This is a genomic window from Sphingobacterium sp. SGG-5 (assembly GCF_011043525.1).
GTDB lineage: Bacteria > Bacteroidota > Bacteroidia > Sphingobacteriales > Sphingobacteriaceae > Sphingobacterium.
Genome location: NZ_JAAKGO010000008.1, coordinates 1 through 115,343, shown reverse-complemented (window position 1 = coordinate 115,343; position 115,343 = coordinate 1). Strand labels below are relative to the sequence as shown.

106 protein-coding genes, 5 tRNA genes, 1 other RNA gene and 1 riboswitch (1 of these 113 running past the window's edge) are annotated in these 115,343 nt (G+C 43.1%); of the genes, 46 read left to right on the top strand and 66 right to left on the bottom strand.

Translation table 11 applies throughout. The features are described from left to right. Positions 1 to 2: a 2-nt sliver of a gliding motility-associated C-terminal domain-containing protein gene (locus G5B30_RS13600; protein WP_165320534.1), read on the bottom strand. It extends 2,467 nt beyond the left edge of the window; only 2 of the gene's 2,469 nt are visible here; the start codon is cut by the window's left edge — 2 of its three bases fall inside, at positions 1 to 2; its stop codon lies off the left edge, out of view. Between the two features lie 121 nt (positions 3 to 123). Here G5B30_RS13600 and ileS point away from each other — a divergent pair, with 121 nt between their 5' ends. From ileS to G5B30_RS13580, 4 genes are read left to right on the top strand one after another with little or no spacing between them, the layout of a single operon-like run. Then, positions 124 to 3,537, top strand: a complete 3,414-nt coding sequence (gene ileS / locus G5B30_RS13595) for an isoleucine--tRNA ligase (protein WP_165320533.1) — start codon at positions 124 to 126, stop codon at positions 3,535 to 3,537. Positions 3,538 to 3,540: 3 nt separating this feature from the next. After that, the gene (locus G5B30_RS13590) at positions 3,541 to 3,927 is read left to right on the top strand and encodes a TraR/DksA family transcriptional regulator (RefSeq protein WP_165320532.1); all 387 of its coding nucleotides are present in this window, start codon (positions 3,541 to 3,543) and stop codon (positions 3,925 to 3,927) included. 25 nt (positions 3,928 to 3,952) lie between these two features. After that, on the top strand, positions 3,953 to 4,603 hold the full coding sequence (locus tag G5B30_RS13585) for a lipoprotein signal peptidase (RefSeq protein WP_165320531.1): 651 nt from the start codon (positions 3,953 to 3,955) through the stop codon (positions 4,601 to 4,603). Positions 4,604 to 4,623: 20 nt separating this feature from the next. Beyond that, complete coding sequence (locus G5B30_RS13580) at positions 4,624 to 5,157, top strand: acyl-CoA thioesterase (RefSeq protein WP_206367128.1); 534 nt, start codon at positions 4,624 to 4,626, stop codon at positions 5,155 to 5,157. 11 nt (positions 5,158 to 5,168) lie between these two features. Here G5B30_RS13580 and G5B30_RS13575 read toward each other — a convergent pair whose 3' ends face one another. From G5B30_RS13575 to G5B30_RS13560, 4 genes are read right to left on the bottom strand one after another with little or no spacing between them, the layout of a single operon-like run. Continuing rightward, positions 5,169 to 5,576, bottom strand: coding sequence for an EVE domain-containing protein (locus G5B30_RS13575; protein WP_165320530.1), 408 nt, complete (start codon positions 5,574 to 5,576; stop codon positions 5,169 to 5,171). 3 nt (positions 5,577 to 5,579) lie between these two features. Continuing rightward, positions 5,580 to 5,930 carry a gliding motility protein GldC gene (gene gldC / locus G5B30_RS13570; RefSeq protein WP_165320627.1) on the bottom strand — a complete coding sequence of 117 codons (351 nt, stop codon included), beginning with the start codon at positions 5,928 to 5,930 and terminating at the stop codon, positions 5,580 to 5,582. Between the two features lie 17 nt (positions 5,931 to 5,947). Continuing rightward, positions 5,948 to 6,250, bottom strand: coding sequence for a hypothetical protein (locus tag G5B30_RS13565; RefSeq protein ID WP_240903217.1), 303 nt, complete (start codon positions 6,248 to 6,250; stop codon positions 5,948 to 5,950). Beyond that, entirely contained in the window at positions 6,192 to 7,481 is a 1,290-nt protein-coding gene (locus G5B30_RS13560; protein WP_165320529.1) for a DEAD/DEAH box helicase, read from the bottom strand. The genes G5B30_RS13565 and G5B30_RS13560 overlap by 59 nt, the downstream gene beginning before the upstream one ends. A gap of 98 nt (positions 7,482 to 7,579) precedes the next feature. Here G5B30_RS13560 and G5B30_RS13555 point away from each other — a divergent pair, with 98 nt between their 5' ends. From G5B30_RS13555 to G5B30_RS13515, 9 genes are all read left to right on the top strand, one after another. Then, on the top strand, positions 7,580 to 9,718 hold the full coding sequence (locus G5B30_RS13555; protein ID WP_165320528.1) for a S46 family peptidase: 2,139 nt from the start codon (positions 7,580 to 7,582) through the stop codon (positions 9,716 to 9,718). A 120-nt stretch (positions 9,719 to 9,838) separates the two neighbouring features. After that, entirely contained in the window at positions 9,839 to 10,021 is a 183-nt protein-coding gene (locus G5B30_RS13550; RefSeq protein ID WP_165320527.1) for a histone H1, read from the top strand. 252 nt (positions 10,022 to 10,273) lie between these two features. Beyond that, complete coding sequence (locus G5B30_RS13545) at positions 10,274 to 11,203, top strand: NAD(P)H-hydrate dehydratase (protein ID WP_165320526.1); 930 nt, start codon at positions 10,274 to 10,276, stop codon at positions 11,201 to 11,203. A 70-nt stretch (positions 11,204 to 11,273) separates the two neighbouring features. Beyond that, positions 11,274 to 12,662 (top strand): dihydrolipoyl dehydrogenase, encoded by a 1,389-nt coding sequence (gene lpdA, locus G5B30_RS13540; protein WP_165320525.1) that lies wholly within the window; start codon positions 11,274 to 11,276, stop codon positions 12,660 to 12,662. A 200-nt stretch (positions 12,663 to 12,862) separates the two neighbouring features. After that, positions 12,863 to 13,618 (top strand): MlaE family ABC transporter permease, encoded by a 756-nt coding sequence (locus tag G5B30_RS13535; protein WP_165320524.1) that lies wholly within the window; start codon positions 12,863 to 12,865, stop codon positions 13,616 to 13,618. 10 nt (positions 13,619 to 13,628) lie between these two features. Further along, positions 13,629 to 14,402, top strand: a complete 774-nt coding sequence (locus tag G5B30_RS13530; RefSeq protein ID WP_165320523.1) for an ABC transporter ATP-binding protein — start codon at positions 13,629 to 13,631, stop codon at positions 14,400 to 14,402. A gap of 6 nt (positions 14,403 to 14,408) precedes the next feature. Beyond that, on the top strand, positions 14,409 to 15,401 hold the full coding sequence (locus tag G5B30_RS13525; protein WP_165320522.1) for an MlaD family protein: 993 nt from the start codon (positions 14,409 to 14,411) through the stop codon (positions 15,399 to 15,401). A 23-nt stretch (positions 15,402 to 15,424) separates the two neighbouring features. Continuing rightward, a complete protein-coding gene (locus G5B30_RS13520; protein WP_165320521.1) occupies positions 15,425 to 16,120 on the top strand; it encodes an RluA family pseudouridine synthase in 696 nt (231 codons plus the stop codon). Positions 16,121 to 16,167: 47 nt separating this feature from the next. Further along, positions 16,168 to 16,428: a hypothetical protein gene (locus tag G5B30_RS13515; RefSeq protein ID WP_206367126.1), complete on the top strand. Its 261-nt coding sequence runs from the start codon at positions 16,168 to 16,170 to the stop codon at positions 16,426 to 16,428. Here the strand turns inward: G5B30_RS13515 and G5B30_RS13510 are convergent, their stop codons facing one another. Next, positions 16,429 to 16,722: a DUF4286 family protein gene (locus tag G5B30_RS13510; RefSeq protein ID WP_165320520.1), complete on the bottom strand. Its 294-nt coding sequence runs from the start codon at positions 16,720 to 16,722 to the stop codon at positions 16,429 to 16,431. A gap of 121 nt (positions 16,723 to 16,843) precedes the next feature. Here G5B30_RS13510 and G5B30_RS13505 point away from each other — a divergent pair, with 121 nt between their 5' ends. The 7 genes from G5B30_RS13505 (at position 16,844) to fbp (ending at position 24,078) form a co-directional block, all read left to right on the top strand. Further along, the gene (locus tag G5B30_RS13505) at positions 16,844 to 18,730 is read left to right on the top strand and encodes a prolyl oligopeptidase family serine peptidase (protein WP_165320519.1); all 1,887 of its coding nucleotides are present in this window, start codon (positions 16,844 to 16,846) and stop codon (positions 18,728 to 18,730) included. Further along, the gene (locus tag G5B30_RS13500) at positions 18,730 to 20,394 is read left to right on the top strand and encodes a sensor histidine kinase (protein ID WP_165320518.1); all 1,665 of its coding nucleotides are present in this window, start codon (positions 18,730 to 18,732) and stop codon (positions 20,392 to 20,394) included. Before G5B30_RS13505 ends, G5B30_RS13500 begins: the two co-directional genes overlap by 1 nt. Positions 20,395 to 20,400: 6 nt before the next feature. After that, positions 20,401 to 21,093, top strand: coding sequence for a response regulator transcription factor (locus G5B30_RS13495; RefSeq protein ID WP_165320517.1), 693 nt, complete (start codon positions 20,401 to 20,403; stop codon positions 21,091 to 21,093). Positions 21,094 to 21,226: 133 nt separating this feature from the next. Continuing rightward, entirely contained in the window at positions 21,227 to 21,700 is a 474-nt protein-coding gene (gene greA, locus G5B30_RS13490) for a transcription elongation factor GreA (RefSeq protein WP_165320516.1), read from the top strand. 115 nt (positions 21,701 to 21,815) lie between these two features. Further along, positions 21,816 to 22,529: a tRNA1(Val) (adenine(37)-N6)-methyltransferase gene (locus G5B30_RS13485; protein ID WP_165320515.1), complete on the top strand. Its 714-nt coding sequence runs from the start codon at positions 21,816 to 21,818 to the stop codon at positions 22,527 to 22,529. A gap of 4 nt (positions 22,530 to 22,533) precedes the next feature. Beyond that, positions 22,534 to 23,028 carry a metallophosphoesterase family protein gene (locus G5B30_RS13480; RefSeq protein WP_165320514.1) on the top strand — a complete coding sequence of 165 codons (495 nt, stop codon included), beginning with the start codon at positions 22,534 to 22,536 and terminating at the stop codon, positions 23,026 to 23,028. Between the two features lie 39 nt (positions 23,029 to 23,067). Beyond that, positions 23,068 to 24,078 (top strand): class 1 fructose-bisphosphatase, encoded by a 1,011-nt coding sequence (gene fbp, locus G5B30_RS13475; RefSeq protein WP_165320513.1) that lies wholly within the window; start codon positions 23,068 to 23,070, stop codon positions 24,076 to 24,078. On the opposite strand, the gene G5B30_RS13470 is transcribed toward fbp, so the two are convergent. From G5B30_RS13470 to dprA, 6 genes are all read right to left on the bottom strand, one after another. Continuing rightward, positions 24,073 to 24,408, bottom strand: coding sequence for a MerR family transcriptional regulator (locus G5B30_RS13470; RefSeq protein WP_165320512.1), 336 nt, complete (start codon positions 24,406 to 24,408; stop codon positions 24,073 to 24,075). The genes fbp and G5B30_RS13470 overlap by 6 nt on opposite strands. Positions 24,409 to 24,467: 59 nt before the next feature. Further along, complete coding sequence (gene accD, locus G5B30_RS13465) at positions 24,468 to 25,310, bottom strand: acetyl-CoA carboxylase, carboxyltransferase subunit beta (protein ID WP_165320511.1); 843 nt, start codon at positions 25,308 to 25,310, stop codon at positions 24,468 to 24,470. An 87-nt stretch (positions 25,311 to 25,397) separates the two neighbouring features. After that, positions 25,398 to 25,495: signal recognition particle sRNA small type (ffs, locus tag G5B30_RS13460), an RNA gene on the bottom strand. A 76-nt stretch (positions 25,496 to 25,571) separates the two neighbouring features. Beyond that, positions 25,572 to 25,799 (bottom strand): DUF6814 family protein, encoded by a 228-nt coding sequence (locus tag G5B30_RS13455; protein WP_165320510.1) that lies wholly within the window; start codon positions 25,797 to 25,799, stop codon positions 25,572 to 25,574. After that, positions 25,799 to 27,343, bottom strand: a complete 1,545-nt coding sequence (locus G5B30_RS13450; RefSeq protein ID WP_165320509.1) for an MFS transporter — start codon at positions 27,341 to 27,343, stop codon at positions 25,799 to 25,801. The genes G5B30_RS13455 and G5B30_RS13450 overlap by 1 nt, the downstream gene beginning before the upstream one ends. Positions 27,344 to 27,358: 15 nt before the next feature. Continuing rightward, complete coding sequence (gene dprA, locus G5B30_RS13445; protein WP_165320508.1) at positions 27,359 to 28,456, bottom strand: DNA-processing protein DprA; 1,098 nt, start codon at positions 28,454 to 28,456, stop codon at positions 27,359 to 27,361. A gap of 126 nt (positions 28,457 to 28,582) precedes the next feature. Between dprA and G5B30_RS13440 the strand changes: the two genes are divergently transcribed. Further along, on the top strand, positions 28,583 to 28,825 hold the full coding sequence (locus tag G5B30_RS13440) for a hypothetical protein (RefSeq protein WP_317164350.1): 243 nt from the start codon (positions 28,583 to 28,585) through the stop codon (positions 28,823 to 28,825). Between the two features lie 3 nt (positions 28,826 to 28,828). Here G5B30_RS13440 and G5B30_RS13435 read toward each other — a convergent pair whose 3' ends face one another. Continuing rightward, the gene (locus G5B30_RS13435; protein WP_165320507.1) at positions 28,829 to 29,245 is read right to left on the bottom strand and encodes a copper resistance protein NlpE; all 417 of its coding nucleotides are present in this window, start codon (positions 29,243 to 29,245) and stop codon (positions 28,829 to 28,831) included. Positions 29,246 to 29,314: 69 nt separating this feature from the next. After that, the gene (locus G5B30_RS13430; RefSeq protein ID WP_165320506.1) at positions 29,315 to 29,650 is read right to left on the bottom strand and encodes a tetratricopeptide repeat protein; all 336 of its coding nucleotides are present in this window, start codon (positions 29,648 to 29,650) and stop codon (positions 29,315 to 29,317) included. A 139-nt stretch (positions 29,651 to 29,789) separates the two neighbouring features. Here G5B30_RS13430 and G5B30_RS13425 point away from each other — a divergent pair, with 139 nt between their 5' ends. The 3 genes from G5B30_RS13425 (at position 29,790) to G5B30_RS13415 (ending at position 32,220) form a co-directional block, all read left to right on the top strand. Further along, on the top strand, positions 29,790 to 30,527 hold the full coding sequence (locus tag G5B30_RS13425) for an electron transfer flavoprotein subunit beta/FixA family protein (RefSeq protein WP_165320505.1): 738 nt from the start codon (positions 29,790 to 29,792) through the stop codon (positions 30,525 to 30,527). 19 nt (positions 30,528 to 30,546) lie between these two features. Then, positions 30,547 to 31,524: an electron transfer flavoprotein subunit alpha/FixB family protein gene (locus G5B30_RS13420; protein WP_165320504.1), complete on the top strand. Its 978-nt coding sequence runs from the start codon at positions 30,547 to 30,549 to the stop codon at positions 31,522 to 31,524. A gap of 78 nt (positions 31,525 to 31,602) precedes the next feature. Continuing rightward, the gene (locus G5B30_RS13415) at positions 31,603 to 32,220 is read left to right on the top strand and encodes a bifunctional nuclease family protein (protein WP_165320503.1); all 618 of its coding nucleotides are present in this window, start codon (positions 31,603 to 31,605) and stop codon (positions 32,218 to 32,220) included. A 9-nt stretch (positions 32,221 to 32,229) separates the two neighbouring features. Here G5B30_RS13415 and G5B30_RS13410 read toward each other — a convergent pair whose 3' ends face one another. Both G5B30_RS13410 and G5B30_RS13405 read right to left on the bottom strand, forming a co-directional pair. Beyond that, complete coding sequence (locus G5B30_RS13410; RefSeq protein WP_165320502.1) at positions 32,230 to 32,646, bottom strand: hypothetical protein; 417 nt, start codon at positions 32,644 to 32,646, stop codon at positions 32,230 to 32,232. A 134-nt stretch (positions 32,647 to 32,780) separates the two neighbouring features. Beyond that, complete coding sequence (locus tag G5B30_RS13405; RefSeq protein WP_240903216.1) at positions 32,781 to 33,377, bottom strand: C40 family peptidase; 597 nt, start codon at positions 33,375 to 33,377, stop codon at positions 32,781 to 32,783. A 20-nt stretch (positions 33,378 to 33,397) separates the two neighbouring features. On the opposite strand from G5B30_RS13405, the gene G5B30_RS13400 reads away from it, so the two are divergent. Both G5B30_RS13400 and G5B30_RS13395 read left to right on the top strand, forming a co-directional pair. After that, on the top strand, positions 33,398 to 34,282 hold the full coding sequence (locus G5B30_RS13400) for an EamA family transporter (protein ID WP_165320501.1): 885 nt from the start codon (positions 33,398 to 33,400) through the stop codon (positions 34,280 to 34,282). Positions 34,283 to 34,834: 552 nt separating this feature from the next. Then, positions 34,835 to 36,361: a TonB family protein gene (locus G5B30_RS13395; RefSeq protein ID WP_165320500.1), complete on the top strand. Its 1,527-nt coding sequence runs from the start codon at positions 34,835 to 34,837 to the stop codon at positions 36,359 to 36,361. Between the two features lie 97 nt (positions 36,362 to 36,458). Here the strand turns inward: G5B30_RS13395 and thrC are convergent, their stop codons facing one another. The 3 genes from thrC to thrA are packed head-to-tail and all read right to left on the bottom strand — an operon-like array spanning position 36,459 to position 41,292. Further along, on the bottom strand, positions 36,459 to 37,766 hold the full coding sequence (gene thrC, locus G5B30_RS13390) for a threonine synthase (RefSeq protein ID WP_165320499.1): 1,308 nt from the start codon (positions 37,764 to 37,766) through the stop codon (positions 36,459 to 36,461). Positions 37,767 to 37,808: 42 nt separating this feature from the next. Continuing rightward, on the bottom strand, positions 37,809 to 38,786 hold the full coding sequence (locus G5B30_RS13385; RefSeq protein WP_165320498.1) for a homoserine kinase: 978 nt from the start codon (positions 38,784 to 38,786) through the stop codon (positions 37,809 to 37,811). Between the two features lie 58 nt (positions 38,787 to 38,844). Next, positions 38,845 to 41,292: a bifunctional aspartate kinase/homoserine dehydrogenase I gene (gene thrA, locus G5B30_RS13380; RefSeq protein ID WP_165320497.1), complete on the bottom strand. Its 2,448-nt coding sequence runs from the start codon at positions 41,290 to 41,292 to the stop codon at positions 38,845 to 38,847. Between the two features lie 395 nt (positions 41,293 to 41,687). On the opposite strand from thrA, the gene G5B30_RS13375 reads away from it, so the two are divergent. Together G5B30_RS13375 and G5B30_RS13370 are read left to right on the top strand one after the other, a co-directional pair. Further along, positions 41,688 to 42,269, top strand: a complete 582-nt coding sequence (locus tag G5B30_RS13375; protein WP_165320496.1) for a C40 family peptidase — start codon at positions 41,688 to 41,690, stop codon at positions 42,267 to 42,269. A gap of 19 nt (positions 42,270 to 42,288) precedes the next feature. Continuing rightward, positions 42,289 to 42,804: a phosphoribosyltransferase family protein gene (locus G5B30_RS13370; protein WP_165320495.1), complete on the top strand. Its 516-nt coding sequence runs from the start codon at positions 42,289 to 42,291 to the stop codon at positions 42,802 to 42,804. A 35-nt stretch (positions 42,805 to 42,839) separates the two neighbouring features. Here G5B30_RS13370 and G5B30_RS13365 read toward each other — a convergent pair whose 3' ends face one another. From G5B30_RS13365 to G5B30_RS13300, 14 genes are all read right to left on the bottom strand, one after another. Then, complete coding sequence (locus G5B30_RS13365; protein WP_165320494.1) at positions 42,840 to 44,255, bottom strand: lytic transglycosylase domain-containing protein; 1,416 nt, start codon at positions 44,253 to 44,255, stop codon at positions 42,840 to 42,842. Positions 44,256 to 44,361: 106 nt separating this feature from the next. Continuing rightward, positions 44,362 to 44,562, bottom strand: a complete 201-nt coding sequence (locus G5B30_RS13360) for a twin-arginine translocase TatA/TatE family subunit (protein ID WP_165320493.1) — start codon at positions 44,560 to 44,562, stop codon at positions 44,362 to 44,364. A gap of 69 nt (positions 44,563 to 44,631) precedes the next feature. Then, complete coding sequence (locus G5B30_RS13355; protein WP_165320492.1) at positions 44,632 to 45,897, bottom strand: murein hydrolase activator EnvC family protein; 1,266 nt, start codon at positions 45,895 to 45,897, stop codon at positions 44,632 to 44,634. 97 nt (positions 45,898 to 45,994) lie between these two features. Continuing rightward, complete coding sequence (locus G5B30_RS13350; RefSeq protein ID WP_165320491.1) at positions 45,995 to 46,759, bottom strand: DUF4292 domain-containing protein; 765 nt, start codon at positions 46,757 to 46,759, stop codon at positions 45,995 to 45,997. After that, a complete protein-coding gene (locus G5B30_RS13345) occupies positions 46,749 to 48,437 on the bottom strand; it encodes a tetratricopeptide repeat protein (protein ID WP_165320490.1) in 1,689 nt (562 codons plus the stop codon). Before G5B30_RS13345 ends, G5B30_RS13350 begins: the two co-directional genes overlap by 11 nt. 18 nt (positions 48,438 to 48,455) lie before the next feature. Then, positions 48,456 to 49,742, bottom strand: coding sequence for a serine--tRNA ligase (gene serS, locus G5B30_RS13340; RefSeq protein ID WP_165320489.1), 1,287 nt, complete (start codon positions 49,740 to 49,742; stop codon positions 48,456 to 48,458). A gap of 96 nt (positions 49,743 to 49,838) precedes the next feature. Then, positions 49,839 to 50,384, bottom strand: coding sequence for a transcription termination/antitermination protein NusG (nusG, locus tag G5B30_RS13335; protein WP_165320488.1), 546 nt, complete (start codon positions 50,382 to 50,384; stop codon positions 49,839 to 49,841). A gap of 18 nt (positions 50,385 to 50,402) precedes the next feature. Further along, entirely contained in the window at positions 50,403 to 50,597 is a 195-nt protein-coding gene (gene secE, locus G5B30_RS13330; protein WP_165320487.1) for a preprotein translocase subunit SecE, read from the bottom strand. A gap of 22 nt (positions 50,598 to 50,619) precedes the next feature. Further along, positions 50,620 to 50,691 (bottom strand) — tRNA-Trp (locus G5B30_RS13325). A gap of 152 nt (positions 50,692 to 50,843) precedes the next feature. Continuing rightward, complete coding sequence (gene tuf / locus G5B30_RS13320; protein WP_165320486.1) at positions 50,844 to 52,031, bottom strand: elongation factor Tu; 1,188 nt, start codon at positions 52,029 to 52,031, stop codon at positions 50,844 to 50,846. 72 nt (positions 52,032 to 52,103) lie between these two features. Next, positions 52,104 to 52,175: transfer RNA gene (locus G5B30_RS13315), tRNA-Thr, on the bottom strand. A gap of 86 nt (positions 52,176 to 52,261) precedes the next feature. Beyond that, positions 52,262 to 52,334, bottom strand: a tRNA-Gly gene (locus G5B30_RS13310). A gap of 19 nt (positions 52,335 to 52,353) precedes the next feature. After that, a tRNA-Tyr gene (locus tag G5B30_RS13305) sits at positions 52,354 to 52,434 on the bottom strand. Positions 52,435 to 52,455: 21 nt separating this feature from the next. Then, positions 52,456 to 52,528: transfer RNA gene (locus G5B30_RS13300), tRNA-Thr, on the bottom strand. A 654-nt stretch (positions 52,529 to 53,182) separates the two neighbouring features. Between G5B30_RS13300 and G5B30_RS13295 the strand changes: the two genes are divergently transcribed. Next, positions 53,183 to 54,187 (top strand): BamA/TamA family outer membrane protein, encoded by a 1,005-nt coding sequence (locus G5B30_RS13295; RefSeq protein ID WP_240903215.1) that lies wholly within the window; start codon positions 53,183 to 53,185, stop codon positions 54,185 to 54,187. Between the two features lie 12 nt (positions 54,188 to 54,199). Here G5B30_RS13295 and G5B30_RS17295 read toward each other — a convergent pair whose 3' ends face one another. Next, positions 54,200 to 54,628, bottom strand: coding sequence for a hypothetical protein (locus G5B30_RS17295; protein WP_206367125.1), 429 nt, complete (start codon positions 54,626 to 54,628; stop codon positions 54,200 to 54,202). Between the two features lie 90 nt (positions 54,629 to 54,718). Here G5B30_RS17295 and G5B30_RS13285 point away from each other — a divergent pair, with 90 nt between their 5' ends. After that, on the top strand, positions 54,719 to 55,585 hold the full coding sequence (locus G5B30_RS13285; protein ID WP_240903214.1) for a transglutaminase-like domain-containing protein: 867 nt from the start codon (positions 54,719 to 54,721) through the stop codon (positions 55,583 to 55,585). 5 nt (positions 55,586 to 55,590) lie between these two features. On the opposite strand, the gene G5B30_RS13280 is transcribed toward G5B30_RS13285, so the two are convergent. Next, on the bottom strand, positions 55,591 to 56,697 hold the full coding sequence (locus G5B30_RS13280) for a hypothetical protein (RefSeq protein ID WP_165320484.1): 1,107 nt from the start codon (positions 56,695 to 56,697) through the stop codon (positions 55,591 to 55,593). A 97-nt stretch (positions 56,698 to 56,794) separates the two neighbouring features. Between G5B30_RS13280 and G5B30_RS13275 the strand changes: the two genes are divergently transcribed. The 10 genes from G5B30_RS13275 (at position 56,795) to G5B30_RS13230 (ending at position 65,252) form a co-directional block, all read left to right on the top strand. After that, complete coding sequence (locus G5B30_RS13275) at positions 56,795 to 57,454, top strand: epoxyqueuosine reductase QueH (protein ID WP_165320483.1); 660 nt, start codon at positions 56,795 to 56,797, stop codon at positions 57,452 to 57,454. 68 nt (positions 57,455 to 57,522) lie between these two features. Beyond that, on the top strand, positions 57,523 to 58,053 hold the full coding sequence (locus G5B30_RS13270; protein ID WP_165320482.1) for a YceD family protein: 531 nt from the start codon (positions 57,523 to 57,525) through the stop codon (positions 58,051 to 58,053). A 13-nt stretch (positions 58,054 to 58,066) separates the two neighbouring features. Then, positions 58,067 to 58,258 (top strand): 50S ribosomal protein L32, encoded by a 192-nt coding sequence (rpmF, locus tag G5B30_RS13265; protein WP_071790457.1) that lies wholly within the window; start codon positions 58,067 to 58,069, stop codon positions 58,256 to 58,258. 104 nt (positions 58,259 to 58,362) lie between these two features. Beyond that, positions 58,363 to 59,301 carry a phosphate acyltransferase PlsX gene (gene plsX, locus G5B30_RS13260; RefSeq protein ID WP_165320481.1) on the top strand — a complete coding sequence of 313 codons (939 nt, stop codon included), beginning with the start codon at positions 58,363 to 58,365 and terminating at the stop codon, positions 59,299 to 59,301. 6 nt (positions 59,302 to 59,307) lie between these two features. Continuing rightward, entirely contained in the window at positions 59,308 to 60,297 is a 990-nt protein-coding gene (locus tag G5B30_RS13255) for a beta-ketoacyl-ACP synthase III (protein ID WP_165320480.1), read from the top strand. Between the two features lie 67 nt (positions 60,298 to 60,364). Further along, positions 60,365 to 60,856, top strand: a complete 492-nt coding sequence (gene accB / locus G5B30_RS13250; RefSeq protein WP_165320479.1) for an acetyl-CoA carboxylase biotin carboxyl carrier protein — start codon at positions 60,365 to 60,367, stop codon at positions 60,854 to 60,856. 79 nt (positions 60,857 to 60,935) lie between these two features. After that, positions 60,936 to 62,297 carry an acetyl-CoA carboxylase biotin carboxylase subunit gene (accC, locus tag G5B30_RS13245; RefSeq protein ID WP_165320478.1) on the top strand — a complete coding sequence of 454 codons (1,362 nt, stop codon included), beginning with the start codon at positions 60,936 to 60,938 and terminating at the stop codon, positions 62,295 to 62,297. A 77-nt stretch (positions 62,298 to 62,374) separates the two neighbouring features. Further along, positions 62,375 to 63,241 (top strand): twin-arginine translocase subunit TatC, encoded by an 867-nt coding sequence (gene tatC / locus G5B30_RS13240; RefSeq protein ID WP_165320477.1) that lies wholly within the window; start codon positions 62,375 to 62,377, stop codon positions 63,239 to 63,241. Positions 63,242 to 63,251: 10 nt separating this feature from the next. Then, positions 63,252 to 63,683, top strand: coding sequence for a ribose 5-phosphate isomerase B (gene rpiB, locus G5B30_RS13235; RefSeq protein ID WP_165320476.1), 432 nt, complete (start codon positions 63,252 to 63,254; stop codon positions 63,681 to 63,683). A gap of 3 nt (positions 63,684 to 63,686) precedes the next feature. After that, complete coding sequence (locus G5B30_RS13230) at positions 63,687 to 65,252, top strand: M28 family peptidase (protein ID WP_165320475.1); 1,566 nt, start codon at positions 63,687 to 63,689, stop codon at positions 65,250 to 65,252. On the opposite strand, the gene G5B30_RS13225 is transcribed toward G5B30_RS13230, so the two are convergent. Together G5B30_RS13225 and G5B30_RS13220 are read right to left on the bottom strand one after the other, a co-directional pair. Next, positions 65,249 to 66,562 (bottom strand): voltage-gated chloride channel family protein, encoded by a 1,314-nt coding sequence (locus G5B30_RS13225; protein ID WP_206367124.1) that lies wholly within the window; start codon positions 66,560 to 66,562, stop codon positions 65,249 to 65,251. The two genes, G5B30_RS13230 and G5B30_RS13225, sit on opposite strands and share 4 nt — an antisense overlap. A 28-nt stretch (positions 66,563 to 66,590) precedes the next feature. Next, a riboswitch (Fluoride riboswitch) is annotated at positions 66,591 to 66,658 on the bottom strand. 80 nt (positions 66,659 to 66,738) lie between these two features. Continuing rightward, on the bottom strand, positions 66,739 to 67,251 hold the full coding sequence (locus G5B30_RS13220; RefSeq protein ID WP_165320474.1) for a DUF6141 family protein: 513 nt from the start codon (positions 67,249 to 67,251) through the stop codon (positions 66,739 to 66,741). A 136-nt stretch (positions 67,252 to 67,387) separates the two neighbouring features. Here G5B30_RS13220 and G5B30_RS13215 point away from each other — a divergent pair, with 136 nt between their 5' ends. Together G5B30_RS13215 and G5B30_RS13210 are read left to right on the top strand one after the other, a co-directional pair. Continuing rightward, entirely contained in the window at positions 67,388 to 68,302 is a 915-nt protein-coding gene (locus G5B30_RS13215; protein ID WP_165320473.1) for a DnaJ C-terminal domain-containing protein, read from the top strand. A 4-nt stretch (positions 68,303 to 68,306) separates the two neighbouring features. Continuing rightward, complete coding sequence (locus G5B30_RS13210; RefSeq protein ID WP_165320472.1) at positions 68,307 to 68,579, top strand: chaperone modulator CbpM; 273 nt, start codon at positions 68,307 to 68,309, stop codon at positions 68,577 to 68,579. Between the two features lies 1 nt (position 68,580). On the opposite strand, the gene G5B30_RS13205 is transcribed toward G5B30_RS13210, so the two are convergent. From G5B30_RS13205 to rsmI, 4 genes are read right to left on the bottom strand one after another with little or no spacing between them, the layout of a single operon-like run. Further along, positions 68,581 to 69,711, bottom strand: a complete 1,131-nt coding sequence (locus G5B30_RS13205) for a cysteine desulfurase family protein (protein ID WP_165320471.1) — start codon at positions 69,709 to 69,711, stop codon at positions 68,581 to 68,583. Between the two features lie 36 nt (positions 69,712 to 69,747). Next, the gene (lnt, locus tag G5B30_RS13200; protein ID WP_165320470.1) at positions 69,748 to 71,361 is read right to left on the bottom strand and encodes an apolipoprotein N-acyltransferase; all 1,614 of its coding nucleotides are present in this window, start codon (positions 71,359 to 71,361) and stop codon (positions 69,748 to 69,750) included. 5 nt (positions 71,362 to 71,366) lie between these two features. Continuing rightward, entirely contained in the window at positions 71,367 to 72,134 is a 768-nt protein-coding gene (locus G5B30_RS13195; RefSeq protein WP_165320469.1) for a PH domain-containing protein, read from the bottom strand. Between the two features lie 32 nt (positions 72,135 to 72,166). After that, complete coding sequence (gene rsmI, locus G5B30_RS13190) at positions 72,167 to 72,832, bottom strand: 16S rRNA (cytidine(1402)-2'-O)-methyltransferase (RefSeq protein WP_165320468.1); 666 nt, start codon at positions 72,830 to 72,832, stop codon at positions 72,167 to 72,169. Positions 72,833 to 72,902: 70 nt separating this feature from the next. Here rsmI and G5B30_RS13185 point away from each other — a divergent pair, with 70 nt between their 5' ends. After that, a complete protein-coding gene (locus G5B30_RS13185) occupies positions 72,903 to 73,586 on the top strand; it encodes a phosphoribosylaminoimidazolesuccinocarboxamide synthase (protein WP_165320467.1) in 684 nt (227 codons plus the stop codon). Positions 73,587 to 73,619: 33 nt separating this feature from the next. On the opposite strand, the gene G5B30_RS13180 is transcribed toward G5B30_RS13185, so the two are convergent. The 11 genes from G5B30_RS13180 to G5B30_RS13130 all read right to left on the bottom strand — a co-directional run bounded on the left by G5B30_RS13180 (position 73,620) and on the right by G5B30_RS13130 (position 96,482). After that, on the bottom strand, positions 73,620 to 74,501 hold the full coding sequence (locus tag G5B30_RS13180; protein ID WP_165320466.1) for a heparin lyase I family protein: 882 nt from the start codon (positions 74,499 to 74,501) through the stop codon (positions 73,620 to 73,622). A gap of 88 nt (positions 74,502 to 74,589) precedes the next feature. Further along, entirely contained in the window at positions 74,590 to 76,284 is a 1,695-nt protein-coding gene (locus G5B30_RS13175; RefSeq protein WP_165320465.1) for a RagB/SusD family nutrient uptake outer membrane protein, read from the bottom strand. A 17-nt stretch (positions 76,285 to 76,301) separates the two neighbouring features. Then, positions 76,302 to 79,448, bottom strand: a complete 3,147-nt coding sequence (locus tag G5B30_RS13170; RefSeq protein ID WP_240903213.1) for a SusC/RagA family TonB-linked outer membrane protein — start codon at positions 79,446 to 79,448, stop codon at positions 76,302 to 76,304. A gap of 11 nt (positions 79,449 to 79,459) precedes the next feature. Next, complete coding sequence (locus G5B30_RS13165; protein WP_165320464.1) at positions 79,460 to 81,568, bottom strand: surface glycan-binding family protein; 2,109 nt, start codon at positions 81,566 to 81,568, stop codon at positions 79,460 to 79,462. 50 nt (positions 81,569 to 81,618) lie between these two features. Beyond that, on the bottom strand, positions 81,619 to 83,685 hold the full coding sequence (hepC, locus tag G5B30_RS13160; RefSeq protein WP_165320463.1) for a heparin-sulfate lyase HepC: 2,067 nt from the start codon (positions 83,683 to 83,685) through the stop codon (positions 81,619 to 81,621). Positions 83,686 to 83,705: 20 nt separating this feature from the next. After that, positions 83,706 to 84,962: an MFS transporter gene (locus G5B30_RS13155; protein ID WP_240903212.1), complete on the bottom strand. Its 1,257-nt coding sequence runs from the start codon at positions 84,960 to 84,962 to the stop codon at positions 83,706 to 83,708. 181 nt (positions 84,963 to 85,143) lie between these two features. Beyond that, the gene (locus tag G5B30_RS13150; protein WP_165320462.1) at positions 85,144 to 89,244 is read right to left on the bottom strand and encodes a hybrid sensor histidine kinase/response regulator transcription factor; all 4,101 of its coding nucleotides are present in this window, start codon (positions 89,242 to 89,244) and stop codon (positions 85,144 to 85,146) included. Between the two features lie 103 nt (positions 89,245 to 89,347). Next, on the bottom strand, positions 89,348 to 90,712 hold the full coding sequence (locus tag G5B30_RS13145) for a sulfatase (RefSeq protein ID WP_165320461.1): 1,365 nt from the start codon (positions 90,710 to 90,712) through the stop codon (positions 89,348 to 89,350). A 15-nt stretch (positions 90,713 to 90,727) separates the two neighbouring features. Next, positions 90,728 to 92,233, bottom strand: coding sequence for a sulfatase (locus tag G5B30_RS13140; protein WP_240903211.1), 1,506 nt, complete (start codon positions 92,231 to 92,233; stop codon positions 90,728 to 90,730). A gap of 11 nt (positions 92,234 to 92,244) precedes the next feature. Continuing rightward, positions 92,245 to 93,879 (bottom strand): sulfatase, encoded by a 1,635-nt coding sequence (locus G5B30_RS13135; RefSeq protein ID WP_165320460.1) that lies wholly within the window; start codon positions 93,877 to 93,879, stop codon positions 92,245 to 92,247. An 8-nt stretch (positions 93,880 to 93,887) separates the two neighbouring features. Next, positions 93,888 to 96,482, bottom strand: a complete 2,595-nt coding sequence (locus G5B30_RS13130; RefSeq protein WP_206367123.1) for a DUF4962 domain-containing protein — start codon at positions 96,480 to 96,482, stop codon at positions 93,888 to 93,890. A 257-nt stretch (positions 96,483 to 96,739) separates the two neighbouring features. Between G5B30_RS13130 and G5B30_RS13125 the strand changes: the two genes are divergently transcribed. Together G5B30_RS13125 and hepC (G5B30_RS13120) are read left to right on the top strand one after the other, a co-directional pair. Beyond that, entirely contained in the window at positions 96,740 to 97,936 is a 1,197-nt protein-coding gene (locus G5B30_RS13125; protein WP_165320459.1) for a glycoside hydrolase family 88 protein, read from the top strand. Between the two features lie 7 nt (positions 97,937 to 97,943). Next, positions 97,944 to 99,914, top strand: a complete 1,971-nt coding sequence (hepC, locus tag G5B30_RS13120; protein WP_165320458.1) for a heparin-sulfate lyase HepC — start codon at positions 97,944 to 97,946, stop codon at positions 99,912 to 99,914. Positions 99,915 to 99,929: 15 nt separating this feature from the next. On the opposite strand, the gene G5B30_RS13115 is transcribed toward hepC (G5B30_RS13120), so the two are convergent. After that, positions 99,930 to 100,496: a hypothetical protein gene (locus G5B30_RS13115; protein WP_165320457.1), complete on the bottom strand. Its 567-nt coding sequence runs from the start codon at positions 100,494 to 100,496 to the stop codon at positions 99,930 to 99,932. 101 nt (positions 100,497 to 100,597) lie between these two features. Between G5B30_RS13115 and G5B30_RS13110 the strand changes: the two genes are divergently transcribed. Beyond that, on the top strand, positions 100,598 to 101,227 hold the full coding sequence (locus G5B30_RS13110; protein ID WP_165320456.1) for a fibronectin type III domain-containing protein: 630 nt from the start codon (positions 100,598 to 100,600) through the stop codon (positions 101,225 to 101,227). A 384-nt stretch (positions 101,228 to 101,611) separates the two neighbouring features. On the opposite strand, the gene G5B30_RS13105 is transcribed toward G5B30_RS13110, so the two are convergent. The 13 genes from G5B30_RS13105 to G5B30_RS13045 form a co-directional block, all read right to left on the bottom strand. Beyond that, the gene (locus G5B30_RS13105) at positions 101,612 to 102,913 is read right to left on the bottom strand and encodes an aspartate aminotransferase family protein (protein ID WP_165320455.1); all 1,302 of its coding nucleotides are present in this window, start codon (positions 102,911 to 102,913) and stop codon (positions 101,612 to 101,614) included. Positions 102,914 to 102,928: 15 nt separating this feature from the next. Then, a complete protein-coding gene (locus G5B30_RS13100) occupies positions 102,929 to 104,164 on the bottom strand; it encodes a spinster family MFS transporter (RefSeq protein WP_165320454.1) in 1,236 nt (411 codons plus the stop codon). Between the two features lie 38 nt (positions 104,165 to 104,202). Continuing rightward, complete coding sequence (locus G5B30_RS13095; RefSeq protein WP_165320453.1) at positions 104,203 to 105,003, bottom strand: SDR family NAD(P)-dependent oxidoreductase; 801 nt, start codon at positions 105,001 to 105,003, stop codon at positions 104,203 to 104,205. Between the two features lie 26 nt (positions 105,004 to 105,029). Beyond that, complete coding sequence (locus tag G5B30_RS13090) at positions 105,030 to 105,962, bottom strand: aldo/keto reductase (protein ID WP_165320452.1); 933 nt, start codon at positions 105,960 to 105,962, stop codon at positions 105,030 to 105,032. 12 nt (positions 105,963 to 105,974) lie between these two features. Beyond that, positions 105,975 to 107,027, bottom strand: a complete 1,053-nt coding sequence (locus tag G5B30_RS13085; RefSeq protein WP_165320451.1) for a hypothetical protein — start codon at positions 107,025 to 107,027, stop codon at positions 105,975 to 105,977. Between the two features lie 25 nt (positions 107,028 to 107,052). Then, a complete protein-coding gene (locus tag G5B30_RS17430; protein WP_240903210.1) occupies positions 107,053 to 109,383 on the bottom strand; it encodes a M81 family metallopeptidase in 2,331 nt (776 codons plus the stop codon). Between the two features lie 8 nt (positions 109,384 to 109,391). Next, entirely contained in the window at positions 109,392 to 109,775 is a 384-nt protein-coding gene (locus G5B30_RS13075; protein ID WP_240903209.1) for a RidA family protein, read from the bottom strand. Continuing rightward, the gene (locus G5B30_RS13070; RefSeq protein ID WP_165320450.1) at positions 109,775 to 110,677 is read right to left on the bottom strand and encodes a dihydrodipicolinate synthase family protein; all 903 of its coding nucleotides are present in this window, start codon (positions 110,675 to 110,677) and stop codon (positions 109,775 to 109,777) included. Before G5B30_RS13070 ends, G5B30_RS13075 begins: the two co-directional genes overlap by 1 nt. Before the next feature lie 9 nt (positions 110,678 to 110,686). Beyond that, entirely contained in the window at positions 110,687 to 111,796 is a 1,110-nt protein-coding gene (locus tag G5B30_RS13065) for a pyridoxal-phosphate dependent enzyme (RefSeq protein WP_165320449.1), read from the bottom strand. Then, positions 111,793 to 112,608 carry an SDR family NAD(P)-dependent oxidoreductase gene (locus G5B30_RS13060; RefSeq protein WP_165320448.1) on the bottom strand — a complete coding sequence of 272 codons (816 nt, stop codon included), beginning with the start codon at positions 112,606 to 112,608 and terminating at the stop codon, positions 111,793 to 111,795. Before G5B30_RS13060 ends, G5B30_RS13065 begins: the two co-directional genes overlap by 4 nt. 1 nt (position 112,609) lies before the next feature. Beyond that, complete coding sequence (locus tag G5B30_RS13055; RefSeq protein ID WP_165320447.1) at positions 112,610 to 113,533, bottom strand: succinylglutamate desuccinylase/aspartoacylase family protein; 924 nt, start codon at positions 113,531 to 113,533, stop codon at positions 112,610 to 112,612. A 1-nt stretch (position 113,534) separates the two neighbouring features. Beyond that, positions 113,535 to 114,347 (bottom strand): SGNH/GDSL hydrolase family protein, encoded by an 813-nt coding sequence (locus tag G5B30_RS13050; protein WP_165320446.1) that lies wholly within the window; start codon positions 114,345 to 114,347, stop codon positions 113,535 to 113,537. Positions 114,348 to 114,396: 49 nt separating this feature from the next. Further along, on the bottom strand, positions 114,397 to 115,343 hold a 947-nt coding region (locus tag G5B30_RS13045), incomplete at its 5' end, for a glycoside hydrolase family 2 TIM barrel-domain containing protein (protein ID WP_317164349.1).

Below are 115,343 nucleotides of genomic sequence, written 5' to 3'. Positions count from 1 at the left end.
ATCTACAACGTTCCGTTTAAATCCGTTTCATGAATACGATTACTACCAAATATAACACTTATTACTGATTTTCTTTTATAATCATTAACTTTGTGTCCTTAAAAAAAACAGAGGTCATACACTATGTATAAGGAGTATAAGCAGCTAAATTTATCAGAAATCGGAAAAGAAGTGTTGAAGCGTTGGGGCGAAGAACATATTTTCGAAAAAAGTATTTCCAACCGGCCCGCAAGCAAGCCTTACACGTTTTATGAAGGGCCTCCTTCCGCCAACGGCATGCCTGGTATACATCATGTCATGGCCCGTACGATCAAAGATATCTTCTGTCGTTATAAAACTCTGAAAGGTTATCAGGTAAAACGTAAAGGTGGCTGGGATACACACGGGCTTCCGATCGAACTGGCCGTTGAAAAGACCCTGGGCATCACTAAAGAAGATATAGGTGTAAAAATATCTGTAGAAGAGTACAACGAAGCATGCCGCAAAGAGGTTATGAAATATACGGACGTATGGAATAACCTGACCGAAAAGATGGGCTACTGGGTAGATTTGCAGCATCCTTATATCACCTATCAAAACGAATATATCGAAACACTTTGGTTTCTGTTAAAGGATCTCTATAAAAAAGGATTGCTGTATAAGGGTTACACCATACAGCCATACTCCCCTGCTGCCGGCACTGGACTAAGTTCCCATGAGCTCAATCAGCCGGGAACGTATAAAGATGTCAAAGACACCACTATAGTCGCGGAATTCCGTGTTGATAAGTCTCAAATTCACCCACTCATGGATACGCTGGTGGAGGATCCGGAGGAAGATGTGGCATTGATCGCTTGGACGACCACACCTTGGACGCTACCCGGCAATTCGGCTTTGACGGTAGGTAAGAATATCGACTACGTCAAGATCAAGACATTCAATCAATACACAGGCGAACCTGTTTCCGTTGTATTGGCGAAAAACCTAATCAGTAAATACTTCAAGGCCGAAGGTGAAAATACTTCCTTTCAAGACTACGAACTCGGTGATAAAATCATCCCTTGGGAAAAAACATCCGAATTCAAAGGGGCTGAGTTGGTCGGTTTACGGTATCACCAATTATTGCCTTACGTCACCTCCGAGGAGCTGCTGGAAAAAGCCTTCCGGGTAATCCCAGGTGATTTCGTGACTACCGAAGACGGTACAGGTATCGTACACACCTCTCCTACTTATGGTGCGGACGACTTTAGAGTAGCCAAGGAAAATGATGTTCCAGCCATCTTAGTGAAAGATGAAAACGGAAAAGAAGTGCCTACGGTAGATCGTACTGGTCGCTTTGTCAAAGAAATTACTGATTTTGCGGGACGGTTTGTCAAAGAAGAATACTATACCGCCGAAGAGCGGGCCGACAAAGACTTCCGTCCGACTGACGTTCTTATTGCTATTAAGCTCAAAGAAGAAAATAAAGCGTTCGACGTTAAGAAATACGAACACACCTACCCCCATTGTTGGCGTACCGACAAGCCAGTGCTCTACTATCCGCTCGACAGTTGGTTTATCAAAACCACCGCGGTAAAAGATGAATTGGTCGCACTCAACAAGACCATCAACTGGAAACCGGAGGCAACCGGAACCGGTCGCTTTGGCAACTGGCTGGAAAATTTAGTCGACTGGAATCTCTCCCGTTCGAGATACTGGGGGACACCGTTGCCTATATGGCGTACAGAAGATGAAAACGAGGAAATCTGTATCGGCTCCATGGCTGAATTAAAATCCTATTTAGCTGCATCACTGCAATCTTATGTCCTTACTGACGATGAGAAAGCCACAAATAAAGCTTATTTGGATAAGTTCGGCACGGATCAGCTTGACCTGCACCGTCCCTATGTCGACCACATCGTATTGGTTTCCGACAGCGGACAAAAGATGTACCGTGAGCCCGACTTGATCGATGTCTGGTTTGATTCCGGCGCCATGCCTTATGCACAATGGGGCTTAGATTATGAAAAACTCGAAAAGGGCGATGCTCTTCCATTTAAAGAGGAGTATAACCATGCTTTTCCGGCAGATTTTATCGCAGAGGGTGTGGATCAGACCCGTGGTTGGTTCTTCACACTTCACGCCATTTCAACCATGTTCCGTGGTTCTGTAGCCTTCAAAAATGTCGTATCCAATGGCTTAGTTCTGGATAAAAACGGTAACAAAATGTCAAAAAGGTTAGGCAATGCTGTTGATCCTTTTGCTACCATAGACAAGTACAGCGCAGATGCTACCCGCTGGTACATGATTAGCAACGCAGCCCCTTGGGATAATCTAAAGTTCAACGAAGAAGGATTGGACGAAGTACGCCGCAAGTTTTTCGGCACCTTATACAATACCTACGCTTTCTTCGCATTGTATGCAAATATTGACAATTTTAGTTATAAGGAACCGGAGATTTCAATTGAACAGCGACCGGAAATTGACCGGTGGATTATCTCGCTATTAAATAGTTTGACCCGGGAGGTCGACACCTATTATGCCGACTACGAACCCACTAAAGCTACACGTGCTATTCAAACCTTTGTCGATGAGCACCTGAGCAACTGGTATGTACGCCTGTGTCGTCGCCGTTTCTGGAAGGGAGATTATACAGTGGATAAAATATCCGCTTATCAAACCTTGTATACTTGTTTGGAGACGATTGCAAAACTGATGTCACCTATCTCGCCCTTCTTCGCCGATCAACTGTTTTTGGATTTAAATACAGTCACGCAAAAAGAGAACACCGAATCCGTTCATTTGGCAGACTATCCTATTTATCACGAAAATCTGGTCGACAAGGCACTGGAAGAAAGAATGGCTCTGGCCCAAGATATTTCCTCACTAACTTTATCCTTACGTAAGAAAACAGGAATCAATGTCCGCCAACCATTAAATAAGATATTAGTTCCGGTACTGGACAATGCCTTTCAGGAAAAAGTCGAAAAGGTAAAAGACCTGATCTTGTCTGAAACCAATATCAAATCGATTGAATTTATTACAGATACCACAGGAATTATTAAAAAGAAGATAAAGCCTAACTTCAAAGCACTCGGCGCAAAGGTCGGTAAAGATATGAAGCTGGTTGCTACGGCTATTCAGGCCATGAATGCTGATAGCATTTCCCAATTGGAGAGAGATAGTACAATACATTTGGAAGGTACAGCTTACACCATTTCAATAGATGACGTAGAGATTATCGCTGAGGATGTCGCCGGATGGCAGGTGGCCAATCTGGGCAATCTGACGGTGGCACTGGATGTACAGATTACAGAAGATTTAAAGGATGAAGGAATAGCACGGGAGCTGATCAACAGGATTCAGAACCTACGCAAAGAAAAGGGATTTGAAGTCACCGATCGTATCCGGGTGAAGCTGAGTCAAAATATTGAGATAGAAAAAGCTGCACATCATAATTTATCGTATATTTGCACCGAAATATTGGCTAATTCATTTATTTTTGACAGCCATTTATCGTCGGCAGACAGTATTGAAATTAATGAGCATAAGCTAGAGGTGTTAATCGAAAAAAATTAGATTATGGCAGAGAATACAGAAAAAACCCGTTACAGTGACTCCGAATTATTGGAGTTCAAAGCGATCATCTTGGAAAAGTTACGGATTGCGAAAGAAGAGCTTTCTGCATTAACTAAGACATTGAGCAATAGCAATGCAAATGGTACGGATGACACAGCTGGGACATTCAAGACGTTAGAAGATGGCTCTGCTACCTTAGAAAAGGAGCAAACCAATCAACTGGCCGCACGGCAGAAGAAATTTATCGACAATCTAGAAGCCGCATTGGTCCGCATCGAAAACAAAACGTATGGAATTTGCCGCGAAACAGGCAAACTTATCCAAAAGGAGCGTTTGAAAGCTGTTCCGCATACGACTTTAAGTATCGAAGCGAAAAATAAACAATACTAAGGATAACATCCGTCTAACCGATCATATGAAAGGCTATACAAGACCGATTTCACTTATCGTCATTGTCTTATTAATCGACCAACTTTCAAAGTTTTGGGTCAAACTTAACATGACTATTGGTCAGGACTTTAAGGTTCTGGGCGATAAGTTCCTCATTCATTTTATTGAAAACCCGGGAATGGCTTATGGCATCGAGTTCGGTGGCGAATATGGCAAATTGTTCCTCAGTGTATTCCGTATCATTGCCGTTATCGGTATAGGATATGGTCTGCATTATATGATCAAAAACAAATATAACCGGGGATTTATCCTCAATGTGGCTTTGATCTTTGCGGGTGCTATGGGCAACATTATCGATAGTGCCTTTTATGGGATGATATTCAGTGAAAGCACATTTTATGATAAGGCTGTTTTGTTTCCACCAGGGGGCGGTTACGAAACATTTCTTCATGGAAAAGTTGTCGATATGCTTTACTTCCCCCTTATCGAGGGTACTTTCCCTTCTTGGTTTCCGCTTTGGGGAGGCGAGGATTTTCTGTTCTTTAGGCCAGTTTTTAATATCGCCGATTCGGCGATTTCTATCGGAGTTTTTTTGATACTGATTTTTCAAAAAAGGTACTTTAAAGAAGAACACAAGGAAATAGAGAGCGTACATAGCGAAATTCTGGAAGACTAAGCAACATATCACTACCGATCATGGGCAAACACGCCAAGGAATCCTACACTGAAATGAACGAGCTGGTATTACCAAACGACACCAACACGTTTGGAAACCTGATGGGTGGGCGGTTATTGTATTGGATGGATATCTGCTCCGCGATGGCGGCACAAAAACACTGCAATAGCCCCGTTGTCACAGTCTCAGTAGATAATGTATCTTTTAAAAGATCGATCAAACTAGGTGAGGTAGTTACTATACAGGCTCAAGTTACCCGGTCCTTCAACACTTCAGTCGAAGTGCGTATGGAGATATTCGCTCAGAACCTACCTAAAGGCACCAAAGAAAAATCCAATGAAGCCTACTATACTTTTGTAGCTATTGATTCGAATGCAAAACCTATACCTGTTCCAGTCTTAATACCGGACACGGATAAAGAAAAACAATTGTACGAAGATGCGCTGCAACGGAGAGAACTCCGTCTTATACTGGCCGGCAAACTCAAACCGGAGAATGCACAAGAATTACAAAGCCTCGTACGGACTTTTCAAAAAGAAAAGCCTCGTGACTAAATAAATATCCCTTATCCGTTTCCGAGCTCGACTATCCGATCGAATTCTTCAGGCTTTAACGGCATCACAGACAATCGTCCCTGTCGTACTAAGGCCACATCCTGTAACAAGGTGTCTGCTTTCACCGTCTCCAATGTCACCGGCCTTTTGAACATCTCCACCGGAACCAAGTCGACTACTACCCACTTCGGATCATCCGTAGTCGGATCCTGATAAAATTCTTGAACGACTTTAGCCACTCCGACGACTTCTTTCCCTTCATTACTGTGATAGAAAAGAACAAGATCGCCTTCTTTCATTGCTTTAAGGTTATTGCGTGCCTGATAATTACGCACGCCATCCCAGAATGTCCGTCCATCCTTATTAAATTGCTCCCAGCTGTATTTGAAAGGTTCTGATTTTACTAGAAAATATTGCATAAATTAGGTATTAGACTCCAACACTTCCATTTTATCCGCAAAATGCGCACAATAATCCCGAAGATCTCCAATAACATTCTCCGCCATAGGGTCTCCACCTGATGCTCTTAAAAAGGAATCCCCCATGGTTTGCAAAGTTTCATAAAAAAAACGTTTCATTTCATCATAAGGCATATCCTTGGTCCACAAGTCAATACGCAAGGAATTCTTATATTGCGAATCCCATAAGGCCAAAAACAGGGCTTTAGCGGGCAGCGATTCTTGATTCTCTCCATCGGTGGACGACCACTGAATTGTTTCGGGAACATTATTCTCGTCCAGTTCAATATTTAATTTGATTTCTGCTTTTTTCATCATCTATATCGATTCATCTATGTCAATTTCAATACTATTACAATTAAAGCCACAACGCATAGGAAACCACATTGTGCCCACCACAACCGTTTAATGTCCTTAAAGATCAATCTAAAACCTAAGTCTAAGAGTGCCAAGAGAACGATAAGGACGATAAGCCAACCCAAGGAAAATAACTGTGCTCCTTCCAGATTCAATTCGGAGATAAACCACACCAATATGCAGGCAAGTGTAATATTTAATGGTGTAAACTTCACAAAGTTATCTTTTACTTCTCTTCTTCCTTGTCGCACCTCGCTTCGGCGCATATTTTTTTTCATGAAAAGCTCCTTTAAAATCAGGATCTTCCTTTCTTTTCTGATTGTCAATCTCCCTGGCTATAGCCTGCTTCTCATCGAATGGTGTTTTTTCAATAAACACTTCTTGGGGCAACTTCTCAACCGGAATAGATTGCCGTATTAGCTTTTCAATCTTGTTGATATAATATTGTTCTGCCGGATTACAGAATGTAATCGCCACGCCCTCATTGAAAGCCCGGCCGGTTCTTCCGATCCGATGCACATAATCTTCAATGACAATGGGGACATCAAAATTGACAACATGGCTAACGTTCGAAACATCTAACCCTCGCGCAGCCACATCCGTAGCAACCAGAAAACGGACTTCTCCTGATTTGAACGCATTTATCGAATTAATCCGTGTATTTTGCCCCTTATTGGCATGGATAACACGGACATTTTCCCCTCCATACTTCCTTTCCAGAAAGGCATAGACATGATCGGCTACCGTCTTCGTTTTGCAAAAAACGATCACCCGATGGAAGGCCTCGTCATCCATAAAGAGATGTTGCAACAGGTTGATTTTCGTTTTCAAGTTGGGCACATCATATAGCCGTTGTACGACAGTCGATGCTGGCGTTGCCTGTTCCGTCACTTCGATCAACGTCGGGAAAGCTAGAAAATCGCCCGCAATCTTATGCACCAGCTCACTCATGGTCGCGGAGAAAAGGAGGTTTTGACGTTTACGGGGCACCACTTCCAAAATACGGTGAATTTTCCCGATAAATCCCATGTCCATCATCTTATCTGCCTCATCCATTACCAGAAATTTTAGGGATTTGGTATGGATATCGCCGGCGAGATAGAGATCCAAGAAACGCCCGGGTGTGGCAACGATAATATCACAACCCTTACTCAACTGCTCTTTCTGTGTTTTAGGTCCTAACCCACCGTACAACACGACTGTACGCAAATCCATATACGTGGAAAAAGACTTGATATTCTCTTCGATCTGCAGAGCAAGCTCTCTCGTGGGGCTTAGTATCAATGCTCTCGGATCCTGTCCTTGTGCATATTTGAGCTTCATCAACAAGGGTAGAACAAAAGCGGCGGTCTTACCTGTACCGGTCTGTGCAACTCCCATCACATCCTGTCCCGCAAGTATCGGTGTAATAGCACGTTGCTGAATCTCTGTCGGCATGGTGTATCCCGCGTCGGCGATGGCTGTTAATAGCTGCTTATTGAATTTGAAGTCCTCAAAAGATACCTGCATCCTGCAAAGATAGGGAAAAGATGATATCTTTTTTCTCAAACAAAATTTTGTTTTACCTGCAATTTAACCCAATTTTGTTTTGAATTTAAAGGATTAATATGAAGAGAATAGTATTATTGTTCGCGCTTTGTGTAGTCAGCCTGACTACCCTGGCAGATGAGGGCATGTGGTTTCTGATGCACCTAAAACGGCTTAATGAAGCCGATATGCAAAAAAAAGGACTCCAACTTACAGCGGAGGAAATATATAGCATCAATCACTCCAGCCTTAAAGACGCTATTGTACAATTCAATGGTGGCTGTACCGCTGAAATCGTATCTGGCCAGGGTTTGGTTATGACCAATCATCATTGCGGATACGATGCGATTGCTGAGCTTTCCACACCTGAAAATGATTATCTGACAAATGGCTTTTGGGCAAAAAATCATACAGAAGAACTGAAACCAAAATCTTTATCGGTTCGTTTTTTTATACGTATGGACGACGTCACCAAACGTATATTAGACCTCGTCAATGATAACATGAGCGAAAAGGAACGCCAACAGGTCATCAATCGTGAAATTGCCAAGATTGAAAAAGAAAACAATGAAGATGGCAAATATATCGTATCCGTAAAGTCTTTTTACAATGGCAATGAGTATTACTATTTTGTCTATCAGGATTACGAGGATGTACGCCTGGTCGGCACGCCCCCAAACAGTATCGGTAAATTTGGCGGCGACACCGATAATTGGGAATGGCCGAGACACACCGGTGATTTTTCAATATTCCGCGTATACGCGGACAAGGAAGGTAACCCAGCTCCCTATTCCGTCGACAACGTCCCTTTAAAACCCAAATATCATCTCCCGATAAGCATTAAGGGATTCAAAGAAGGTGATTTCTCCATGATTCTGGGGTATCCAGGCCGGACCAACCGTTGGATGCCAGCGGCAGGAATTGATCAAAACGTCTATTACGCTTACCCCGCCTGGGTCGAGGCCTCGAAAGTAGGTATGGATGCCATGAAAAAACACATGGACGGTGACCAAGCCGTACACATCAATTATGCTTCCCAATATTCACGCATCGCCAATTATTGGAAAAACCGTCAAGGTATGATCGATGCACTATCTCAGCATAAAACAGCCGCAACAAAACGCAAACTGGAAAATAAATTCGCTAAATGGGCGAATAAAAAAGCTAATTCGGAAAAGTATGGGGATGTCATCCCGACGATCAACACCTACTATGCTGCTACCAATGAAAAAGCCCGCCATGATAACTACCTCATTGGGATGCTGCGTTCTGCGACATTTGCGGCACTGCCCTATAGCCTCGGCAATGCGTTAAAACAATATGCAGATGCTAATGAAGCAAAAAGGAAAGAGATACTACCTCGCTTCGAGGCAGCCTTACAGGATACGTATGAAAAGCTCTACATTCCTTTAGAAATAGACGTACTCTCGGACGAATTGGATTTATATAGTGCCAAAGCCGGAAACATCGCACCTTATATCCAACAGCTCGCACAACAAAATAAAGGCAAATTCGAGGACCTTATTAAGATAGCTTTCGCTAAAAGCATATTCGGTTCGAAAGAAAAATTAGAATCCTTTATAGCTAATCCGTCTGCAAAGGCTGTCGATGAAGATCCCTTATTCCAGATTTCGGAGGCGTTGATGAACAAGTATCGGGAGCAACGCCCCGAACAGGAGCAACTGGAAGACAGTTTCCAGGCCGCTTATAGAAAATATATAGCTGGTTTTCTGGAAATGAATCCAAAAGCCAAATACTATCCCGATGCAAACAGTACGCTGAGATTGACGTACGGGACAATTCGGGCGCTACCGAAAGATTCCCGCAATGATGCTAAAATCAATAATTATACGACATTGAAAGGGACTATTGCCAAGTATAAACCCAACGATCAAGAATTTGATTTACCTAAAAAGTTGATCGAATTATACGAAACAAAGGATTATGGACGTTATGCTGATAAAAATGGTTATATGCCGGTAAACTTTTTAAGTGATCAAGACATTACAGGAGGCAATTCAGGCTCTCCTGTTTTAAATGGTAATGGCGAATTAATAGGTCTCGCATTTGATGGTAATATTGAGGCGATGGCCGGCGATGTTATCTTTGATCCTAAATTACAACGGACTATTTCGGTGGATATTCGGTATGTTTTGTTTATCATTGACAAGTTTGCAGGAGCCAAAAATATCATCAACGAACTCACAATTGTAGAATAATCTCTAAAAAATCACTTTTTTTTATAAAAAAACACGATTTTATTGTTTTTATATTTGTTCGTTTTGTATATTTATTACATCTTAGAGAAATAATTTGAGAAACTAAATTGTAATTATAAAATGAAAAACTACACTAAATTAAAAGAACTAGTAGCTTCTATTGAAGCAGATGCAGAAAAATTCTTCAACAATGGTAACTCTGCAGCAGGAACTCGCGTACGTAAAGGTTTGCAAGAAATCAAAACTTTAGCACAGGACATCCGTAATGAAGTCACCGCTAAAAAGAACGACGGCAAAAAATAATCCTTTGAAAACAATGAACAAAAAGGCGCTTAAAACAAGCGCCTTTTTTTATGTCTTCTTATGGCGGTTTACACAGGAATATATATCGAATCCGAATTGTAAAATAAATATTACAACGGAATGAATAATATATACGCTAATAATCACGTTATAGATGTAATTCATAATTTAGGTTAATAATTGGTTAGTTAGAAAATCTCGGAGCTCCCCGCTTCGGGATTTTTTTTGCTCTGCTGATCTCTATGAGAGATCATGAAAGTTTTATTAAATTTGTTTAAAAGCGCTAACATGAATGGCATGCACTCAAACTCCCACTTTGTCGAATTAAACGATGTGCGCAAATTTGTTCGTGAGCCTGACAAATATGCACATAAAGGCACTTTTGGCCATGCGTTAATTGCGGGCGGGAGTTATGGAAAAATGGGGGCAATTATTCTAAGCAGTCGTGCTGCATTGCGGACAGGCTGTGGATTAGTAACTTCTTACGTCCCTGAATGTGGCTATTCCATACTCCAAAGCTCTTTTCCCGAATCGATGGTACTGACCGATCCACATGAAAAAACATTATCGACATTTCCCAGTGACCTGTCTTCTTTCCGTGCAATAGGTGTCGGTATGGGAATGGGAACGTCTGCAGACAGCCAACAAGCCTTATATACATTGCTTCATACCTTGGTACAAACACAGAACAGGCCTGTTTTAGTCCTCGATGCTGATGCATTAAACATTCTTTCCTTAAAACCAGATTGGCTCCCCGCTGTCCCTCAAGACAGTATCCTCACGCCCCATTCTCAAGAGTTGGTACGGCTCATAGGTACGTGGAAAAATGATTTTGAGAAGCTGGATAAGACAAAAAATTTTTCCAAGCAGTACAAAATAATTATACTGATTAAAGGTGCGAACACGGCTATCGTCTGCCCCGATGGCGAAGTGTACGTCAACACTACGGGCAACTGGGGAATGGCAACAGCAGGTAGTGGTGATGTACTTACAGGTGTATTGACATCGTTGTTGGCACAAGGGCTCACGGAAAAAGAAGCAGCTATCATGGGCGTATATCTTCATGGTTTAGCAGGTGATCTGGCAGCACAAAGCATCCATCCTAAGAGTCTTATCGCTTCCGACATAGTTTCTTATCTGCCCGCAGCATGGCAGGCAATTCATCACTTTACCTCCTTTTGAATTCGACCTACCAAAAAAAAAATGTATTTTTGGCTGTGAATTACTTTAAAATAATAAATATAGAAAATATATGAACTACGACATCATCGTGATTGGAAGCGGCCCTGGTGGATATGTTGCAGCTATCCGGGCGGCTCAATTAGGTTTCAAAACTGCCGTTGTGGAGCGCGAATCTTTAGGCGGAATCTGCCTAAACTGGGGATGTATTCCTACCAAAGCATTACTGAAAAGTGCGCAAGTATTCGAATATTTAAATCATGCTGAGGAATATGGCATCAAAGTGCAAGGTGCAGAAGCTGACTTTGGTGCAGTTGTAAAAAGGAGTCGTGGTGTAGCTGAAGGTATGAGCAAAGGAATCCAGTTCCTGATGAAAAAGAATAAAATCGATGTCATCATGGGAACGGCCAAAATAAAAAAGGGCGGAAAGGTCGAGGTCAAAGGTGGTGATGGCAGCGTTAAAGAATATTCAGCCAAACATACGATCTTGGCTACAGGCGCGCGCTCAAGAGAGCTGCCTAATCTACCACAGGATGGAAAGAAAATAATCGGTTACCGCCAGGCAATGAATCTTCCAAAACAACCTAAATCTCTTGTTGTTGTTGGGTCAGGGGCTATAGGCGTTGAGTTCGCCTATTTTTATAATGCGATGGGCACTAAAGTGACCATTGTGGAATTTATGGACCGCATCGTACCTGTAGAAGACGAAGAAATTTCCAAGCAGTTGGAAAAATCACTTAAAAAAGCAGGAATTGACATTTTGACCAAATCGGAAGTCCAGTCCGTAGACACAAAATCTGCACTTTCGAAGGTAAATATAAAAACGGCAAAAGGCACAGAAGTCATCGAGGCAGAAGTTGTTCTTTCCGCAGTGGGCATCACACCAAACATCGAAAACATAGGTATAGAAGAAGTCGGTGTAAAAACAGATAAAGGTCGGGTCATTGTCGATGATTTCTACAAGACCAACATAGAAGGTGTGTATGCTATCGGTGATATCGTAAAAGGACAGGCATTAGCACACGTCGCTTCAGCGGAGGCTATCACCTGTGTGGAGAAAATAAAGGGCTTACATGTGGAACCTATTGACTACAATAATATCCCGGGGTGTACCTATTGTTCACCTGAAGTCGCGTCTGTAGGATACACCGAAAAGGCCGCCCGTGAAGCAGGCTATGACATCAAAGTCGGAAAATTTCCTTTCTCGGCATCCGGTAAAGCTTCTGCCGCCGGTGCAAAAGACGGCTTCGTAAAAGTCATCTTTGATGCAAAATATGGTGAATTCTTAGGTGCACATATGATTGGTTTCAACGTCACAGAAATGATTGCCGAAGCGGTCGTCGCACGTAAGCTGGAAACAACTGGTCATGAAATCATCAAGTCGGTACATCCTCACCCTACGATGAGTGAAGCTATCATGGAAGCTGCGGCTGATGCTTATGGCGAAGTCATTCATTTATAGCATATAAAACTTATTTAGCAATGAATAGCGGGTCTGGGCCCGCTATTCTTCTTTGAGCCAATTCTTAAAAACATTTTGTAACGAATTCATATTATAATACCGGATATGGTCCATGTAGAATAAGGAAAAATTAAAATTTTGTACCTTTACCGGGATTTATTCAAGATGACACCAATAACGATATTTGAAAGAAATCATTAATGGGGAAAAAAATTACAAGCTTATTACTGGAGTTCGCAAACATCCATCGTTTCTTTTTACGTTTCTTACGTGAGTTGGTAAGTCCTCCCTACGAGTTCAAAGAAATCATACGCCAGTGTTACGAAGTAGGATGGAAATCTTTCCCCCTCATTAGCTTGACGGGATTTATCGTAGGTTTCGTCTTCACGAAACAATCCAGACCTTCCTTAGAAGATTTCGGAGCCAGCTCCTGGCTGCCTAATCTGATTTCCATCGCTATCGTCCGTGCTCTAGCTCCTTTAGTGACGGCACTTATCGCATCCGGAAAAGTAGGTTCGCAAATAGGTGCTGAATTAAGCTCCATGAATGTTACGGAACAAATAGATGCCATGGAAGTCTCCGGTACGAATCCTTACAAATTTTTAATTGTAAGCCGCATCCTGGCAACAACTGTCATGATACCTGTACTCTGTTTCTATGTGGCGGGCATTGGTTTATTCGGTGGATATTTAAGCATTATCTCGAAAGATCAACTGAGCTTGTTGAGCTTTTTTACACAGGTATTCGAAGCGATAAAGATGATCGACGTATTCGCTATGGTATTACGAGCCGTTGTATTTGGGTTTACTATAGGTTTTGTGAGTACGTATGTCGGTTATTACTCCTCAAAAGGTACCGAAGGAGTCGGTAAAGCTGCGAACAGTGCCGTTGTAGCGTCCATGTTCATCGTATTTATCGAGGAGTTGTTAATTGTTCAGGTTTTGTCACTCCTCTAATTCTAAGCACGTGGAAAAGGATAAAGTCACTATTAATTATGAACGTTGTGTTATCGATGTCGCTAATGTCAGCAAATCTTTTGGTGACCTACATGTATTGCGCCATGTCAATCTCAAGTTGTATGATGGCGAAAATCTGGTCGTATTGGGACGATCTGGAACCGGAAAGTCGGTATTGATAAAACTTATTGCCGGTCTGTTGCGACCTGACGAGGGTAACATTGATGTCCTAGGAGAGGTTGTCAACGAACTCAATGAAAGACAGCTCCGTATATTGCGTCAACGTATTGGCTTTTCTTTCCAAAACAGTGCTTTATATGATAGTATGACAGTACGGGAAAACTTAGAGTTTCCATTGGTACGGAATAAGCGCAATCTAACACGATCCGAAATCAACAAAGAAGTAGAAGATGTGCTGGACGGTGTCGGTCTATTGCACGCCATCAACCAGATGCCTTCCGAGCTGTCAGGCGGGCAACGGAAGCGCATTGGCATCGCGCGGACGCTGATATTACGACCAGATATTATGTTGTATGACGAACCTACAGCGGGTCTCGATCCAATCACGTGCTTGGACATTAACGGGTTGATAAATGAAGTACAAGAACGTTATAAGACATCTTCCATCATTATCACCCATGACCTGGCCTGCGCCAAAATGGTAGGCGACCGTACGGTCATGCTTTTAGATGGCAAATTTGAACGCCAAGGTACTTTTGAAGAAATTTTTAATACAGATGACGAGCGTGTCAAACCGTTTTATGATTATAATTTTATAGTATAATATACAATGAATACAAAGGAAAATAAACGTTCCATTATTGTTGGACTTTTTGTCCTAATCGGGCTGATTATTTTGGTTGCCGGGATTTTAGTATTGGGAACTCAACAGAATAAATTTAGTAAAAACTTATTGGTAACCACGTACTTTAAGGACGTAAAAGGTCTTAAGGTCGGTAATAACGTATGGTTTTCCGGGGTCAAGGTAGGTATTATCAAGGAGGTCGCGTTTGAAGATGTAGCCGATGTACGTGTGGTCATGAGCATCGAAGAAAAATCCAGCGAATTTATCCGCAAAGATGTTACCGCAACACTTGGCTCGGATGGCCTCATCGGGAATGCGATCATCAGCTTATTAGGAGGAACCTCTACATTTCCTGCCATAGAAGACGGGGATACGATTAAATCAGGGCCAAGCGGGGGAATGGACCAAATGTTGGATATGCTACAAAGCAATGGCGCCAACCTTCTTGAAATCACCAAAAATTTTGCTTTATTATCGGGACAAATCGTTGAAGGTAAAGGTACTGTAGGAGCATTGATGACGGACGATGCTATCGCTAATAATTTAAAACAAACGACTGCATCGCTGAATCAGATTATGCTCGGTGTTCAAAAAACTATGAATAATGTCGTCGCGCTGACAAACAAGTTGAATAATAATCAAGGTCTTATACATGATCTGACGACCGACACGACCGTCTTTGCAAGTCTTCGCGAGTCAGCAGCACAACTGCAAAATATAACCGCAACCGCGAATACACTGATGGCAAACCTAAATCAGACTTCTGCCCGTCTGAACGACAAAAACAATGTTATAGGTGTATTAACAAATGATGATGCAGCGGCGGCAGAAATCAAGCAGATTTTAGAAAACCTGAATGCAGGCACACATAAGCTTGACCAGAATATGGAAGCTCTGCAAAGCAATTTTCTATTTAGAGGATTCTTTAAAAAGAAAGCGAAGGAGGAAGCGGCACGGGCAAAGGATTCGATACAGTAGTGGTCTTCGACAGCAATCAGATCATGGACAAAAGAATTTCCGATAAGGATATCCTCTACGAGGATAACCATTTGATAGCGATCAACAAACGCGGGGGTGACATTGTACAGGTGGATGTCTCCGGCGACCTCTCGCTGGAAGAAATGGTCAAAGCGTACCTAACAAAAAAGTACAACAAGCCTAACGGTGCTTTCCTCGGTGTGATACATCGTCTCGATCGCCCGGTAAGCGGTATGATCCTGATGGCGAAGACCAGCAAAAGTCTGGATCGCATGAACAAGCTGTTTCATGATCGCAAGGTTCAAAAGACTTACTTAGCTATTGTCAAAAACCGCCCCCTACATTCCTCCGGTGTACTTCAGAACTGGCTGCTCCGCGACCGAAAGAAAATGATAACCAAAGCGTACGAAAGAGAGATAAAAAATGGAAGCTACGCCGAACTGAGCTACGAAATCCTAGGACATTTACATGATTACTACCTTCTGGAAATCACTCCCGTTACGGGACGAACGCATCAAATCCGCTGTCAATTAGGCTTTATGGGCTGTCCGATCGTAGGTGACAATAAATACGGTTATCCAAGAGGATCATTAAAACGTACAATCTGCCTGCATTCCAGATCGCTTACATTTGAGCACCCAGTCAAAAAGGAAAAAACCCGGATCGAGGCTCCGTTACCTATCGATGGTTTCTGGGAACGATTCAATGTTTTACTTTGACTGCTCAATATATACTTTTTAAAAGTTTTATAATGTATCTTTGTAGGATGAGAATTAGCCGTTTAATAGTACTTACGTTCGGGATATTTTTCTCGTTTTGTTGGGTAAATCCGAAGGTTTCCTATGCACAGTGTGCCATGTGCTCCTTAAATGCCGAGAATAGCATAAAAGGAGAAAATACACAAGGTAGAGGCCTCAACAATGGCATATTATTTCTTTTGAGCATGCCTTTTCTTATTGGTGCCGGAGTCGGTATTCTATGGTATACGAAGTTCCGGCATAAAGAAGCTAAATCATCTGTGTTGTAGTTATTGCCCGGATAGATATTCCATCGTACTGTCAAATAGAAATACCTTTTCCCCATAATGCGTCCCGATATATTGTTGAAGGGCTACAAGATGGTCATCTCTAAAAATCCGGATATCATTTTCACTGTTTACGACAAGCTGTACACAGTATGTATGACCTTCATGGGGTGTATCCAACATTTTAAGAAATTTTACGTCATGGCGGATAGACGGCAACCACTCGCTTTGTAGCCAATGCAAAAACGTATCGTGCACCGGGCTTTCCACAAGGATAGAGATATTGTATAAATACATGGCGCTAAATTAGGAAATAAGTCGGTCCCTACCGAGGGTAGGTGTAAAAATAAGGTTGCAAAGACTATTAAATGTTAAAAATTTTTAATCTTTGAATCCAAGTGGTATAATTACGATGAGGTTGAAGATACATATATATATAGTGTTGGTTGGCATGTTGGGGTTAGCATGGGCTTGTAAAAGAAAAACCGGTGATTATCAGCGTATACCTATTGAAGATTTCTTTGAAAAGCCGGACAAATCAAGTTTTAAACTTTCACCCGACGGAAAACGCATAGCCTATATCGGCCTGGACGAGCATTGCCGTAATATCTTCATCCTCGATTTGGAACATACGGATTCGTCCAAACAATTAACCTATCAAGACCAAATGAACGTCCAGTATTTTTTCTGGGCGACGAATGATACTTTGGTGTATTCTAACAGTCAATCGTCTGACGATCGTATCCGCCTTTATACTATCGACATTCATACCGAAGCGTCTTCTCCCCTTATGGAACCTGTTGACACCAAGCTCAGATGGGTTCACCCCGCCAAGGCAATAGACGGACACCTTCATGTCATGATGAATTTGAGGGATTCCTCTGTTTTCGATTTATATAGAATACCGTTAGATGGATCAGGTCCGCAATTTATGGAGCAAAATTCCGAAGGCTTCATGTCTTGGTACGCTTCCTTTGACGGAAAGGTAAGGATGGCGATGTCCAGTGACAGTGTGCAGGAAACATTGTGGTATCGGGAAGAAGAAGACCAAGAGTACCATAACGTACTTCAGACCGATTCATCATCAAAAATCATACATTTAGGCCCTGTTAAAAACAAGAAAGACCAGATTTATGCACTTTCGAATCTCGGAAGAGATAAATTAGCGTTAGTAACACTTGATCTAAATACCGGACGGGAAGCCGAAATACTCTATGCCGATCCCAACAATGATATCAATTGGGAAGGATACTCTTCGGGCCGCAAATCGGTATTATATAGCTCAATCTATAACGAAAAGAAGAATACCCTCATTCATGATAAGGAATTGGCAAAAATTTATGAACGAATCAGAGAACGCTTTAGAGACTATACGTTGGATATTATAGATGTTGACAGTCTTTTTAATACCGTTATATTTAAACCCTACACCGATACTAACCCGGGCAGTATCTACTATTATTATCGGCAAAAGGATACCATCGTAGAACTGTCGCCGCAAAATCCCTTATTGGCAGACAAGACTCTTTCACCCATGAAACAAGTGACGTTCAATGCGAGAGACGGCAAGCTTATTCATGGCTTTCTAACCTATCCCCATAAAAAAACAGCAGAATATCCCGTGGTTGTACTGGTACACGATGGGCCCAACCGTAGAGATGTATGGGGCTTTAATGCCGAAGTACAGTTTTTAGCAAATCGTGGTTATCTTGTATTTCAGATAAACTACCGCGGCTCCGTGGGCTTCGGCAAGGAGTTTTATACTGCCGGCTTTAAACAGTGGGGTGGAAAAATCCAAAGCGACATTAACGACGGCGTGACATGGTTGATCAATGAAGGAATTGCAGACCCCAAACGGGTAGCCATCATGGGTACAGGTTTTGGTGGTTACTCAGCATTGTATGCATCCTGTTTTAGCCCGACATTATATACTTGTGCAATATCTTCTTCCGGATATACCAATCTGTTCACGTATTTCAAGGAAATTCCACCTTACTATCAATCATATACACGACTTTATCACCGCATCATTGGCAATCCACATAAAGAATCAGATTTATTTAAGGCCATATCTCCCCTATTCCATGCAGAAAAGATCAGAACACCTCTTCTGATCTTTCAAGGAGGAAAAGACCGATATAACAGTACGACCGACGTCAATCAATTCGTACAGCGTGTGAAAAACAACAACGTCCCGGTTCGTTATATTTATAACAAAGAAGAAGGCAAAAGGATTCGAAAAGAAGAAAATATCATCGCTTATTATCAGGAAATAGAGCAATTTCTTGAGACCTATCTCAAATAATGCACAATCAAGAGCTGAGATATAGAAAAAACTGGGGATTATTGATAACGTTTTCGTTGTTAGTGACTATTCTCTTTGCCGTAGTGGCCTACTTGGCGCGTGTCATGACGATCAACTTTGTAGAAACCGAGTTCAACAATAAAAAAGTCGAAATATTTGATGAGTCCATTCTGCAGTTCACCGAATTTTTCACAGAAAAAATACCTGAAATATCCTACTATCAGGGCTATATCGATTCGGTACAGGCATTGGATATGGCCAATGTCTTCTTACGGAAATACCCCTTTATACATGATATCACCTTTTATGATATTATTTTGACCAATAAAGATTCTGTCGGCGAAGGGCTTAAAGCCAAAAACCTAAGTATATTGGTTAAAACCAAGATCCGCTACCTACTCAATCAGGAGCATAAGCTGCTCATTGATAACCAAACGACGAATAGAGTTAAAATCTCAGAAGATTTTAATAATATGATGCTAAAGCTTATCAGTTATCTGGATAAATCACAAGATTCGCTCCAATTGACGGATATCGATTTTTATAAGATTTTTTATGGCGTTCAGCCTGGCAAAGTGTCTTACCTCAATATTCCCCGAACTTCAGATCTTATTGCATACCAGGCACTGATGAACCGGCCAAATCTTCAACTGACCTCCTACAATCAAGATCTGTTTATATTTGATATTGATCCGAGAAAACTAAAAATAACCAATAAATACCCCGACTTGTATGAGCATATTAGCATCAAGCCCGTTGTGGATCAGACCGTAAGCGATCATGCGCCCTATCTCACGACAGAGCTCCCCCTACCCGGGGCTTTATCGGAGTTTAAATTACAATTCGAATCTTCCGATTATTTTATCTCCAAAAATATAAACCAGCGCTTTTTCCCCGTCATCAGTGGGCTGATCGCCATCTATTTGATCTTACTCGGATTTGTCTATATGATCTACCGGAATGTCATGATCAACAGCAAGCTTTATCAATTGCAGTATGACTTTATCAACAACTTAACACACGAATTTAAAACGCCGGTGAGCGTTATTAAAATAGCCGGAAACAATATCAAGAGCGCCGATAAATTGTCCAATGACGAACGGGCCATGTACGGACGGATACTCGATCAGGAGGCCGATAAGTTGAATAGTCTCATGAATAAGCTCCTTTCTTTCGCACAGATAGAGAATAAATCACTGAAATTCAACGGCGAATACATCGATATTAATGAGTTTTGCCAACATATAATCGATGCTTCCCAGCTAAAGTATCCTGATCTGAAATTAAACTTCATGACAAACGCCACGCAGGAGATGTTTGCCGATCCGGTATTATTGAATAGTGTCTTTCAGAATCTCGTAGACAATGCTTATAAATATTCGCCTATAGACAGAAAGATATTGGACATCAAAGTAGAACAAACCAAAAAAAACTTTGTTATTGTGTTCAGAGACCAAGGAATAGGTATAGATAAAAAAGAATTTAATAGTATCTTTAAGAAGTTTTATCGTGTAAAGAACCAATTTAATCAACAAGGAAGCATTGGATTGGGATTAGCGTTTTGTAAAGAGATTACAGAATTTATGCATGGAGAAATCAAGGTGGAAAGTCAAGTAGGAAAAGGCACCATATTTACGTTAATTTTTCCGATAGAAGTAAAATAAATATTTATGGACAAAGAAGTAACAATTGCTGTCATAGAAGACGATGAGAACCTCAGGTTCTTAGTCAGTCACCGATTGCAAACGGAAGGTTATCATGTTATCCAAAGCGGCAATGGCATTGAAGCCGAAAAACTAATTCTTAGCGAAACACCGGATATTGTCCTGTTAGATTGGATGCTGCCGGGAAAGGAAGGAATCGAAGTTTGTGAAAGCGTACGGAAAGAAGGGTTTGAACAGATCATTATCATGATGACCGCGAAGTCACAGGACGTTGATAAGATTGATGCATATAGCTATGGCGTAACAGACTATATCACAAAGCCTTTTAATATGGATGTATTAGTGGCCATGATCGAAAATAAGATCCGCTTTTTTGTTCCCAAAAACAGCAAAGACGTCTATACTTTCGGCGACACCGAACACCATCCTAATATCCACTCTTTAGTCCGCGATGGTAAGAAGATTGAACTCACTATATTAGAAAACAGAATATTGCTGCATTTCTTACAAAATATGGGAAGGGAGATTACGCGGGAAGAACTGATGGAAGTCGTGTGGGGGTACAGCTCCAACGTCAATACCCGGACGCTCGATATGCATGTCGTTCGTCTACGGAAGAAAATAGAAAATAATCCCGACAAACCGATGTATCTCCAAACGGTCAGAGGTCTGGGGTATAAATTCGTCAATCAGGAATAACAGTATTTGGAAATATTAAATAATTAGTTTATCTTCGTAAGAGACAGACAAGACCGCATCCCTGACATAGGGAATGTGGTCTTGTCTCTTTTTTGGTTAAAAATTAGTATTAGTTTAAGTTAATTAAATAATTATGGCAGAAGTAACTTATTACACAGAGGAAGGTTTAGCGAAGCTAAAAGAGGAGCTACAATATTTAAAAACCGAGGGTAGAGCTTCCATCGCCCGCGCAATTGCGGAGGCGAGAGACAAGGGAGACCTCTCTGAAAATGCAGAGTACGACGCAGCTAAGGATGCGCAAGGACTGCATGAAGCAAAGATCGCCAAGTTAGAGAATGTGTTGGCAAGTGCTCGTCTTATCGATGAGTCCAAGCTGGACACTTCAAAGGTATTGGCCTTGTCTATCGTACGGATTAAAAACAAAAAGAACGGCGCTGAAATGAAATACCAGCTGGTTTCAGAGACAGAGGCTGATCTGAAGTCCGGAAAGATTTCGGTGAAGTCCCCCATCGCCCAAGGGTTATTAGGGAAGTCTGTGGGAGACATTGCTAAGGTCAATGTCCCAGCAGGTGAGTTGGAATTCGAAATCCTGGAGATTTCACGCTAACGGTTTTGAAAGGTTATGAGCGGTACTGCCATAACCGCTCAATAACATCATTTATTCCTGATAGAGACGCTATATTTTTAGCGTCTCTATTTTTTTACTTCTATCTTTGCCTTACATGGCAAAATCGACATTTCAGTTTAAACAATTCAACGTAGAGCAGGCCGGTTGTGCGATGAAGATCAACACTGACGGGGTGTTACTGGGTGCCATGGTATCCCATGACGATCCGCAGGAGATACTGGACATAGGAACGGGCACAGGGGTAATCGCTTTGATGCTGGCACAACGTTTCCCCTTCGCGAAGATAGATGCCGTAGAAATCGACACACAAGCCGCCCACCAAGCCGGTATAAACTTTCAAAATTCAACCTTTTCCAATCGGATCAACGTGTTTAATAGTTCATTTGAAGTGATCGGTGAAGATAGCCGATATGATCTGATTGTATCCAACCCTCCTTTCTACATCAATTCACTGCATGCACCCAACGAAAGAAAAAAGGTAGCCAAACATACCGATATTCACTTTTTCAAAAGTATGTTGAATTTCGCATATTGCCGATTACAAGACGGGGGCATGTTACAGCTTATTCTCCCTACCGAATTATCCGTTGAAATCAAACAAGAAGCGTTGAAGCACAAATTATATCCAACACAGGAGATCGCGATACGCTCATTCGAAAACACAAGAGCGCTCCGCCAAATCCTTTTTTTCCAAAAAGATATACCGCCCATCCTTCCTCATCAACAAAACTTTGTCATATACGCCGATAAAGGCATCTATTCTGACGAATATCGCCAACTGTTAAAACCCTTTTTCTTAGCTTTTTAAAAATATGAAACACATAGGACTCCTTTCTGACACCCATGGCTATCTCGACGACGCTGTCTTCCGCTATTTCCAAGCGTGTGACGAAATCTGGCATGCTGGAGATTTCGGCGACATCGGCATTATCCATAGGCTGGAGACTTTCAAACCGTTCAAAGGCGTATACGGTAATATTGACGGAAAGGACGTGCGGCAAGTATGTCCCGAACATCTACGTTTTCACTGCGAAGATGTAGACGTGTGGATGACTCATATCGGAGGATATCCGGGTAGATATGCCCCACAAGTGAGACCCGAAATACGCATCAACCCACCTCAACTATTTATCTGTGGACACTCCCATATTTTAAAAGTACAGCACGATCCGAAACTGGATCTATTACACCTGAATCCGGGCGCCGCAGGTAGACACGGCTGGCATAAAATTCGCACATTAATGCGTTTCTCAATCGATTGCACAAAAATATTTGATCTTGAAGTGATAGAATTAGGGATACGATAATATATTTTATACTTTTGCCCCAAAATATAAACGAAAATTATGAATCCCCTGAAAACACTTGGCCAGTTTATTATCGAAAAACAAGCCGACTTCCCTTACGCAAAAGGTGAATTGTCCCGACTATTGCGCGACATCGGAATCGCTGCTAAAATTGTAAACCGAGAAGTAAACAAAGCCGGGCTGGTCGATATTTTAGGAACGGTGGGCGACACTAATATCTTTGGAGAAAAACAGAAGAAACTAGATGTATATGCGGACGAGCAGTTCATCAAAGCTTTGAAGAGTGGTGGGGAATGTTGTTTTGTTGCCTCTGAAGAACAAGAGGACGGTGTTGAACTGACAGATACGGGTATCTCCAAAAATGCCAAGTATATCGTTTGTATAGATCCCTTGGATGGCAGCTCCAATATCGAAGTCAATGTTTCTGTCGGCACCATATTTTCTATATACCGGCGGAAAAGTGCAGTCGGCAACCCGTTGACGCATGAAGATTTGCTACAGTCCGGCGTCGACCAAGTTGCCGCTGGCTATGTTATCTATGGATCCTCTACGATGTTGGTTTATACCACCGGAAAAGGTGTCAATGGTTTTACACTAGATCCGTCAATAGGCGAATTTTGCCTTTCGCACCCCAACATGACAATACCACAAAAAGGACTGATATATTCCATCAACGAAGGAAATTATTTAAAATTTCCACAAGGCATTAAGAGTTATATCAAATACTGCCAAGAGGAAGACATCCAAACCAATCGACCCTATACATCGCGCTATATCGGTTCGATGGTTGCTGATATACATCGCAATCTCTTATTAGGGGGCATATTCATTTATCCGCAGACGGCAACCCAACCGCTCGGTAAACTGCGATTGATGTACGAATGTAACCCCATTGCTTTCATCATTGAACAAGCAGGAGGCAAGGCATCTACCGGTAAACAACGTATCATGGAAATCAAACCTGATGATTTACATCAACGTGTTCCGGCAATTATGGGCAGTACAGAAATGGTGGATAAAGTTTTGGAGTTTATGTCCAAGGACTCATAGGCTATCGCGCACCTCCAACAAGAAGGATTTCAACCGTTCGAGCGAATCAATGACTCTCTGATTCTCCTTTGCTTCTGTTTTATTGGACCGTAAATAGTCTCTTGCTCCTTGTAGCGTGAAGCCTTTTTCCTTCACCAGGTTGAAAATAATTTTTAGGTTAGCGATATCATCTTGCGTAAAGAGCCGATTTCCTTTCTTATTTTTTTTGGGCTGAAGGATATCAAATTCACGTTCATAAAAACGAATCTGAGAGGCATTTACACCAAACATACGGGTGACCTCCCCCATCGTATAGTATAGCTTATTTATTTCTCGCTCTTTGTAAGGCATACCTTTCGAATTTATGTCTATAACAACTAAATATACAACCTATATTCGAATTTATGCTTTTATTTTACCAACTGCAAGAAGGTAGATACTTTTTCTTTGAGTTGGCGTCTGTCGACAATGAAATCTAAAAATCCGTGTTCCAATACAAATTCCGAAGTCTGGAATCCTTTTGGCAGGTCTTTTTTAATCGTTTCTTTAATGACACGAGGCCCTGCAAAACCAATTAAGGCACCAGGCTCCGCAATATTGATATCTCCTAACATGGCATAGGAAGCTGTAACACCGCCGGTAGTAGGGTCCGTCAAAAGACAGATATAAGGCAACTTCGCCTGACTGAGCAAGGCTAATTTTGCCGATGTCTTCGCCATTTGCATAAGTGAAAATGCGGCCTCCATCATACGCGCACCGCCCGATTTGGAAATCAACATAAAAGGCAACTTATGTTGTATACAATAATCAATAGATCGTGCTATTTTTTCACCAACTACTGATCCCATTGATCCACCGATAAAATTAAAATCCATACATGCAATGACAAGCTCCTGTCCGTCAACTTTTCCATGCGCACTCCGCAAAGCATCTTTCAGGCCAGTCTTCGCCTGACTCTCTACCAATCGCTCATGATAGGGCTTATTGTCTACAAAATGCAAAGGGTCTCCTGCGGTGAGGTCAGCGAACAGCTCCTTAAATTGATTATCATCAAATAATATAGAAAAATAGGCTGCTGAACCTATTCTCAGATGATATCCACAATATTGACAAACGTATTTATTTTCAATTTGTTCCAGGTTTAAAAGGGGCTTTTTACAGGAAGGACATTTGTTCCACATTCCATCAGGGGCCTCTTTCTTGTTCTCTGTCGCAGTATTAATTCCTGCCTTATTTCTTTTAAACCAACTCATATACTCGCTTTAATACAATTTACAAATAAACGAAAGATAAGTAGAAAGTTAAAATTAAAATGCACGTGAGGACTGCAATAAACAAAAAATGGGCAAGCTCCCTTTATCGCACCGCTCAACCTAATACCCTTGCTTTGTTCCCAACCTGGGGGAGTCAAAGGGAGCTGGTCGTAAAGGACTTACCCACCGCAAAAATAGCATTTTTTTTAATGTAAAAAAATTGTTCCTCCGAATTTGCTATAGTCAATTGATATTCAGCTACTAAATTTTGTCCTTATCATACTCACCTTTCCACGCGTAATAACCGAATATACCCAAGCCAATGGAGATAATCGGCGTCAATATAAAGACAATGATCAATCCAAAAACCAAATCTTCCTGATGGCCCGTCCCAAGTTTAGGAACACCAAATCTAACAATACAAAAATAGGCAGCCAGTAGAGCCAGAATAATCCAAACGATACCTAATATTTTCTTTAATCCTTCCATTATAAGTCATTTTTTGAAACCATAGATTTATTAATATACATCGCTCCAATAAGGAAACACACCGCAGATACAATGATAGGGTACCATAATCCCGCTAAGTAAAATTCAACATTGCCTGCGACATGTGCATTTGTCGCCAAATAAGTAGATACCGCAGGCAGCAAGCCACCGAAAACACCATTCCCGATATGGTAAGGCAGCGACATCGAGGTATACCGAATCTTGACGGGGAACATTTCAACTAAGAAGGCTGCAATAGGTCCGTATACCAAAGTGATATAAATAATCTGAATAAAAATCAGCACGATAAGCGCGATATAATTTTTACCACTGATATGCACAATCGATTTATGAGAGGTCAATACCTTCCCCTCTGCTAAAAGCGGGTTGCCCTCACTGTCCAAATGGGTAGTCTGTATATCCCGCACCTCCGTGCCGTCATCGTATACCTTCGTCACGGTTATCACTTCATCTTGCCCCTTTTCGGTCTCCACACGTGCCTTATCTGACGTATACAGGTCACGCAGCTCCGTTTTATGCTCCAGATTTGTCAATTGATACATCGCTTCATATATCGGTCTGTAGGTCAGCACGGCCAGCAACATTCCCGTCAGCATCACCCATTTCCGTCCTACTTTATCCGAAAGCCGTCCGAAAACAATAAAAAATGGCGTTCCGAAGATTAAAGCAATTCCTAAGATCATATCGGCCTGATCCGAGTCGAGAAACATGACCGTTTTCATAAAGCTCATGGAATAAAACTGTCCCGTATACCATACTACACCCTGCCCCATCGCCGCTCCAAAGAGCGCCAATAAGACAAACTTTAGGTTGTATTTGTTACCAAAACTCTCCTTTAGCGGATTTGTGGATGTTTTACCTTCCGATTTAGCTTGTTTAAATTCGGGCGATTCATCCATGTTTTTACGTATCAGATACGATACATAGACCATAAAAATAGACAATAAGAACGGAACGCGCCATCCCCATACGTCAAACTGCGCATCGGTCATCAAAGCCCGTGTAATCAGAATAACAACCAACGACACAAACAAACCGAATGTCGCCGTCGTTTGTATCCATGAAGTCCAATAGCCGCGCTGCCCCTTCGGACTATGTTCTGCAACATAGGTGGCCGCACCGCCATACTCACCCCCTAAAGCCAATCCTTGCAAGAGCCGCAACACCAATACCAAAAGTGGCGCCCAAAAGCCTATAGTTTCGTAACTCGGAATACAGCCTATCAGGAACGTCGCTCCCCCCATAAGCACCAATGTGACCATAAAAGTATACTTCCTACCGATAATATCCCCCAACCGGCCAAAAAACAATGCCCCGAAAGGACGAACGACAAAACCAGCAGCGAAAGTCGCTAAGGTTGATAAAAAGGCAGCTGTTGGATTATCGGCCGGAAAAAATTTGGTAGAAATGACAACAGATAAACTCCCAAAGATAAAAAAGTCATACCATTCAATTAATGTTCCCAAGGAAGAAGCACCAATGACTTTCCAAATCCCCTTGGTCGATTGTGTTTGTGTTTGCATCGTATTATTATAGGTTTAGATTAATTTAAAAATTTTTCCGGGCAAGGATAAGAGATATCCCTGCATTTCCATTTCGAGGAGAATAATCGCTAATTTGCTCTGCGGCCAATCGAAATAGATGGCTACCTCGTCCATCGTTGCCTGTTCCCGCTCCTCCAAAAACGTATATATCTTCTTTTCGTCCGTACTCAGCCCTTCCAAGATCAGCGGCAATTGCTTTTCCTTTGATTTTTTTTCCTGCAATTCCCAGTTCATCAGGTAACATAGATCATCCACATGGCGAATGAGATGAGCACGGTGGGTTTTAATAAGATAATTACAGCCGGCAGAGTACTCCTGATCTATGCCTCCGGGGAACGCACAGACATCCCGATTATAGGTATTGGCAATCTCGGCTGTTATTAATGCCCCTCCTTTTATAGCAGCTTCTATGACAACCGTCACATCCGCCATACCCGCGATGATACGATTACGCATGGGAAAATTTTGCCTATCCGGATTTGTCCCCGAAGGAAATTCGGTCAACAGACCACCTTTCTCCAACATTTTAAGAGCTGTATCTCGATGAGCTGCGGGATAGATCCGGTCTAAGCCATGGCCCAAAACGCCGATGGTCGATATATCGTGCTTTAATGCCTGACGATGCGCCTGAATATCAATTCCGTACGCTAATCCACTGACTATCTGAACACCACAAGCTTTCAAATCCCGTACAAACTCCTCACAGATACGTCTCCCATACGAAGTTGCATTACGAGATCCGACAATGCTGACGGTCTTTTGTGGATTGAGATTTCCTTTTCCTTTAAAATATAATAATAAGGGAGCATCTTCACAATGTTTCAGTCGCCGGGGGTAATTTGCATCGTCTAACCAGAGCATTTCGATGTGATGCTTCTCGACAAAAGCAAGCTCCGCTTCTGCTTCATTAAGATATGTTTTCGAGAGAATGGCATCTACAGTACTGGCTCCAATACCCGGGATGGATAGCAGCTGTTTCCGCGAACTACGGAATACCGATTCGGCAGATCCGCAATATTGAAGAAGCAGCCGGCTGGTTTTTGGACCGACTCCCTTTATTTTTGTTAAAGCAATTTTTTCTAATATGTCCATAAGTGGCTAGACTAAAGATATAAATAGGATTGGTTTTTTGCAACATTACTTTTATTTTTTCTGAAAAGTATCTATTCACAACAGGGCTACCGAGAACTTAAAAATTTTATTACGTACATTTGCACGATGGAAAAGATGAACATACAAGAACCTTTTGACATTGAAATTGCCGGCATTACCTACTCCGTATTTCCGGAGGAGAAAGATACATATACGATCTTTAAAGAGGGGCAGGAATACGTACAGATTATTAAGGACACTGATACATCCTGGTTAAAACTGAATCCTGACAGTAATTTACCCCTATTCGGTATGGATGAGGAAGTCAATAGGATAGGTCTTGAAATCCAGAAAATCGTAGGAAGCTAAAGTCTATTTTATCCGAGCCAGTTCATATTTATCAGCCAGGTCGCCGGTTATCTCATTGCCCGCAAGATCCAACTGAAACAATTTATCGTCTGTTATCTTATACCTGTAATCTACACCATGAAGAATCAAACGGTTTTTGTTAATTTTCCAAAAGCCTTGCTTAACAAAGGTGTCATCGGACTTCCCCTCATACGTATAAGTCAATTTATACGAATTGTCCCGTCGCACTTCCAACAATGTATTGATGGCTTCACAGTCCACACAAGGTAAGCTCCCTAAATATTCTCCTATAACATTAGCCGATAGCATTTCCATATTATCACTTCGCTCCTTGACGTCAGAAGTTTTCTGATTGTTGATACAGGCCCATGTAAAAATAAAGGACAAAACAACGATCGATATGAAAAAACCAACACGCATGGAAATATTTTTCCCATACCTACTCAAAAAAAATACCAAACTTATAAAAAGACACCGATTTAGATGAAATTAATATTCGTCGTCATCATCATCGAAACCATTTAATAGGTTTAAAGCCCCTTGAAGCTCTCCTAAAGCATGCATATTTCTTTTACTCCGGGCTAAATGAATCCCTTGCGTATAGATCTCAGCCGCCCGATCTTTCTGCCCCTCTTGCTCTAAGAGTTTACCAAAATGGTAGTAGGTACCTAAATAGTCCGGATAGTCCCGAACCAATTTTTCAAAACTTTCCAAGGCTTCCCCATTCCGGTCCAGCTTGATGTACTCCATCGTCAGGGCATAGTGCAGGAACGGGTCATTCGGTGTCTCCTGTAAAAATTGCTGCAGTTGCGCTATCCGTGTCATAGTCTAATGTTTCGTGCAGCAAAGAAAGTCAAAAGAATCTCAAAATCAAAAAACCACTATGTTAGCCTATAAATTTAGGGTATCTTTATGTGCATACAAATAACACCATTGGCAAATCGTACCTTTAAATGTTGCAATCATGAAAATAATAGTGTGTATAAGTCATGTCCCCGACACGACCTCTAAAATAACATTTACGGACAACAACACCATATTCAACACGGCAGGCATACAATTTATCATCAATCCATATGATGAGATTGCGCTCTCCAAGGCAATTGATCTGGCAAGCGCACATGCAGGAACAGTCACCGTAATAACCGTCGGAGATGCATCCACGGATCCGACAATCCGCAAAGCCCTCGCCATAGGTGCAGACAATGCGGTCCGCGTAAATGCAGAACCGACGGAGGCCTGGTTTGTAGCAAACCAGATCGCGCATTACGCAAAGGCAAATGATTTTGATCTTATTTTAACGGGGCGTGAATCAATAGACTATAATGGTGCTCAAGTACCCGCTATGTTGGGCGAATTGTTACATATCCCATCGGTATCTATCGCTAAGGGAATTTCTATTGTAGATCATCAGGCCTACGTCGAACGGGAGATCGAAGGTGGAAAAGAAGTTATCTCGGTCTCCTTGCCCTTGGTTGTCGGTACTGCTGAAGGTGTAGCCGAACCCAAAATTGCCAACATGCGGGGCATTATGAGCGCAAGGACCAAACCCCTAGAAGTCATCGAACCTACAGCGGTGGAAGCATTAACAAAGATCGAGACCTTCGACACACTTTCTCCACAGGGAAATGTTCGATTAATCAACGAGAATGCGGTAGAAGAGCTAGTCAATCTGCTACATACGGAAGCTAAAGTCATCTAAATAGTAAAAGAATTTTATCATGTCTGTACTTGTCTATATAGAAAATACCGAAGGGCTTTTGAAAAAGTCTGCCTTCGAGGCTGCTTCTTATGCTCGGGATCTTGCTGCCCAGTTGGGCACTACCGCCGTCGCCTTATCCATAGGTAACGTTTCTTCCGACACCTTGCAAAAGCTGAGCAACTACGGTATCCCGAAAGTTGTACGTGTAGATACAACAAATCTGGCGACATTCGTTAACCAGGCTTATGCATCTATCATCGCTACTGTCGCCAAAAGCGAACAAGCGCATATCGTCGTCCTGTCGAATACCTTCAGCGGAAAAGCCGTAGCACCCCGTGTCGCCGTCAAGCTGGAAGCCGCACTGGCCACAGGCGTTCTCGAGCTACCGTCGGTATCTGGTGACTCATTCGATGTGAAAAGGGCTGTTTTTTCCAACAAAGCTATAGCGTCCGTTTCCTTACAAGCGGCCACAAAGGTGCTCTCCATTAATCCCAACACCTACCCAGCAACAGAGCAGGTCGTGGACGTCACGATTGAGGATTACACGCCTGACCTCCCTGTTTCGGATTTTAGCACAACCATCAAAGAAATTGTGCGGGCAAGTGATAAAATTTCGTTGCCGGAAGCCGAAATTGTAGTCTCGGCAGGCCGCGGACTTAAGGGGCCGGAGAACTGGCCCATGATTGAGGAGCTGGCTGCGGTTCTCGGTGCGGCCACGGCTTGTTCAAAACCCGTCTCGGATACCGGATGGAGGCCTCACGCCGAACACGTCGGGCAAACGGGTATTACCATAAGCCCCAACCTCTACATTGCAATAGGGATCTCCGGAGCAATTCAACATCTGGCCGGTGTCAGCGCCTCGAAAACGATAGTCGTTATCAATAAAGATCCGGAGGCTCCTTTCTTTAAAGTGGCCGATTATGGCATTGTCGGCGACGCCTTTGTGGTCGTCCCTCAATTAATAGAAGCCCTCAAAACATACAAGATGACATCTTAAATCCTTTTTATATGCACCCCATTATATCGCATATAAAAAGAATTACCTAAGTTTGTAATACGGAGGTATAGATATAGGATGAAAAAAATACAATTAGATATCGTGGGTTTATCATATAGCCAAACACAGTCGGGCGCATATGCATTGGTTCTGGGCGAGGTGAACGGCAATCGTAGGTTACCCATTATCATCGGTGGCTTTGAAGCGCAGGCTATCGCTGTCGAAATTGAAAAAATGACACCTAGCCGACCACTGACACACGATCTATTCAAGGCATTTGCATCCTCATTCGACATCCATATTGAAGAAGTATTAATCTACAATCTCGTTGACGGTATATTTTTCGCGAAAATCACGTGTAAGAATAAAGGCAAATCTATCGAGCTGGATGCGCGGACCTCTGATGCAGTAGCGTTAGCTATACGGTTCTCCTGCCCTATTTATACGTATGACTTTATCATGTCATCGGCAGGTATCGTCATCGAAAGCAACGACTTTGCTTTTTTAGAGAATATAACGACACCGGCAAGCAACGAGCCTTCCAAAGAAGAGGAAGCTGAAGCCCCGAAAGCAGCTTCTCCTTATGCATCACTTTCGCTCGAGCAGCTCGAAAGTACGTTAAAAAAGGCTATTGAAAACGAACAATATGAAACTGCCGCCAAAATCCGTGATGAAATAGGGCGACGGACGTCCTGATAAATTGTATTATCTCGCTTTTACTTCGGCCAACATGGTCATCACCGCATCGATAGTTGACTTTGCAGCTTCTTTCATTTTCGGATGACCCTGATAGTCCGCGTCAAGCGTCACCTCCTTAGACTTCTCCTTGTAGGTATATTTCAAAATAAAGCGAGGTACATCTCTTCCTTCTGACGCATCTTTTCGTGGTGTCGTCATATCGTTGTCCACATTCCAAAACCCCAGTTCCTGCGCCTTTCGATGTAGATACAGCAAATCATCATCACGCATCTTCAGGGTATCCCGCACCAGCTTATCGTCTTTCGTCAGATACTGGTAAAGTCGGGTCTTGGAGTTATAAGTATTTACCATCTCATCGGGTGTTCCATACGTAATTTCTATGGATTCAAAGTCTGCAAAACGAAAGGGTGCATTTTTAATCATCGATGCATAATACACATAACAATAGATAAGAAAGGGAAGGATAATGCAAATTGCGAGGAATATTTTTTTTGACTTGGCGCTCATGTGAATTAAGATATTTTGTCGCAAAAATAGCATTTATTTCAGAGAAATCCTTAAATTTCCGGTGTGCCACAACGACTAAGATATTTGTAATACCAGGCATCTTTCAAATTAGAAATTACGACACCTTGCTTGGTGGAAACATGGACAAACCGATCGTTGTGAAGATAAATCCCCACATGATCGACCCCCTTACCGCCAAAAGAAAAAAACACCAGATCTCCCTCACGAAGCTGATTATCGTATTTCCTTTTCACTACCTCAGCCATATCCCGCGATGTACGGGGTAAGTTCTTGTGATATATTTCCCGAAAAGCTAAATTTACAAAGCCCGAACAATCGATACCCGCTCTGCTCATGCCCCCTAAGCGATGCGGGCTACCCATCCACGAATCGATAAAAGCATACAGATCTTTATTCAAATCGTTCGGCTTCACGCCTAGCAGATCGGCATAGTACGTCGTTAAACTCGATTTAGTGTTTGGCTTTTCATATGACGCCGTCTTCTTCTTCACGCCACAGGAAGCCAGAAAAAATAGGACCGAAAGAATCGCTAATCCGGTCTGTATTCTACTCCATAGTAACATAGCATACCTCCGCCACAAATGTAGCCCGCTCAAATACATATTAAAATTATCTTTTTTCCACATTTGTTATTTACTTTGCCCACATGGAACGACTTCGTGGTGCAATTGCCGTATTTATAGGCGCAGCAAGTTTTGGTATACTGTCTACATTCGTTAAGCTGGCTTACGCCGAAAATTTCACCCTGGCTGAGGTAACCGGCGTACAGGTTTTATTTGGGGCCATGATCTTGTGGTTACTCTACGGTGTTATCTCTTTAAAAAAGACCAAAACACATACGAAGCGAACAAGCAAAGTAAAAATACTGCTCGCAGGCATCTCTACCGGAGCAGTCAGCATTCTGTATTATAAATGTGTCGAGTTAGTTCCGGCATCCATTGCCATCGTCTTATTGATGCAGTTTATCTGGGTCAGCGCCCTTATCGACTTGGTGGTGTTCAAACAAAAGATTACAAGAAAACAGCTTTTGAGCATCATAGGCATATTGGTCGCCACGTTATTGGCTACCGGTGTCTTTGAGGCTACCATACAAACGATAAACCCGCTGGGTATCCTTTATGGTATGCTGGCCGCTATCGCTTATGCGATCTTTATCATTGTCAACGGTAAAATCGGCAACGACTATCCGGCTATCCAAAAAAGCGCGTTGATGATTACCGGAGCCTGTATACTTGTATTTACGGTATTACAACCGATCAGCCTCATCTTATTGGAAACCAACAGCCGCATTATATATTACGGACTATTGCTGTCCCTATTTGGAACCGTACTTCCACCCCTACTTTTTGCGTATGGCATGCCGAAGATCGGTATTTCTCTCGGAAGCATCCTCAGTGCGGTAGAATTGCCTGTCGCTGTGGTGATGTCTTACACCATCCTTTCCGAAAATGTATCGCTCTTGCAGTGGGTCGGTGTTGTCGGTATCCTTGCTGTCGTCGTTTGGACAAATAGTAAGGGTAAAGGATCTTAACATCCCCCTCACTAATCCAATTTTAGCACCTCTTTTAGCTTTTTGTTAAACTCGAGATATCTCCTTTAATCACGATTGGATGCAATTAACAGATCGACCTCTGAATAAAGATCCTAGTCTAAATAGAGAAGAAAAGCCGCACTCTTCATAAGGTTTATCCGAAAAAAACAAGTCTTCCCTCTGTAACCTCATGGCAGTCCTGTTTTTCCTCATGGGGTTTGTCCCAAAAGACAAAAGTATCTTATCGGACCTTATAGCAAACAGCGAATAGGATGATCTTCGGGTTGAGAAATTTAAGGCTACATTTTTTTCAATATTTCCAATACCAATGCCGAACTGTCCACTGCTGTCACATGTACCGTACCTTCGCACAGCACACTCATTGTAAACCCTCCCGTCTAACAGAAGCAATCCAACACACGTTTATCTTTGGCTTTATGAAGGATTATCTTATTTATCTCTATCTCTGCAAAAAAGACAAACAACGTGAAGACATCCATTTTGCCACATAAAGACTTTTTAACTATCTTAGTATAGATTTAACACAAAGCCATGGCAAGAAAACCTACTATCATGCACAAATATCAGATAAAAGCGACCTTTACATTCTTGTTCATTGCAATGGTACACACCCTTTTTGCACAAAAGAAACTGGAATTTACCCCTCCTTCGGACACGACCGTCACCGTCCAGTACAAAGGCAAGGTAAAAAGAGGTAAGGCTAATGGACAGGGAAAAGCAGAATTATTCGCTAAAGGCAATAAGATTGGCTCCTATCAGGGCCATTGGCAAGACAACGACAGCCATGGAAAAGGTACTTTCATCTGGGTAAGCGGAAACAAGTATGAAGGAGATTTTGTCCACGGCAAACGCACAGGAAAAGGTGTACACACATGGGCAAACGGGAACAAATACGAAGGAAATTTTGTCAATGGCAAAGGCACAGGTAAGGGTATTTACACTTGGGCAAATGGGAGTAGATACGAAGGGGATTTTGTCGACGGAAAAGGCTCGGGCAAAGGTGTAAAAACATGGGCAAGCGGGCACAAGTATGAAGGGGACTATGTCAATGGCAAACGTACAGGAAAGGGGGTATACACTTGGCCAAGTGGAAATAAATACGAAGGAGACTATGTGGATGGCGAACGTACAGGCAAAGGCATATACACCTGGGCAAATGGCAACAAATACGAGGGAGATTTTTTAGAGGGTAAACGCACAGGCAGAGGCATATTGATCTCAGCAAATGGAAAGAAACAAGAGGGGTACTTCGTCAATGGTAAACTCATCAAAGATGGAAAAGGATTGGGCATAGATTCAGTTGCTCTCCTTAGTCCTGAAGCCCTGATAGCCTACGACAAGAAACAACAAGAGATCGTACGGGCTAAACGAGAAGAACAGAGAAGAGCATCAAATCTAGAATTTGAAAAAAAGAGAATCGCAAAAATCAAAGCAGCCCAGATCGGCGACCGCATTCGTTTCAAGCAAAGAGGAAAATTTATAGAACAGAACCCAAGACCCTTGGAGAATGAAAAGAATGAATACACAACTTATTACTCGACAAATGTCATCGCTTATATCGAAAGGACAGAAGGGGATAGAATGCAGATTAGGATAGCAGATGTACAATCATCTCTACATAACAACCCTCCAATTTATAAAGGCGTGAAGATGACCGAAGGCTCCATTCATTGGATAAACGCTATATCGGACAAAAGATGGGAGGTAATCGCAGATCGGGAGCAGTGGAAAGCCCCTGTCTTCGAAGCCGTAGAAATAAATCCTTCGCCAAAAAAAGGTATGGATGCATTCAGAAAATGGATAGCAGACAACTACCAATATCCTGCAGAAGCTATCAAAGCAAAGGTAAAAGGAACGGTTACCGTTTCATTTGTCGTAGAGAGAAATGGTCAGCTGACAGACATCAAAGCACTTACGGATATTGGCTATAGCACCGGGAAGGCAGCCGTCAACCTTTTAAAACAAGTCGACAAATGGAATCCCGGCCTACAAGGCGGACGTCCTGTACGTGTGGCTTACACCCTTCCTATTCGCCTGGATGCTACGCTCCAAAAGTAATATCCTTTCTTAATTAGGGCATAGTAAAAATCATTAAGGAGCTAAGAAACATAAAGAAAATCCTTTATCCACCTAACTCCTTAATAGTTAAAAAGGGTTATTTATTCGCCAACAAATACGCCTTGAAAGCCTCGCAATCTACGGATAGATCCGTGGCTAATTTGGGTTTTCCGGCTAAATCCTCCGCACCTTTAGGCAGCACAATCTGCGCAAAGACTTCTTCCGAAATCGCATGGGGGAATTTGCAGGGATGAGCTGTCGACAAAAAGACCGAAGCATATTCTCCGGGGTTATCCTGCCGGTATGCCTGTGCGGCTAAGTATGCAATAGCTGTATGTGGACAGGCGATGTAGCCAAATTTGTCGTACAATTCACCCATCGCTGCTACCGTCTCTTCATCGTTGTAGGTGTACGACGAAACGATCGATCTCAATTCATCCAAGTTGTTATGGAACATATCCTGTATCCGCACCCAATTGCTTGGATTACCGACATCCATTGCATTAGCTAACGTCTGTACGGAAGGCTTAGGTTCATACTGACCGGATTGCAAGAAACGAGGGACGGTGTCGTTGACATTGGTACCGGCCACAAAATGTTTCACGGGTAAGCCCATCTTATAGGCCAGCAGCCCCGCTCCGATATTGCCGAAATTGCCACTCGGTACAGTAAACACCACTTCTTGAACACCTTGTGCTTTCAATTGCGCATAAGCCCAGAAGTAATAAAAGGTTTGTGGTATCAAACGGGCGATATTGATGGAGTTCGCGGAAGTCAAACGTAATTCTTTGTTCAGTTCCGGATCGTTAAAAGCTTGCTTGACCAGCGCCTGACAATCATCAAAAGTACCATCCACTTCCAATGCACGGATATTTTGCCCATTCGTGGTCAACTGCTCTTCCTGTACTTTGGAAACCTTACCCTTAGGGTATAAAATCGTAACGCGCGTACCGGCCACCCGTAGGAAACCTAGAGCAACTGCTCCGCCTGTATCGCCTGAAGTAGCCACCAACACATCCAGCAACTTATCGTCCTGCTTAGAGAAATACCCCATCACACGGCTCATAAACCGTGCACCAAAATCTTTAAACGCATAAGACGGTCCGTGAAACAATTCCAACACGGCTGTATCTGCACTTAAAAACTTGACCGGTGCATCGAAGTTGATGGCATCGGCAATAATGGCCTTCAAATCGTCCGCCGGAATATCATCGCCAATGAGCGCATTCGCTACAATAAAGGCAATCTCCTGAAGAGAATACTGCTGGATATTCTTGATAAACAGGGGATCCAACTGTGGGATATACTCGGGCATGTATAAGCCTTTGTCCTGTGGTAGTGAATTAAACACGGCATCTTGGAACGATACCCTCAAGTCTTTATTGTTTGTACTGTATAGTTTCATTAAAAATCAAAATTAAAACGCAAAAATTAATCGCCAAAGCCTTTACAACACTTTTGGTCCTTCTTCATTGACAGAAGAAACGTATTTTAAACTATCGATCCCATTTGCCGACAGATGTGCCTGTATTTTGTCTACGATTTCCTGAGCAATGGCTTCTCCCTGGGTAATCGCGACGACGGATGGCCCGGATCCGGAAATACCAAAACTTAACGCACCATTGTCCAGCGCAATTTGTTTCATGGTATAGAATTCAGGAATAAGGATGGCACGCGTTGGCTCGATCAGCACATCATGCATACTGCGGCTGATGAGATCGTAATCACTCTTGAAAAGACCTGTTATCAGTCCCGCGATATTGCCCCATTGTACGACAGCATCTTTCAACAAGACCTTTTCTTTAATCAACTGGCGGGCATCGCGTGTCGGCACATCAACTTGGGGGAATACAATACCCGCAAATAGATTGGCGGGAACGGGCAACTTAATGATGTCTAACGGCTCAGAGCCACGGATCAAGGTAATCCCGCCCATTAATGCAGGAGCAACATTATCTGCATGCCCGTGTCCACAAGCCAAGCGTTCTCCTTCCACACAGAAGGGCATAAGCTCCTCTTTTGTCAAAGGATTACCTAACAATGTATTGATAGCAAAAAGACCGGCAACGGTACTTGCTGAGCTCGAACCCAGACCACTTCCAATCGGCATATGCTTAATCAGTTCAATCTCTACACCAATATCGTTGGCTACGCCAAGTTCGTGGAGTAACATCGCCACGCAGGCACTTACGGTATTTTTATCCGGGTCAAGGGGTAGTCTCCCTTCATCTCCTTGTATCGAACGAATACGGACGCCTGGCTCCGCGACACGGTACATCTTCACCTCATCGCCGGGGCTATCTACTGCAAAGCCCAATATATCAAAACCACAGATCATGTTCGCTACTGTAGCAGGAGCAAATACACGGACCTCATCCAGCACTTGATCGAAATCTATTTTTTTATTTATTTTATCTTGAACCATTTCTTTATTAGTTGTCAGTGATCAGATCGCAATACGCATATCACAATACGCAATACCTCTACGCTCCCACATTTACAAGATCTGCAAATACGCCACCGGCAGTAACTTCTGCACCGGCGCCGGGGCCTTTTACGACTAAAGGTCTTTCCTTGTACCGTTCCGTGGTAAAGGAAATAATATTGTCGCTTCCGGATAATGCATAAAACGGATGTGTCTCGTCAACCATCTCCAAACTTATCGTGACTTTTCCGTCTACCAGCTTGCCGATATAACGTATAACTTTATTTTCTGTCTGTGCTTTTTCTTTTAAGCTGTTAAAGTATGGGGTGGCTTTTAGCAGTTCCGTATAGAAGTCATCCACTGAAGTAGCATCCAAACAGGATTGTGGTAAAATAGCACCTAATTCCACATCGGAGGACTCCAATTCAAACCCTGCGTCTCTCGCCAGGATCAACATCTTCCGCATAAAGTCTATGCCACCTAGATCATCTCGTGGGTCTGGTTCTGTATAACCCAGTTCCTGCGCCTCTTTTACCACATCGTAGAAGGACACATCGCCGACAAAGTTGTTGAAGATATAGGATATTGTTCCCGATAGGATGGCCTCGATCTTCACCAGTCTGTCCCCACTCATCATCAAATCTTTCAGGACACGAACGATAGGCAGCCCGGCACCTACGTTGGTTTCGTAGAAGAAATCTACACCATGCCGGCGGGCGGTATCCCGCAACAACCGATATTGTGCATAGTCTCCCGAATTCGCGATTTTGTTACAGGTGACAATCGAAATATTGGCCTTGAAGATGTCTTCATAATAGGTCGCAGGCAATTTACTTGCCGTGTTGTCTATAAACACACAGTTCGGTAGATTCATCCTTTTCATGCGTTCCACAAAACCCGACAGATCGGCCACTTCACCTTCTGCTTCCAACTCTTCTCTCCATGTATCCAGTGCAACGCCATCGCCGTTGAAATACATTTTTTTGGAGTTCGAAACACCGACAACCTTAATTTCGATATCGTTATTTTCCAATAGGAAATCGTGCTGTTCATGCAGTTGTCTAAATAAGGTCGATCCGATATTTCCGGTACCGAGATTGAATACGTGAAGTGTTTTCTTCAGCTCCGCGAAGAAGGCATCATGCACGGCATTCAATGCTTTGGCCAAATCATCTTTACCGATAATAACCGAAATATTAAACTCTGACGACCCTTGGGCTATAGCACGTACGTTGATACCATTACGGCCTAAGGCATGAAACAGTTTTCCCGAAATACCCGGTGTACGTTTCATGTTCTCACCCACGATAGCCAATACCGACAGGTTTTCTTCTATTTCCGGCATAACAAGCTTGTTCGCTTCCAGCTCCAGCTCAAATTCAAGCCCGATAAGTCGTAATGCTTTCTCTGCATCACGGGGGTGTACCGCAAACGTAATGCTATGTTCTGAGGACGACTGGGTAATCAGAACCACATTGATTTGCTCACGGGCCAACAAGGTAAATAATCGACCCGAAAAACCCGATTTACCGATCATACCGCTGCCGGTCAAATTGATAACGGAAATATCCGAAATGGAGGATATGCCCTTGATCGGATACTTAGAACCATCCGATCCGAATTGAATTACCGTGCCCGGAAATTCGGGTGCGAAAGTATTTCGTACGGCGATGGGTATCTTCTTGAGAAAGGCCGGAATCATTGTCGGCGGGTAAATAACCTTTGCGCCAAAGTAAGATAATTCCATAGCCTCTATATAGGACAATATCGGCAAGGAAAACGCCTTTCTTACAATACGGGGATCTGCTGTAAGTATACCGTTTACATCCGTCCATATCTCAATTACAGAAGCATTTAATACACTACCGAAAATAGCTGCTGTAAAATCAGAACCGCCTCGCCCAAGCGTGGTGACCCGCCCCTTATCATTGGATCCGATAAAGCCTGTCACAAACAACAATTTGTCCCCGTGCGTTTGCGCCAATGACTGAATTAACTGCTGCGTCAGCAATTCATCCACGTGAGCATTTCCAAAATTAGAATCTGTCTTTATATAATGTGAAGCATCGATATAATCCGTATCTGGGACATATTGTTCCATAACTTTAGCGACCATATAATTGGAGAAGCGTTCTCCATATGAAACCACGAGGTCTTTGCTCTGCGCACTTAATTCTTTCAATGCTGCAATACCTTGCAAGATATCGTCAAGTTCATTGAGCATCAGTTTTAATTTCGTAAAAACCGGATTTTGATATTTGACGGCGATCAGCGCTTTCACAACCTCAAAATGTCTTTCTTCCAATTGTTTCAAATCTGCATCAAAAGGAATACGTTCCGCAGCGTCTTCAGCCATTTTCGTTAGCAAATTGGTCACTCCCGACATAGCCGACAACACGACCAAAGGCTTTTCCTGATTGTCATAGGACGTCTTCACGATATCAAGTACAGCTTTTATACTTTCTATTGTCCCTACCGATGTCCCTCCGAACTTTAATACTTTCATTCTGTTCAATTAGTTTATATCTTTTAAAATAGTTGCTCAACAAAAAAACCTCCCTCATTTCGGAGGAAGGTTTTATATATCCACTGTACAATAACTTATGACAACAGCTTACTTCCTCCGAATTGTATCACCGGTGGTAATAATAATTGTTGAAATAATTGTATTGTAATTCACTGTCTTTTTAAAATTTTCGTAAATATAGAGAGTTTGTTTTATATAACGAAAAAAAATAAAAAAATAATTTGGTACAGTCTATACAGATATGTTAAATATCCCAAAAGAATGTTAAGATGGTATTGAAAATTTGGATAAACAAAACCTATCTACTATCTTCGTGCAGTGTTTGTTTTAAATAAACACCTAAATAAAGAAATTGTTCATCACAAAGCGGTTTAATGAAAACAAAGAAACTAGTAGCAGCAATGCTTTTCATAGGCTTTTGTCTAGTCTCGCAAGCACAATCAACCCACAATAGCAAGTCCGTACCGGACCAGGAAAATCTGGCTAAAGAGTATTTCTCTCAAATCATGGGAGTCGCTATAAATGCAACAGCAAGTACCAAGTTATATCAATTTGTGTACGACTGGTTAGGCACTCCCTATCGATTGGGCGGTAGTTCCAAAAAAGGTATCGATTGCTCAAAGTTTTCGTTAGCCTTATATAAAAATGTCTTTAACACAACTATTGGATACAATAGCCGTAACCAATTTGCCAACGTAACACCTATCGTTAAAAATGAACTACAACCGGGAGATTTGGTCTTTTTCAAAATCAGAAGTAGGCATATAACACATGTAGGTGTATATCTCGGTGACGATAAATTCGCCCACGCATCTTCGAGCAAGGGTGTCATGGTAAGCAATCTCAATGAGGCTTATTGGAAGCGTTATTACTATAAAGGTGGACGCCCGAAGACCTCAGATAACCGAATTATGACGGCGGATGTAAGCTCTTTTGAGAATAGTGAGGTAGACTAGATGTCGTAAATTTGATAATATGCCTACTAAAAAAACGCTTATCTTAAATAAGGAACAAATCCGTCAGAAATCTCGCCGTATAGCGTACCAGATTTTAGAAGACAATTTTGAAGAGAAAAGCATTGTATTGGTTGGCATAGCGGATAGAGGATATGTATTTGCCACGCGTTTACAACAAATACTTCAGGAACTTGCGAAAGACAAAGAGATCGAACTTATCAAAGTTTCTATTCAAAAAAACAAACGTAATCTGGAAGCTGAGACTGATCAAGCTGTGGAGATCGCTCGAAACAAGGCCGTTATCGTCATAGACGATGTGCTCAACAGCGGACGCACATTAGCTTATGCTTTAGGTGCATTTATGGATGTTCCTCTAAAAAAGATGCGTACGGCTGTATTAGTAGACCGAAGCCACCATTTATTCCCTATATTTAGCGACTTTTACGGCGTAAAGCTATCAACTATTCTGAAAGAACATGTGGAGGTCTGTTTGGAAGAATTGGACAAAAATGAAGATGCCGCCTGGCTACGTTAAACAAGCACGAAGTTCTTGCGTTATCTCTCCCTTATTTATTGTTTAGTAATTTTCAATCGCATACCAGGCTTGATAAGGTTCGATTTCAGATTGTTATCGGCTTTTAGTTTGGACACCGATACTCCTCTATATTTTTTGGCTATCCGATCTAATGAGTCCCCTCGCCTCACCGTATAGTAAGCGATTTGAGATGATGATCCATTATTGGACGCAACTTTACTTATATTAGAAGCCAACCTCTCACTGATAGGCTGATCAACGAGCAAGGTCTTTCCTGATACCGTACTTTTTGCAGTCAGTCCATTCCAGGCTCTTAGATTCTGAACCGATACGCCGAACTTCTTCGCGACATCATAGATGGTCTCGTGACGGCTTACACGATATTGCTTTGTCGTCTCTCTTGCTATAACATCGACCTCAGCGGAGTTGCCGTTATGTAATGCCACATACAACAGACTGTCGTTAACATGATCTGTCAAAGGCAATAATAACCGCTTCGGTTTTTCAGCAGTGCCATTAACTATCGTATGCTTATAAGCCGGATTGTACTTTTTTAATCTTTCTATAGGGATATCAATAGCCTGAGCAATATGATTTAGATCTACCACTCTATCCACCATCAACACTTCATGTTCTAAATCGAGATCTGTTTCCACAGGATATATCGCATAAAAATCAGCCATCTCCATGACATATGTCATCGCAATATACTTCGGTACATAATTTCTGGTCTCCTGAGGAAGATAAGGTGACAGCTCCCAAAATGACGGACTTGATAGTCCGGATCGTTGTATAGCCCGTTGTACACATCCTCTCCCGCAATTATACGACGCTATCGCCAATAGCCAATCATTAAATTGATCATAAGCTTCAGTCAGATAGCGTGTAACAGCGTATGAAGAAGCATAGACATCTTTACGCTCATCTACATAGCTATTCATATCCAGGTCATACATCCTGGCCGTTGCATACATAAATTGCCATGGTCCGACAGCGCCCGATCGAGATACCAAATGAGGATTCAAAGAAGATTCGACTAAGGAAAGGTATTTTACCTCTTCAGGTATACCTGCTCCTTCAAACACCTGTTCATATATAGCAAAATAATGGCGGCTTAGACTTAATAAGCTACGCATATAAGGGCGATAGTTTGACGAGGTATATTTATCGATATATTCCCGAACCTGAGAGTTATATGCCAAGGGAATGGTCTTTATGATACTTTTTAACCTTTTGAAGATCTGGACATCTTCGTCGTCGTTTGCTATCGAAGGATCTACATATTCGCGGATCGAATCCAATTCGGCAGCTAATCTGTCATTTAAAGTCTCAATATAGCTTATCATAGAGCTTTGGAGCTCTTCTTTATGACTGTCAATAGCTATGTCTTGGGCATACCCAACAGTACTAAACAATCCGAATAGTATAAACAAACAGTTGTTTAATCTCATATATGGTCGTTTGATGAGCTTCGCACGGCTATAATTGAACCCATAAAAAAAGTTTCGTTTTTATATTTTCATAACGAAACTTCCCTTATAGATATAGAACAATCATCTACGGATTACTTGTATTCTCATTAGACGAAGTAGATTTGGTTTCTGGGGTTTCTTCCTTCTGTCCTTCTTTAAACTCTTTCACACCTCTTCCTAATCCACGCATTAATTCGGGAATTTTCTTTCCTCCGAATAACAAAAGAGCCAATACGACAATGATAATGATCTCATTTGTTCCAATAAATAATAATGATGATAACATATTTTAAAAATAAATCTTTAACAATTCGCTTTTTACAAATATATATATAAATATTTTAATACATTGTAATTATCTTGCTATCCAAGGAGATGGGTCAAAATCATTCTGGCCTTGGGAAAGTCCAAAGTTAACAAAGGAGTAGCCCAAATCGGCATCTTCTCCCGCTGTACCTATCTGCTGACCTCTGGACACGCGTTGTCCCCTATGTACCGACACACTACCAAGATTCGAATAAAAACTAAAGTATTCGCCGTGTTTCACAACGACAACACCAGGTAATGCTTGGACAACTTCCCCATCAAAGATTACCTTAACCGGCGCATTCGTCGCCGTTCGTATGGCAATGTCCGGCTCGTTAATCGGTACGCCTTCAACGACACGTCTACCATACCCTCTCACAATATTACCCTGCGAAACGGGCCATGGCAATCTACCCCTGTTCGATTTAAAATCTGCCGACAAACGAGCAGCTTCTGGTGTCGAACGGAGAATTTCATTGTCCGTTTTCTTGGGCATAGTCTTTTCAACCTCTGCTACCGATTTTCCCGTACGTTTAGCTTCGGCTTCGGCAGCTTTACGCCGGGCTTCTTCGGCTTTTCTGCGCTCTTCAGCAATCTCCCGGGCAATGGCGGCCTTAATCTGTGCATCCACACGCTTTTTCTCTTGCTGTTTCTTTGACAATTGTCCCTTGACGGATTGCTCCTCCCGTACAATCTGTTTCAGCTCTTTCGCATGCGCACTCCGATCCTTCGCAATAATATCACGTTCTTTCTGCTGCTCCCGCAAAAGTTCAGTCTGTGTTTGCTTATCGCGCTCCAGCTGCGCGATCTTTAATTCTATTTCTTTCTTTGTGCCCTCGATCTCCGCTGCCTTAATCTTTCGGGCATCACTGAACTGTTGAAGATATTTTATGCGTTTAAAAGCCTGGTTAAAATCTTTTGATGCAAAAACAAACATCATTTTATTATAAGCGTTCTTGTTACGAAAAGCAAACATGATCATCTTTTCGTAATCCTTTCGCATTTTCTCTAACTCCGCCTTGAGGGAATTGACAGCCTTCGTATTTTTACTGATTTGATTACTAAGATTGCCGAGCTCACGATTAATGAGCGTAATTTTATCCTCACGAAGATTAAGCTGTCGACTTAATGCAGTAACTTCTCTTTGGGAAAGTAGTTTTTCTTTTGTTTTTGCAGCTAACTCTTTATTTAATATCGCGATATCGGCATTAATTTGTTCCAGTTTCTTTTTTAGCTGGGCACTGCTCTGGCCAAAGCTATACTGTCCAACACCAACTATAAAAAGTAAGCTGATTACTATTTTTTTCAAATCCATGAATTGCTTTCCTTCATTAATCGGCCTTATACCAATCGCTCAAAATTAAACATATCTACACGAGTTGCCTAATAAATTAGATTTTTTTAACACCTTTTTATTCTATTACCTTATAACGGGCGGGAACAGAGAAAGGCAATTCTAATACATCATTAAACCGAACACTCGTATACTCCAAAATAGCATTTACTTTAATATTTCCGGCCTGAAGTTGTATATTTTGATTTTGCGGAAATTCATATCCGCCGATATCCGCATATTTGCCATAATATGATTCTACACTTTGGTCAGTTCCTATAGGCAATAACCGAAAAACTTTAGGACGTCGGTTTGGGTTCAAGCTATATTGAAAAGATAATTGATCTTTCACCCCCACCAGTTGCAACTCCTCCCCGCTTGTCGCCGTTGTCAACTGATCCGTCTGCAACAAAGACGTCGACACATTTGCCATTAAGAGGTCTTGCAATATCTGAAAGGTAACGCCGGCACTGGTATAGCGATGGATATAGTCAAAAGGTTTATTGATGTATTCTCCCCGCAACTTGTTTAGTATTTTTACGCTATCAGGTGTGATAAGCACACGCGCTACCTCTATTCCTAACAAGGCCGTCACAGATATCCATATCGCCTTATTCCTATTTATACGGAAATTTAATGTCACATCCTGTTGTTGGCGGTCAAATTCAACCTGTGCCTTAGCTCTCCCCGAAAAAGAAAGAAAATCAAGATTATTAATCTCCATCGTACCGACGTGCCCAACAGACATATTTTTATCTTCTCCCGAGGGTATCGTTTTTCGTTTTGTGCCACAAGCTGTCACAAACAGCAGGACAAACAGGATAATTATTCCCCTATTCCACATATCTTTTTTCTTTGATTTTGAGTTTGATTCTCTTTTGATCACCCTCTTTCTCTTTGCTCGCGGCCAATGCCTTTTCCCATTGTTTAACAGCGTCTTTACTTCTACCTACCATACTCAGAATATCCCCATAATGCTCCAATAATACAGCAGAGGGTTGAGGCTCTTTCATGGCCTTTTCGATCCATATTAAAGCTTCGGCATATTTGGCCTGTTGAAATAAAACCCAAGCATACGTGTCTTGGAATGTAGCAGAATTCGGCTCTAACTCATTGGACAACTTGGAGTAAGTCGCTGCTTTATCTAAGTCTTTTTTTCGAAGCGACAGATAGTAGGCATAATTATTCAAGACACCGACATTCGTACTATCCAACGTAATCGCCTCTTCGTATGCCACGTCCGAAGCCGCATCCATTTTCAATTGGTGATAGAGATCACCCAACGCTCCATATATCGTCGACTGAAGAAACTTATTCTCATCGCCGCTATGATCCAAGGCCGCTTCTAACATTTTTCGACTATTTTCGTAGTCTTCTTTCATCAAATAGGTCAAGCCCGTAAAATAGAGTAACATTGAATTACCCGGATTAACAGCTAGTGCCTCGTTACCATGACGAATAGCCTCATCTACCTGACGAAGTACAATATCAGCATTAATCAACATCCGCCATGCATCTACATGCGTCGGGCTAATACCTACGGCAGTCAAAAACAAGGACCTGGCCTCTTGCATATTGCCTCTTCTCCATAAGATGTTTCCTTTGATGACATGGCTCTCCGCAATACGAGGATGCCGCAGCACCAAGATGTTGGCGAGATTTTGTATCTGATCTAACGAAAAATCTTTAAAACCGGCGTCCATCATGGTCAGCATAATCCGATGTTTATCGCCAAAGTTGACATGATCTGAATCAAACGCAGATTTTAATGCATCAAAGGCTAACTTGATTTTCTTTTCCTTTCTATAAGCATCCGCGAGATCCAGGTACAGAACAGGATCATTCGTTATCTTAAGTCCTTTCTCCAATACGTCTACAGCCTGTTTTGACTTTCCCTGATGGAGATAGACATACCCTAAAATACTATAAACCTGACGTAACGACGATTGTCCTTCCAAAGGCTTGAGCAACGTCAAAACAGCAGGAAGCTTCTCTTGATGGATTAAAACTTCAGCTTTGGCCACATCCAATGTATCCGAACGCCTGCCTTCCCTGACTTCTTCCTCATATACGGTTAAGGCATCGTCAAATTTCTTAAGCCCCGCCAGCGTCATCATCAGCTCGCGACTGATAAATGTCTGCATGGGGTGTTTGCTTCGATAGGCTTGTAACATCTTCACCATATCATCCCAACGCTGACTGGCTCGGTACAAATCCATTAAAAAGTTTAAATTCTGCAAGCTACCATCTTTGCTATAGGCCATTTCAGCACTTGAAATTGCGCCTTGGTAATCACCCATCTGCCCTAAAAGCAGTCCCTTCGCATAATAGACATCTGCTGCATCCGGATACTGCAGGGATATTTGATCCAGATCCGCTACGGCACCCCTAAAATCACCTATCTTTAACTTACTTTCTACGGCTTCTAACGCTTTTTTGTAAGGTTTCTCCTGTTCCTGCGCCCGTACCGTAAGAACGCTCATGATAAAGATGACAATGACCCAGACTACTTTTTTCTGCATATAACAAATTTTGCGTAATTAAATTAACTCCTTATCATCGATATATTCAAATCCGACATATGGCACCAATACGGCTGGTATTTTAATTCCGACATCCGTCTGATTATTTTCCAACAGCGTTGCCACAATACGAGGTAACGCTAATGCCGATCCGTTTAATGTATGAGCCAATTGCATTTTTCCCTCCGCATTCCTGAAGCGCACTTTAAGACGATTAGCCTGATATGCTTCAAAATTGGAGACAGAGGAGACCTCTAGCCAACGCTTCTGAGCAGCACTATATGTCTCCATATCGTACGTTAGTGCTGACGTAAAACTCATATCTCCACCGCACAATCGTAATACGCGATACGGCAGCTCTAATTTTTGTAACAAGGATTGAACATATTTGTTCATTTCTTCGAGCATCTCATATGAATTATCCGGATGGACAATTTGTACAATTTCGACCTTATCGAATTGATGCAGTCTATTCAACCCTCGTACATGGGCACCGTACGACCCGGCTTCACGACGAAAGCATGGCGTATATCCACAGTGGCGGATCGGAAAATCTGCTTCGTTAACAATTGTATCCCGATAAATATTAGTCACGGGCACCTCAGCAGTAGGTATCAGATAAAGATCGTCATTTGTTACATGATACATCTGTCCTTCTTTATCCGGCAACTGCCCGGTAGCGTAAGCTGAAGCTTCGTTCACCACAACCGGAACCTGCACTTCTTGGAAACCTGCATTCGCCGCTTCATCCAAAAAGAAATTAATCAGCCCCCGCTGAATACGAGCTCCTTTTCCTTTATATACAGGAAATCCTGCGCCCGTAATTTTTGTACCCAATTCAAAATCGATAATATCGTACTTTGCAGCTAATTCCCAATGTGGAAGAGCCTCTTCTGCCAATGAAGGGAGTGTACCATACGAAAAAACAACTTCATTATCCTCTGGCGTTTCCCCTCTTGGCACCGAATGATGTGGAAGATTGGGCAGCTGGATTAATTTCTCATGAAGTGAACGTTCTGTCTCCTCCAATTCGGCTTGCAAGTCCTTGATTTGTTCTTTATATCCTACCGACTGTACTTTCACTAGCTCAGCTTCTTCTTTCCTACCCTGACGCATGAAATCACCTATCTTCTTTGCTGAAGAATTAGCTTCCGCAGCTATTGCGTCGGATTCAGCCTGAATTTTACGCCGTTTTTCGTCCAACGTAATAATATCATCAACCAGACGGAGATCTTTAAAATTTTTTACGCCTAATCGTTCGACGACGACATCTCGGTGCTCACGGATATAATTTAACTGCAACATAAATATTGATTATCATTAATACAGCAAAGGTAATAAAAAAAAGCCCTCTCATATATTTACGAGAAGGCTTTCGAGTATCTTTTATGGTAAGATATATTATTCTTTTTCTACCTGCATATAATTAAGCTCCAACGGCGTTTTCCGGCCAAACACTTTGACCATGACCGTCAGCTTCTTTTTATCTTCATGTACCTCTTCGATTTCACCTGTAAATCCGTTAAAAGGACCATCAATCACTTTCACAGATTCACCAACAAGATAGCTCATATTAAAGCTTTCACCCTGCTCCGCCATCTCATCGACCTTACCTAAAATCCGGTTCACTTCAGCTTGACGCAAAGGAATAGCAACACCCGATTTATCTCCGAGGAAACCTATCACGCTGTTCAAGTTCTTGATAACATGCTCAATCTCTCCGTCTAATGCGGCTTCTATCAATACATAGCCTGGATAATAGTTCCGTTCTTTGGCGACCTTTTTTCCATCACGCATCTGGTAGTATTTTTCCATAGGAATCAACACCTGAGGCACCAGATGCTGGATACCCAAATGACTAACTTCTGCCTCTATATATTGCTTTACTTTCTTCTCTTTACCACTCACGGCACGAACTACGTACCATTTCAAACTTTGATCAGCCATAATAATATAAGGATATAATTAAGAAGCCGTACTGTAAATCCATTCTAACACATTACTTGACGCCTTGTCCATAACAAAAATCAATAATGCGATAATCAAAGAAGCCACAAGTACGACTACTGCGTGATTTTGAAGTTGAGACCACGTAGGCCAAGTTACTTTATGTGTAACTTCACTATACGAATCTTTTATAAATTTAAGTACTTTAGCCATTTTTAGTCTACTTAAGTATGAGCAGGGGCACCAGGATTCGAACCCAGACCAACGGTTTTGGAGACCGCTATACTAACCATTATACTATGCCCCTAATTTTATTGCTGCAAATATAGCGTTTACGACCTATTACAACAAATAATATTTATCTTTTTTTAGCGCTTTGCGACGTGGAATTAAGATAAAAAAACAAGCTAACCAGCATCGCCAGTTAGCTTGTTTTTATCTTAAAATAATCTAAACAGATTACGCTAAAATTTCAGTCACCTGACCAGCACCTACGGTACGACCACCTTCACGGATAGCGAAACGTAGACCTTTTTCCATCGCAATAGCGTTGATCAATTTTACAGTGATCGTTACGTTATCACCAGGCATTACCATTTCAGTTCCTTCTGCCAACGTAATTTCACCAGTTACGTCTGTCGTACGGAAGTAGAATTGTGGACGGTATTTGTTGAAGAATGGCGTGTGACGACCACCTTCTGCTTTTGACAACACGTATACTTCAGCTTTGAAGTCTGTGTGAGGTGTTACAGAACCTGGCTTACAAATAACCATACCACGACGGATATCAGTTTTCTCAATACCACGTAACAATAAACCTACGTTATCACCAGCTTCTCCGTAATCCAAAATTTTACGGAACATCTCAACACCTGTTACAGTAGATTTCAAATCCTCAGCACCCATACCTAAGATCTCAACAGGATCTCCAGAGTTGATAACACCTCTTTCGATACGACCTGTAGCCACAGTACCACGACCAGTGATCGAGAATACGTCCTCGATAGGCATCAAGAAAGGTAATTCAGTCAAACGAGGAGGAATTGGAATATAGTTATCCACAGCTTCCATCAATTCCATAATCTTGTCTACCCATTCTGTCTCACCGTTCAATGCACCAAGAGCAGAACCTCTGATTACAGGAATATCATCACCAGGGAATTCATAGAAAGATAGTAATTCACGAACTTCCATTTCAACAAGGTCTAACAACTCTGGGTCATCAACCAAGTCAGTTTTGTTCATAAAAACTACTAACGCAGGAACACCTACCTGACGAGCCAACAAAATGTGCTCACGAGTTTGAGGCATAGGACCATCAGTCGCAGCGACTACGATGATAGCACCGTCCATCTGTGCAGCACCCGTAACCATGTTTTTCACATAGTCAGCGTGACCTGGACAGTCAACGTGCGCATAGTGACGGTTAGCAGTTTGGTATTCTACGTGCGAAGTGTTAATTGTAATACCACGTTCTTTTTCTTCAGGAGCAGAGTCAATTGAATCAAATGAACGAGCTTCCGAAAACCCTTTATCAGCCAATACTTTAGTAATAGCAGCTGTTGTAGTTGTCTTACCGTGGTCAACGTGACCGATCGTACCAATGTTTAAGTGTGGTTTACTACGGTCAAATTTCTCTTTTGCCATGTTTATGCGAATTAGTAATTATTAAATATTTCTTTGTTAAAATTTTACAAAAATAATAAACTTATTTTATCGAGCCAAAGATGGGATTTGAACCCACGACCTCTTCCTTACCAAGGAAGTGCTCTACCCCTGAGCTACTTCGGCTTTTATAAAAGCTTACTACAGATTATTGCCCTCACCTTCACGATATCTTGAAAGAGAGAGACCTATTATAATCTTGACAATTAAAGAGCGGAAGACGGGTCTCGAACCCGCAACCTATAGCTTGGAAGGCTATCGCTCTACCAATTGAGCTACTTCCGCTAACATAGTTGGATTACTGTGGAGGGAGAAGGATTCGAACCTTCGAAGCCGAAGCAACGGATTTACAGTCCGTCCCATTTGACCGCTCTGGAACCCCTCCAAACCGTCAACTTACGTTGTGAGCCCCCTGCCGGGATCGAACCAGCGACCTACTGATTACAAGTCAGTTGCTCTACCAGCTGAGCTAAGGAGGCTATTACCTTTTAATATTTCAACTATCCTAAACCTGCCACTTTCAACTATTCTGAACGTGACCTGCTGATTATCCCGAGTATCGGGACTCTACCAGCTGAGCTAAGGAGGCTTATATTTTCTTTAATTTTTTCAAGAACACTTCATCTCTATAGAGAGTGCAAAAATCACGATTTAATTTGAATTTTGCAAGCGAACCTGAAAAACTTTTTTTGCTTTTATCCTGTAAAAGAACGAACTCAAAACCCCTGTCATCAAAGCACCCTGAATTTTGATGTTGCAAAGATATAGACTTGAAGGACTTTACAAAAATATTTTTCACTTTTTTTTACCCGCTCACATACATTATATTGATATGCAAGCAAATAGTTTTATCTCAGGTCCATTTCTCCTGTTTCTTACCTTCTTCTCTCCATGTCTTTTCACCTATTTTAACAGCAGGCATGAACTCTTTTAACATTGGAGTGCGTGAATACCGAGCTTTTTATCTATGTTTGAAATGAAATATCCTATCTAAATCTATGCATCGGGCGTTTATTCTTATTTTATTTATTTCATGCACTATATCAGCTCATGCGCAGAAAAAAAACGGATTTATCCAGAAAATAGTTCAAAAATATCTATCGGCTACAAGCGATAGTTCTCGTGGAGGGAGTATGATGATACTGCCCGCATTGGGATATGCCCAAGAAACAGGCGTAGAATTTGGACTGGCGTCAACTTACGATTTCTATATGGACCCGCAAAATGTAGCAAGCCGAACCTCGAATATGACATTCATGGCAACGTTGACTTCCAACAAGCAAAAGAATATAAAGCTAAACACGGATATCTGGACGAACGACAATGACTATCATATTATGGCCGAAATCCGATACCGGGACTGGCCCCTTTATTTTTATGGTTTAGGGAATAAGACACATACTCTAGACAAAGATTACATCGGTCAGAAATTAGTGCGAGCAAAGGTCGATGTAGAAAGAAAGATATCTCCCCATCTATATGCTGGGATAAATGCTCACTTTGACCACTTTAATCTGGAAGATATCGAAAAGGGAGGCATATTCGAAGATCCCGCGGTATTAGGAAAAGAAGGAGGCCATTATTTGGCTCTCGGCACATCCCTCCTATTCGACAATCGCAATGTCACAACCTATACGACCAAAGGTTCATTTTTGCGGTTGAAATATGCGTATGCCCCTGACTTTTGGAAGAAAGACCATTTCTCAGGAGGTCTCCTCGAAATGGACAGCAGATACTTCATCTCTCCATTACCAAAACTGACCTTTGCAATCCAAGCTTTATACAAAGGCTCTTTTGGCAAACATATACCTTATTATATATATAGAGAACTTGGCGGTGACAGTGCCATGCGCGGTTACTACCTCGGGCGATACCGTGACAGAAATTATGCAACTATACAATCGGAGATCCGCTTCCGTACATTAGCCCGTGTCGGTGCTGTAGCATTCGGAGGCTTGGGCAGCACATTTTCAGATCAATATCCTTTCCGTACATTACCAAGTTATGGGTTGGGTATTCGCTATTTTTTCAGTCTCGAACACCAAAGTACTGTTCGCTTGGATTATGCTATCGGCGAAAAAAGACCGAGCGAAAAACGACAGTCAGGCTTTTACCTCAGTCTGAGTGAGGCTTTTTAAGACAGGTTTGCTTCAACGTCTCCAAAAAGGATACCGTAATCGGAAGTTTTGTTTAGGTTGTTTAGGACGGTAAAACAGCAAGCCAAAGAAGAATAGATCTATGGTAACGATGAAGCGCTCATCTTGACAAATAGTACGCCAGCGTTTTCTATCACTTTTGTTCCTGTAAATATCAGTAAGCACAATGTAACGAAACTGCTTTTGCAGGGTTGCTATACCCGCTACAGAAACAGTAAAATCCTGCACATATAAAGCCTTGGCATTACCCGTATTTTGGGGAGATGACGTATACACCACACCAAAATAATCAGCTATCTTACCTATCAGCCGATCTTTTTTTCGGATCTTTCTTTCTCCTTTTTCTGATGAACTATAGATCACGTTCTCGGCCAACGCATATACAAAGGGAGAGTGTGTACCGTGTCGGCTATGTGCTATCAAAAAATGTCGAAAACAATAAAAAACAGACAAGAGCTTATTCACGACGCAAACATAATATTTTTTTTGTACAGTAAAATTTCGTATTTTAGAATGGAGAAAGAGGGTATTCGTATGCAGGAAAATGAATTAAGAGCACTGATATCGTTGTTGGACGACCCAGACACTGAAATTTTCGACCACGTAGAACAGCATTTGATTACATGTGGCCCAGAAGTGATTCCGATATTGGAGGAAACATGGGAATCATCCTTTGACCCACTCTCCCAGACTCGCATCGAAAACATTATTCATCGCATACAATTCGATCAGATCAAAAACGACCTCCAGTTATGGATGTTACAAAACAGCAACGATTTATTAGCGGGCATGCTTATCATCAATCGATACCAATACCCCAATCTTGATGAAGACATTGTACACCTGCAACTCGCCGAGCTGCGCCGGAATATCTGGCTTCACCTGATGTATGACATGAATCCGATGGAAAAAGTCAAGTTGCTGAACAATATCCTTTTCAAAGAATTCGGCTTATCTGGCAATACGGCCAATTATCACGACCCGCAGAACTCGTTTATCCATAAAGTATTAGAAACTAAAAAAGGTAATCCGCTGTCGTTAGCCTGTATATACAGTATTGTTGCACAAAAATTGGATATTCCCGTTCTGGGTATTAATTTACCTAAACATTTTATCGCTGCCTACATTGACGAAGAGCTTCAGACTCCCCTATTTTACATCAATGTCTTCAATAGAGGGCAGATCATGAAACACGATGATATCTATTCTTTTTTGAAACAACTCAATCTACCACCCCGGGAGGAATTTATCTTGCCATGCTCCAATGTTGCCATCCTCAAGCGTATCATTCGCAATTTAATGACGGCTTATGACAATTTAGGCAATTTAGAAAAAAGAGAGGAAATCGCTATATTATTAAATCTCTTAGACGACGAATAGCTAATCTAATATTCAGAAGGCCCCCTTGAATCCAGAAAGATCGATTGTGGAGTATAAGATGCCGACCCGCTGCCCACACTTAGTTCCGCATCAGGTGCGACATCCCCATTATCTGTCAGATGAAACCGCAATATTTTCTTTGCTCCAGCATCGGCAACATAGATATACTTACCTCCTTCACGCGAATCAATAGCTACATCCAAGGGCTGCTGCAACTTGGTGGAAGCACCAGATATTACACGCGTAGGTGTAAGGGTAGTACTACTCGTATTTTTGGAAAAATTTTCGAAAATCAAAACTCTCCCATCGACGCCGTTGCCCGTATAATCGCTCGCTACCAAAACGTCCGATATGTTCGCATAGGAAAAACCACGAATATTCGATGTACCCGGAACCGTCAACGTATAAGTTGGTCCGATGTCCTTTACCAATGTATCCGCTTTCGCATTCACGACATTTACAAAATTCTTAAACACCAATATTCCACCATCTACACCCGTTTTGCTCAACAACATATCCATCGAATCCAACTGCATTCCCCAGATACGGTCATTCAATATGACTTGATAAGCCGGACGGACAAAGCCCCGACGTGTCTTTGGTCGGTCTATGACGAATATACTCATAGTATCTTTCTCACCTCCCAAGTTTAAGTCGGCTGCAAAAAGCTGATCGTCAAAACTATTGTACCACAGACCCGTAATATTTTTAAACTTGCGGTTACCTATAGTACCCGAGGAGGCGAGCTGCCCCTTATCGTTGACAGACATCACCTGAATGGTGGTATCCAGATAAGAAGGTGTATTTATACTGCTCTGGAAGATGCTTCTTGCAAAGGGGCTGAAATGAATAACATTCCCGCCTAATGCTCCCGATCTATAGGAAAGCCCTCCTTCTGTACTAAAAAGACTAGAGTCCGCGGGATCTATGACAAAGACGTTTCTGATCTGTGCATCCGCAGAATTTGGCGTATATTCTGAAGTCGATATATAAAGACGTGAGATTGGCTTTTTGGCCTTACGAGGCTCATCATCATCCCTTTCACAACCCCACATCATTGCCCCTAATAGCAATAGAGGACATATATATAGAAGACACTTCGTCACTTTCATGCACTGACAATTATTATATGTTACAAACTTAGATAAAAATATTTAACTTTTTATTATCCGTCGATTTCTGTAAAATTGCATATTCCTACAAAAGAGAATGGAACAGAAAACATTGATACGAGAAACGCTTATATTACCGGACAACGGACAAAAACTATTGTTGCACTCCTGTTGCGCCCCTTGTTCGGGTGAAGTCATGGAAGCTTTGATTGCCTCGGATATCGACTTTACCATCTATTTTTATAACCCGAATATCCATCCACGCAACGAGTACGACATCCGCAAAGAAGAAAACATCCGCTTTGCTGAAAAGCACAACATACCTTTTATCGATGCAGACTACGATGTAGACCATTGGTTCGAACTGGCAAAAGGCATGGAACACGAACCTGAGCGAGGTATACGTTGCACCATGTGTTTTGATATGCGGTTTGAAAAAACTGCCGAATATGCCGCTAAACACGGTTTCGATGTGATCTCCAGCTCGCTGGGTATTTCTCGATGGAAAAACATGGAGCAGATCAACGATTGTGGGCTGCGGGCAGCCTCCCGTTATCCCAACTTAGCCTATTGGACATTCAACTGGCGCAAAAAAGGAGGATCAGCTCGTATGTTAGAGATCAGCAAACGTGAAAAATTCTACATGCAAGAATATTGTGGATGCGCTTATTCCCTGCGGGACACGAACAAGTGGCGTATGGCCAATGGGCGAGAGAAAATTGAATTAGGCACAAAATACTACGGAGACGAGGAGTAAAAGTATTTTTCAAAAGTATTGTTTTGTTCACACAAAAGAATTAATTTTGCAGGCTCAAATACAGGATTGTGAAGTACCTCAGAGAATATAGAATACCTTTTTCAGGCTTAGCTGCAGGAGAACACGATTTTAAATTTGAGATTGATGATAAGTTCTTTGATTGCTTTGAACACTCCTTAGTCAAGAAGGGCAAATTAACAGCTTCTGTACAGTTGCATAAGCAAGAGAATATGCTGATTGTCCATTTTGACATCAAAGGAAGCATACAACTCACTTGTGACGTATGTCTGTCTGCATTTGAATCGCCGCTGGATTTCCAAGAGCGGGTCATTGTTAAGTTTGTCCAAGAAGAATGGGATGAAGAAACAGAAGAAGTTATCATTCTTAGCAAAACGGACTATGAGCTCGACATTTCGACATTACTCTATGAGTATATCAATGTAAGAGTCCCCTATTATGCCAAGTGTGAAGAGCAAGGTATCGGTATTACATGCGACCCGGAGATGATTGCGAGGATAAGCAACATTGAACAATCGTCAGTTGAAGGCGAAAATATAGACCCACGTTGGGCAACGTTAAAGAATATTAGGAACAATTAAAAAATAATACGAGATGGCACATCCAAAGCGTAAAACTTCGAAATCAAGAAGAGATAAAAGAAGAACACATTATAAAGCAGAAAGACCTACTTTGACAGTTTGTAAAGAAACTGGTGCAGTTCACACACCTCATCGTGCATATACGGTAGACGGTAATTTGTACTACAACGGCAAATTGATTATTGAGAATACAGCAGCTGTCTAAGCGAATCTTTTGAAATAAACATCCCAAATAAGCATCTTAAATTATTTTTTTGCTTTAATTTGGGATGTTTTTTGCGTATTATTGAATTCGAAAAATAATAACGGATGAAGATTGGTTTAGATGTTTTAGGAGGAGATTATGCTCCTAAGTCTACAATATTAGGCGCTATTGAAGCGCAAAAAGTCCTTCAAAACGATCAACGTATAGTTCTATTCGGCGATGAGGAAGAGGTAAGAAAAAGTATAGCAGTGGCTGGAGCAGACCCATCTCTATTTGATTACATCCACGCCCCCGAAAACATTTCCATGCATGAACACCCCACGAAAGCAATCACACAAAAACCTAACTCCAGTGTGGCTAAGGGGTTCGAATTATTAAAAAACGGTGAAATAGACTCGTTTTCTTCAGCAGGAAATACCGGTGCCATGTTAGTGGGGGCTATGTTCAGTGTCAAAACCGTTCCAGGCGTCCTAAGACCAGCCATAGCGACCAACGTTCCCAAGTTAAAAAGTGGGTACGGCATTCTGTTGGACGTGGGAGCCAATGCAGATTGTAAGCCCGAAACGCTGAATCAGTTTGCCTTACTGGGAAGCTTATACGCCGAACATATATCCGGCAAATCCAATCCAAAAGTTGCTCTCCTCAATATAGGTGAAGAAGAAGAAAAAGGAAATCTCCTCACCATCGCTACCTACCCCCTTCTAAAAGCAAATTCAAAAATTAATTTCATCGGCAACGCCGAAGGCCGCGATTTGTTCAGTGACCATGCCGATGTATTTGTTTGTGATGGTTTCACAGGTAACGTTGTTTTAAAGTTGGCCGAATCATTTTACATCGTTACGCGCAAGAAAAACTTTAAAGACGAGTTCTTTGATCGATTCAATTACGAACAGTATGGAGGAAGCCCAATATTAGGAGTCAATGCCCCGGTGATCATCGGACACGGTATTTCCACTCCTGAAGCTATTAAAAATATGGTATTACTATCGAAAGAAATGATCGAATCAAAATTTATTGACAAGATTAAATCGGCTTTTAACTAACATTCTATGTCTAAAATTCATGCAGCTATTACAGCGGTAAACGGGTACGTTCCTGATTATGTATTGACCAACAGCGAATTGGAAACAATGGTTGATACAAATGACGAATGGATCGTAACACGTACGGGTATTAAAGAAAGACGTATTCTAAAAGGAGAAGGATTAGCGACATCCGACCTCGCGGTACCCGCTGTAAAAGGCTTATTAGAAAAAAGAGGTATTGCTGCCACAGAAATTGAACTCATCATTTTCTGCACCAGTACACCCGACATGCTATTCCCGGCCACAGCCAATATCTTAGCAGACAAAATAGGTGCGACGAACGCCTGGGGTTATGATCTGCAAGCGGCCTGTTCAGGCTTCCTTTTTGGACTGACTACAGCCGCGCAATTTATCGAATCAGGGAGACACAGCAAAGTCCTCGTCATCGGCGCAGATAAAATGTCATCCGTTGTCAATTACAAGGACAGAAACACCTGTATCCTCTTTGGGGACGGTTGTGGAGCTGTGTTATTAGAACCTAATACCGAAGGCAATGGTATCCAGGATGCTATTCTCAAAACAGACGGTTCAGGTGGACAGTATCTCAATATTAAAGCTGGAGGATCTTTACATCCAGCTTCTCATGAGACAGTCGAAGCAGGCTTACATTATGCCTATCAAGAGGGGCGTACCGTATTCAAATTTGCCGTTACCAATATGGCCGATGTTGCCGCAGAGATCATGGAGCGCAACAATTTATCATCGGAAGATGTCGCGTGGCTGGTTCCCCATCAAGCTAATAAACGCATTATCGACGCTACGGCAGAACGGGCGGGTCTTCCGGAAGAAAAGGTTATGGTCAACATCCATAAATATGGCAATACGACCAGCGGCACAATCCCGATTTGCCTCTGGGAATGGGAAAAACAACTAAAAAAAGGAGATAACCTCATTTTAGCCGCTTTCGGTGGCGGTTTTACCTGGGGTTCCGTATATTTGAAGTGGGCGTATTAAATCCTCCGCTTTTTGGGTATTTTAAGACATTAAATTTTAACGTAAATTAAAACAAAACCTACTAGCTATGAGTATGGATATCAAGCAAATTCAGGATCTGATTAAATTTGTATCAAAATCAGGCGTGAATGAAGTATCAATCGAAGAAAAGGACTTCAAGATTACAATAAAGACAAATCAGGAACCGACATATGTCACGGCTACTCTTCCTGCGGCGATGCCAGCTCCTGTAGCTGCTGCTCCTACTGCGGCCGCACCCGAAAAAGCAGCACCGACGACACCTGCTGCCCCCGCATCCGCTTCGGGCAACGACGCGAACTTGATAACAATCAAGTCGCCCATGATCGGTACCTTCTATCGTTCACCTGGGCCAGATAAAGCTGTTTTCGTAAATGTAGGCGATGAAATTGCACCAGGCAAAGTATTGTGCATTATAGAGGCGATGAAATTGTTCAATGAGATCGAATCTGAAGTTTCTGGGAAAATTGTGAAAATATTAGTAAATGATGCACAACCGGTCGAATACGATCAACCTTTATTTTTAGTAGACCCCTCTTAACTTAGATATTAGTATTTAGATGTTAGTATTTAGATATTAGATTTGAGATAATAGACTTATCTAGTCAAAATTACAATAGATGTTTAAGAAAATATTAATTGCCAATAGAGGGGAAATAGCCCTACGAATCATTCGCACCTGTCGGGAGATGGGTATCAAGAGCGTAGCCGTATACTCTACTGCTGATCGGGATAGCCTCCATGTGAGATTTGCTGACGAAGCCGTGTGTATAGGTCCTCCTGCCAGTAGAGATTCTTACCTGAATATCCCAAACATCATAGCAGCAGCTGAATTAACGAACGCAGATGCTATCCATCCGGGATATGGCTTTCTATCCGAAAATGCAAGGTTTTCGGCTATATGTGCCGAATATGGCATTAAATTTATCGGTGCTACGGCAGACCAGATTGAAAAAATGGGTGATAAATCGTCTGCAAAAGACACCATGAAAAATGCAGGCGTACCGACAGTTCCCGGTTCGGACGGTTTGATACCCGACGTCAAAACAGGCATCAAATTGGCCAACGAAATCGGCTATCCTGTCATCATCAAAGCTACGGCGGGTGGTGGTGGCCGAGGTATGCGGATTATTTGGAAAGACGAAGAGTTTGAACCGAGTTGGGACTCAGCTCGCCAGGAGGCTGCTGCCGCATTCGGCAATGATGGCATTTACCTGGAAAAATTCGTTGAAGAGCCTCGCCATATTGAGATACAGGTCATCGGTGACCAATACGGTACAGTATGTCACTTATCAGAACGGGATTGTTCCATACAACGCCGCCACCAGAAATTGGTTGAAGAAGCCCCGTCTCCTTTTATCACACCAGAGCTACGAGCCAAGATGGGAGAAGCAGCCATCAAAGGAGCACAAGCGGTAAGATATGAAGGTGCCGGAACGATCGAGTTCCTCGTGGACAAACACCGCAATTTCTATTTTATGGAAATGAATACGCGTATCCAGGTAGAACATCCCGTTACGGAAGAGGTCATCAATTTTGATCTGATTAAAGAACAAATCAAAGTAGCCGCAGGTATTCCTATTTCAGGGAAAAGTTACGAACCGACCATGCACGCTATCGAATGCCGTATCAATGCGGAAGATCCATTCAATAATTTCCGCCCTTCACCGGGTAAGATCACAAACTTCCATTCTCCGGGAGGGCATGGTGTCCGTGTAGACACACATGTATACTCTGGATATACTATTCCGCCAAACTACGACTCGATGATTGCAAAGCTCATCTGTGTGGCACAAACACGCGAAGAAGCAATCTCCACCATGGAACGAGCCTTGAGTGAGTTTGTCATCGAAGGCGTGAAAACAACCATTCCCTTACATCTGAGATTGATGCGTGATCCAAACTTCCGAGCAGGAAATTTTACCACGAAGTTTATGGAAACTTTCGATCTGACTGCTTATCCGGACGAAGAGGAAGCGTAAAAATTTTGTTTTCATTTGAAAAGATACCATTCTTACAACAAAGAATGGTATTTTTGTTATTCGAGTAACATCTGTATATGTCTAGTAGAAAATTATTAAATGCCATAAAGGAAAAAGGGAAAAGTATTGAGGCTGAAATGTCTTTCTTTGAACACCTGGAAGTCCTTCGCTGGCATATCATCCGGGCCGTCATCGCTGTCACGGTTTTTGCGATATTATCGTTTAGCTTTTACGATTTTATCTTCAACCAAATCATCATGGGGCCTAAAAGTCTTGATTTTTGGACCTACCGCATGATGTGCAAAATGGGAGATGTGCTCCATTTGGATGGATTTTGTGTTGAACGGATTCCTTTCAATATTATCAATACAGAACTGGCGGGGCAATTTATGCTACAAATCAACTCCTGTCTGTTGATGGCCGTTGCATTAGGATTCCCCTACTTACTGTTCGAAGTTTGGTTATTCATCAAACCTGCACTGACCGATATCGAACGGAAGTCGGCAAATGGATTTGTGTTCTACGCCACTCTTCTATTCGTTATTGGCGCGCTATTTGGTTATTATATTGTGGTTCCGCTATCTGTCAACTTTTTAGCCAACGTGTCACTAAGCGATGAAATAACGAACCAAATTACAATCGATTCTTATCTATCTACCATCGCTACATTAACATTGGGGTGTGGGATTATTTTCCTCTTACCCATTTTGATATTCATCCTGTCCAAACTAGGCTTGATGACACCGCAGTTTATGCGGGCAAGCCGGCGGTATGCCATTGTTATTATTTTGATTATAGCCGCTATCATTACCCCTACGGCCGACGTCATAACGTTGCTTACGGTCAGTGCTCCTATGTTCATGCTTTACGAACTTAGCATCATGGTGTCCGCACGGGTCAAAAAGCAACGAGACTTAAAAGAAAAAGAATTTTATAACACATAAACTAAAAATCATGAAAATAGCCATTGGAAGCGACCATGCCGGTTTTGATTATAAAACAGAAATCATTAATCATTTAAAGCATCTCGGACACGACGTGCAGGATTATGGTCCGTCGAATGCCGATTCAGTAGACTATCCGGATTATGCACATCCGGTCGCCAGTGCTATTGAAAATGGTGAACATACATTGGGGATATTGATCTGTGGCAGTGCCAATGGTGTTGCCATTACGGCTAACAAACATCAAGGGGTACGCGCTGCCATAGCCTGGCAAAATGAAATTGCAGCTTTGGCCCGTCAGCACAATAATGCTAATATCTTATGTATTCCAGCAAGGTTTATAGACATGGACCTGAGCAAAAAGATTGTGACGACCTTCACCACTACTGATTTTGAAGGTGGTCGACATGCTAACCGTGTCAATAAGATTTCCTGTGCGTAGATTATGAAGCCGTTTCTGAGTTTATTCTTTATTGTGTTCCTGACGAACAGCTGCACGTTAGCGCAGAGTCCGTCTCGTTATGTGGAAGAATTAAAGGAGGAGCCGGCAAAAGAACATCTGACCGTACTCTCTTCTAAATCCTATGAAGGACGCGGAACAGGCCAAGCTGGAGGTCAAAAGGCTGCGCGCTATATCGCGGATCATTTTAAGGACTATGGGCTTATACCCATAGTTAAGGACTCCTACTTCCAGCCCGTTGCTTTACGAAGAACATCTTATAAGGTCAATGAATTTAGAATAAGCAATATACCGCTGGCATATGGTCGGGAATATTTCGTACAAGGTGACAACACCTTTCAGGATTTCCAAGCCAAAGAAATTGTTTTTATTGGCTACGGTATACAAGATTCCAAATACAATGAGTTAAAAGGAATTGATATCAAGGGAAAAGTCGTCTTGCTGCTCAACGAAGACGAACCCATGGACGGTAATGGACATTCGGTGATAACCGGTAAAAAATATAAATCGGAATGGTCGGTCAACCGATTCAAACGTATCCAAGCATTGCTCAAACATAAACCCCAGCTCATTCTGGCAACAGGGAAAATGGCCCAACAAATCATACAGCAGGGTAATAACCGCAATTTGCTCGGTCGTATTCAGCTGGATGAGGGAACAGTCGAACCCAAAGATGTTTCACAAGAAGCGCCCGTTGTCTATATTACGGAGTCCATTGCAGATGAAATGCTAAAACAGGCACAAACTTCTTTACAAGAGTTCAAAAATACCGTAACCAGCACACTTAAACCAGTAATCTCCAACATTCCGTTAAGTCTGCACGCTCGCATGGGTATTCTATCCGAAAAGTTGCATGATCCAAACGTGTTAGGGTTGATTGAAGGAACAGATCTGAAAGAGGAAATTATCGTCGTCTGTGCACACTATGACCATGACGGCATACTTCCCGACAGTACATATTTCCCGGGTGCAGACGACAATGGTAGTGGTACTGTAGCTGTGTTGGAATTGGCACGGACTTTTGCTCAAGCCAAAAAGGAAGGTCACGGTCCTCGCCGGAGTATACTGTTTGTCGCATGGGCTGCCGAAGAGCGCGGCCTTTTGGGTTCCAAGTATTACGTCGAAAACCCTGTTTTACCTTTGCGCAATACCGTTGCCTGCATTAACATCGACATGATCGGTCGTATTGATGACAAGCATCTGAATGGCAATCATAATTACATACACGTTATTGGAACAAACAAATTAAGTACAGACCTAAAACCTATCCTCCAAGACGCCAACCGTACAATCCAACTCGAATTGGACGACATGTATAATAATCCCAAGGATCCTTTACGTCTATACTATCGCTCAGATCATTATAATTTTGCCCAACAAGGCATCCCTTCCCTCTTCTTCTTCTCGGGGTTACACCCGCATTATCATACCCCCGAAGATACCGTGGATAAAATCGATTTTCCAATGATGGTCAAACGAGAGAAACTTATTTTTCATGTGGTATGGGATATCGCCAATCGCGAAAACAGACCTCGGGTAGATATCGATTAAGAGGGAAGATCATTTATCCGCTTACCTTCATGGTGCCAAAACCGCCGATTTTTAGGTTCACCGATAAGTTGGCTTCGGTAAATACTGCTATGCCCTGACAGCAAATAGGAAACTATACAGGCAATAGCCACATACATGCCGCAATCAGCACCGAAAAGCTCTATCGCCATGATGCTACATGCTAAAGGTGTATTCGTAGCTCCCGCGAAAACGGCGACAAAACCCATGCCAGCAAGGAGATCTACGGGCAGGGGAATAAAATAGGCCAACGCATTCCCCAAAGTTGCTCCAATAAAAAACAATGGTGTCACTTCCCCACCTTTAAACCCTGCCGAAAGCGTGACAATAGTAAAAATCATTTTCACCGCAAAATCATACGCCGGCAGTTGCTGCTCGAACGAATCAACAATTGTCGGAATGCCCAAGCCGATATATTTTGTAGTACCTATAGCCCACACGGCAGACGCAACAAGAATACCTCCGACAAAAGGCCGCAATGGCGGATAGGCAATCGTAGACTTAAATATACGGCCTGCTTTGTGAACCATCTTGCTAAATGTAGCAGCACATAGCCCACAGAAAACCCCAACTATAACAGCATAAACGACTGGAAGGAGTGAAATATCGGGAACGACATCAATATGATAATGCGTATGTTGTGCCTGCCAAAGCCTTGTGACCAAATCGGCGATTATCGCCGTCATGAAAGCCGGGAAAATAGCGTTATACCGGATACGCCCCAAAAGAAAAAACTCCAGACCAAAAATTGCACCCGCTAAGGGTGTACCGAATACGGATCCAAATCCCCCAGCAATCGCCGCTATGATGAGTATCACCCTGTCCGGGGATGAGAGGCGGAATGGTTTTGAAAATTGGTCCGCAATCGCCCCAGCCATCTGTAAGGCCGTTCCCTCCCGCCCTGCTGAACCTCCAAAGAAATGGGTAGCAATAGTTCCGATATACACAAACGGGGCCATACGGAAAGGTATGATCCGTTTCGGTTGATGGATAGTGTCGATCAGAAGATTATTACCTTGTTCGGCATCTTTACCCAAGTAATGATAGAGGAGTCCAATGAGCAGACCTCCAACAGGAAGCAAGGCAATCAACCAAAGATGATTTTCCCGAAAATCGGTTGCCCAATCCAACGAAATCAGAAAGCCGGCCGAAGCACTGCCAATACACGCGCCGATAAACAAACTGATGAAAAACCACCTAATGATATAAGAAATGGCGGGGTATTTACGAAAGAATAATCGAGTGGAGAGGTTTATCTTTCTACGAATTGTACTTTGTTTGTATTTAGACATGGCGCACCTGATTAAATTGTCAACATTTAATTAATCAGGCGTCATCAGCTTTTTTGGAGCGGTTGGGTAAGGAAGAACACCATTTCCTTTTTTGTCTGCTGCAAACTTACATAAAATGCTTTATATTCACGTATGCTTAACAGCAAAATCGATCTCTTGGTTTTATTGGAAGCTTCTTAGGACTTCAATTGGCCAATCTGATGTAATATTTTAATAAGTTCTTCTGATTTGTTTGTGCCAATAAGTAGTTTCTTACCGTTGGTAAACTCAAGCTGCAACCCCTTGTTGCCCGAAACATTATATGCCTTGCCTTTTCCAAAGAAACTAAACCGCAATCCCCAACCTCCATATTCGCTTATCGGCGAATACACTCTGACATAACACTTGGTCAAGATATCCCAAGGATAACGTTTATATTTGAGGTGAAAAGGAAAGAAACGAACATATATTCCATCTACTTTAACTTGGGTGACAAGACGACAGCTAACAAATAACAATGTCAATATGATGGTCAGTCCCGTAGCTATTAAAAGTTCAGTGTCGCTCATCGGCTTATCACCAAATTGCTGTCCACCGACAACTTGTTTAAAAACACCGTAGAGGAAAAACCCATTAAGGATCAGCAGGATTAACCAAATCCACCATTGCTTAAATCTTTGTCTTTCTACAAATAAAGTTTCATTGTCCATTTCTCAATATGCCATTCTTCGCACATTAAATTTACGAAAACAAATAGGACTTTTTCGTTTTCTTGGCAGAAAAACTAAAGCCGCTTTTGTTTTGTTGTATGATATGCCGTAAATTAACAGGAGATAACAACACAATATGGCTTTTTTAGATTATTATAAGGTATTAGGACTTGACAAGTCGGCCAGTCCGGACGACATCAAAAAAGCGTATCGCAAGCTCGCACGTAAATATCATCCGGATTTAAATCCCAATGACGAAGAGGCGAAAAAGAAGTTCCAGGAACTCAATGAAGCGAACGAAGTATTGACCGATCCGGAAAAGAGAAAAAAATATGACCAGTATGGTGAAAACTGGAAGCATGGTGAAGAATACGACCGTGCACAGCAGCAGTATCGCCAACAGTCAGGTGGTGGCCGTACCCAAAATCCTTTCGAGGGTTTTGACTTCAACTACAGCGGCAACTACGATACGGGCGAGTACTCCGACTTTTTCGAACAGATGTTCGGCTCACGCTTTGGTGGTGGACGGAGAAGTGCCTATCGCGGACAAGATTATCAGGCTGAAGTCGAATTGACGTTATCCCAGGCTGCAACAACCCACCAACAGACGTTTACGATTAATGGCAAAAATATCCGTATCACCATTCCGGCAGGTGTGGAAGACGGCCAAAAGATCCGGCTGAAAGGTCAGGGTTCCGAAGGAACGAATGGTGGACCAAAAGGCGATCTTTACATTACTTTTCTCGTAAAGAGTGACCCGCGCTTTCAACGGAAAGGAAATGATCTTTATTCCAAAGTAGAAATTGACCTCTATACGGCGCTTTTGGGGGGCGAGGCCATCGTAGAAACGTTGTCGGGGAAGATCAAAGTTAAAATAAAACCGGAAACGCAAAGTGGCACCAAGATCAGGCTTCGGGGAAAAGGCTTTCCAGTTTATAAAAAAGAGGATAGTTTCGGCGATTTCTATGCGGAGGTGTTGGTTAAGCTGCCGACGAATCTGAACGAGGAACAGAAGAAACTTATACAACAATTAGCAGACATCAGTAAGTAGCGCTATGGAACGTACTTTATTCAAAATCGTCGACATCTGTCGAGTTCATCGACTCGAAGAAACCTTTATATACGAACTCTATCGTAATGGACTCATTGAAATCATCCTCGAGAATGAGCAGGATTGCATCGATGAAGAGCAATTACCCTTGATTGAAAAGTTCTCCAATTGGCATTACGATCTAGAGCTCAACATGCAAGGTATTGAAGTAGTTTCACGCCTTTTGGAGCGTATCGAACAGTTACAACAGGAAGTTCGGGCTCTAAAACGTGGGTAATTTATCCCCTACAAATCTCCTGCAGTTTCGCAACCACAATATCGATCTCCGCTCGCGTATTGTTTTTACTGAAAGAAAAGCGGATAGCAGGCCGATCATTCTTTGCTTGTATCGCCTGAAGCACATGTGAACCAATATTCGACCCCGAACTGCAAGCACTGCCGCCCGACACCGATATCCCATCGATATCCAGATTAAACAACAACATATCATCCATATCCGTACAAGGCAAAGACACGTTCAGCACTGTGTATAAGGATTGATCCGCATCGACATTACCATTGAAACGGACATCCGGAATAACCTCCTGAAGCCGTGTTATCATGTAATCTTTCAATCCCTGTATATAAGCCCGATGTTCCTCCATATCACGATAGGCGATTTCCAAAGCCTTCGCCAAGCCGACAATACCATATACATTCTCGGTACCACCTCGCATATTACGCTCTTGCGCTCCCCCGTAGATGAAAGGTTTAATCTTATTTTTTGAATTGATATATAAGAAGCCTACACCCTTCGGACCGTGAAACTTGTGCGCCGCGCCGGTAATAAAATCAATGTGCAATTGCGATAAGTCATGCGGATAATGCCCCATGGTCTGCACGGTATCCGAGTGGAATACAGCGTTATATTGTTGACACAGCTCAGACACCCGCTGAATGTCCGTGAGATTACCCAATTCGTTATTTGCATGCATTAAAGACACCAATGCTTTCGGATGAGCAGCCAATAGCTGTTCCAGATGTTCATAATCTACATTACCCGTCGCATCCAACTGCACCAGGTGGAGAAACACCTTTCCCGTCTTTTCCAGTTCTTCCACGGTATGCAAAACAGCATGGTGCTCTACTGCAGAAGTGATGATATTCGTAACACCCAAATCTTCCACAGATCGAACAATTGCCATATTATCCGCTTCTGTTCCACCCGACGTAAAGAAAATTTCTGCAGGAGAAGCATGGAGCAGTTGGGCAATGGTTTTACGCGCTTTTTCGACAATTGTTTTCGCACGGCGGCCATGCGCATGTATAGAAGAAGGGTTACCAAAGTCGTCCTTCATGACCTCGACCATCACGTCAATAACCTCTGGGTCTAAGGGTGTGGTCGCGGCATTGTCTAAATATATTTGCATGATGCAAAATTAGGGATTTGCCCACGAAATATGGAATTATTTCGATTTTGTTATAGGCAACCATAAACTGAAAAGTGATAATATTCCTCCTACCAATGCCAGATACACCACTACATCCCCTATCCTTGTATAAATAGTCAGTTCCTCATTAAGATTAATTTCCTGATGAAGCGCTGCGGGCACCCACCATTCGGTACGCTGGACGATATCGCCACGTTGGTTGATAAATCCTGATATACCCGTATTAGCTGAACGAACCACCCAACGACGGTTCTCGATCGCACGTAACCGGGCGTAATCCAAGTGCTGGTCTTTTCCTGATGTATCTTCCCACCAGCCGTCATTGGTGACAACCGCAATAAACTGGGCTCCCTTTTGCACATACTGACGCACATAATTACCCCAAATCGATTCATAACAAATGACCGGCGCCGCTCCTATCCCACTTTGGGCATAAAAAACTGAAGGTTCAGTATCTCGTCCATATCCACCGGTAGTACCACCAAAATGTTTAAAAAGCGGCTTCATAAATTCCAGAACGCCACCGAATGGCATCTGCTCGACACCCGGTACCAACTTAGACTTATGGTAAAACTGAAGCTTGCTCGAGCCGTCGATAAGCACCGCAGCATTGTAACTATCAACATACTGCCCGGCAAAAGATCGGGCCGTACGTGTCTGTTGCTCCGGGAACAAAGCATAACTTTCTATTCCGGACAAGACATTGCCGTTGCGATAATTGCCTAAAAAGTCTACGATGGACTGGTAGCTCGGATAAGACCGGAACTCCTCTTCATTAATTCCCCCACGCGCGGAAATAGCAGTCTCCGGCCAGACAAAAAACTCGGTATTCGGTCGAGCTACGCTGGCGGAAAGTTCCATAAGCCGTTGCAACTGCTCTTCAGGAGGAATAGAACCGAATTTTCCATAAGGATCGATATTAGGTTGCACAACAACCACATCCGAAGGATTAACATGTTCCTTATAGCCGGAGTATTGAACCAAAGATACCGTCACAGGGATAACAATCGCGGCGATTGTTGCTATCGCCAGTCTACGTTGGGGCAGAATATATACCTTTTGTGTCTTTTGCCAATATAAAAGAAACAGCAGAATATTAATTCCCCAGATCCACAGCGTACCTCCATATACGCCCGTAATACTATACCACTGCACGATTTCATGAAAATTGGCAAAGCCATTGCCCAAGGTCATCCAAGGAAAAGCCAAATCCCAGGACTGATGAAGGTATTCATAGGCGATCCAAAAGGAGACCAACCCCATGAAACTCCATCCTATCGCCCAACGTTTACGCAATTGATAGTATAATCGAAATGCCGTGGCCATGAGCAGGGGTGCCAGACAAAACGGTATTAAGGCAATCAGTAAAGATACCACCGTCGGCAAATAGGCATGCATAGCATGAAATACCCAATAGATCGAAGCGGTATTCCAGACGACTCCCGTCAGAAAAGCCAGTCCAAATATTTTTCTTCCTTTCTTGTCAACATCGCTACGCATAACCCGTTCGACAGCGACCAGTAACGGTACAAAACCTATCCATAGGAGAAAGCTACTGTAGGGTATAGGTGGCCAGGCCAACCACAGTATGAAGGCACTCAGCAGCGCTAATAAATAGTTGTTTTTCACGTATACTATAATTGAGAAAGAAGTTCAGATTTTTTGCTTTCGTATTCCGCTCTCGTTATGAGCTGTTTATCGTAGAGACTTTTTAGTTTTTTAAGTTTCAACGTCAGTTCATCATCTTCTTCTGTCAAGGGCTGATTTACAATAGGCGCTTCCTCCTTCTCAACAAGAGGATCCGGAGCACCCACATCTACCGCCGTCGCATCCTCGATTGGAAACTTTTCTTCTTCTACTGAGGTATCATCATCGTTTGCTTCCGTTAGCTCGGTAGAATCTTCTTTATCTGCTGCCCGCTGGCGATACATATCATTGATTGAAGGCACTTTGCCTTCTGCATTTGTCGACATCACGGGAGGAGCGACAGGAGCGTGATGTCCTTCTTTGACTACCACATCCTTACCGTTTTCCAGTGCATCCTTAATGAGCTGGTATAACTTTCTGGCTTGCACCTTCGGAATGTAGTCAATGCTCAAATTCTCTCCCGTAAAGGGTATGACGGTCACTTTGGAACCAAATATTTCTTCTTTAAAGGCGATATCCTTAATGTCTGTCCAGGAGAAAATCTCAAAATTCGTGGCCAGCCCCAATTTGGTAAACTCACACAAAAAAATCCGCTTATTACTGATCGTTATGCTATCCGGAAACAAGGTCACTGCCGGTTTCTTCTGTATGGCGATATAATTGATTGCTTCGCCATGGGTCAGCATATCGATGATTTTCTTATATATCTTTTCAACAACCTTGGGATCCTGACCATCCTGTATGAATTTATCCATATTCCTTCTTTAAATCGTATGCGTAAAGTTAACTATTCTAATCCGGCCACACAAAACACAAACTCACCCTTGATGACGTTGCTTTCAAAATGCTGTTTCAGTTCAAGCAAACTTCCGCGTACATTCTCCTCATAGATTTTACTGAGTTCCCGCGAAATGGATGCTTGCCGTTCTGTACCAAAATAATGGATCAGTTCATCGATGGTCTTCAACAAGCGATGAGGCGATTCGTAAAAAATCATGGTACGTTTTTCAGTCGCCAACGCTTTCAATCGCGTCTGCCGACCTTTCTTGACGGGTAAAAAACCCTCAAAACAAAATCGGTCATTTGGCAATCCGGAATTGACCAATGCCGGAACGAAAGCTGTGGCGCCCGGCAGGCACTGTACCGTAATTCCTTCTTTAATAGCTTCCCGGACAAGCAAAAATCCGGGATCCGAAATAGCGGGAGTACCCGCATCCGATATGAGGGCTATTTGCTGACCCTCTTTCAGAAATTTGATAATCTCCGATACCGCCTTGTGTTCATTATGTTGATGATGGGCAAATACTTTCTTGTCGATACCGAAATGTTTGAGTAGAGGTGCACTGGTGCGCGTATCTTCGGCCAAAATAACATCCGATTCCTTCAAGATACGTATGGCTCGGAAAGTCATATCCTCCAGATTGCCTATAGGGGTAGGAACTAAATACAGCATGATCAAAGTTATACTTTTTTACGCATAGTAAAGCTATTTTTGGTAATTTGCGGGCCTTAACGTTACAACTATGCATTTGATATATCAAGGTAAGACCAAAGATGTCTACAAACTGGACAACAACCAAATTCTATTAAAATTCAAAGATGATGTCACAGGTGAAAATGGCGTATTCGACCCGGGAGCCAATACCGTCGGACTAACTATTGAAGGGGCCGGAAAATCGGGATTGAAGATGACCAAATTTTTTTATGAATTACTGAATAGCCGCGGCATCCCCACACATTTTATCGCTGCGGATCTCGATGAGGTATCCATGACCGTAAAAGAAGCACAGGTATTGGGCAAAGGTTTGGAAGTTATCTGCCGTTATAAAGCTGTCGGCAGTTTCTATAGGCGCTATGCGGCTTACTGTACCGAAGGTCAGGACCTGGATCGCTTCGTGGAAGTTACCATCAAAGATGACGAACGCGGGGATCCTGTTATTTCGGACGATGCACTTGCCCAATTAGGCATTCTACCGCACGCTTTATATCAGGAACTTAAGGAATTGACCCGACAGATCTGTGACATCGTAAAAGAAGAGCTGGCAAAGAAAGGATTGGAGCTATACGATATTAAATTGGAATTTGGTTACGACAAAGCCACCAACCAACTTCTTTTGATCGACGAGATTTCGGGGGGAAATATGCGAGTGTATCAAGGTGGAACCTATATACCACCGCTCGAGCTGGAAAAGATATTTTTGAGTTAATATACGCTTAAAAGATTCTTTCTTCGGGCAGGTCTAATCATCCAATTTAATAATACGGATATTATCGTGATAGGCAATCCGGGTAAGCACATTATCCGTTAATATAACATTCCCCTCATCATCTTTTCCTGCTTCACGATATACACCCCATTTGATATAACCCTTTTGTCCATTATTCAACTGGGTACCCGTAAAGGTTACCAAATTATCTTGCTGAAAACGCAAAACATACGCGGTTTCGTCTTCATATTTGGTGTAAATTTTAAAATAACCCGTATTGTCCGTAGTCCATTTTACGTCTATCCTAAAATCTATCCATCTGTTGATATTAGGTCTGAAATCGCTTATCACGATGCCGTTTCCAGCTGGTCCAAACCGAACGGTAATAGCATGTCGTTTGGTCAGAAGCCTGACGGGCACAGGGTCACCCCCCGAGACTTTCAATTGAAAAATATTGTCTCCATAAGGTGTATCGACTGTATTCCACGGCTCCCAGTCTCTTAGGTAAACGCTAAATTCATAACGACGCTCCATACCTGGAAAAAACAGCGCAGGCAAGTACTCCAGCGCGTCGGCTTCGCTTCTGTAGGCTTCCGCAGAATAATAATCGGCTTCGCCCAACGTAACTTTATGGGCAATCCCCCGGGTACTGTTTCTGCTAGGACTAATGATGTATGCCGCATCGGCTCCCGGAGCCACTGTACCCCGTATACCGACAATTCCCGAGTTGAGTGTACCCGACTCGTAATCCACGTTCAGAATAGTATCATTAACCGGATTTTCATCTTTCGGAAGCCAAGTTTTTGTACCCTCTTTTTTATCCGTTGGCGGACTGGCTACTTCTTTCTTTCCGCAACAGGCTATGGCTAATAGTATGCAAATCGCCAATAGATAATTTTTAATTCTATTTTCCATATGGTATTTAATTAAAAAACTCTTCAAGGATCTTGGCTGCCTTGAAGAGTTGAATGAAGATATTATCTAGCATATTATTAAGAATATACTATTCCCAGAGTGGATTTTGGTCAAACTGCGTCATTAAATCTTTATCCCGTTGGGGAATGGGAAACAATTCGTGCTTGCCCTTTGTCGTATAACCAGGCTGTCCCACAACATAATTTGGTGATCCAGCAGATTCCCACCACGACCCCAATGCTTCAGCAGTAGCCTTTACGGTTTCATAATATACACCCCAACGTACAAGATCAAGCCTTCTATGTCCTTCAAAAGCCAGCTCAAAGGCACGTTCCTTATGAACAGCTTCCTGAAAAGCACCCTCTCCCAGACCAGCAGGTATATCCGCCAAATTGCTCGCCGCTTCAACAGGGAGTCCATACCCCCTTCTACGCACCATGTTAATAGCTGTATATGCATCAGTCGTTGGCCCATGTTTCCATTCATTCAAAGCTTCGGCATACAATAACAACACATCTGCATAACGTAATACATACCAGTTGACATTCGATTTATCATTATTAATCAGGCTATTGCTCTGCGGGACATATTTCTCTGTATCCCATTTAGCCGGCGTATAATTTTGCTTTTCCTTTTGCCGTTTGGTCGGATCAGCATCGTTCGCCTGTGCGGTCTCCTCACTATCACTTGCTCCTTTCGCATATAGCACTTTATCATCATTATACTGATAATTTGCTACGGAAATATCCCTGCGCAAGTCTTCCGCATAAGTCCGCCAATCCAGCACAAAAGTATGTATTACCTTTACATTCCCTGCATTCCGGCCACGCACACCAGCAATGGCTGAAGTTTTCACACCATTCCATTTCCCAATACGTCCGACGGGATCAGACCCAAGCGTAGCTGTAGGTGAATAAAATGAAACTTCGATCAAACTTTCTTGCGGATTCCAGATACCTGCGCCAGCATTTTTCCACAGTTGCTCATAGTCGCTTAAAAGACTATGCTTATTGGATTCGACCAATATTTGGGCGGTTTTAGCAGCCATTTCCCATTTTGACTCATCCCGAACCGGGTAACCGGCCCATGTCGCATATACCTTGGCCAATAATCCCAATGCCGATCCACGAGAGAAGCGGTAACTACTGTTGCTTCGATACGTATCATCCACTGCGTAAGGGAGATTTTCCGCCGCATACTGCAAATCCTGTTCGATAAATTCGTATACTTTGACAGGATCTTCCTGCACAAACGTCGACGGATGTTGATACGACATACTCGTATTCGTAATCAAAGCGATATGCCCAAACCGTTGCAATAATTCAAAGTAATATAAAGCACGCAATCCTCTCGCTTCAGCCATATAGATTGTAGCCAACTCTTGATCGACCTGCGAATAGGTTACCATCTTCTGTTCTATACTTTCCAGAAAATCATTGGCATTATAAATGGAGTTGTATAACATGCCCCATGTCTCCTGTATCTCGGCCTGATTGGCAGAAAACGAATTTGTCGGTATGATACGGAAGTTCTCATTCGAGCTACCCTCTACCTGAGAAATATCTGTTCCCATCGTAAAGAGGATAGAAAGATGATAGCCATACATATCATCCGTTACCATATTCCGATAAACTCCCAATAGGACGTTCTCGGCTTCAGCAGCATTGCGCATATACGTACTCTTATCGATTTCTGTTCTTGACTCTTCCAGCAAATAATCTGAACAGGACAGATGTACCAAAAGTAACGCCGGTACAAGGATATAATAAATTATTCTTTTCATCTTTTCTTTGTTTTTAATTAAAACTGAAACTCCAATCCAAACGTGAAGACTTTACTTCGAGGATAGGCTCCCCAGTCTACACCCGGAGTCATCGGATTACGTGCAAAGCTACTGACCTCCGGATCAAAGCCACTGTATCCTGCAAAGGTCACCAAATTTTGTGCGGAAGCAAATAGACGGGCACTAGATACATAAGCTTTCTTTGTCCATGAAGTTGGCAAGGTATAACCTAAAGCTACATTTTTTAACCGTAAGAAAGAGCCGTCTTCTACAAAACGTGAATAAATATCGTTCGTCACATAGCCATTGGTAGACGGCACTTTATTGGAGGCATGCGTAGGCGTCCATCTATCCGCCACTTCGGCCAACATATTTCGACGTCCCGAACGAGATTGTGTCGCATACATCCGCGTAGCGTTGAATATATCATTGCCATAGTTAAATTGCACAAAGACACTCAAATCAATACCCTTATAATTAAAGGTATTAGTAAAACCACCAAACCATTTCGGTATTGCATTCCCGATGATCGTGCGATCATCTGTCGTGATAATACCATCTCCATTCTGGTCTGTATATTTTACCATACCCGGCTCTATACTGGAGAAACGCGTATTGTTGGTTATTCCTTCTTTCAGCATTAATGTACCATCCGGTGTCGTATTGAAATCACTGTATTGATAGATCCCATCAAATTCATAACCATAAATAAGCCCTAAGGACTGGCCGACGATAGCGGCATAATCGTTGTCGGTTACATTTCCATCAAAACCCGAACGACTATACATGGCGTTTACCCCCGACTGCAGTGATACCAGCTCATTCCGGATAAAGGAGATATTAAAAGCCGACTCCCAGGAGAAATCCCGTTTTTGAATGGGTTTACCTGTGATGCTCAATTCTATACCTTTATTCCGGATTTTTCCAATATTCTGATATTGAGACGAGAAGCCCGTTACCTCAGCCAATGCCTGTGCCAATAAAAGGTCTTTTGTATCTTTTATAAAGAAATCCGTAACCATGCTTAGGCGATTGTTGAAAAATCCCCAGTCCAGCCCCAGATTGATTGTCGAAGAACCTTCCCATTTTAGATTTTCGTTTTTGAGCTGTTTGGGTGTCAATACGATATAGGTAGTCGTTCCGATGCCATATTTGCTCAGTTCATAGAGGTCTAACGAAAGGAAGTTCGAAATGCGGTCATTCCCCACGACGCCCCACCCGGCACGAAGTTTCAGGTTGGATAAAGCCCGGATGTCTTTCATGAAACCCTCCTCCGAGATACGCCAAGCGGCTGCAAAGGAAGGGAAGTATCCCCATTTATTTTTACTGGAAAATACAGTAGAGCCATCTGCCCGCATTGTTGCCGTCAACAAATATTTACTGTCATAATTATAGTTGGCCCGTGCAAAGAAGGATAAGAGCTTTTTATCGAAAAAGTCCGATGTGACAATACTCGGGGTAGCACCAACACCCAAATTATCATTGCCCAGATTGTCGAAAGGAAAATCCATTGACTGCCCTAACAGACTTTCCGAACTACGGTAGGAAGCTTCCTGCCCGATCATGACATCGTATTGATTTTTGTCATCAATTTTCTTTTTCCAAGTCAGGTTATTATAGTTGACCCATCGCACATCTTTGCCCATCTGGGTCTGCCCGTAGGGTTTCTGCCCATTCCGGTAGGCTTCTTTCGAATCAGTTTTATAGAACAGATCATTTCGTCTGTTGGTCGTATTGTATGTTCCCGCAGACCGAAACGTAAGGCCTCGGATGATCTCCCAGTTGACAGACATGTTGGCAACCCATTGTTCCTGTCCCCTATTATTGGTTACCGATTGTGTTTGCAAAACCGGATTGACCTGTGCCAAACTCTGGCCATCTTCCAACATTTCGGGGTCTATAGCGGTATTTAACAATGTATAATCATCAATCCGTAAGCCACCGGTAGGACGTGCACTGAAAATCTGTGCCAGCATATTAAAACGTCCATTGTCCGCAGTAGTACCTACACCAGACCGCATAACGTTTGCATAACTTACCCGAGCATCCAAGGTAATCTTATTGGTCAGCTTCTGGTTGATCCGCATGTTGGCCGTTGTCCGGTCAAAACCACTGTTATTAAAAATTCCGTCTTCATTGTATTTATTAAACGAAAAATTGTATTTCGTTGCTTCCACACCGCCGTTGACTGCTACATTATGATCCATGGACCAGGTCGGACGAAACGTTTCGGCTTGCCAGTTTATCCCGGAAACACCGATGTAATCTTCGGCTGTCTGATAACGATAGGGAACACCTTCGTCATCCTCTCCCTCACGGTAGTATGTATTGGCATAATTGCTGTTGACATCTGCCTGTAGTTTGACGAACTCATAGGGGCTCAATAGTTCCATTTCCTTATAAATCCGACGATTGGTACTCGAACCGGTATACGTGATCCGCGGCCTGCCGATCTTACCCGATTTGGTCGTGATCAGCACCACGCCATTCGCTGCACGAGCACCATATATCGCCGAAGCCGATGCATCTTTGAGTACGTCGATTGTCTCGATATCCGTGTTGGATAGAAAATCCAAACTACTGACTTCAAAACCGTCTACAATATACAACGGAGATCCATCACCTGTCAATGTACCTACACCACGGATGTTGACCGAAAACCCAGAGCCGGGCTCGCCATCGAATTGTGTAATCTGTACCCCGGCAACTTTTCCGCCCATGGCTTCCAGCACAGAACTTGACTTGAAACCTTCGACTTCCTTGCCACTGACCGATGCGATAGAGCCTGTCAAATCGCTACGCTTGCTGGTACCGTACCCCACGACGACGACTTCCTCCAGAGCAGACGCTTCGGGCTGTAGGCGAATGATAAAATCATTCTGACCGCTGACACGAAGTGTTTGAGCCACATAGCCCAAATAGCTAATCTCCAAAGTCTGCCCCTGGTTGATGCGCAAAGCAAATTTTCCACTTTCATCCGTTGTCGTACTGGCTGACTGTCCGACGACCGACACCGAAGCTCCTTTCAACGGAACATCCGCTTCATTCAGGACGGTGCCATTTACCGTGACGCGTTGTGCATATAGGCTTACAGACCACAGTAGGGCCAAGATGAACATGATGTTACCCTTATCTATACTTATCTTTTTTATCATATTGTACATGTCTGTTCTATTTAAAATTTCGTGTCAAACCATAAAACAATTGGGAATATCTGACTTCCATTATTTATAGTCGTTAAATCAGATGAAAATGTAATCTGGCCGATCATAGTACCATTTGCCGGCTCACCATCCGCAATCCATCTATTCGGATTGACTACTACGCTATACGTATTCGGATCAACATAGGCTAAAGGCAAACTGAGATTCCCCGTATTACTATAATAGGAAAGGGCATCTTTAGAACCGTAGTTTGGATTAGTGCCTTTAGAATCAGCGTAATTTTTGAAAAGCTGGCGCATCAACGAACCCTCAACACTCGGCTGTCCGTCCATATGCGTACCAAAGAAATTATAGTAATTGAATGTCCGTCTGTAATCCATAAAAAAATTAGACATATCACTAACACCGGTAATTACCGGATTTGCCGAGTGCCCCCCTGAGTTAGGATTCACCTGAAAAACAAAAGGTGAATACTCTACCAACACCGAATTTACCGGTTCTGAGTTATGAAAAAAGATCGGGGTTTTCACCGAATACTCCGATGGCGTCCCTTTACCAGCTGTCGCTGTAACCATGATAATAGCACATTGACTCGTTTTCGGATTACTACCGCCTAATGTGATTTCGCCGGTGGTTGAATTGATACTTGCTCCGCCTGCTTGATGAACTTGGCTAATTTCATAAACTAAGGACACTGTTGCATCTGTTTCCGCCACACCACTGCTAAATCCGGCCGTAGAAGTACCCGCCGCAATACGGAATTGATTTGCATAATTTTCCGCAGGTGTCAGACCAAGATTATTGCCATACCGCACAAATGTAAAGAAATTCGGATTTGCACTGACGGTCAGCGTAAATGACGCGATAGTCGGATTGGCTTCCTCGCTCTTCGGATTCGTTGCTTTGACACGTACCGTATAACTACCAATTGGAATAGTATTTCCTCTTTCGGCACTGATCTTTCCTTGAAGATCGATAGAAATATTCCCCTGTAATGCTGCCGGTAAGTCTACAAATTCAAAACGCACTTCGTCCCCTTTGAATCCAGGATTCAGATCATTATCAAAGGGAACAGCCTGTATCGCCTGCACATTCGGGTAAGCAAAACCTTGTATGGGCTCGATAAACTCAACCACTTGCAGTAGGAATACATTTTCAAAATCTACGCCCTCTGCGGAATAGATATTCTTTACATTCACTGAGACCTGGAACTCCTCTCCAGCTACTAGACCATGGTCCTGCGCTACGGATATAACACCTGTTTGGGGGTCAATCTTTATTTTATCGGTCGCAGGTGTTACACTTTTTAGGGTATACACTAAATCATCCGGAGAACCTTTAAGCACCGGTACGGTGCTGGTGTAGGTAGTTTTACCACTTAAGGCCGTTTCTTCCTCGATCTTGCCCGATGCAGGGGCATAGGTCAACGCTAAAGGTTTGGACGTAATATTGATCTCGATTGCATTTTCAAAGATGCCTTCGTCCTCTCCCGATGCGCCTGTCGTCAATTTGAGCGACAGCACATATTTGCCGGGCACAAGCGTATTGTCTCCACGTACAATAGATATAAGTCCAGTAGAGGAAATATCAAAATATTTGGAGAAATCACTTTGTGCAATCTCATATTTGCGAATAGACACGTGGTCGCCGTCGGTTGTAACCTGCGCCGTAGGTAGTTCTACCTCACTTGTAGCATCGATGACATCACCATAGTCTACAGTGAGCTTATTCGGCACAACGGCAATACCATCCGGGACAGGTTTCATCATATTCACCTCGACAATATCGGCAAACTCATGCTGGATACCGTTCGCAGAACAACTGATGGTCAGTTTATACAACCCTACTGGCATACCGGCTGTTTCACGTACACTGATTTCACCTTTTTCCGGATCGATCTCAAAACCACCGCCCGAATATGCTACGTCATCCAGCGTGATGCGGACAATTTTAAAGTCAGAAGGTGTACCACCAATAAAGGAAGGTGAACTGATTATTCCCGTCATCGACGGGCCTATATCTGTCATACCGGTGTAGTACAGTGTAAAATCTGCGCTATCCACGACTTCCGTTTTCTTACACGCTGTCGTGACAAACAGAAGGATCAATCCCCATGACATGCATTGTTTTAATTTAAGTTTTATATGTATTAGGTCCATAATAAAATGTGTTATAAATTACAAGTAAGATTATAGGCAATGCCATCGACGCTGACTTGAAGATCAACGCCTGAGTCCCGAAAAGGTTGTGTAAAAGCTGCGGTAACGGGAATTGTTCCAGCCTGTTCGCCAGGATACAAGACGGTAATATAGCGCACCGTCTGGTTATCATTTTTTATCATATTTACCGAATAAGCCTTACGGTCGAAGGATACTCCCGGTGTATAAGATACTTTTCCATTGAAAGGAACTGTCGTCAAACTTCCATTTCCGAATGTACGAACCAGTATATTGTTACCGTCTGCGAAGGCCGTATGTGCGCCGTTTTTGTCGGTGCTGATAATGACTTCGCTATCACCTTCGCACAGATTGAAATTCAGATTTACTGTACCTGTTCCCGTCCCTATCCCTTCATCGACCAACACAAAGAATTTCTTATCGACAAAGAATACATAACGGCGATGTTTCAAGTTATTATAACCTTGATTTTCAGTCGCTATTATTTCAGTTGAGCCGTTAGAGACAACAGCGAGAGACTTGCCCTTCGCATTCGCAATATTCTGGCCACCCAGTGTCATTGTATTATGCACCTTTGTCTGACGGTACCAAAGCCGATCTGTATTATCACCATCGCCGGTATAGGCATATACACCTGCGTCAGGAAAAAAGTTTCGCCCTTTATGATAAAGTTCAAAAGTGCCATTATCCGGTTGATTGTGGCTCCATACAGCCATGGAGTTCTCTGAATAATTGTTACTGAGAATCAGCATGGTCGACAGACGATCCCATCCATTCCGTAGCACATAATACCCCGATGTCGTAAAAGCTTTCGGAGCCGTCGAGGGTTTCGTACCACGTTGCCCGTAGGTGCCCATATACAACAACTCCATGTCCTGGGGAAACATTTCATTATACCGTGTGTAGTTACGGTTGAGTACAGATCTGGTCCAAGAACTTTGGCGGGTATCGTTAAAACCCGGTACAAGATAGCCGTTGCTCGGATTCGTAAAATAGTTCGGATACGTAAAATGCATGACTACTTGTGCAGCCTTATGCAGATATTGGTTAAAATCGGCCGCTACCGGACCTACAATATGCTTGTTGGCGTCTGCGAGCTTCATCACCTCGTAAAAATCAGCAATAGCACTAATGTGATAACTGAAATCCAATTCATAATGCATCCCGTCATCGAGGAATTGCTTTTGCACTTCTGTCCCTAACGTCTCAAATCCCGTTTCCATCCATGTCGATGCATTCTTAAATTCGGGAAACAATACACCTGCAAAGGCAAGCGCACTCGCTTGTGCTATTAAAATATTTCCTTCCGAATACGGATATCTGATTAAGAAATCAGCATGTTCAGCAAAATGAACCATAAATTCAGAAAACCATTCTGGCGTAAAATTTACAGAGTTTTTATAGTAATCAAACAGCTGTGTCTGTCCCAACACGCGTTCTGCAACCTGAAGTTGCCACCACGTGGTCGTATTGGTGCCACTTGCTGGCATGGGATTATTTTTCAACCAATCGTTATACACACTGATCCACGATTGAATATACCGCTCATCTTTACTGACCCGATATACTTTAGCCTGCGGAACGAACCATTGGTGGCGGTGCAACTGTTTTTGGTATTCATTATCTGCACCTGCTGGTTCAAACAACCAATTTATCGCTCCATCTTTGGTTAACGAATAGGGTTGTTTCGTCGCTCCATCTTCATAATAGTTATTGACAAAAAAGCGATTATTATCCAATGCGTAATTCGCTTTTGACTTATCATCTTCCGTCGCTGTTACGTTAAGCAGCGAAACACTGGTATTGGTAATACCGCTTCTCAACCGATAATAGGTAAGGATGGCGCTGACCGCATCGTAATACATATCCGCCTCATAAAGTGCCTTAGCCTTTTCCAATCCCGGATAATCCAAATTGATCTGCTCAAAAAGGGCAGCATTGATCACACCGTTTGGCTTGGCAGGTCCACCATTTTCTGGGCCACCCGTACTGCCGGGCTCAACTTCCTTACTACAGGAAGAAAGCGCAATGGCTACGAGTATATAAAAGAAGTACTTCATGTTTTCTATAATTTAATGGGTTATAATTTGAATAGTTCTTTCAATTTTACAGTCTTATTGGCAATCAAGGGCTGGGCGTAGTAGGCTAAATATAGAATATACCCCACTGTCGCATAAAGGATGATCATCGCATAACGTAGGCCCACCCAATCACCCAGCGCGCCTACCAGTAAGGGAACAAGTGCGCCGCCGAAGATACCTGAACATAATATTCCCGAGAAAGAGCCATGATGTGCCGATATGGAGTTGAGTGCTAATGAAAAGATAATCGAAAACATAACGGATATGGTAAACCCACATGTCATAAAGGCATAATAGGAAACTGCACTACTGCCAAACAATGCTAACGATATTGCAGTCAGCGCGAGTACAGCCGCTGTTTTAAGTACCCATTTGGAATCGAAAAGTTTAAGAAATACCAAGCCTAATAGACATCCTATTGACATCAATCCCCAAAACCAAGCAATAGCTGTAGCTCCTTGTGTGGTTGGGTCTATGTTGTGATATTGTTTTAGAAACTGCGACATCCAATTGGCAATAGCCTGCTCTGTACCTACATACGCGACGATACCGAAGAAAAACAAAATCACCTTCTTGTCCTTGAGCAGATCAAGATAAACAGCTCCGGTACCGGATTTTTCATCATCTTTAAGCTCAACCTTGGGTATCTTAATCGTAAAAAGTAATACAAAAATCAGGACAAAGATCATGGTAAACAGCCCATACAGGGCTGTCCAGTGCATATCACCATTCACTAAAGACGAAAATAAATTTAGAAATCCGTTGCCCTGTACAGGCGATGATAAACCCTCCATCATATAGGTAAAGACAAATGGACTTACAAAAGAACCCGCTCCAAAAATCAACTGCGCCAGGACAGAATAAAAGGCAAAATGCTCCTCACCTCCTGCCACGCGCATTAAGGGATTGATAATCACTTGCAACATGGCCATACCAATGCCAATGATAAAGAGTGATGCCAACGCCACAGCATATACCGGATATAGAACAATGGCGAGCGCACCTATAAAATTAAGTGCGAATGCTATGAGCATTGCTCTTTTTCCCCCCAACCGCTCCGTCATGATACCAGCTGGAATAGACATAACACCATAAGCCAGAAAAAAGGAAAAGGGTAAAAAAGCAGCCATGGTGAGGTTTAGCTTATAGGTTTCGATAACTATAGGCATCAAAGGTCCCATAATGTTTGTCACAAAGGAAATTACAAACCAAATCACCAATATCACCCCTACTAAAAAATTACTTCGTTGCATCATCGATTAAAGTATCGTTGTTAACATTTAGGTTTCTTTCTCACCGTATCATCCCCCCTTATCATAACATTTACCAAGTCATAAATTGGTATCAATGATGTAGCGAATTTAGTGTAGATCGCCTTTTTAGGATTTCAATTTTGATTAATATTGTTTTAGAATTGACTAAAATCGAGGAATAAGATTAATTTAGCCCAGATTCTTTCCTTTCCAGGTATTCTGTAGGCATACAACCGTAATATTGCTTGAATGCTGTCGAAAAATAAGAAGGAGAATTGAAGCCACACATATAGGCCACTTGAGCCATCGTATATTGTCGGGTCTCCAATAGTTCGGTAGCCTTATTGAAGCGTATACGTTTGACAAAATCTGTGGCAGATTCGCCCGTTATCGCTTTGAGCTTTAAGTACAAATTCGATCGGCTCATTCCGATTTCCCGGCTAAACTTATCTACCGAAAAATCCGAATCGCCAATATGTTTTTCGATAATACTAATAGCTTGGCGCAAAAACTCCTCATCGAGCGCATTGAAAGCGATATTTTCGGGAACAATCTCCTTGGAGGAAGAAAAGTATTCCTTCAACCGCTTCCGTGATTTCAGGATATTCTGCACCTTCGCATCCAACAAAGCGATCGAAAAAGGCTTGGCGACGTAATCATCTGCCCCCGCCTCGAGACCTTTAATCTGATGGGCAGTCTCACTTTTCGCGGTCAACAGTATAATAGGGATATGGCAGGTCGTGATATTTTGCTTTATTTTCTTCGATAGCTGAATACCGTCCACCTCAGGCATCATGACGTCTGAAATAATCAGATCGAAAGTCTCTGTTTCCAAATGATGCAACGCCTCTTTACCATTGAAAGCGACCTTGATATCGTATTGCTTACCAAAATAATGATGCAGGTAATCCACGATTTCGTGATTGTCATCCACAATCAGGAGTGACTCACGGCCAGACTCTTCTCCGATAGTAACCCCTATCTCACTTTCCAGATCATCATGCTCTGGACCAGATTCCCTTTGTTCAATAATAAGCTGGTTCTCCAATAACTCCTCAAGTTTATAACTTTCATCCGAAATAGGAATACGCACCGTAAATTGTGTACCTCTCTCTTTTTCGCTTTCTACATCGATACTTCCATGATGCAGCTCGACTAATTTTTTGGTGAAAGCCAAACCAATTCCGGACCCGAGATTCATTTCGCGTGAATCGACCTGATAAAAGCGTTCGAAAATTTGTTTTTGTTCCTCCTTTGAAATACCAACACCCGAATCCTCCACCTGGATAAGAACATCCGATCCGTTTTTATCGATAGTTATTGAAATGTCTCCTCCTACAGGTGTATATTTAAAGGCATTGGATAGCAGGTTGAAACAGATACGTTCTATCGCATCCCGATCAAAGAATCCAGGCAGCTCCTGTTCATTGGATTCAAAAACATAATGGATTGTATTTTTCTGTGCTAAAGCCATAAATGAATCATAGATATCCCGCACAAAAGCTACAATATCACCCTGGCTTATCTGCAATTTTTTCGTTCCTGCCTCTGTTTTTCTGAATTCCAAAACCTGATCGACAAGATGATAGAGCCGCTTGGCATTCTGCAACATCAGTTCGTAATATTTTTTTGTCGTCTTATCCGAAACCTCTTGATCAATAAGCTCTTCCAAAGGCGATATAATCAGCGTAAGCGGTGTACGAAACTCATGCGAAATATTGGTAAAAAAATCGGTCTTCATTTGATTGATCGAATCGATTTTTTCCCGTTCCACACGTTCAAGATTCAGCTTATTGGTCGTAAACTCCCTTTGCAAGCGTTCCATCTTCAGTTGGTGCAACGTTCGCAGCCGTTCCGTAATCACCAGATAAGCTACATATATACCAGCGGCACAACAGAGACCTATGATCAAGAAAAACCAGTCGCTCTTCCACCAGGGGGGTAATACTTTAATACCGATCACCCGCTCGGGGCTACTCTCCCCTAAAGGCCCTACGGCGGTGACACGAAACGTATAAGACCCTGCCTTCAGATTGGTATATGTGGCACTTGATACATCGGTTGTCTCTATCCAATCGTTGTCATACTCCTCCAACTTATAACGATATGTTATCTTATTGGGCGAGATATAGTCAAATGTGTTAAAATATATGGTAAACTGTCGATGGTCATGATCCAGCTTCAATAGCTTCTGTTGGTCGATATGCTGTTCCAAAATACCGTGGGCATCCCCTGCGAAAACAGGATTATTCAGCACTTCCAGTCCGGTAAATGTAAGCTGCAAATCCAGCTTTTGGGGTGTGACTTCTTTGGGATAAAAAAACGTCAATCCATTGATGCCACCGAACAACAACATGCCATCAGTCGTCTTCGCTACAGCAGATAAGTTAAACTGACTTATTTGCAAGCCATCCTTTACATCAAACTGTTGGTACAATCCATTGTCCGCATCAAACCGAATTAAATTCTTAGAAGTCGACAGCCATAAATATCCTTCCTCATCGCTTACTATACTATAGATAATACCTTGTATAGGGTTCTTCTCATCATTTCTTACAATAAAAGATTTCCTTTTCTCATCATATTGATTAAGACCATCGCGCGTGGCGATCCATACACGACCTTTTTTATCTTCAGCGATCGATGTTACAACGTCATTACTCAGATGGGAACCTGGAAAAACATCAAAAACAAGTTGATCGGGATCTAAGATATTCACTCCATTCGTCGTACCTATCCAGATCCTACCTTTACGATCTTCCATCAATGTCGTAATCTCATCCGATGAAAGCCGTACACCGTTTTTATCCAGGTAGAGATGTGAAAATTTCCGGGTAGTTTCGTTAAACCTATCTAAGCCGGAGCGCGTACCCACCCATATGCGCCCCATTTTGTCCTTCAGCAACGCATAAACCATGTCACCGGCTATCGATGCGCCATCCTCGGGATCATGTTTTAGGCTCACCGTTTTTCCGGTCTTCGGATTAAACAGGCTCAACCCGGCGTTGTGTGTCCCGATTAACACATTTCCCCGGTCGTCAAAGGTAATCGCCTTGATATTATTGGAGCCGAGCGAATTTGCATCTCCTTCACTGTGTGAAAAATGCCTGACTACTCCTCTCTCCCGATCCCAAAAATTCAGCCCCTTATCGTTGGTGCCTATCCATATATTTTTACGAGCATCTTCTTGAATGACATTCACCACATTATCATTTAAAGACAAGCTACCCGTATTTCTATTGAGAAAATTAAATCGGACATCGTCGCTATGATGATAGGAAACCCCGCCATAATAGGTTCCCATCCACATGCCATTTTGCTTATCCCGAAAAATATAGCGCACGGAGTTTTGACTCAATGTATGCGGCACCGAATATTGTTGAAAATAATTCTGGATGGTCGCTTGATGAACATCCAAAATGGATAAGCCTTTGAAGGTCCCAATCCATAGATTGCCTTGCTCATCTTTACCCAGGCTGCGGACGTCGTTGTCAGCCAAGCTATTGGATGCCAAACCTACAATATGCCTGTAGGATCGTATGCCATGTGTTGATCGATTATACTCCAGTAGCCCCTCACCTTCTGTACCCGCCCATATATGGTCGTCGTCTATAAAAATATAATTGACCTTTACCTTCCTATTTATCGCATGTCGGCTCAATTTTCCCGTCGAAGGATCGAACTGGAATATACCTTTATCGGTACCCAATAGAAACAGCTTACCAACTTTGGCGATATGCCAAATGCTACCTACATCGTCCGGAGTGGCATGCGTATTCACCTGCTGAAACTGTTGTTGCTCCCTATCGAATACATATAACTCTCCCCCACTGGTCGCCAGCCAGATCCGGCCCGCTTCATCTTCCTGAATCGACGAGACAAACCATTCACCCGGTTTTACATTTAGCGTATAGTTGTGAAATGTCTCCTTGACGTGGTCGAAGGAACTTATCCCTTTATTGCCACCCACCCACAATACGCCATGACGATCTACAAATAGACTGCGTATATAAGACGACGCAACAGAAGCCGGATTATTTTTTAACGGCCGATACACCTGAAAGGTTCTCCCGTCATAACGGTTGAGGCCATCTTGTGTCCCCATCCATATAAATCCGAGTTTATCCTGTATAATGGTATATACGGTGCTTTGAGAAAGCCCTTGCTCAATAGATATGGTTCTGAACTGATGCTTGAGCTCATGATTAAATTGCGCTGAAAGCACAACAGGATATAAGATATACATCCAGGATATTATCACCAACAGTCTCACATCTCTTTTCATCGTTAATAGCCTTTCTATTTTCCTATCCTCAAGCTCGCTTCAAATGCAAATTTAGCATTTTTAACCGATCATCTTGTTGAACCTCTGCATTATAGCTAAATTTTTACGGAGTGAACGGATCTCCACTTTTGCGTAAATATGCTTTAAGGTAATCACGCATGTTTTTTAGCTCGGTTTTATAATTTGTATCCACGACCAGATTTCTCGTCTCACCGGGGTCTTTCTCCAGATCAAACAATTGCTCTCGAAAATCGCCCTTATCATACACAATATACTTATATTGATGCGTAATCACCGCCCGTCCACGTATTCCCAGTAGCACCGTATTATCCGCAAAATCGGTCTCGATGACCAACGTATCCCGCAACCGATGTTGCGGATTATCCATGACTTTCTTCACATCAGCCCCTTGCAGGTATGCGGGAGCTTTTATACCCGCATAGGAGCAAATTGTCGTCATGATATCCGTCCCGTTACAAATCAAATTGTTGTTAACTTTCGGTTGGAAAGAACCTATTTTCGATACGATAAAAGGCACCTTCGCCGACTCTTGGTACAATACCTGCTTTTGGTTCCATTGATGGGCCGCATAGCCGTCGCCATGGTCGCTCGTGAAGATAATAATTGTATTTTCTTCCAAACCATATTTCTTAAGTCCATCCAGAAGCATCTGCACATACCCATCCACTTTCTCCACTAACCTGTTGTATGCCCATCTGTATTGTCTCCATCTACCGGCTTCCCAATCTGTAGACGGATACGTCCTTGGATTTACTTTCTGCTGTTCACGGATGATGGGTGGTTCGTGAGGCGAAATTCTCCAATTATAGGGCAACACAGGACATAATTCGGGCGCTGGCGGCTGATCGATAAAGTCCATTTTTAAGAAATCGTTCCTCGCCCATTCACAGATATCATGTGGGTTGAGAAAGGAAGCGACCAATAGAAATGGTTCGTCTTTGTTTTCTTTCATAAACCGCGCACAGTAGGCCGGGTTTGCCGCATCCATAAAATCGCCGGTCCAGGTGTTGTGAATATATTCAAAGCCATGTTGGGCAATCTTGGCCGGTGGCAAAGGAAGATGCCATTTTCCGACATATCCCGTCTTATAGCCCGCATCCTTAAATATTTTCCCCATAACCAACAACGAGTCCGGCCATTGACCGTCCTCTTCGGAGTAATTGCCCACAAAACCATTCGTACTGGGCATCACACCGCTAAAAATCGAGGACCGAGATGGCGTACACAACGGTTGCGCGCAATACGCTTCCGTAAAGCGCGTACCATGTGCGGCCAGAAAATCCATCGCCGGCGTATGAAGATCTATATTTCCCGCACAGCTCATCGCTTCCGCCGTCTGCTGATCGGTCATGATAATCAATATATTCGGACGATCTGCCTGCTTACTTTGTGCATAACCCGACAGGTACGTCATCCATGCAACTGCGATGATGATATATTTTTTCATTCGTAATAGCTCCTTCTATTTCAAATAATTATACATCGTATCCAAGTCAAATATAGCTATTGCTTCTTGGCTTGGCTTTGGTGTTTTGTCTATTTCACTAAAATAATCTGTGCTGTCCCAGATTATTTTACCACCTGTTTCCCGTGGGTCATTTGTTTTTTTCAGATAATTGACCATTTGCTCGGCCAGTTTCGCCCTTACTTCCTGATATTTGCTGTCAGCAGCCAGGTTATGCAACTGATCAGGGTCGTTTATAACGTCATACAGCTCCTCTGTGGGGCGTTTAGCAAATGCCAGCTGAAAAGCCTGTTGTGCTTCCGGCTCATCCTTATGTTGCAGGATAAAAAATTTCGCTGGCCCCGGATAATTCAACATATAAGGATCGACGTCTCCGTATAGCGGAGGATCTCCTGCCGGCCAACGGTCTGCTTCATAATTTTTGATATACAGATACTGTTTTGTGCGAATAGCCCGGCCGGGATAGCCCAAGCCATGCTGCCTGACAAAGGCATGCCGTTCACGTCCGAAGACCACAAACTCTCTTGATTGAAACGTTTCTGCGTCCTTTTCAACGATGGGCAACAAACTCTTACCTGTCATGTCATCGGGCACTTCGGCTTTTGCCAATGCCAGAAAGGTCGGTGTCAGATCCAACAAAGTAACCAATTCATCGGTTACCACATCCGTTTTGAAACGCTCCGGCCACGACACAATCAAGGGTACCCGTGTTCCAAAATCGTACAAGTTCGCCAAGCCTCGTGGCATTTGCCAGCCATTGTCACTACAGACGACAACAATCGTGTTGTCCAACTGCCCACTTTCCTTAAGCTGCTGCATAATTTCACCGACCTCTGTATCAAACGTCTGGATTGCCGCATAATAATCTGCGATATCCATACGCACATCATGCGTATCAGGCAAATAGGCAGGTACCTTGATACTTTCAAGAGCGATACCCGCTTTTTCGCCCGATCCGACCTCATAAGGGCGGTGGGGATGCAAGCTATTGAACCAATAGCTCCAGGGTTCGCCTTTTTCAGTCTTCTTTATAAATTCTGCAAAATTCGCGTATTTATCGCCCGCCGGATTACGCGTACGTCCATTGGCTTCATAGCTTCCGGGGCCCCAACCTTTGCCGTCGTAACCCACTTTATAACCCGCTTTTTCCAACAGATCCGGGAAAACAGTAAATTTTGTCGGTAAAACTCCCCAAAGGTTAGCCCCCTCTTCGATGCGCCAGATATCCTGTCCGGTGAGCAAGGCTGCTCTCGCAGGGGTACAAGACGGAGAATTGCAAAAAGCATGCGTAAAGCGGACACCCTCTGCTGCGATCTTATCCACATTCGGCGTCTTTACGACTGGATCACCATATACACCAACATGATTCCAGGACTGGTTGTCCGACATCAACAAAAGGATATTCGGTCGATCTTGTTCTTGTTTTGTCTGGCAGGAGAATAGCATGAAAGCTATCGCCACAAAATAAATATTCTTCATGTAATATACTGTCTTATTCATCATCTGATAATTTATTATTGTTCCGTAGGATTCGTATCACCATATTGCTGCTGTAGGGCTTTCAACTGGGTATGCATAAGCTGTACGACTTCGGCGTAATCAGCTTCACCGTACACGTTCCGCATTTCCTTAGGGTCCTTTTTCAGATCGTACAATTCCCACTCATCGATATCGTTGTAAAAATGAATTAATTTATAACGGTCTGTACGAATGCCATAGTGCCTTTTTACCATGTGCCAACTTGGATATTCGTAATAATGGTAATACACCGCATCACGCCAATCCGGAAGGGCTTTACCTTCATTGTCGATCACCGGCTTCAAGGATACCCCTTGCATATCCTTAGGGATAGTCACCCCTGCATAATCCAGCAATGTCGGCGCAAAATCTACATTCATCGCCAATGCATCCGAAACCAACCCTTTTTTGATACCCTTTGGATACCGGATCAACAATGGTGTCCGCAGCGATTCTTCGTACATCATGCGTTTATCAAAATAACCATGCTCACCCAAGAAAAAGCCTTGGTCCGATGTGTATACGATAATCGTATTATCCAACTCGCCCTCCTTTTCCAAGTAATCCAATAGGCGGCCTACATTTTCATCCACCGCAACCACACAGGCCAGATAATCTTTCATATACTGCTGGTATTTCCACCGCACAAGATCGTCGCCTTTGAGGTTTAATCGCTTATATTCAGCCACTCTTTTATTGTATACTTTTGTCCATGCTGCTTTTTCTTCCGATGTCATCCGATTAAACACCTGAAAGAATCGCTGCTGATCCAAACTTTTATCGTTCGCCTGTGTAAAATCATCATCTTTCGCGTCTGCAATTTTCGTTATCGGCTTTTTCGCCATTGCCTCCAGATCTTCGGATGACATCAACTTCAAATCCCAGGCATTCCACATGTCTTTGGATATGGCCATCAGCTGCTCTTTGGCCGCCCGCCCACGGTGAGCATAGTCGTCCAATAGATTAGAGGGCTCTTCGAATACGGTATCATCAAACATACCCAAATGCCGTTGTGCAGGAAGCCAGTTGCGGTGTGGTGCTTTCTGTTGATAGATCAGGAGAAATGGCTTTTCTCTATCTCGCTCATCCAAAAAACCAATAGCTTTGTCCGTTACAACATCGGTAACATATCCTTTCTCCTGCACTTCTTTTCCATTTTCGATAAAAACAGGTTGGTAATATTCCCCTTGATTGGGAAGAATACTGTAATAGTCGAAACCTACAGGTGTCGAGCCTAGGTGCCATTTGCCGATCATAGCAGTTTGATACCCAGCCTCCTTCAGCAATTGCGGATAGATAGTCTGTGTACTATCAAAAACTGTGTGATTGTCCGTCAACCCATTAATATGACTGTATTTACCTGTAAGAATCACCGCTCTGGAAGGCCCACAAACAGCATTGGTCACAAAACAATTGTTAAACTTAATACCCTCATCCGCCAATCGATCCAAATTAGGTGTTTCAATAAAGCGTTTGTCATACGCACTCAGGGCCTGGGTAGTATGATCGTCCGTCATAATAAAAATGATGTTCGGCTTCTTACCATCTGTCGCTTTCTGCTGTGTGCAGGAACTGACCCCTGCGGCCAGCGCTAACAGCCCAATAAACAATAACGTCTTTTCTTTTCTCATAATTCCTTTCAAATTTCTAAATCCGGCAATTGATCTTTCAATACCGTTTCCTTACCATTTTCTATAATTTTTGTCGAATCTTCATACAGCACCGAAACATTATTCTTACTGTTCGTTATGGAGAAAGAAGGTTTACCCGCAGTCGTCACATTGACTTTAATTATCCAATCGTCGACTTGTATCGTATGATCTCCTATCCACTTTGGTTGTGCCGGCTCCTCCTTTTTGTTATGCGTTCGGATAATAGTTGCATAACGGTATGTCGTTTGTTTGGATGAACTTGCTGTTACGTGCCAATGGTTTGGATAAGGTGCAAAATGACCTTTGTCATCTGCTCTCAACCAATTGACCGCCGGATGGAAGAATTGATCTGTTTGTGTTACCTTAAGCTTCTCCGGTGCAAAAATGTAGGCATCTGATATACCGTTTGTATTTGTCGCCCGCACCAGTGTATTGTTTTTCTGCTGTGTTATCTGCATGGAATCCACTACGGTATGCAATAGATAATCCCATTCAACGGGCCTATCTGCCTCCAATTCGTCATAAATAAACACCAGATCCGCACCGCCCAATTGTACAATATGCCTTCTAAAAGTCTTCAGGTGATTTTCATCCCATCCATTTTGCGGTGAATACTCCAAATCTGAAACACGACCTCGCTCCAGCCATAGCGGAGAAACAACCTTCCCATAGGCATTAGAAGCATCACCCAAGACATAGGAAACCACATCACCTGAATAACTCCTCGGTATCCAGCCATATCCTTCTGTACCGATCTTTTGGCCCATCCCGTCAACTAAAATCGTGTTGTGTGCTCTCGAACTTCGATGGCTATAGATACTATGCTGATCGGTAAAGCTGACATGGTGACCACTGCTATAAAACAACGGCTTGCCGGCATAGAACGTGTTAAAGGCATTCTGATTGGCTAAGGCGTGCGAAGTAGAACCATATGGGCTCGAACGAAATGTCAACATGGCATTTCTCTTAATATCTTTCCAGCTGGACATGAACGTTGCAATACCTGTATTCCGGAAAACATAAGACAGCGGCAGGTCTGCTAAACCTTTACCTTTCGGCAATGGTGTATCGTCCTGAAGCCGGAACCAGGACAAATCTCCGGGTTTGGACATAAATCCTTTTTTCATAATATCGGGTTCGGCCGTCTGAATGGTCCGTACATAATCCGCCAGATAGCTATTATCTGTCAACTTGGCCAATGCATCAGCATACGCCACGCGGGGCCCATTCGGCTTAACGACCCGCAGGTGTGAGCTTCCGTTTCCTGCAGACTTGGAAAATGGGGGTTGTTGGAACATGACATACATCGCCGACCCTTTGTACCAGGGATCCTTAAAAAAGTCATAACCACTAATCCGGCCATAGAACCAAGGCACCTCAATCAAGGTACGGATATTCACATGAAAATAGGAATCGCCATTGTGCCATCCACCATCATCATTGACTCCCGGGAAACGGACGATCCACACATTATAACAATAATCGGCCCATGTCGCCGCTTCAGGCAGATCACCATAGGCTGCAAAAGCCGCCATAGTCAATATACGCAGTGTCATCTGCACAGAATGATTATCCGCAATATGTGCCTCAAAATGATTTTGAAAACGTTGAAAGAATTTCCCCCCATTTTCTTTAATCTCTTTCAGCAACATTTTTTTCTGCCCGTCGGACAGCAGGCTATAAAAAGAATCATAAGCCAGCGCGCTCAGGGAGAGCAAGGTAGACTCATTAAAGTCCCCTTTCAGATAAGGGCTTCCTTTCCAGCTCACCATCTCTTCTATTCTACGCATAGCAGCCTCAAAATAGCGCCTATCTTTGGTCAACAGAAAAGCTCGTGTCAGGCTCTCGGTATTGGCTTCTTCCCGATCGACGACACGCCGTCCCTCACGCACTAAATAAGCTCCCTTCTTCACCTCGGAATCCAACTCGGCAAGTTTGCTCGTGTTTATCGTCTGCGCGATCGGCTTAATAGCCACATTCACGACCTTATCTGCCCGTTGGAGATACCAGTTCCGTTCTTCTTTACTTTTGCTTTTTTCGATAAACGTATCCCATTCTTTTTCAGATAGCCAAACTCTGGGATGTGAGGAAGGTAGTTTTTTTATGAATGTAGGAAAAGACGGCGGATCAAAAGGATCTGCACTATTTTCTACTGTAAAACGAAGCAACGCAGACCACTTCGTTTTTCCTCCCGTCACATAACCGTATTGCCAAAACCAAGTCCCATCGGCATATAGCTCGTCCGCATTGTAAAAAGCCCATCTACAGTCCACGTGCTTTACTTCTTTTGTAAATGCACTATCCCGAGCAATACGTAGCCTGTAATTTATTTGATTTGGGTCCAGCTTCTTCTTTGCTTCCTCCTCAAACCCGTCCAATGCGGCCCTATGTTCGGCACTTCCTTCCAATGGCCACATAAACGGCACTTTCCTGTTCTTGACAACTGCACCATCCAATGGAAATGGCGTGGCCCGCATCTCGTGCATCAGTGTTTCCTCCTCAAGATGTATAGTAGACTGTGCCCAGACTTCACCGGCAATCATTTGAATGCACAAAAATGTGAATAGAATTTTTATCATCATTTTAGATTTAAAGTTATAGTCCAAAAATAGAATCCTTTCCACCTTAAGTGTTTTGAATTTCGTTAAAATACTTTAGGTTTTAAACAAATAAGTCATAACACGTAACTGATTCATCCACAATTGCTCACTCTGTGCCCGACTTGAGCTTGGTAACACATCGTTGACATTCATCAAAATCAAAATAAATTTGGCTAAAATTGAAACGGCTAAAAAGGAGGGGACGCTAATTTTACAGATATCAAAAAATCGAAATTATTATGAGAAAAATTATCGGCCTTCTAATCTGCTGCATAACGCTTACATTTACGGGGTATCGCGCACAAGCACAGGAAGACCTTAATTGGTTAAAACATGCTAAAAAAACGGCTGTTCATCAGCTCAAGAAAGCGGCGGAGGTATACCACCCAGGCATGAATCCTCGATCTATCAATCCAGACGGCACGGTACGGCTTGCTCCTCAGGAAGACTGGACGACTGGCTTTTTTCCGGGTTCACTGTGGTTTGGCTACGAGTTATCGGGCGACAATCAATTGGGCAAGGACGCACGTAAATTTACACTGGCTCTTGATTCGCTGAAAGACTACACCCATACACACGATCTTGGTTTCATGATTTATTGCTCTTTTGGCAATGGCTACCGCTTAACCAAAGACAAAGCTTACTTGCCTACCTTACAGCTCGGTGCGGCGCATCTCTACGGTCGCTATAACAAAACTGTCGGTGCTATACGTTCTTGGGATTTTGGACATTGGGAATTCCCTGTCATCATCGACAATATGATGAACCTTGATTTTCTTTTTTGGGCCGCAGATCACTTCAAAAAGCCTGAATATGCCGACGCAGCTGTACAGCATTCCATGACAACCTTGAAGAACCATTTCCGTGCAGACAACAGCTCTTATCACGTTATCAGCTATGACACGCTTTCCGGACGGGCCATACAGAAAGAAACCCACCAGGGTTTAACACATGAATCTGCTTGGGCAAGAGGACAAGCTTGGGGACTGTATGGCTATACTATGGCCTTTAAGGAGACTGGAAACAAGGTCTTCTTAAACCATGCTATCGCAATTGCTAAATTCATTATGGAACATCCAAATGTAGACAAGGATAAAATTCCCTACTGGGATTATGACATCCACAATGGTGGAGAAAGGGCTCCCAGAGACGCTTCTGCTGCAGCAGTTATCGCATCTGCTTTGATTGACTTGGCGAAATTTACCGATAATCCTTCTTACTTCAGCTATGCGGAGGATATGCTGAAATCGTTATCTTCACCGGCCTATTTAGCCGCAGAAGATGACAACGCTTACTTTATCCTGAAACATAGTGTAGGTGCGTTTTTATATAACTCGGAAATAGATACACCATTGAACTATGCAGACTACTATTATTTAGAAGCGCTCTTGCGTTATGCTGATGCAAAAAACATCGATTTAAAAACACTAAATTAAGATACCGATGAAACTTAAATTAATATATCTTTTCGTTGTTTTTATTCCATTTTTGGGAATAGCACAACCGACATCAAAACCTGTACAAGAAGACTTTGCACCGCTAAACCTGGATTATCCCGGTTTAGAAAAAGTGAAGAGTTTGGTCGCTAAAAAGAAATACGATCAGGCCGCTAACGCTTTATTAAGTTATTACAAAAAGCGGTCGGATATCCGGCATCCCGAATATAATATGGAGGACAAAGGCCGTTTTTTTGGCAAAAAGCTCTCCAAAGATAATCAGGAAAAAGCCGACAAAGGCCTGGAACATCAGTTCTACGTACATAAAGGCTACGGTTTTTTTGACTACGGCAAAGATATCAACTGGCAACATTGGCCGGTGAAGGACAATGAGGTCCGGTGGCAGCTGCATCGTATGTATTGGTGGACGCCTATGGGTTTGGCCTATTGGTCCACAGGCGACGAAAAATACGCTAAGGAATGGGTTGACCAATACATAGATTGGGTAAAGAAGAACCCTAAGGGACTTTCAAAAGATAATGACCGCTTTGCCTGGAGACCCTTAGAGACTTCCCACCGCCTTCAGGAGCAAACAGCTTTGTTCAATATGTTCGTGACTTCGCCGTATTTCACACCCGAGTTTTTGATGGTATTTTTGAACAACTATGCCAAACATGCCGACCATATCCTGCACAATTATTCGGAAAAAGGCAATCACCTGCTGTTTGAAGCCCAACGGATAATCTATGCCGGTGCATTTTTCCCTGAGCTAAAAGATGCTCCGGTATGGCGAAAAAGTGGTATTGACGTACTGAATACCGAAATCAAAAAACAAATATACGATGACGGCCTACAGTTTGAGCTTTCACCAAATTATCATACGGCTGCCGCGAATATCTTCCTAAAAGCGCTGACGATGGCTCAATTAGCGGGCGTAGACAAAGAGTTTCCTGCTTCGTATAAAAACACCATCGAATCAATGATTTTGGCACAGGTAAATTATTCTTTTCCGGACTATACGCATCCGATGTTCGGCGATGCATGGAATAACGATAAAAAAAATAGTGTAAGAAACTTCAAAGACTGGGCAAAGGTTTTTCCAGACAACAAGATCATAGCCTACTATGCAACAGAAGGAAAAAAGGGTGAAACACCCACGTATTTGTCAAAAGGCTTAACAACCGGAGGTTTCTATACCTTTAGGAATAGCTGGAAAGATACAGCAACCGTGATGGTACTGAAAGCAAGTCCTCCGGCATTCTGGCATAGCCAACCTGACAATGGCACTTTTGAACTGTGGGTAAAAGGCCGCAATTTTATGCCCGATGCGGGTGTATTTGTCTACGGTGGTGATGAGGAAATCATGAAGTTGCGGAACTGGTATCGTCAGACCAAAATCCACAAGACGTTGACCTTAAACAATGCGGATATGGAAATTTGCGATGCCAAATTGATACGCTGGCAGACGTCGGATAACCTGGATATATTGGTATATAAAAATCCGAGCTATAAAAACTTAGATCATATCCGCACTGTACTTTTTGTCGATCAAAAATATTTTGTTATCCTCGATAAAGCTGAAGGTGATGCCACAGGCAATGTGGGTATACATTTTCAACTGGCTGAAAATTGCGATCCGATCTACAATACAACAGATAATAGCATATCGACAAGGTACGCGGATGGGAATAATCTATTTATCCGCAACTTCAATGCTGGCCAAGCAACATTCGCCCAAGAGGAAGGTAAAGTCTCCTATTCCTATAGAAAAGAAGTCGAACGCCCGGCTTTTGTTTTTGAGCAAAATAAAGCCAGCGGTAATGCCGTAACATTTGCAACAGTGCTTTATCCATTTCATGGAAATGTGGCTCCTCAAATCGAATATAAAGAAGAAGCAGGCAATGACCCTCAAAATGGCTTCATTCACTTCACGATTGTTATCGACGGGAAAACGCATACCGTCAAACAGCAGCTATAAGGTTTTCATGTTAGTTTAGTTTAAAAGGGCTGTTCTTCTCGAAAGGACAGCCTCTTTTTTATTGTGGTAGTTACACACCTCGTGGGATGCTACCGTCGGCGCGTCATTCCCTATTGTCTCTGCCGCGTTCCCTGTCGTGTCTGTGTCACTCCCTGTTAGCGTTGCCGCATTCCCTGTTGTGTCTGCGTCACTCCCTGTTAGCGTTGCCGTATTCCCTATTGTGTCTGCGTCATTCCCTATTATCATTGCTGTATTCCCTGTTGTGTCTGCGTCATTCCCTGTTATCATTGCCGCGTTCCCTGTCGTGTCTGTGTCACTCCCTGTTAGCGTTGCCGTATTCCCTGTTGTGTCTGTGTCACTCCCTGTTAGCATTGCCACATTCCCTATTGTGCCTGCGTCATTCCCTGTTAGCGTTGCCGCATTCCCTGTTGTGTCTGCGTCATTCCCTGTTATCATTGTCCCATTCCCTGTTGTGTCTGCGTCGTTCCCTGTTGTGTCTGTATCACTCCCTGTTATCATTGCCCCATTCCCTGTTGTGTCTATATCACTCCCTATCATCATCGCCCCATTCCCTGTTGTCATTGTCACATTATTATTAGTATTTTTGTCCATTTATACACTGAAATCAACACAAACAACAAGAGCAAACAATATGACAATCAATAATTTATAATTACATTACCATGTCAATAAAGAAAATAGCACGTATCGGTTTTTCCAAAATCCGGGACAAGGAGTTGCAGGTCATCGCAAAGACTATACTCGATTCTATGACGGATAACAGCAATTTTCCTTCACCCATTCCCTCGTTAGCTGAGTTAAAAACCTTACTGGATGATTATTCTGCTAAACTGGCTGTTGCCTATAAACCGGGTTCTCGCGAGGATAAGGCGCTAAAGCGTGAAAGCCGTCGACATCTGGAAGTCTGTCTTCAACAACTGGCTTACTATGTCAATTCGATAGCTAAAGGTCAGGCTTCCGTCGCACTCAGTTCGGGCATTCCTATCCGGGCCGGGCGTAGCACTCTGGTAGTCCCTACGGCCGTAGAAAATGTACGTGTTGCAGATGGCTTGCAGTCGGGTCAGATCAAAATAAGCTTTGACAGTCAACCAAACATACGTATGTATGAATACCGCTATCGAAAAACAGATTCTGGCGATGGGTCCTGGAGCGACCGCGTGATGACAAGCTCTTCGCGCAGCAATATTATTGCGGGCTTGGAGGCCGGGCAAATGTATGAATTCCAAGTGCGCGCTATCAATTCGAAAGGCCCTGGTGACTGGAGCGAAAGTGTGTTCATCATAGTGAGATAGTTATAAGCTTAAATAACGTGAGTTCGGTTTAAGCAGCAAGTGCACCTAAAATATTCAACAGGAAATTGTTTACCAATCTGTGTCTGACATGTTGTATTTTACAGATGTTCTTTAACTCATCATTGATATATTCAATGACAGCCTTGGCCAGCACCTTTGAGATATAACCCTTGTCCCGTAGAGTTTTCCGAAAATATCTTTTGTCATTTCCAGCATGTGATTTAGATCCCTGTCGTCAACATTCCCCTTGGTGAGGTAAAAAGCCTGCACGAACCTGTTATAGGATACCAGACCCGAGAACAGGTCCTGTAGACGGGGCTTGGCATAATGCATATAGAACGATTTCAGGTTGATAAACTGTTCCGAATGAAAAGTAAAAATCTCTTATAAATCTCTTAAGACCTCCTCTACCTGACCAATGGCATAGTCTACATCTTCCTCCTTATGTGCGGTGCTGATATACCACAAACCTCGTCCGATCACACGGATTTTGCGATTATGCAGAGCAGCAACAAACCTACCCAATTTAGCCTTATCTGTCTGAAAAGTATCTCTGAAATCTCCAATCGAATCCAAATCGGTAAAACTCACATTGAACATCGGCCCCAATCCCTGAACCAAAAGATTCTGGTTATATTTTTCTGCCGCCTGCCGAATACCGTCCATAAGCTTTCTACCGAGATAAAACATACGTTCATAAGGATTTTCCCTTTCCAGTACGTGTATCGTAGCCAGAGCCGCAGCTACGGTAGGATTGCACGAATTCATAGTCCCGGCATGGATGACCTTTCCCTGCTCTACACCTTCCATCCATTCACGTTTTCCCACAATCGCACTAATGGGATAGCCGGAGCCCATAGCTTTGGCAAAAATGGACACATCAGGTGTCACACCAAAATAAGACTGTGCTCCACCAAGCCCCAGTCTAAACCCAGTAATGACCTCATCAAAGATCAATGCAATACCGTACTGATCAGCCAGACCTCTAAGCCCTTGCAAAAACCCTTCTTTAGGTGGTATACAACCATTGTTGCACATGACTGGCTCGGTAATGATCGCCGCTATATCTTTGTGTTTTTCTGCCAATATTTTCTTTACCAGATCCAGATCATTCCAAGGGAGCACGATGGAATCATCTTTCGAGTTCAGGGACAACCCTTCAGACCAGGGAAATACCACTGGATTCTCCCGGCTTTCCAACGCCTCTGCAGATGGAGCCGAATTCCCCCAACAAACATTATCTAACCAACCGTGATAATGCCCTTCAAAGCGCAAAAACTTTTGCTTTCCCGTTTTCGCACGGGCAATCCGAAAGGCCGTATGCACCGCCTCCGAGCCATCCAAACAAAAACGCATCAATGCAGCTGAAGGAATAAGCTGATTAAGTTTTTCTGCAAGTTCTATCTCCTTGATATGTTGCCCTGCAAATATTTGCCCCAAATCGGTATATGTATGTACGGCCTTTAACACCTCCGGATGGGAATGCCCCAAGATCAAAGGTCCCTGGCTCAATGTGAAATCCAGGTACTCGTTGCCGTCCACATCATATATCCTGCTTCCCGCACCATGCGTATAAAAGATAGCATGAGGATGGTTGTATTTTCTAAACTCGGACGATACTCCCGAGGCTAATACTTTCTTCGCCCGTTGGAGCATCTCATTCGATTTGCTGTAACTTATTTCCATAATATCTTAAGATCTCTAATTTTCAATAAACTCTTTTCGAGGACTGATATATAATAATGTAATCGCTGCTGCTATTATAAATAGAACAGCAAACTGATAGATTGCGCTCAAACTGATATCGGCATCCCTCAAAAATCCACCGTAGTAAAGTGCTATACCGCCAACGATGGTACCGCAACAATTCAGAATACCATACCCTGTGGCCCTATACCGGGGATCAACAACCATGCTGAGTATAGGCATGGTGTTCGAGTCGGTAAAAGACTTCGTAACCGTATAGGTAATAAAACACACGATAGCCATCGGCAATATTGTCGTATAACTGGCTAAAAAAATTGCCGGAGCAGCAATCAATAACCCTATAGCAGGAACCCAGATTCTCCCCTTCGGATTTCGACGGCTGAACCTATCTGCAAGAAATCCTCCCAATAGCACGCCAACGATCGCTGATGTAAAAATATAAGCTGTCGAATATACGCCGGCCATCGTTTGAGATAAACCGAATTGTTCTTTGAAATAGGTGGGCAACCACCCGACAATTAACCAGGTCAATATACTGACCAAAGCAAAAAATATAAGCAATAATATGAAAGAACGTTGCCGAAACAGGTAAGCCATACCTTTACCAAAATTTACCTTTTGTTGTTCGGACGGCTTTTCATTTTCTATTCTGGTTGGAGCATCTTTTAAGAGGAAAACCAGCACTAAAGAGTAAAGTATTCCAAAAGCCCCAAAAAACCAAAAGGGTGTATTCCAAACATGATTTTCAGCCATCCATCCACCCACAAATCCGAGACTCTGTCCGGCCATGATTCCGGCCATGTGTATACCTGTAGCAAGCGAACGTGTACTCCCTCTATGATAATCCATGATTAATGCTAACGCCGCTGGTATATAACAAGCCTCACTAATACCCATCAGTGCCCGTGTCAATAAAAGCTGTTCAAAGGTCTGGGCATAAGCGGTCATCCATGTCACCAAAGACCATATACCAAGACTAATGAGCACGACCTTGCTTTTACTAAAACGATCCGCCATATAGCCCGCCACAGGACTTAAACAACCATATATCCAAAGAAACACTGCCGTCAAAAGGCCAAACTGTGCATCTGTCATGGGAATGGCGTCCACAATCGAACCACGCATCGTCGTAATCATCGTGCGATCTATGTAGTTGAGCAAGGCGACCACACACAACAAAGCCACAACCAGCCAGGCCCGGGGTGTTGTTTTACTTTCTATTGAAGCCATAATCTATTATTTCAGTTTTTATCGCTCTTAAATGAATATTACCAACTCGTCCAACCGCCGTCTACCAATAAATTGTGTCCGGTCACATAGGCCGAAGCCTCCGATGCCAAAAACAATATTGGCCCCTGTATGTCGTTTTCATCCGCAAAGCGGCCAAGGGGTGTTAGTCTTTTATAATTGTGTACAAATTCGTTTTCGCCTATAGCTTCGGCTATACCCGGCCCGTAGCCACCTGGGCTAATGCAATTGGCCCGAATGTTAAATTTGCCGTAATAGTTGGCTATCCATTTTGTAAAGCCAACCATTGCCCACTTATCATAGGTATAATTTATTGGACTTGTCATTCCCGTATCACCATAGACTGGAAAATTAGGCCCCACAGTCCCCTGGATAGAACCGATATTGATAATATTTCCGGATTGTTGTTGACACATATAATGCAAGACTTCCTTCGTGATCAGCATCATTCCCGTGGAGTTGATCTGCTGAGAAGCTTCCCATTCGGCCTTGCCCATATCCGCAAGATTTTTAAACCCTTCCCGAGAGACTGCATTATTAATGAGTACATCAACTCCACCGTAAGTCGATACGATATCTTTTACAAAATCCCGGATATTGTCTTCATCTGCCAGATTGAGTGCCTTTCCTATAGCCTGATATCCCTTTTCAGACAAGGACCTTGCAAACTCTGCGCACTTCTGCTCATCGCGGGATGCTATGAAAACCAAGGCCCCGGCCTCGGCCAAAGCTGTGCAAATGGGCTGACCATACAAACCAGCTCCCCCGGTTACAATGATAACTTTTCCCTTCAGGGAAAAACGTTTAAATATATTATCCATCTATTCGATCAATTGATATTATTTAATTATGATTTCCATAGTCCAGGCGTAATGATTCGCTCATCGATATTGCCAAATATTTTATGAGCGTTTTCCCTGATTTCGTCTGGAATAGATTTACCGTTCCATAATTGAACATTTTGCTTCACTTGTTCGACATTATCTGCTCCAAACACAATACTACTGACTCCCCTGATATCCCGGACATAAGAAAAGGCAAATTGCGCAACGGTCATTTCTGCACGATCCGCCAATTTTTTGAGCTCATCGATATAATACGCAACCCCTTTCAAAGAAGAGGGGAGCTTATCTTCCGTTAAGAAAAACAGGCCTTGTAAGAAAACACTGCGGGCGAAAACTAACTTTCCCACATCGGCCAGTTCATCCATAGCCTTATTCGCCACTAAACGTTGGTCAAACACATTTATGGGTAGTTGTACCGCCGCAATTTCAGGCTCCTCTAAAATAGCCGCGACATCCTTTGGATAATATAACGATATTCCCCCTGCCTTAATCAGTCCTTCCTCTCTCAATAATCGGCATACTCCCGGCAAAATACTTATCACGCGCCGAATATCCTGATCCTTATCGGTATGATACAATAATATCGGTAGCTGATCCTGTCCCAGAGCCTGCAAACTTGTTCGCACCTGTGCTAATGCCTCTTGCTTTGCAAGTTTTTCATTTTCCAATGCCCGATCACTCCATTTGAATTTACTAATGACGTATGGGCTATAGGAAGTATTGTTTTTCAGAAAATTTCCGATCACTTCTTCAGAGACACCGTAATGTCGGGAAGTATCCCATGTCGTTACACCGAGTTCTGCAGCACTTTTTAAGATCTTATGACCCGTCTCCATATCGGGTTTTCCCTTCTGGTTAGCTATACCATAGGCCATCCCCAGTTGTACCGTTCCCAATGTCAAAGGCGTAACCAAACTTCTTACTTCTTGAATCATCTGAATAATTTTTTATTTATTCCTTACGCTCATAATGGAATTCGTCCGCACCCCCGGTCTGATCTCCCCACTGATATAATAGTGACTCCCCTGGTACAAAACCGTAGGTAAAGTCACCCTACCTTTTTCTGAAGATTGCTGTAAGTCATATCTCCAGGAATCTGTCTCGGGATAATACCAAAGCACAGTAGCGGAAATTCCCGGATGCGTAACCGGATCCGTATGCAAAGCCGTTACCCGATCCACTCCGCCCCACAGTCTAAATCTTTCCCTATGAATCAGAGGAGACGGGCTGGCTGCAGCAGACATGCCCCGGGGCATATCACCCAGCCTTATCCAATCCCTGGTCCAAAGATTTCCATCTTTACGAGGTTGAAATGAATAGGCATCCTGCAGGATATGTCTTTGTTTGTTTCCCAAGGAATTTTCAATCGTATGCTCTCCACTGAACATATACAACTTTCCGTTGTATGTTCCACATACCGGAAAGATCCGTTCTGGTCCCGGCCAGACTGGCAATACAAACCATCCTTGATCCGGTTGGTCGAGATCCAAACCATAGCAGGTACGCAACGCCGATGACACAGGTGTTTCCATACCTCCGACAATAATCAACAGACTACCTACAAGTGCACCCGACATATTCGCAAGCGCATGTGGCAGATCGGGATATTTTCTCCACTTGATGTTTCCGTCATCGTATTCCGCACTCCTGACAGCCGATAAGTGGCCCTGTTCATTACTTCCGCCTACAATCCACACTTTGTCCGCATAGCTCGCAGATACACCGTACCCAAGAGGCAATGGCATTGATCGCTCGACATGTTGCCATTCTTGCTGAGTTTCCTCCCATATATAGGCATCATCGTACCACTTCTTCGTTCCTCCTTCCCAAGGATACTCATCCGGAAAGTCTGCCCCTCCCAGGCAGATCAGCTTGCCATGGCTCACCCCGGCAAACATCCCCGCTTTTCCCTGTGTATGGGGCAATGGGGGCAAATCATAATCAAATCTTTTCCCTGCCTTCGACACACACAGCCCATTGCTGCTTAAAGCTATGCTCATAAGTAATACATTCGTTATATCTCGTTTAATCCTCATTTTGTACGCTCTGATTTATTCTGTTCAGTTCAATACGCAATATAGCTCCAGGACCGGGTTCTCCAAATCCACCGGTTACGAACAGGCTATTATCTTGCGGCATAAAGCAAACATTACTGACCAAAGGGAATCCTGTGGACACGGTCGCCAGCAACTCTCCTTTGGAACTCAAGGCCTGTAGTGCCCCCATACCGTAGTGCGCTACCCACAACCGGCCCTCGCTGTCAAATGCGATACCGTCTGGCAGATTATCTTCCGCTTTTCCGGAAATATGTGTAGGCAGATCTGCAAAAACTTCTTTTTCCCATTCTTGGGTAGATTGATTGCGTTTGAAACAAAGTATTCTGTTTTCATAACTCTCTGCAACATACAATACATCCTCCGAAGGAGAAAGAACTATACCATTTGGATAGTCCAGATTATCCGCTAATACGCTTTCGGTACGATGCTCGTCAATAAGAAATACACTCCCTTGATGTCGAACCGAATCGGTAAAATAAATCCGTCCTTTGCTGTCCACCACCACATCATTTGGTACACCAACCTTTTGTCCCCCACAATATCCGTCAGATAGCAATGTTTCCACATGCTTTCCTTCACGATCCACTTTTACCAATGTACCTTGGCCACTATCACACACCCAATGGAACCCCTGCTCATCTATAGCTTGTCCATTAGGGCAGGTCATTTCAAACCATTTTTTTATTCCCTCTACTCGATCGACACGTAAAATAGATTGCCCTTTCAGGTTAGTAAAGAACAGATTGCCATGCTTGTCAATGACAGGTCCTTCCGTATAGAAAGGTTGCTGCTTAGTTTCTGTAGCTGACCACTCGATATGCACCGTATGTCTTTTTTCCTCAAAGGGAAATAAAGGTTGTCTCCTGTTTTTATACACAAACCGTGTCATATCCGCTTGGGTCACGCCAGGAGTATCCACCTGAACAATACTTTTACAAACCGGTGAATACGCCGCAATAGGTGCATTTACTCCTTTGGCAATGAGTATATCGAACTCTTCGGGGGCTACACCAAAAGAAGTCACCTGTTTCAGACTAAAAGGGGGGACACGAAGTGTAGAGAGCATCAGCACACCACCTTTGTCTGTTTGCACGACAGCCGTCCTACCCATATCGTACCGCACCTGCCCGCCGTGACGAGGGGTGTCTTCCTGAAACACACCATCCGTCAGATTTAGTAGATGTGCGTTTACTGTCAGCTGTACATCGCCAGATTCATCAAACCCTTTCAAAGTAAGCGGAAAATAACCGTCTGTTCGTTGTTCTTCAAGAAAGGCAACAGCCTCAGCATCGTAAACATAGCTGAAATAACGGTATCTTCCATCACGCTCCAAAGCCCGTATCAGGCTAAGTCCATTGCCCGGTGATCCTCCACCTATGTTGTCACCCATATCGAGAAACAAAACAGGTGTACTCAAGTGCTGTACATTGAAAATAACCTCATCGACACTGTTTTTCTTACCGACATACTGCTTTCTATTTTTCCAAATGTAGGACGCTATCATGCTGCCCACCTGCCTAGCCAGATCCTTGCCTATCTCCGTGACTACAATGATCGATGTCCCCATTTCAGGCACATCTGCATAGGGGAATCCTAAAACCACACTCACCGCTAGAACATGGTCTTCTTGGTTTGCCAAGCTTACCTGTCCGTACAGGCTTTTGCAAGGTTCACTTTGGGTAAACTGTTGCTCCAGACTGATTGCTACGGGTACCTGCACCAAATGTTGGGCAACTTCCAGCCCTTGTTTGAGCATACACACCAGTATTCGAGCCGCATCTTTCCCCCTATCCCGTTGATCCAGATGAGGATTTTCCCGATAAGCAACCAAAGCATCTGTTGCATCAACCATTTGCTGGCTGACGTTGGCATGTAGATCTAGCGTGCCGACGATAGGCACCGCTGTGCCTACCCGTCTGCGTAACCGCATCAGCCAATCCCCGTCCATATCCCTTATCCTCTCGCTGACACCCGCTCCATGTGGAACGACCAAACAAGCATCCACAGGGAGTACTTTTTCCAATTCCTCAAACATCCGGTCCGTCAAGAAAGAATACGTCTCTTCGGTAATAACCCCACCAGGTGTAGCCTCCGCAAAGAAAACGGGAACAACATCTATCCCTTCCTCTTCCATCACCTCCAGCATTCCGCCGATCTCATGATGTGCATTCCGGTATTCCTCACGTATCGCTTCGCCCACCAGCAGATGCCCGTTTTCAAAATCAAACAGGGTTGTCGGATCGTCGATAAACGTATTGGACTCGTGATAAATACCCAAAAGCGCTACCCTATACCTCATGTTCCTTCCTATTTTATTCGTGCCACCACATCTACCTCAAATTTCAACAGGTCACCAAGGCAACCAATCAACGTGGTGCGTGCTGGATAGGGTGTCTGGAAATACTCCTTATAGATCTGGTTAAACTGTGCCAGGTCTTCCTGCCTACCGACATAATTTCTGACCTGTACAACATCGTCAAACGTAAGGTTAGCCGCAGCCAATATAGTACGCACATTTTCGAACGACCGCCGGCATTCCCCTTCAAAAGTATCTACTACGATATTACCTTCTCCATCTACCGAAGCCTGACCCGAAACAAATACATAATCCCCGGATTGTATGCCCGGCGAAAAAGGAAGAAAACTTCTTGGGATATTGTCTCCTGTTATTACTTTTTTATCTTTCATCATTACGCTACGGATACTTCTGTCATTGATTCTATCTTGTCTATAATAGACTGTACTTCCTGATCGTCCCACGCCTTTTGCATCGTACCCAGTGGTGCTTTCGTCGCACCGATATCAATTCCATATTTAAGCTGCATGGCTTGTCTCAAAAATGTCCATATATTGGGCAGCACATACATGATAACTTTTTGAAATTCAAGCATAAACTCTTCAGCAAGAGCATAATTCCCCTCCTTAAAAGAAGCTCTCACGGTCTTACAAACCGGCCCCCAAAGGTTATAGAAAGAACCTATCGCACCAGAAGTACCACAAAGTGCTGCATGACACATCAACTCATCCGCTCCGCTGAACAGGTGCAAACGATCTCCTACATGATTTTTGACAATACCGATTTCCAACAGTTGACCGGTAGTCAGTTTCATACCTTTCAGGGTAGGGATTTTCAACAGTTCGTCGATAAACCCCGTAATATTGCCCATCGTATTATTGCCCAACTGGTACGGAAAAAACGGCAAATCAGATGCAGCAGCTATCTGACGGTAATGTTCCAATGCGGTGTCCTGATTGCCCGAGAAATAAATAGGCCCCACCGATGATATGGCGTCAGCGCCGAGCTTGGCAGCATGTTGTGCCAATCGTACAGACTCGGCCGTCGTCATTGCTCCTACCTGTACCATGATAGGCACTCTTCCTGCATTAACAGCCATCACTTCCTCTACGACCTGCTTTCGCTGCTCTTCGGTAAAGAGTACGCCCTGCCCTGTCGACCCCAAGATATATAGTCCATCCATACCTTGAGAGATCAATAGCTCTACCAGTTTTTTCAATTCGACCACAGCAACATTACCTTCAATATCTACAGGTGTGAACATCGCCGGCCACACGCCTTTAAATTTATTTTCCATATTGACCTTTTATTTTCGTTTAACCCTTGTTTTTAAATATTTTTCCAACACTGTCGTATTCTCCATATACAACAGATCTGACGCTGCTGCCATACATTGGACAGAGACAGGGTCCTTGAATCCGTGTCCTGTCACGATGCAAACAGCCGCAGCTGCTGTATCGATTTCTTTATTCTTTAGGGCATTTGCCAACCCAGCCAAAGCAACAGCCCCTGCAGGTTCACAAAAAATTCCCTCTTCCAGTGCCAACCGTTGTTGCCAGGCAAATACCTCTTCATCCTGCACAGTGTGCCCCATCCCTGCATTATTCATACAGTATTTTAGTACTTCATCTCCGTCCAGCACACCAGGGACCTGCAAACCGCTAACGGCAGTTGTACTCATAGCGATAGCAGTTGCCTGTTGTAGCTGATTCCGGATAGCTGTTGCTATGGTATCGTTACCCTCAGGCTGTACACAATGTATGGTCGGTTTCACATAGTCCGAAAATACCTCTGCCCATCTATCAAAACCCTTACAAATAGCCAGTGTCAACCCACCACCTCCAGCCGGAACAAACACCTGCGCCTTTTCCTGTCCCAACTGCTCGGCTATCTCGTAAGCTATGGTCTGCACCCCTTGCATGGCGGACGGGCTATACCGAAAAGCACTGACCTGTACCACGCTATCGTACGACAAAGCAATTTGTTCCAACAATGCCATAGTGTCCTGCGTGACTCCGACGTCTTTTCCAAAGTCCTTGACCATCAATGTCTCCGCTCCATAGGCCCCCATCTGCGTGAGCTTCCCTTCGGGGGCACCATCCACAATAGCCAAGAAGCAGGGTATGCGAGCTACGGCACTATAGGCCGCTAAGGCAGCACCCGTATTGCCACTGGAGGTCGCTAGGCAAAACCCTACGCCCTGCTCCTGTATCTGTGACAGAGCAATGGCGGCAAACCTATCCTTATAAGACCCCGAAGGATTGAGGTTCTCCAATTTAAAGTACAGGTTCTTAAGCCCCAAAGCCGGACCGATATGTTTGGATCTGACCAAAGGCGTACCACCCTCTCCTATAGAGAGTTGATATGCGCTACCAATCCTCGGCAGCAATTGTTCATATTTCCAGATACCTTTCAAAACAAATGGGGGAATTGTAATTTTTTCATGGAATAACTGTTGAAGTTGTGCGTAAAACCACCATCCACAACAAGGGTCGTCCCCGTAATAAAAGAAGCCTCTTTGGATGAAAGCCAAGTAATAGCTTGTGCAATTTCTTCGGAAGAAGCGGCTCGCTTTAGGGGAGTGTGATCGTTCATATCAGCACCTATCTGGGCACTCACGTTATTGCCCTGCTGGTCCTCATAATCTTGACCCATATCCGTTTGTACATTGCCGGGATTGACACAGACCACCCGGATATTAGCTGGACCGTATAGTGTAGCCAACTCGTATGTCAGGCTTTCCATCCCTCCTTTGCAGGCAGCATAGGCCGGACTATAGCCTCCCGTGCGTTGTGACATTACGCTAGACACATTGATGACTACCCCGCTTATACCCTTTTCCAACATGCTCTGGCATACTTTCTTTGCCAAAAATGCGGGAGCAGTCAAGCATATCCGAATCGTCTTGTCCCAATTTGTAATGTCTATGTCTGACATCGGTTCTATAGTTCTCCATGCCGCATTATTGACCAAAAGATCTATACAGTTCCAAATAGATAGTGTACTTTCGATTATTTCGTCCCAAAAATGGGTATCCGATAAATCCCCTGCACAGACGATAGCATGCGTATCACCATCTTTTTCAATCCACTGCTTTAATGCCATCAACTCGTTTTTGTCTCTTCCGACCAAAGCCACATGATAACCTTTCCTGGCAAGGCCAATGGCCGTACTACGGCCTATACCACGTGTGGCACCTGTCACGATAGCGACCTTATGTGCTGTCATATCATTCAATTTCTTTTATCGTCTTTTTGTCAAATAAATCCACCGCCAATATCCCCCCCAAGGCTTCACCGGCCTTGACATGTACATTGGTTCGCAACAGAAATACCAATCCATCCTCTCCGGCAAATATGGGATGAGTCTCTTTGGACAAGGGGTCTGCTATCTCCCCAAATAACTGTCCCTTACGCATATATTCCCCTGTTTTTGCCAAGGCTATAAAAACCCCTCCCACAGGAGCCGGCATTTTTATCTGTAGGTGACCGCTATCCGGTCGCTCATCTTCCAGCCAGTAGTTATATCTGTCCTGAATAGAAAAAGGCTCTTCAAAAAGCCCCTGATACGCTAATATCCGTATGCAGGCCTCTTTGTACCTCTCTACGACTTCTTCGCGAAAGCCCGTTCCTCCACCATATTCAAAATATACGGCCGGAACGTTATGGTCCCTCGCAACGGACAAGGTTCGACCATTTGGGCGACTATCCGTTCCCCAGATCAAGGGAAAGCCACTGGCGATGGCCATTTGCTGTTGTTTCTCCAGAATTTCCGGGCTGCTATGCAACATATAGCCCACCATCGGATAGATATCATACAGCAAACCACCCGTATGCATATCAATGAGGTAATCGGCTTCTTTTATCAATAGGCTTACAGCATCTGCAGCTTGTTCGGTGACAGATCCTTCTTTATTCCCCGGACATATACGAGCCATATCAATTCCATCGCAGGCACATCGGCTCCCATTGACATATGCCGCCTCATTCACTACAGGTACGATAGTCACACAGCCTCGGATCAGCAGATCAGGCAATTCATCCAAAAGCTGCATAGCGGCCAACATGGGTTCATATTCATCACCATGAACACCGGCCAGTATAAGAACCCGGGGGCCGCTCTGTCCGGGATTTATCGTATAAGGATTGATCATACTAATGTTCTCCTTCGTAATAGGGTGCACCCCCTGTTGGTTGTGTCGGATCAAAAATGTTAAGCTCCCTGAACAAGGATATGGCAATCTCCTTATGACCTGTTCCATTCGGATGCAACGGGTCATTCAATAATTGGCGGAAAACTTGTCCATCATACTTTTTTGTCAGATCTATCTTCCAGATTGCCCAATTATCGACAAGGATGATCTGTTCTTCTTCTGCGATATTTTTCATAGCCTCTACATACAGTTTCAAATTACTCCGCTCTGGTGTGAGGTCGGTAATAATCGGAGTAGGACTCACTAAAACAGGAACTGCGCCGATATCCCTAATCCGTATAATAATCTGGGACAAATTATCTGCATACTCCGATACTGAAATGTTCTTTGCTGTCGCAGCATCATTTGTACCGATCATCAATACCACGACTTGGGGTTGTAGTTTCGCAACTCTCCATTCAAAATCTTCCAGTATATCTTTGGTCGTATGTCCACTGATGGCAGTATTGACCACGATATCTCTATATCTCCCCATTTCAAAGCGTACCCGTTCTGAAAAAATTTCTGAATAAGATCTTTGCCCATGTGTATGCTTCGCGCCTTGTGTAATGCTATTTCCCGTAAACAGCCAGGTGATCGGGGTTCTGCCCGCCAATAATTGAGCGATTACCTGCCTGTCTTGCTGTGCTCCTTTCTGAACATCAAAAAATATTTTTGGCATAATTTGTGCATCTGCTTCATAATCTACGCCTTTACCAAATACGACACAGGTTATAAAAACAGGTACAAGAAAAACTAATTGAAGTATATACATCTTATTTTATAGCATTAATAATTCTCTATCTTTGAGACGATATCACACATCACGGTTTTTTAGAGAATATTTTTCGGATTCTCTCCATATCAAACTTTATCGATCGGTCATAATTATAGATACCATTCTGTTCCTGTTCTACATCTGTCAATTGTGTATAGCAGTAGCCCCAGACATGTTCCGACAGTGACAGAAGCTGATCCACCTGACCCTCTAAGCGTTGGTAAAATTCTTCCTGTGTACGAGGTGCACTGCCATAACCCCAGGTCTGTGTCTTGGAGTCCAGCTGCTGGAGCTTTTCGTTACTGACCCATTTGATGCCCCCGAATTCATCCACGAAATAGGGTTTTTTCCCATCATAGACAGGGAACACATAATTGTTACTGTCTTTGACCTCGTTGAATCCGATGTTCCTGTTGCCCGGATGGGCACGGTTCGGGGTCTGGAAAAATTTACTGTCCTTATAGATGACATCCCTAAGCTTTACGGGATCCTGTTCGTAGTGGTGTACCGTCCAGATGTCCGTCAGGATATGCGCGCCGCCGCTCACCCCGTTAACAGGACGCGTCGGGTCAATAAGTTTGGTCAGGCGATAGACATCCCCGGCCAGGCGAGGGTAGTTCGTCTTATCTGGCCACCACTGTTCGTTGAACGGCGTCCATACCACCAACGAAGGATGGTTGCGGTCCCGCTTCACGCATTCCATCCATTCAGAGATAAAATTACGGGCCGCCTCTATGTTGTTCGCATCCATGCCCCAGCTGGCGCTCTCACCCCAAGTCAGGTACCCCAGCTTATCTGCCCAGTAGTAGTAACGTTCCTCAAAAACCTTCTGATGTAACCTAGCTCCGTTGAAACCGGCCTCTTTTCCCAAGATAATGTCCCGTTTAAGCGCTTCATCGGACGGGGATGTCCAGATACCGTCCGGATAGAATCCCTGGTCCAGAACCAATCGTTGGTAATAAGGCTCGTTGTTCAGGTATATCCGGTTGCCCA

Bases quoted from the DNA above. Each gene is read 5' to 3' on its own strand.
- G5B30_RS13350 (WP_165320491.1), bottom strand. From the start codon at position 46,759: ATGTGGAATAGGGGAATAATTATCCTGTTTGTCCTGCTGTTTGTGACA.
- G5B30_RS13425 (WP_165320505.1), top strand. From the start codon at position 29,790: ATGAAAATAATAGTGTGTATAAGTCATGTCCCCGACACGACCTCTAAA.
- lpdA (WP_165320525.1), top strand. From the start codon at position 11,274: ATGAACTACGACATCATCGTGATTGGAAGCGGCCCTGGTGGATATGTT.
- G5B30_RS13550 (WP_165320527.1), top strand. From the start codon at position 9,839: ATGAAAAACTACACTAAATTAAAAGAACTAGTAGCTTCTATTGAAGCA.
- G5B30_RS13215 (WP_165320473.1), top strand. From the start codon at position 67,388: ATGGCTTTTTTAGATTATTATAAGGTATTAGGACTTGACAAGTCGGCC.
- G5B30_RS13075 (WP_240903209.1), bottom strand. From the start codon at position 109,775: ATGATGAAAGATAAAAAAGTAATAACAGGAGACAATATCCCAAGAAGT.
- G5B30_RS13280 (WP_165320484.1), bottom strand. From the start codon at position 56,697: ATGAAAGTGACGAAGTGTCTTCTATATATATGTCCTCTATTGCTATTA.
- G5B30_RS13400 (WP_165320501.1), top strand. From the start codon at position 33,398: ATGGAACGACTTCGTGGTGCAATTGCCGTATTTATAGGCGCAGCAAGT.
- G5B30_RS13590 (WP_165320532.1), top strand. From the start codon at position 3,541: ATGGCAGAGAATACAGAAAAAACCCGTTACAGTGACTCCGAATTATTG.
- G5B30_RS13345 (WP_165320490.1), bottom strand. From the start codon at position 48,437: ATGCAGAAAAAAGTAGTCTGGGTCATTGTCATCTTTATCATGAGCGTT.
- tatC (WP_165320477.1), top strand. From the start codon at position 62,375: ATGTCTAGTAGAAAATTATTAAATGCCATAAAGGAAAAAGGGAAAAGT.
- G5B30_RS13405 (WP_240903216.1), bottom strand. From the start codon at position 33,377: ATGTGGAAAAAAGATAATTTTAATATGTATTTGAGCGGGCTACATTTG.
- G5B30_RS13165 (WP_165320464.1), bottom strand. From the start codon at position 81,568: ATGTCATGGGGATTGATCCTTCTGTTTGTCACGACAGCGTGTAAGAAA.
- G5B30_RS13185 (WP_165320467.1), top strand. From the start codon at position 72,903: ATGCATTTGATATATCAAGGTAAGACCAAAGATGTCTACAAACTGGAC.
- G5B30_RS13285 (WP_240903214.1), top strand. From the start codon at position 54,719: ATGGAGAAAGAGGGTATTCGTATGCAGGAAAATGAATTAAGAGCACTG.
- G5B30_RS13560 (WP_165320529.1), bottom strand. From the start codon at position 7,481: ATGCAGGTATCTTTTGAGGACTTCAAATTCAATAAGCAGCTATTAACA.
- nusG (WP_165320488.1), bottom strand. From the start codon at position 50,384: ATGGCTGATCAAAGTTTGAAATGGTACGTAGTTCGTGCCGTGAGTGGT.
- G5B30_RS13420 (WP_165320504.1), top strand. From the start codon at position 30,547: ATGTCTGTACTTGTCTATATAGAAAATACCGAAGGGCTTTTGAAAAAG.
- G5B30_RS13170 (WP_240903213.1), bottom strand. From the start codon at position 79,448: ATGTACAATATGATAAAAAAGATAAGTATAGATAAGGGTAACATCATG.
- plsX (WP_165320481.1), top strand. From the start codon at position 58,363: ATGAAGATTGGTTTAGATGTTTTAGGAGGAGATTATGCTCCTAAGTCT.
- G5B30_RS13535 (WP_165320524.1), top strand. From the start codon at position 12,863: ATGGGGAAAAAAATTACAAGCTTATTACTGGAGTTCGCAAACATCCAT.
- ileS (WP_165320533.1), top strand. From the start codon at position 124: ATGTATAAGGAGTATAAGCAGCTAAATTTATCAGAAATCGGAAAAGAA.
- G5B30_RS13150 (WP_165320462.1), bottom strand. From the start codon at position 89,244: ATGAAAAGAGATGTGAGACTGTTGGTGATAATATCCTGGATGTATATC.
- G5B30_RS13565 (WP_240903217.1), bottom strand. From the start codon at position 6,250: ATGAAAAAAAATATGCGCCGAAGCGAGGTGCGACAAGGAAGAAGAGAA.
- G5B30_RS13055 (WP_165320447.1), bottom strand. From the start codon at position 113,533: ATGATCAATCCTTATACGATAAATCCCGGACAGAGCGGCCCCCGGGTT.
- G5B30_RS13205 (WP_165320471.1), bottom strand. From the start codon at position 69,711: ATGCAAATATATTTAGACAATGCCGCGACCACACCCTTAGACCCAGAG.
- G5B30_RS13195 (WP_165320469.1), bottom strand. From the start codon at position 72,134: ATGGATAAATTCATACAGGATGGTCAGGATCCCAAGGTTGTTGAAAAG.
- G5B30_RS13450 (WP_165320509.1), bottom strand. From the start codon at position 27,343: ATGCAAACACAAACACAATCGACCAAGGGGATTTGGAAAGTCATTGGT.
- secE (WP_165320487.1), bottom strand. From the start codon at position 50,597: ATGGCTAAAGTACTTAAATTTATAAAAGATTCGTATAGTGAAGTTACA.
- G5B30_RS13100 (WP_165320454.1), bottom strand. From the start codon at position 104,164: ATGGCTTCAATAGAAAGTAAAACAACACCCCGGGCCTGGCTGGTTGTG.
- G5B30_RS13095 (WP_165320453.1), bottom strand. From the start codon at position 105,003: ATGGATAATATATTTAAACGTTTTTCCCTGAAGGGAAAAGTTATCATT.
- G5B30_RS13555 (WP_165320528.1), top strand. From the start codon at position 7,580: ATGAAGAGAATAGTATTATTGTTCGCGCTTTGTGTAGTCAGCCTGACT.
- G5B30_RS13355 (WP_165320492.1), bottom strand. From the start codon at position 45,897: ATGGATTTGAAAAAAATAGTAATCAGCTTACTTTTTATAGTTGGTGTT.
- G5B30_RS13155 (WP_240903212.1), bottom strand. From the start codon at position 84,962: ATGATGCAACGAAGTAATTTTTTAGTAGGGGTGATATTGGTGATTTGG.
- G5B30_RS13455 (WP_165320510.1), bottom strand. From the start codon at position 25,799: ATGGAAGGATTAAAGAAAATATTAGGTATCGTTTGGATTATTCTGGCT.
- thrC (WP_165320499.1), bottom strand. From the start codon at position 37,766: ATGAAACTATACAGTACAAACAATAAAGACTTGAGGGTATCGTTCCAA.
- G5B30_RS13360 (WP_165320493.1), bottom strand. From the start codon at position 44,562: ATGTTATCATCATTATTATTTATTGGAACAAATGAGATCATTATCATT.
- G5B30_RS13545 (WP_165320526.1), top strand. From the start codon at position 10,274: ATGAAAGTTTTATTAAATTTGTTTAAAAGCGCTAACATGAATGGCATG.
- G5B30_RS17430 (WP_240903210.1), bottom strand. From the start codon at position 109,383: ATGAGGTATAGGGTAGCGCTTTTGGGTATTTATCACGAGTCCAATACG.
- G5B30_RS13500 (WP_165320518.1), top strand. From the start codon at position 18,730: ATGCACAATCAAGAGCTGAGATATAGAAAAAACTGGGGATTATTGATA.
- hepC (WP_165320458.1), top strand. From the start codon at position 97,944: ATGAAACTTAAATTAATATATCTTTTCGTTGTTTTTATTCCATTTTTG.
- G5B30_RS13275 (WP_165320483.1), top strand. From the start codon at position 56,795: ATGGAACAGAAAACATTGATACGAGAAACGCTTATATTACCGGACAAC.
- accB (WP_165320479.1), top strand. From the start codon at position 60,365: ATGAGTATGGATATCAAGCAAATTCAGGATCTGATTAAATTTGTATCA.
- G5B30_RS13085 (WP_165320451.1), bottom strand. From the start codon at position 107,027: ATGAGCATAGCTTTAAGCAGCAATGGGCTGTGTGTGTCGAAGGCAGGG.
- greA (WP_165320516.1), top strand. From the start codon at position 21,227: ATGGCAGAAGTAACTTATTACACAGAGGAAGGTTTAGCGAAGCTAAAA.
- G5B30_RS13585 (WP_165320531.1), top strand. From the start codon at position 3,953: ATGAAAGGCTATACAAGACCGATTTCACTTATCGTCATTGTCTTATTA.
- G5B30_RS13255 (WP_165320480.1), top strand. From the start codon at position 59,308: ATGTCTAAAATTCATGCAGCTATTACAGCGGTAAACGGGTACGTTCCT.
- G5B30_RS13225 (WP_206367124.1), bottom strand. From the start codon at position 66,562: ATGTCTAAATACAAACAAAGTACAATTCGTAGAAAGATAAACCTCTCC.
- hepC (WP_165320463.1), bottom strand. From the start codon at position 83,685: ATGAAGTACTTCTTTTATATACTCGTAGCCATTGCGCTTTCTTCCTGT.
- G5B30_RS13090 (WP_165320452.1), bottom strand. From the start codon at position 105,962: ATGATTCAAGAAGTAAGAAGTTTGGTTACGCCTTTGACATTGGGAACG.
- G5B30_RS13135 (WP_165320460.1), bottom strand. From the start codon at position 93,879: ATGAGAAAAGAAAAGACGTTATTGTTTATTGGGCTGTTAGCGCTGGCC.
- G5B30_RS13375 (WP_165320496.1), top strand. From the start codon at position 41,688: ATGAAAACAAAGAAACTAGTAGCAGCAATGCTTTTCATAGGCTTTTGT.
- rsmI (WP_165320468.1), bottom strand. From the start codon at position 72,832: ATGCTGTATTTAGTTCCTACCCCTATAGGCAATCTGGAGGATATGACT.
- rpmF (WP_071790457.1), top strand. From the start codon at position 58,067: ATGGCACATCCAAAGCGTAAAACTTCGAAATCAAGAAGAGATAAAAGA.
- G5B30_RS13435 (WP_165320507.1), bottom strand. From the start codon at position 29,245: ATGCGTGTTGGTTTTTTCATATCGATCGTTGTTTTGTCCTTTATTTTT.
- G5B30_RS13515 (WP_206367126.1), top strand. From the start codon at position 16,168: ATGAGAATTAGCCGTTTAATAGTACTTACGTTCGGGATATTTTTCTCG.
- G5B30_RS13520 (WP_165320521.1), top strand. From the start codon at position 15,425: ATGGACAAAAGAATTTCCGATAAGGATATCCTCTACGAGGATAACCAT.
- G5B30_RS13125 (WP_165320459.1), top strand. From the start codon at position 96,740: ATGAGAAAAATTATCGGCCTTCTAATCTGCTGCATAACGCTTACATTT.
- G5B30_RS13050 (WP_165320446.1), bottom strand. From the start codon at position 114,347: ATGTATATACTTCAATTAGTTTTTCTTGTACCTGTTTTTATAACCTGT.
- G5B30_RS13230 (WP_165320475.1), top strand. From the start codon at position 63,687: ATGAAGCCGTTTCTGAGTTTATTCTTTATTGTGTTCCTGACGAACAGC.
- G5B30_RS13470 (WP_165320512.1), bottom strand. From the start codon at position 24,408: ATGCCTTACAAAGAGCGAGAAATAAATAAGCTATACTATACGATGGGG.
- tuf (WP_165320486.1), bottom strand. From the start codon at position 52,031: ATGGCAAAAGAGAAATTTGACCGTAGTAAACCACACTTAAACATTGGT.
- accD (WP_165320511.1), bottom strand. From the start codon at position 25,310: ATGAGTTGGTTTAAAAGAAATAAGGCAGGAATTAATACTGCGACAGAG.
- G5B30_RS13105 (WP_165320455.1), bottom strand. From the start codon at position 102,913: ATGGAAATAAGTTACAGCAAATCGAATGAGATGCTCCAACGGGCGAAG.
- G5B30_RS13395 (WP_165320500.1), top strand. From the start codon at position 34,835: ATGGCAAGAAAACCTACTATCATGCACAAATATCAGATAAAAGCGACC.
- G5B30_RS13440 (WP_317164350.1), top strand. From the start codon at position 28,583: ATGGAAAAGATGAACATACAAGAACCTTTTGACATTGAAATTGCCGGC.
- G5B30_RS13220 (WP_165320474.1), bottom strand. From the start codon at position 67,251: ATGGACAATGAAACTTTATTTGTAGAAAGACAAAGATTTAAGCAATGG.
- G5B30_RS13060 (WP_165320448.1), bottom strand. From the start codon at position 112,608: ATGACAGCACATAAGGTCGCTATCGTGACAGGTGCCACACGTGGTATA.
- G5B30_RS13510 (WP_165320520.1), bottom strand. From the start codon at position 16,722: ATGTATTTATACAATATCTCTATCCTTGTGGAAAGCCCGGTGCACGAT.
- G5B30_RS13115 (WP_165320457.1), bottom strand. From the start codon at position 100,496: ATGACAACAGGGAATGGGGCGATGATGATAGGGAGTGATATAGACACA.
- G5B30_RS13370 (WP_165320495.1), top strand. From the start codon at position 42,289: ATGCCTACTAAAAAAACGCTTATCTTAAATAAGGAACAAATCCGTCAG.
- accC (WP_165320478.1), top strand. From the start codon at position 60,936: ATGTTTAAGAAAATATTAATTGCCAATAGAGGGGAAATAGCCCTACGA.
- G5B30_RS13580 (WP_206367128.1), top strand. From the start codon at position 4,624: ATGGGCAAACACGCCAAGGAATCCTACACTGAAATGAACGAGCTGGTA.
- gldC (WP_165320627.1), bottom strand. From the start codon at position 5,930: ATGAAAAAAGCAGAAATCAAATTAAATATTGAACTGGACGAGAATAAT.
- rpiB (WP_165320476.1), top strand. From the start codon at position 63,252: ATGAAAATAGCCATTGGAAGCGACCATGCCGGTTTTGATTATAAAACA.
- G5B30_RS13385 (WP_165320498.1), bottom strand. From the start codon at position 38,786: ATGGTTCAAGATAAAATAAATAAAAAAATAGATTTCGATCAAGTGCTG.
- G5B30_RS13210 (WP_165320472.1), top strand. From the start codon at position 68,307: ATGGAACGTACTTTATTCAAAATCGTCGACATCTGTCGAGTTCATCGA.
- G5B30_RS13295 (WP_240903215.1), top strand. From the start codon at position 53,183: ATGATGATACTGCCCGCATTGGGATATGCCCAAGAAACAGGCGTAGAA.
- G5B30_RS13525 (WP_165320522.1), top strand. From the start codon at position 14,409: ATGAATACAAAGGAAAATAAACGTTCCATTATTGTTGGACTTTTTGTC.
- G5B30_RS13070 (WP_165320450.1), bottom strand. From the start codon at position 110,677: ATGGAAAATAAATTTAAAGGCGTGTGGCCGGCGATGTTCACACCTGTA.
- thrA (WP_165320497.1), bottom strand. From the start codon at position 41,292: ATGAAAGTATTAAAGTTCGGAGGGACATCGGTAGGGACAATAGAAAGT.
- G5B30_RS13130 (WP_206367123.1), bottom strand. From the start codon at position 96,482: ATGATGATAAAAATTCTATTCACATTTTTGTGCATTCAAATGATTGCC.
- G5B30_RS13495 (WP_165320517.1), top strand. From the start codon at position 20,401: ATGGACAAAGAAGTAACAATTGCTGTCATAGAAGACGATGAGAACCTC.
- G5B30_RS13410 (WP_165320502.1), bottom strand. From the start codon at position 32,646: ATGATTAAAAATGCACCCTTTCGTTTTGCAGACTTTGAATCCATAGAA.
- G5B30_RS13430 (WP_165320506.1), bottom strand. From the start codon at position 29,650: ATGACACGGATAGCGCAACTGCAGCAATTTTTACAGGAGACACCGAAT.
- G5B30_RS13415 (WP_165320503.1), top strand. From the start codon at position 31,603: ATGAAAAAAATACAATTAGATATCGTGGGTTTATCATATAGCCAAACA.
- G5B30_RS13480 (WP_165320514.1), top strand. From the start codon at position 22,534: ATGAAACACATAGGACTCCTTTCTGACACCCATGGCTATCTCGACGAC.
- G5B30_RS13175 (WP_165320465.1), bottom strand. From the start codon at position 76,284: ATGAAAAGAATAATTTATTATATCCTTGTACCGGCGTTACTTTTGGTA.
- G5B30_RS13110 (WP_165320456.1), top strand. From the start codon at position 100,598: ATGTCAATAAAGAAAATAGCACGTATCGGTTTTTCCAAAATCCGGGAC.
- serS (WP_165320489.1), bottom strand. From the start codon at position 49,742: ATGTTGCAGTTAAATTATATCCGTGAGCACCGAGATGTCGTCGTCGAA.
- G5B30_RS13485 (WP_165320515.1), top strand. From the start codon at position 21,816: ATGGCAAAATCGACATTTCAGTTTAAACAATTCAACGTAGAGCAGGCC.
- G5B30_RS13145 (WP_165320461.1), bottom strand. From the start codon at position 90,712: ATGAAAAAATATATCATCATCGCAGTTGCATGGATGACGTACCTGTCG.
- G5B30_RS13365 (WP_165320494.1), bottom strand. From the start codon at position 44,255: ATGAGATTAAACAACTGTTTGTTTATACTATTCGGATTGTTTAGTACT.
- G5B30_RS13575 (WP_165320530.1), bottom strand. From the start codon at position 5,576: ATGCAATATTTTCTAGTAAAATCAGAACCTTTCAAATACAGCTGGGAG.
- fbp (WP_165320513.1), top strand. From the start codon at position 23,068: ATGAATCCCCTGAAAACACTTGGCCAGTTTATTATCGAAAAACAAGCC.
- G5B30_RS13140 (WP_240903211.1), bottom strand. From the start codon at position 92,233: ATGATGAATAAGACAGTATATTACATGAAGAATATTTATTTTGTGGCG.
- dprA (WP_165320508.1), bottom strand. From the start codon at position 28,456: ATGGACATATTAGAAAAAATTGCTTTAACAAAAATAAAGGGAGTCGGT.
- G5B30_RS13180 (WP_165320466.1), bottom strand. From the start codon at position 74,501: ATGGAAAATAGAATTAAAAATTATCTATTGGCGATTTGCATACTATTA.